This window comes from Dehalobacter sp. (genome assembly GCA_023667845.1).
GTDB lineage: Bacteria > Bacillota > Desulfitobacteriia > Desulfitobacteriales > Syntrophobotulaceae > Dehalobacter.
Genome location: JAMPIU010000206.1, coordinates 1 through 115343 on the forward strand (window position 1 = coordinate 1; position 115343 = coordinate 115343).

At 46.4% G+C, this 115343-nt stretch carries 107 protein-coding genes (1 of these 107 running past the window's edge); 14 read left to right on the top strand and 93 right to left on the bottom strand.

All coding sequences use genetic code 11. The features are described 5' to 3' along the window. The 27 genes from NC238_16495 to NC238_16625 all read right to left on the bottom strand — a co-directional run. Positions 1–683: translation initiation factor IF-2 N-terminal domain-containing protein (locus NC238_16495; GenBank protein ID MCM1567508.1), on the bottom strand; the 683-nt coding region annotated here is incomplete at its 3' end. A 75-nt stretch (positions 684–758) separates the two neighbouring features. Next, complete coding sequence (locus NC238_16500; protein ID MCM1567509.1) at positions 759–1076, bottom strand: L7Ae/L30e/S12e/Gadd45 family protein; 318 nt, start codon at positions 1074–1076, stop codon at positions 759–761. Then, positions 1073–1339 carry a YlxR family protein gene (locus NC238_16505; protein ID MCM1567510.1) on the bottom strand — a complete coding sequence of 89 codons (267 nt, stop codon included), beginning with the start codon at positions 1337–1339 and terminating at the stop codon, positions 1073–1075. Before NC238_16505 ends, NC238_16500 begins: the two co-directional genes overlap by 4 nt. 38 nt (positions 1340–1377) lie before the next feature. Beyond that, positions 1378–2850, bottom strand: coding sequence for a transcription termination factor NusA (gene nusA, locus NC238_16510; protein MCM1567511.1), 1473 nt, complete (start codon positions 2848–2850; stop codon positions 1378–1380). A 27-nt stretch (positions 2851–2877) separates the two neighbouring features. Beyond that, entirely contained in the window at positions 2878–3336 is a 459-nt protein-coding gene (locus NC238_16515; protein MCM1567512.1) for a ribosome maturation factor RimP, read from the bottom strand. Positions 3337–3494: 158 nt separating this feature from the next. After that, positions 3495–7208 carry a PolC-type DNA polymerase III gene (locus NC238_16520; GenBank protein MCM1567513.1) on the bottom strand — a complete coding sequence of 1238 codons (3714 nt, stop codon included), beginning with the start codon at positions 7206–7208 and terminating at the stop codon, positions 3495–3497. Positions 7209–7710: 502 nt separating this feature from the next. After that, positions 7711–9435 (bottom strand): proline--tRNA ligase, encoded by a 1725-nt coding sequence (locus NC238_16525; GenBank protein ID MCM1567514.1) that lies wholly within the window; start codon positions 9433–9435, stop codon positions 7711–7713. Positions 9436–9563: 128 nt separating this feature from the next. After that, the gene (gene ispG / locus NC238_16530) at positions 9564–10643 is read right to left on the bottom strand and encodes a flavodoxin-dependent (E)-4-hydroxy-3-methylbut-2-enyl-diphosphate synthase (protein ID MCM1567515.1); all 1080 of its coding nucleotides are present in this window, start codon (positions 10641–10643) and stop codon (positions 9564–9566) included. 379 nt (positions 10644–11022) lie between these two features. After that, positions 11023–12102, bottom strand: a complete 1080-nt coding sequence (rseP, locus tag NC238_16535) for an RIP metalloprotease RseP (GenBank protein MCM1567516.1) — start codon at positions 12100–12102, stop codon at positions 11023–11025. Between the two features lies 1 nt (position 12103). After that, positions 12104–13252: a 1-deoxy-D-xylulose-5-phosphate reductoisomerase gene (locus NC238_16540; GenBank protein MCM1567517.1), complete on the bottom strand. Its 1149-nt coding sequence runs from the start codon at positions 13250–13252 to the stop codon at positions 12104–12106. A 93-nt stretch (positions 13253–13345) separates the two neighbouring features. After that, positions 13346–14449: a sporulation integral membrane protein YtvI gene (ytvI, locus tag NC238_16545; protein MCM1567518.1), complete on the bottom strand. Its 1104-nt coding sequence runs from the start codon at positions 14447–14449 to the stop codon at positions 13346–13348. A 2-nt stretch (positions 14450–14451) separates the two neighbouring features. Beyond that, the gene (locus NC238_16550) at positions 14452–15234 is read right to left on the bottom strand and encodes a phosphatidate cytidylyltransferase (GenBank protein ID MCM1567519.1); all 783 of its coding nucleotides are present in this window, start codon (positions 15232–15234) and stop codon (positions 14452–14454) included. Positions 15235–15244: 10 nt separating this feature from the next. Beyond that, positions 15245–16006: an isoprenyl transferase gene (locus NC238_16555; protein MCM1567520.1), complete on the bottom strand. Its 762-nt coding sequence runs from the start codon at positions 16004–16006 to the stop codon at positions 15245–15247. Positions 16007–16401: 395 nt separating this feature from the next. Then, entirely contained in the window at positions 16402–16959 is a 558-nt protein-coding gene (frr, locus tag NC238_16560) for a ribosome recycling factor (protein MCM1567521.1), read from the bottom strand. A gap of 6 nt (positions 16960–16965) precedes the next feature. Continuing rightward, the gene (gene pyrH / locus NC238_16565; GenBank protein MCM1567522.1) at positions 16966–17682 is read right to left on the bottom strand and encodes a UMP kinase; all 717 of its coding nucleotides are present in this window, start codon (positions 17680–17682) and stop codon (positions 16966–16968) included. Positions 17683–17839: 157 nt separating this feature from the next. Next, a complete protein-coding gene (gene tsf / locus NC238_16570; GenBank protein MCM1567523.1) occupies positions 17840–18493 on the bottom strand; it encodes a translation elongation factor Ts in 654 nt (217 codons plus the stop codon). A gap of 92 nt (positions 18494–18585) precedes the next feature. Beyond that, positions 18586–19323 (bottom strand): 30S ribosomal protein S2, encoded by a 738-nt coding sequence (gene rpsB, locus NC238_16575; GenBank protein ID MCM1567524.1) that lies wholly within the window; start codon positions 19321–19323, stop codon positions 18586–18588. A gap of 159 nt (positions 19324–19482) precedes the next feature. Then, a complete protein-coding gene (locus NC238_16580) occupies positions 19483–19941 on the bottom strand; it encodes a hypothetical protein (protein MCM1567525.1) in 459 nt (152 codons plus the stop codon). 18 nt (positions 19942–19959) lie between these two features. Then, positions 19960–20751: a GTP-sensing pleiotropic transcriptional regulator CodY gene (gene codY / locus NC238_16585; GenBank protein MCM1567526.1), complete on the bottom strand. Its 792-nt coding sequence runs from the start codon at positions 20749–20751 to the stop codon at positions 19960–19962. A 78-nt stretch (positions 20752–20829) separates the two neighbouring features. Next, entirely contained in the window at positions 20830–22212 is a 1383-nt protein-coding gene (gene hslU, locus NC238_16590; protein ID MCM1567527.1) for an ATP-dependent protease ATPase subunit HslU, read from the bottom strand. After that, the gene (gene hslV, locus NC238_16595; GenBank protein MCM1567528.1) at positions 22212–22754 is read right to left on the bottom strand and encodes an ATP-dependent protease subunit HslV; all 543 of its coding nucleotides are present in this window, start codon (positions 22752–22754) and stop codon (positions 22212–22214) included. Before hslV ends, hslU begins: the two co-directional genes overlap by 1 nt. 102 nt (positions 22755–22856) lie before the next feature. After that, positions 22857–23747 (bottom strand): tyrosine recombinase XerC, encoded by an 891-nt coding sequence (locus NC238_16600; protein ID MCM1567529.1) that lies wholly within the window; start codon positions 23745–23747, stop codon positions 22857–22859. A gap of 407 nt (positions 23748–24154) precedes the next feature. Beyond that, positions 24155–25465, bottom strand: coding sequence for a methylenetetrahydrofolate--tRNA-(uracil(54)-C(5))-methyltransferase (FADH(2)-oxidizing) TrmFO (gene trmFO / locus NC238_16605; protein MCM1567530.1), 1311 nt, complete (start codon positions 25463–25465; stop codon positions 24155–24157). A 44-nt stretch (positions 25466–25509) separates the two neighbouring features. Beyond that, positions 25510–27603: a type I DNA topoisomerase gene (gene topA, locus NC238_16610; GenBank protein MCM1567531.1), complete on the bottom strand. Its 2094-nt coding sequence runs from the start codon at positions 27601–27603 to the stop codon at positions 25510–25512. Positions 27604–27802: 199 nt separating this feature from the next. Then, positions 27803–28930: a DNA-processing protein DprA gene (gene dprA, locus NC238_16615; GenBank protein ID MCM1567532.1), complete on the bottom strand. Its 1128-nt coding sequence runs from the start codon at positions 28928–28930 to the stop codon at positions 27803–27805. Between the two features lie 129 nt (positions 28931–29059). Continuing rightward, complete coding sequence (locus tag NC238_16620; protein MCM1567533.1) at positions 29060–29299, bottom strand: DUF2922 domain-containing protein; 240 nt, start codon at positions 29297–29299, stop codon at positions 29060–29062. Positions 29300–29386: 87 nt separating this feature from the next. Then, a complete protein-coding gene (locus NC238_16625; protein ID MCM1567534.1) occupies positions 29387–29611 on the bottom strand; it encodes a DUF1659 domain-containing protein in 225 nt (74 codons plus the stop codon). Positions 29612–29818: 207 nt separating this feature from the next. Between NC238_16625 and NC238_16630 the strand changes: the two genes are divergently transcribed. Both NC238_16630 and NC238_16635 read left to right on the top strand, forming a co-directional pair. Further along, entirely contained in the window at positions 29819–30712 is an 894-nt protein-coding gene (locus NC238_16630) for a DUF3102 domain-containing protein (GenBank protein ID MCM1567535.1), read from the top strand. A gap of 37 nt (positions 30713–30749) precedes the next feature. Continuing rightward, positions 30750–31217, top strand: a complete 468-nt coding sequence (locus tag NC238_16635) for a type II toxin-antitoxin system HicB family antitoxin (GenBank protein MCM1567536.1) — start codon at positions 30750–30752, stop codon at positions 31215–31217. A gap of 217 nt (positions 31218–31434) precedes the next feature. Here the strand turns inward: NC238_16635 and NC238_16640 are convergent, their stop codons facing one another. From NC238_16640 to NC238_16660, 5 genes are all read right to left on the bottom strand, one after another. After that, the gene (locus NC238_16640; protein MCM1567537.1) at positions 31435–31851 is read right to left on the bottom strand and encodes a hypothetical protein; all 417 of its coding nucleotides are present in this window, start codon (positions 31849–31851) and stop codon (positions 31435–31437) included. A gap of 266 nt (positions 31852–32117) precedes the next feature. Beyond that, on the bottom strand, positions 32118–32867 hold the full coding sequence (locus tag NC238_16645) for a hypothetical protein (GenBank protein ID MCM1567538.1): 750 nt from the start codon (positions 32865–32867) through the stop codon (positions 32118–32120). 564 nt (positions 32868–33431) lie between these two features. Then, a complete protein-coding gene (locus NC238_16650; protein ID MCM1567539.1) occupies positions 33432–34265 on the bottom strand; it encodes a TIM barrel protein in 834 nt (277 codons plus the stop codon). Between the two features lie 12 nt (positions 34266–34277). Next, the gene (gene serA, locus NC238_16655) at positions 34278–35870 is read right to left on the bottom strand and encodes a phosphoglycerate dehydrogenase (GenBank protein MCM1567540.1); all 1593 of its coding nucleotides are present in this window, start codon (positions 35868–35870) and stop codon (positions 34278–34280) included. A gap of 182 nt (positions 35871–36052) precedes the next feature. Further along, positions 36053–36715 carry an NlpC/P60 family protein gene (locus tag NC238_16660; protein ID MCM1567541.1) on the bottom strand — a complete coding sequence of 221 codons (663 nt, stop codon included), beginning with the start codon at positions 36713–36715 and terminating at the stop codon, positions 36053–36055. Between the two features lie 312 nt (positions 36716–37027). Here NC238_16660 and NC238_16665 point away from each other — a divergent pair, with 312 nt between their 5' ends. Beyond that, positions 37028–37294 carry an alpha/beta-type small acid-soluble spore protein gene (locus tag NC238_16665; GenBank protein MCM1567542.1) on the top strand — a complete coding sequence of 89 codons (267 nt, stop codon included), beginning with the start codon at positions 37028–37030 and terminating at the stop codon, positions 37292–37294. A 46-nt stretch (positions 37295–37340) separates the two neighbouring features. On the opposite strand, the gene NC238_16670 is transcribed toward NC238_16665, so the two are convergent. Beyond that, positions 37341–38294: a nitronate monooxygenase gene (locus NC238_16670; protein MCM1567543.1), complete on the bottom strand. Its 954-nt coding sequence runs from the start codon at positions 38292–38294 to the stop codon at positions 37341–37343. Positions 38295–38554: 260 nt separating this feature from the next. On the opposite strand from NC238_16670, the gene NC238_16675 reads away from it, so the two are divergent. The 3 genes from NC238_16675 to ligD (NC238_16685) all read left to right on the top strand — a co-directional run bounded on the left by NC238_16675 (position 38555) and on the right by ligD (NC238_16685) (position 41561). Next, positions 38555–39361: a Ku protein gene (locus NC238_16675; protein MCM1567544.1), complete on the top strand. Its 807-nt coding sequence runs from the start codon at positions 38555–38557 to the stop codon at positions 39359–39361. Between the two features lie 344 nt (positions 39362–39705). Then, complete coding sequence (gene ligD / locus NC238_16680; protein ID MCM1567545.1) at positions 39706–40647, top strand: non-homologous end-joining DNA ligase; 942 nt, start codon at positions 39706–39708, stop codon at positions 40645–40647. After that, positions 40644–41561: a non-homologous end-joining DNA ligase gene (gene ligD / locus NC238_16685; GenBank protein MCM1567546.1), complete on the top strand. Its 918-nt coding sequence runs from the start codon at positions 40644–40646 to the stop codon at positions 41559–41561. Before ligD (NC238_16680) ends, ligD (NC238_16685) begins: the two co-directional genes overlap by 4 nt. Before the next feature lie 66 nt (positions 41562–41627). On the opposite strand, the gene NC238_16690 is transcribed toward ligD (NC238_16685), so the two are convergent. The 6 genes from NC238_16690 to NC238_16715 all read right to left on the bottom strand — a co-directional run bounded on the left by NC238_16690 (position 41628) and on the right by NC238_16715 (position 49139). Next, the gene (locus tag NC238_16690; protein ID MCM1567547.1) at positions 41628–43214 is read right to left on the bottom strand and encodes a peptide chain release factor 3; all 1587 of its coding nucleotides are present in this window, start codon (positions 43212–43214) and stop codon (positions 41628–41630) included. 36 nt (positions 43215–43250) lie between these two features. Continuing rightward, a complete protein-coding gene (locus NC238_16695; protein MCM1567548.1) occupies positions 43251–45488 on the bottom strand; it encodes a heavy metal translocating P-type ATPase in 2238 nt (745 codons plus the stop codon). 23 nt (positions 45489–45511) lie between these two features. Beyond that, positions 45512–45877: a metalloregulator ArsR/SmtB family transcription factor gene (locus NC238_16700; GenBank protein ID MCM1567549.1), complete on the bottom strand. Its 366-nt coding sequence runs from the start codon at positions 45875–45877 to the stop codon at positions 45512–45514. A gap of 224 nt (positions 45878–46101) precedes the next feature. Continuing rightward, on the bottom strand, positions 46102–46674 hold the full coding sequence (locus tag NC238_16705; GenBank protein MCM1567550.1) for a cytochrome b/b6 domain-containing protein: 573 nt from the start codon (positions 46672–46674) through the stop codon (positions 46102–46104). After that, positions 46671–48074: a nickel-dependent hydrogenase large subunit gene (locus NC238_16710; GenBank protein MCM1567551.1), complete on the bottom strand. Its 1404-nt coding sequence runs from the start codon at positions 48072–48074 to the stop codon at positions 46671–46673. Before NC238_16710 ends, NC238_16705 begins: the two co-directional genes overlap by 4 nt. 57 nt (positions 48075–48131) lie before the next feature. Next, entirely contained in the window at positions 48132–49139 is a 1008-nt protein-coding gene (locus NC238_16715; GenBank protein MCM1567552.1) for a hydrogenase small subunit, read from the bottom strand. A 186-nt stretch (positions 49140–49325) separates the two neighbouring features. Here NC238_16715 and NC238_16720 point away from each other — a divergent pair, with 186 nt between their 5' ends. The 4 genes from NC238_16720 (at position 49326) to NC238_16735 (ending at position 52899) form a co-directional block, all read left to right on the top strand. Next, the gene (locus NC238_16720) at positions 49326–50276 is read left to right on the top strand and encodes a M15 family metallopeptidase (protein ID MCM1567553.1); all 951 of its coding nucleotides are present in this window, start codon (positions 49326–49328) and stop codon (positions 50274–50276) included. 208 nt (positions 50277–50484) lie between these two features. Further along, on the top strand, positions 50485–50838 hold the full coding sequence (locus NC238_16725; GenBank protein ID MCM1567554.1) for a YraN family protein: 354 nt from the start codon (positions 50485–50487) through the stop codon (positions 50836–50838). Positions 50839–51013: 175 nt separating this feature from the next. Next, positions 51014–52546, top strand: coding sequence for a YifB family Mg chelatase-like AAA ATPase (locus tag NC238_16730; protein MCM1567555.1), 1533 nt, complete (start codon positions 51014–51016; stop codon positions 52544–52546). 263 nt (positions 52547–52809) lie between these two features. Continuing rightward, a complete protein-coding gene (locus NC238_16735; protein MCM1567556.1) occupies positions 52810–52899 on the top strand; it encodes a hypothetical protein in 90 nt (29 codons plus the stop codon). A gap of 195 nt (positions 52900–53094) precedes the next feature. On the opposite strand, the gene NC238_16740 is transcribed toward NC238_16735, so the two are convergent. The 11 genes from NC238_16740 to NC238_16790 form a co-directional block, all read right to left on the bottom strand. Next, positions 53095–53742, bottom strand: a complete 648-nt coding sequence (locus NC238_16740; GenBank protein MCM1567557.1) for a ribonuclease HII — start codon at positions 53740–53742, stop codon at positions 53095–53097. Between the two features lie 78 nt (positions 53743–53820). Continuing rightward, positions 53821–54642 carry a ribosome biogenesis GTPase YlqF gene (gene ylqF, locus NC238_16745; GenBank protein MCM1567558.1) on the bottom strand — a complete coding sequence of 274 codons (822 nt, stop codon included), beginning with the start codon at positions 54640–54642 and terminating at the stop codon, positions 53821–53823. 60 nt (positions 54643–54702) lie between these two features. Beyond that, positions 54703–55044 (bottom strand): 50S ribosomal protein L19, encoded by a 342-nt coding sequence (gene rplS / locus NC238_16750; protein MCM1567559.1) that lies wholly within the window; start codon positions 55042–55044, stop codon positions 54703–54705. Between the two features lie 387 nt (positions 55045–55431). Continuing rightward, on the bottom strand, positions 55432–56427 hold the full coding sequence (locus tag NC238_16755) for an FAD-dependent oxidoreductase (protein MCM1567560.1): 996 nt from the start codon (positions 56425–56427) through the stop codon (positions 55432–55434). Positions 56428–56501: 74 nt separating this feature from the next. Beyond that, entirely contained in the window at positions 56502–57062 is a 561-nt protein-coding gene (locus tag NC238_16760) for an RNA methyltransferase (GenBank protein ID MCM1567561.1), read from the bottom strand. Positions 57063–57378: 316 nt separating this feature from the next. Then, on the bottom strand, positions 57379–58182 hold the full coding sequence (gene trmD / locus NC238_16765; protein ID MCM1567562.1) for a tRNA (guanosine(37)-N1)-methyltransferase TrmD: 804 nt from the start codon (positions 58180–58182) through the stop codon (positions 57379–57381). An 18-nt stretch (positions 58183–58200) separates the two neighbouring features. Further along, complete coding sequence (rimM, locus tag NC238_16770; protein ID MCM1567563.1) at positions 58201–58710, bottom strand: ribosome maturation factor RimM; 510 nt, start codon at positions 58708–58710, stop codon at positions 58201–58203. Between the two features lie 159 nt (positions 58711–58869). Then, a complete protein-coding gene (locus NC238_16775; protein MCM1567564.1) occupies positions 58870–59100 on the bottom strand; it encodes a KH domain-containing protein in 231 nt (76 codons plus the stop codon). A 17-nt stretch (positions 59101–59117) separates the two neighbouring features. After that, positions 59118–59381 (bottom strand): 30S ribosomal protein S16, encoded by a 264-nt coding sequence (rpsP, locus tag NC238_16780; protein MCM1567565.1) that lies wholly within the window; start codon positions 59379–59381, stop codon positions 59118–59120. Positions 59382–59486: 105 nt separating this feature from the next. Continuing rightward, positions 59487–60869, bottom strand: coding sequence for a signal recognition particle protein (gene ffh / locus NC238_16785; protein MCM1567566.1), 1383 nt, complete (start codon positions 60867–60869; stop codon positions 59487–59489). Between the two features lie 43 nt (positions 60870–60912). Next, a complete protein-coding gene (locus tag NC238_16790) occupies positions 60913–61278 on the bottom strand; it encodes a YlxM family DNA-binding protein (protein MCM1567567.1) in 366 nt (121 codons plus the stop codon). Between the two features lie 330 nt (positions 61279–61608). Between NC238_16790 and NC238_16795 the strand changes: the two genes are divergently transcribed. After that, complete coding sequence (locus NC238_16795) at positions 61609–64020, top strand: EAL domain-containing protein (GenBank protein MCM1567568.1); 2412 nt, start codon at positions 61609–61611, stop codon at positions 64018–64020. Between the two features lie 51 nt (positions 64021–64071). On the opposite strand, the gene NC238_16800 is transcribed toward NC238_16795, so the two are convergent. The 11 genes from NC238_16800 to NC238_16850 form a co-directional block, all read right to left on the bottom strand. Continuing rightward, positions 64072–65370, bottom strand: a complete 1299-nt coding sequence (locus NC238_16800; GenBank protein MCM1567569.1) for an amidohydrolase — start codon at positions 65368–65370, stop codon at positions 64072–64074. Between the two features lie 111 nt (positions 65371–65481). Then, positions 65482–66516 carry an S-methyl-5-thioribose-1-phosphate isomerase gene (gene mtnA, locus NC238_16805; protein MCM1567570.1) on the bottom strand — a complete coding sequence of 345 codons (1035 nt, stop codon included), beginning with the start codon at positions 66514–66516 and terminating at the stop codon, positions 65482–65484. Between the two features lie 43 nt (positions 66517–66559). After that, positions 66560–67342: an S-methyl-5'-thioadenosine phosphorylase gene (gene mtnP / locus NC238_16810; protein ID MCM1567571.1), complete on the bottom strand. Its 783-nt coding sequence runs from the start codon at positions 67340–67342 to the stop codon at positions 66560–66562. Between the two features lie 2 nt (positions 67343–67344). Next, on the bottom strand, positions 67345–68271 hold the full coding sequence (gene ftsY / locus NC238_16815) for a signal recognition particle-docking protein FtsY (protein MCM1567572.1): 927 nt from the start codon (positions 68269–68271) through the stop codon (positions 67345–67347). A gap of 732 nt (positions 68272–69003) precedes the next feature. Next, a complete protein-coding gene (gene smc, locus NC238_16820) occupies positions 69004–72597 on the bottom strand; it encodes a chromosome segregation protein SMC (protein ID MCM1567573.1) in 3594 nt (1197 codons plus the stop codon). Positions 72598–72601: 4 nt separating this feature from the next. Next, entirely contained in the window at positions 72602–73348 is a 747-nt protein-coding gene (gene rnc, locus NC238_16825) for a ribonuclease III (GenBank protein MCM1567574.1), read from the bottom strand. Between the two features lie 71 nt (positions 73349–73419). After that, a complete protein-coding gene (acpP, locus tag NC238_16830) occupies positions 73420–73647 on the bottom strand; it encodes an acyl carrier protein (GenBank protein MCM1567575.1) in 228 nt (75 codons plus the stop codon). Between the two features lie 121 nt (positions 73648–73768). Next, on the bottom strand, positions 73769–74764 hold the full coding sequence (gene plsX / locus NC238_16835; protein MCM1567576.1) for a phosphate acyltransferase PlsX: 996 nt from the start codon (positions 74762–74764) through the stop codon (positions 73769–73771). An 86-nt stretch (positions 74765–74850) separates the two neighbouring features. Beyond that, on the bottom strand, positions 74851–75030 hold the full coding sequence (gene rpmF / locus NC238_16840; GenBank protein MCM1567577.1) for a 50S ribosomal protein L32: 180 nt from the start codon (positions 75028–75030) through the stop codon (positions 74851–74853). A gap of 5 nt (positions 75031–75035) precedes the next feature. After that, complete coding sequence (locus tag NC238_16845; protein ID MCM1567578.1) at positions 75036–75548, bottom strand: DUF177 domain-containing protein; 513 nt, start codon at positions 75546–75548, stop codon at positions 75036–75038. 66 nt (positions 75549–75614) lie between these two features. Then, the gene (locus NC238_16850; GenBank protein MCM1567579.1) at positions 75615–76817 is read right to left on the bottom strand and encodes an acetate kinase; all 1203 of its coding nucleotides are present in this window, start codon (positions 76815–76817) and stop codon (positions 75615–75617) included. A 229-nt stretch (positions 76818–77046) separates the two neighbouring features. On the opposite strand from NC238_16850, the gene ylbJ reads away from it, so the two are divergent. Beyond that, positions 77047–78225, top strand: coding sequence for a sporulation integral membrane protein YlbJ (gene ylbJ / locus NC238_16855; GenBank protein ID MCM1567580.1), 1179 nt, complete (start codon positions 77047–77049; stop codon positions 78223–78225). A gap of 11 nt (positions 78226–78236) precedes the next feature. Here ylbJ and NC238_16860 read toward each other — a convergent pair whose 3' ends face one another. Together NC238_16860 and rsmD are read right to left on the bottom strand one after the other, a co-directional pair. After that, positions 78237–78725, bottom strand: a complete 489-nt coding sequence (locus NC238_16860; GenBank protein MCM1567581.1) for an ATPase — start codon at positions 78723–78725, stop codon at positions 78237–78239. A gap of 5 nt (positions 78726–78730) precedes the next feature. After that, entirely contained in the window at positions 78731–79294 is a 564-nt protein-coding gene (rsmD, locus tag NC238_16865; protein MCM1567582.1) for a 16S rRNA (guanine(966)-N(2))-methyltransferase RsmD, read from the bottom strand. A gap of 308 nt (positions 79295–79602) precedes the next feature. Between rsmD and gpr the strand changes: the two genes are divergently transcribed. Further along, positions 79603–80598, top strand: a complete 996-nt coding sequence (gene gpr, locus NC238_16870; protein ID MCM1567583.1) for a GPR endopeptidase — start codon at positions 79603–79605, stop codon at positions 80596–80598. Between the two features lie 165 nt (positions 80599–80763). Here the strand turns inward: gpr and NC238_16875 are convergent, their stop codons facing one another. From NC238_16875 to NC238_16900, 6 genes are all read right to left on the bottom strand, one after another. Next, entirely contained in the window at positions 80764–80898 is a 135-nt protein-coding gene (locus NC238_16875; GenBank protein MCM1567584.1) for a small, acid-soluble spore protein, alpha/beta type, read from the bottom strand. Between the two features lie 127 nt (positions 80899–81025). Next, on the bottom strand, positions 81026–83470 hold the full coding sequence (gene recG / locus NC238_16880; GenBank protein ID MCM1567585.1) for an ATP-dependent DNA helicase RecG: 2445 nt from the start codon (positions 83468–83470) through the stop codon (positions 81026–81028). A 4-nt stretch (positions 83471–83474) separates the two neighbouring features. After that, positions 83475–84341, bottom strand: a complete 867-nt coding sequence (gene sdaAA / locus NC238_16885) for an L-serine ammonia-lyase, iron-sulfur-dependent, subunit alpha (protein MCM1567586.1) — start codon at positions 84339–84341, stop codon at positions 83475–83477. Between the two features lie 17 nt (positions 84342–84358). Continuing rightward, positions 84359–85093 carry an L-serine ammonia-lyase, iron-sulfur-dependent subunit beta gene (sdaAB, locus tag NC238_16890; protein ID MCM1567587.1) on the bottom strand — a complete coding sequence of 245 codons (735 nt, stop codon included), beginning with the start codon at positions 85091–85093 and terminating at the stop codon, positions 84359–84361. A 620-nt stretch (positions 85094–85713) separates the two neighbouring features. Then, a complete protein-coding gene (locus NC238_16895; GenBank protein MCM1567588.1) occupies positions 85714–87381 on the bottom strand; it encodes a DAK2 domain-containing protein in 1668 nt (555 codons plus the stop codon). 103 nt (positions 87382–87484) lie between these two features. Next, positions 87485–87841: an Asp23/Gls24 family envelope stress response protein gene (locus NC238_16900; protein ID MCM1567589.1), complete on the bottom strand. Its 357-nt coding sequence runs from the start codon at positions 87839–87841 to the stop codon at positions 87485–87487. Positions 87842–88195: 354 nt separating this feature from the next. Here NC238_16900 and rpmB point away from each other — a divergent pair, with 354 nt between their 5' ends. Then, complete coding sequence (gene rpmB / locus NC238_16905) at positions 88196–88387, top strand: 50S ribosomal protein L28 (protein MCM1567590.1); 192 nt, start codon at positions 88196–88198, stop codon at positions 88385–88387. Between the two features lie 96 nt (positions 88388–88483). Here the strand turns inward: rpmB and NC238_16910 are convergent, their stop codons facing one another. The 24 genes from NC238_16910 to purB all read right to left on the bottom strand — a co-directional run. After that, positions 88484–89143, bottom strand: a complete 660-nt coding sequence (locus NC238_16910) for a thiamine diphosphokinase (protein ID MCM1567591.1) — start codon at positions 89141–89143, stop codon at positions 88484–88486. Next, on the bottom strand, positions 89140–89844 hold the full coding sequence (gene rpe, locus NC238_16915) for a ribulose-phosphate 3-epimerase (protein MCM1567592.1): 705 nt from the start codon (positions 89842–89844) through the stop codon (positions 89140–89142). The genes NC238_16910 and rpe overlap by 4 nt, the downstream gene beginning before the upstream one ends. Positions 89845–90028: 184 nt before the next feature. Then, positions 90029–90898 (bottom strand): ribosome small subunit-dependent GTPase A, encoded by an 870-nt coding sequence (gene rsgA, locus NC238_16920; GenBank protein ID MCM1567593.1) that lies wholly within the window; start codon positions 90896–90898, stop codon positions 90029–90031. An 82-nt stretch (positions 90899–90980) separates the two neighbouring features. Further along, positions 90981–92657 carry a Stk1 family PASTA domain-containing Ser/Thr kinase gene (gene pknB, locus NC238_16925; protein MCM1567594.1) on the bottom strand — a complete coding sequence of 559 codons (1677 nt, stop codon included), beginning with the start codon at positions 92655–92657 and terminating at the stop codon, positions 90981–90983. Continuing rightward, positions 92657–94072 carry a penicillin-binding transpeptidase domain-containing protein gene (locus NC238_16930; protein ID MCM1567595.1) on the bottom strand — a complete coding sequence of 472 codons (1416 nt, stop codon included), beginning with the start codon at positions 94070–94072 and terminating at the stop codon, positions 92657–92659. Before NC238_16930 ends, pknB begins: the two co-directional genes overlap by 1 nt. Beyond that, entirely contained in the window at positions 94069–95355 is a 1287-nt protein-coding gene (locus NC238_16935) for an FtsW/RodA/SpoVE family cell cycle protein (GenBank protein MCM1567596.1), read from the bottom strand. Before NC238_16935 ends, NC238_16930 begins: the two co-directional genes overlap by 4 nt. A 4-nt stretch (positions 95356–95359) precedes the next feature. After that, the gene (locus tag NC238_16940) at positions 95360–96082 is read right to left on the bottom strand and encodes a Stp1/IreP family PP2C-type Ser/Thr phosphatase (protein ID MCM1567597.1); all 723 of its coding nucleotides are present in this window, start codon (positions 96080–96082) and stop codon (positions 95360–95362) included. Continuing rightward, complete coding sequence (locus tag NC238_16945) at positions 96069–96512, bottom strand: FHA domain-containing protein (protein MCM1567598.1); 444 nt, start codon at positions 96510–96512, stop codon at positions 96069–96071. Before NC238_16945 ends, NC238_16940 begins: the two co-directional genes overlap by 14 nt. A 13-nt stretch (positions 96513–96525) precedes the next feature. Beyond that, complete coding sequence (locus NC238_16950) at positions 96526–97311, bottom strand: DUF3662 domain-containing protein (protein MCM1567599.1); 786 nt, start codon at positions 97309–97311, stop codon at positions 96526–96528. Beyond that, positions 97289–98380, bottom strand: a complete 1092-nt coding sequence (rlmN, locus tag NC238_16955) for a 23S rRNA (adenine(2503)-C(2))-methyltransferase RlmN (protein ID MCM1567600.1) — start codon at positions 98378–98380, stop codon at positions 97289–97291. The genes NC238_16950 and rlmN overlap by 23 nt, the downstream gene beginning before the upstream one ends. Positions 98381–98503: 123 nt before the next feature. After that, positions 98504–99919: a 16S rRNA (cytosine(967)-C(5))-methyltransferase RsmB gene (gene rsmB / locus NC238_16960; protein ID MCM1567601.1), complete on the bottom strand. Its 1416-nt coding sequence runs from the start codon at positions 99917–99919 to the stop codon at positions 98504–98506. 38 nt (positions 99920–99957) lie between these two features. Further along, complete coding sequence (locus tag NC238_16965; protein MCM1567602.1) at positions 99958–100647, bottom strand: zinc metallopeptidase; 690 nt, start codon at positions 100645–100647, stop codon at positions 99958–99960. 160 nt (positions 100648–100807) lie between these two features. After that, positions 100808–101755, bottom strand: a complete 948-nt coding sequence (gene fmt, locus NC238_16970; protein MCM1567603.1) for a methionyl-tRNA formyltransferase — start codon at positions 101753–101755, stop codon at positions 100808–100810. Between the two features lie 273 nt (positions 101756–102028). Next, positions 102029–102481 (bottom strand): peptide deformylase, encoded by a 453-nt coding sequence (gene def / locus NC238_16975; GenBank protein ID MCM1567604.1) that lies wholly within the window; start codon positions 102479–102481, stop codon positions 102029–102031. A 182-nt stretch (positions 102482–102663) separates the two neighbouring features. After that, entirely contained in the window at positions 102664–105021 is a 2358-nt protein-coding gene (gene priA, locus NC238_16980) for a primosomal protein N' (GenBank protein ID MCM1567605.1), read from the bottom strand. Positions 105022–105095: 74 nt separating this feature from the next. After that, positions 105096–107063 (bottom strand): N-6 DNA methylase, encoded by a 1968-nt coding sequence (locus NC238_16985; protein ID MCM1567606.1) that lies wholly within the window; start codon positions 107061–107063, stop codon positions 105096–105098. Positions 107064–107107: 44 nt separating this feature from the next. Further along, on the bottom strand, positions 107108–108028 hold the full coding sequence (metF, locus tag NC238_16990; protein ID MCM1567607.1) for a methylenetetrahydrofolate reductase [NAD(P)H]: 921 nt from the start codon (positions 108026–108028) through the stop codon (positions 107108–107110). A 75-nt stretch (positions 108029–108103) separates the two neighbouring features. Further along, a complete protein-coding gene (gene purD / locus NC238_16995) occupies positions 108104–109390 on the bottom strand; it encodes a phosphoribosylamine--glycine ligase (protein ID MCM1567608.1) in 1287 nt (428 codons plus the stop codon). Positions 109391–109422: 32 nt separating this feature from the next. Further along, entirely contained in the window at positions 109423–110964 is a 1542-nt protein-coding gene (gene purH / locus NC238_17000; GenBank protein ID MCM1567609.1) for a bifunctional phosphoribosylaminoimidazolecarboxamide formyltransferase/IMP cyclohydrolase, read from the bottom strand. A gap of 237 nt (positions 110965–111201) precedes the next feature. Further along, a complete protein-coding gene (purN, locus tag NC238_17005; protein ID MCM1567610.1) occupies positions 111202–111810 on the bottom strand; it encodes a phosphoribosylglycinamide formyltransferase in 609 nt (202 codons plus the stop codon). Then, a complete protein-coding gene (gene purM, locus NC238_17010; GenBank protein MCM1567611.1) occupies positions 111807–112823 on the bottom strand; it encodes a phosphoribosylformylglycinamidine cyclo-ligase in 1017 nt (338 codons plus the stop codon). The genes purN and purM overlap by 4 nt, the downstream gene beginning before the upstream one ends. Positions 112824–112846: 23 nt before the next feature. Further along, the gene (gene purF / locus NC238_17015) at positions 112847–114247 is read right to left on the bottom strand and encodes an amidophosphoribosyltransferase (GenBank protein ID MCM1567612.1); all 1401 of its coding nucleotides are present in this window, start codon (positions 114245–114247) and stop codon (positions 112847–112849) included. Positions 114248–114333: 86 nt separating this feature from the next. Further along, positions 114334–115053 carry a phosphoribosylaminoimidazolesuccinocarboxamide synthase gene (locus NC238_17020; protein ID MCM1567613.1) on the bottom strand — a complete coding sequence of 240 codons (720 nt, stop codon included), beginning with the start codon at positions 115051–115053 and terminating at the stop codon, positions 114334–114336. A 136-nt stretch (positions 115054–115189) separates the two neighbouring features. Beyond that, on the bottom strand, positions 115190–115343 hold the final stretch of the coding sequence (gene purB / locus NC238_17025) for an adenylosuccinate lyase (GenBank protein MCM1567614.1). 1145 nt of this gene lie beyond the right edge of the window; 154 of the gene's 1299 nt are visible here — the last part of the coding sequence; its start codon lies beyond the right edge, outside the window; its stop codon occupies positions 115190–115192.

Sequence of the window (115343 nt, forward strand, 5' to 3'; positions counted from 1 at the left end):
ATCTCGCCTGGCGGTCTTTGACCCTGCGGTCTGAATTCACCTGGTGGTCTTTGACCCTGCGGTCTGAATTCACCCGGCGGTCTTTGGCCCTGCGGTCTCATCTCACCTGGCGGTCTTTGACCCGGCGGTCTCATCTCGCCTGGCGGTCTTTGACCCTGCGGTCTCATCTCACCTGGCGGTCTTTGACCCTGTGGTCTCATCTCACCTGGCGGTCTTTGACCCTGTGGTCTCATCTCACCTGGCGGTCTTTGACCCTGCGGTCTCATCTCACCTGGCGGTCTTTGACCCTGTGGTCTCATCTCACCTGGCGGTCTTTGACCCTGCGGTCTCATCTCGCCTGGCGGTCTTTGACCCGGCGGTCTCATCTCACCTGGCGGTCTTTGACCCTGACTTCTTTTGTGACCTTCTGCATCTCTGAAGCTTTCCGGGGGAATATCTTCTTCGGTCCTTTTTCTGGCAGGGACTTTTTCCTCAGCCCCGGCAGCCTTAACCGGCTTGCTTGCTTCTTTTTGCTGTGATTCGCCTATCTTGGTCAGCACTTTTTTAACTTTTTCAACTTCCTCCGTGGATACCGCACTTAAGTGGTTTTTCACTGGTATCCCAATATCATTAAACTTTTCCATTAAAGCCTTGCTGGATATATTCAATTCTTTAGCCAGTTCGTGAACTCGAATATTGGTCACATTGTCACCCCCCAAAAACGAAAATAGAAATATAACCTTTCAACTCCTTATCTTTTACTGAGGACATTAAAACTTTTAAACCCGCTCATTTTCAGGTGTGTCCCCCAACCTGATGATTGCTTTGGCGAAACCGTCATCCATAATCAGTATAAGTGCTCTTGGTGATAATCCGACAGCCGTCCCGAGTTCTTGTTTCGTGCTGCAGATCATAACCGGAATATGAAGATCATCGGCCCATTGCGTGTACTTGGTGATAGAGCCCGGTGAATCTTCTGCAATAATCAATAACGAGCCCTTTTGTTTTTTTAAGAACGCTTCAACCTGTGATTCTCCGGAAGAAATTTTCCCGGCTCTCCTTGCCATTCCAAGCAATGATAATATTTTTGGTGTCAAGAAGAATTCATCTGCCTTTCAATTTCGGCCAGCATCTCTTTGGTCGGTTTGATGCCAAAAGTTTTTTCAAAACGGTTTTGTTTCAGAGCTTTTATCAGACAATCTGGACACTGGCAAAGGTAAGCTCCACGCCCATTTTTCTTGGAAGAAGGATCAAATTCCAATACTCCCTCAGGTGTTTTTACGATTCTCAATAATTCTTTTTTTGGTTTCATTTCCTGGCAGCCAAGACACATGCGCAGAGGGATTTTTCGTACCTTCATTTTCTCACCTTTCAGGAATTACTTTTGGTCACTGAAGCCTATTTTTTCTTGCTTGAAGACTTGGCCTTTTTCTTGGGTTTCTCTGCTTCCTGCTGTTCATCTGCTTGGGAAGCTTCATCAGCAGGTGATTCTAATTCTGAATAAGAAACATCAGCATCACTGTCTTCATTTCGGGCATTTTCATCGCCGTCATATTCTGCAGATTCATCGTATTCATCGTAGTATTGGCTGTCCTCGTCCTCCTGATAACTCCCGTCATCATATTCATCGTATCCTTCTTCTGTGTAGTCCTGATAGCCTTCATCATATTCCTGATATTCTTCTTCAGATTCTTCATACTCGCCTTCTACATAATCGCCGTAGGGTTCGTCTTCATAATCTGTATATTCTCCTTCTTCATAGGGTTCATACGCCTGTTCATAGTATTCACTCTCATACTCTTCATCCTGATAGCCGTCTTCCGGGATCAAATTCTGAGCGAGCGCCTGCGTTTCGTTCTTAATATCGATTTTCCAGCCGGTCAGCTTTGCGGCCAGTCTGGCGTTCTGTCCTTCTTTCCCGATAGCGAGTGATAATTGATAGTCCGGCACGACCACCAACGTCACCTTGTCTTCATACCGCGGATAAACGCCCAGGACTCTGGCCGGGGAAAGCGCATTGGAGACAAAATCAATCGGATCAGCCGACCAGTTGATGATGTCCATTTTTTCGCCTTTCAGTTCATTCACGATATTCTGTACCCTGCTGCCCTTCGGTCCAACACACGCTCCGACCGGATCAACGTTTTTGTCTTTCGAGTAAACGGCAATTTTGGAGCGTGCACCTGCTTCCCTTGCAACTGCTTTGATTTCTACAATTCCATCGTGAATCTCCGGAACTTCCAGCTCAAACAATCGTTTGATCAGTCCTGGATGGGTGCGGGAAAGCAAAATTTGGGGGCCTTTGGTCGTTTTCTTCACTTCAACAACATAGGCCTTGATTCTTTCAAAAGGCTGGTAGTTTACTCCGGGATTCTGCTCTGAGGCAGGCAGTACGGCCTCCACCTTGCCAAGATCCACAATGACGTTACGCTGTTCATAGCGTTGGACAATACCGGTGACAATATCTCCCTCGCGATTAATATATTCATCGTATATCAATCCGCGTTCAGCCTCGCGTATTCTTTGGACAACAACCTGCTTGGCAGTCTGCGCTGCGATGCGGCCAAAGTCACGCGGGGTGACTTCAAATTCAACAATATCTTCAGTTGAATAGTTCGGGTCAATTTTTTTAGCTTCTTCTAATGATATTTGGGTGCGAGGATCATCCGCAATTTCCACAACGTTTTTGCGGGCATATACTTTAATTTCTCCATTCAAGCGGTCTATATGGATCCTTACATTCTGTAAAGAGGAAAAGTTCTTTTTATATGCCGATATCAGAGCAGCTTCAATCGCTTCAAACAATATCTCTGTCGAAATACCTTTTTCTTTTTCTAATTCGTGAATTGCCTCAATGAACTCCATGTTCATCTGTCTGAATCCCTCCTTAAAATCATTTTAAAACTCAAAAGTAAGATGGGCCTTTTCAATTAGCGACAAAGGAATGGCAATCTCCCGCCCTTCATATTCTAGGATAACCTGGTCATCAGCCAATCCTTTTAAATTTCCGGTAAAGCGGTTGTATCCCTCAAACACTTCTGTCGTATTAATACTGACAAGCTTTCCTGTATATTTGATATAATCTTCTCTCTTTCTAAGCGGTCTCTCAATTCCGGGAGAAGAGACTTCCAGCATATAGGCCTGGGGGATCGGGTTTTCTTTATCCAGAACCTCATTAATTCGATGGCTTACCTCGGCACAGTCGTCAATCTCTACTCCGCCTTCCTTATCAATATATAATCGCAGATACCAGTAAGCACCTTCCTTAACATACTCGACATCGACGAATTCCAGTCCCAGCTCCATTACGAGTGGTTCTGCCAAACTTCTAACTTTATTTAGAATAGAATTGCTCATCGTATACTCCTTTTAGAGTTAAGCATTTTTTATTTTTTCATCATACCAAATGAAAGAGTGGGTAATCCCCACTCTGAACCAAAAATCTGCTTAGAATAAAATTCCTGCTTTTACTATATCATATACTGTTTCCGTCTGCAATATTCCTAATGTCCAGTTTAAAACAAACTCAGCTGATTTTTGTCGGGCAGCCCTTCCAAACACCCGTGCTGCTGAAGCGTTTCAATGACGGTTTTGCTGATTTTTCCGTTGGATCGGGCCTGGATATCTTCGACAGATTTGATCGTTCCATGTTCCCTGAGTTTGACCAAACTCGCCGCAGCCGTTTCACCGACTCCCTGCAGGGATGACAGTGGCGGCAGGAGCCCATCAGGCGTTACCTGAAAACGTACCGCATCGGATTCCCACAGGTTAACCTTGCGCAGCTTAATCTTCCGGCAGTACATTTCCACCACAATCTCAAGGATCGTCTGCAGGTTCTTGTCCTTAGCCGTTGCATTGTTGCCTTTGGCGGCAATTTCTTTGATAGCCTCCCGGCACTTTTTCACACCGCTGCAGATCAGTTCCGCATCAAACTCATCTGCCCTGACGGTAAAAAATGTCGCATAAAACGCTTCAGGATAATTGATCTTAAACCAAGCGATCCTGAAAGCCATTGTCACATAAGCTACAGCATGGGCCTTCGGAAACATATAGCTGATCTTCTGACAGGAGTCAATATACCAATCCGGAACGTTTTGCTTTTTCATGGCCTCAATATCTTCATCTTTGAGTCCTTTACCCTTGCGGACCGACTCCATAATTTTAAAAGCATGACTGGAATTAAGTCCCATCTGAATCAAATAGATCATAATATCATCACGGCAGGCAATAATGTTGGAGATGTCAGCTGTACCGTTTAAGACAAGGTCCTGGGCATTGCCAACCCAGACATTCGTACCATGGGAAAGTCCGGATATTCTGACCAGATGGGAAAAGCTTGAAGGTTTGGTGTCTTCCAGCATCTGTCTTACAAATTTTGTACCAAATTCCGGGATGCCAAGTGTTCCGGTCGTGGACCCGATTTCCTCCGCAGTCACGTCAAGCGCATCCGTACTCGAAAAGAGTGAGAGGGTTTGCGTGTCATCAAGCCGAATTTTCTTCGCATCAAGCCCTGTCAAGTCCTCTAGCATTTTAATCGACGTCGGATCGTCATGACCGAGCAGGTCCAGTTTGGTTAAACGCCCGGAGATGGAATGGTAGTCGAAATGGGTCGTAATAATATCTGAAGAGGTGTCGTTGGCCGGTCTTTGCAGCGGGGTAAAATCAAAAACATCGCATTCTTTCGGGATAACCATTAATCCTCCCGGGTGCTGTCCTGTCGTTCTTTTTACCCCCGTACAACCGCTGACCAGCCGGTTCAGTTCTGTCTGGTTATATTTGACCTTTCTTTCCTCAAGGTAATTCTTCACAAAACCATAGGCAGTTTTTTCAGCAATCGTGGAAATCGTTCCGGCCCGGAAAACATTTTCCTTGCCAAATATCTCCTCGGTGTATTTCATAGCTCTGGGCTGATATTCTCCCGAGAAATTTAGATCGATATCAGGAACCTTGTCTCCCTTAAAGCCTAGGAAGGTTTCAAACGGAATGTCATGTCCGTCTTTGACCAGTTCCCTGCCGCACTGCGGACATATTTTATCCGGCAGATCCACACCTGCTCCGGCGATTCCGTCCGTCACAAACTCTGAATAAAGACACTCCGGGTTAGCACAACGATAGTGCGGCGGAAGCGGATTGACCTCCGTGATGCCGGTAAAAGTTGCGACGAGCGATGAACCGACGGAACCCCTTGATCCGACCAGATAACCATCCTCGTTTGATCTTTTTACGAGCAGATGCGCAATCAGATACAATACGGCAAAACCGTTGCCGATGATGGAATCCAGTTCCTTATTTAAGGTTTTCTGAACCATTTCCGGCAAAGGATTGCCGTACAGCTCATACGCTCTGGTCATCGTCATATCCCGGATTTTATCGGCAGCACCTTCAATCTTCGGTTCGAAAAAGTCGTCCGGAAACGGTTTGATTTCAGCGACCTGTTCAGCAATCATTCTCGGTGTTGCAACTACCGCCCGATAGGCATCCTCTTCATCAAGATAAGCAAATTCCTTGAGCATTTCATCCGTTGACCTGAAATACAGCGGAGCCTGCTCATCGGCATCGGCAAAGCCTTTCCCGGCCATCAAAATTCTTCGGTAAACTTCATCTTCCTTATCAAGAAAATGGACGTCACAGGTAGCCGCGACAGGAATACCAAGTTCCTTGCTAAGAGAGACAATGTGCCGGTTCATATCGATCAATTCTTGTTCGCTGGAAACCTCACCGTTTTTCAGCATAAACCGATTGTTCCCCAGCGGCTGGATTTCCAGATAATCGTAATACGAAGCAATTTTTTTGATTTCTGCCGCATCTTTCTTTTGCAAGATTGCCCGCATCAGTTCTCCTGATTCGCAGGCCGAACCAAGGATCAAACCTTCCCTGTGGGCATCAAGCAGCGAACGCGGAATACGGGGACGTCTGTAAAAATACTCCATATGGGAAGCGGTAACAAGTTTATACAGATTTTTTAAGCCGGTATAATCCTTGGCCAGAATAATGATATGGAAAGAACGGCTGCGGCTCAACTCGACCGGATTCGTTCCGGCATCCTCGACCAAATAGCCTTCCATGCCATAGATGATTTTGACACCGTACTTTTTTCCGGCTTCAGCCGCATCCGGAAAAGCCTGGACGACCCCGTGGTCTGTTACAGCAATCGCGGTATGTCCCCATTCACCGGCTCGCTTCACCATGTTTTGGATCGATGAAACACCATCCATTTCCGAATGCTTGGTGTGCAGATGCAGTTCAACCCGTTTCTCTTCCGCAAGATCCGGCTTGGACGTCTTCGAAACAGTCATCATATCCCTTGGCATCAACGTCAGCTCGGTCGTATACCGATCGAACTGTACAGCTCCTTTCACTCTGAGCCAGTCACCTTTGTTGATTTCCAGAGGTTTTTTTCCTTCGTCAAAGAACAGTTTGCAGCCTATCGAGTTTGTCTTGTCTGTCAGACCGAACGACAATAATTGACGCCCGCTTTTTAATAGTCTGATTTCTGTTTCACAGACCTCACCCTCTACAATGACCTGTTTCTCCTCGTCATGAATATCGGCTAACGGAGCCGGCGTACCCTTTATCTCTCTGCCAAGCAAAACAGCATTCTGCTCTTTCTTCTCTTTTTTCTCCTCAGGCTTTTTGGACAGGATTTCCTCTACATACTTTTGCTCTTCTTTTTCCGCGTCAAAATAGATTTCTTCTTCGGCGGCAGTCTCTTCAATTTCCCAGAAAATCCTTGCCTCCAGACCATATTTCTGCCGAAAGAAGCTTTCCAGACTATCCTGTTTCAGCTGACAATATTCCATTGCCATCATGCTCGGAACGAAGAAGGTCAGTCTGTTTTTAACAACCTCGTATTTTACGGAAGCATTCAGCCAGACCTTAAGGGAAGGCACCTTCTCGTGAATATCCTGAATGATTTGCAGCCAATGTTCTTGACAAAACATCTCTAGGGTAAAATCGGGAGACATTTTTGTTTTTATCTCAATCGTGATTCCGTTATTTTCGTTCCCACTATTTAATCTTTTCTTTAAGGATTCAGTTAAAAGGCCCAGAATTTCTTCCTGGACCGGACAGGATAAAGAAAGATGGAGTATCCACTTTCTTTGTTCAGGAACAATCTCCACCCTCTCCAGCAATATGTAATTTAGAAAAGTATCCAGCCTCATGCTGACATCACTTGGTAATTCCTGATAAAAAGGTGTTGCTTCCAGTTTGACTGCTGCAGTTGACACCAATGATGCCTCCTCTGTATCCAAACGCAATTTCTGATAAATGATTGACTTTCATGATATCTATGTTTGATATCTATGTTTGGGGTTGCCTGCATGCTACAATACCGCTTTTCGGCGAATTGCGCCCTCCGTGGCGCAAATGCCGCGCTACGCACTCCATGCTTCGCTTGTCGCGGTAATTGTAGCACGCAGGCTAATCTTTAGCTAATCTTTGGATAATAAGATTATAATGTTTGCTTAAATTAAGCATGTAACTTTGAGAAGTATAACGAATACACTGTTCTGTTCTTTTCTTTTAATAAATTCTCAAGAATAATCTACATTCTGACATGCAGACTTGCTTGAATAACCCTAAGATCAGTCTGGGGGCCACAGTTCCGCGACAAGCGGAGCATGGAGTGCGCAGCGCGGCCTTTTGTGTCATGGATGACACAACGGCCGAAAAGCGGTATTGTGGCCCCCAGACCTGCCATACATAATGGTTTTGTAATACTCAATAGAACTAGGCACGACAGGCTTCTTTGATGATTTCTGTTACAAGACTGCAAACGCGGTCCACTTCAATCAGCTCAACTTGTCGGGTGCTTCTGTTGTACAGTTCAACTTTACCTTCGGCGAGTGCTTTAGCGCCGATTGTCAGTCTTAGAGGATATCCGACGAGATCCGCATCCTTGAATTTTACGCCCGGACGTTCATCCCTGTCATCATATACTGTCTCGACGCCGGCTGCCTTTAATTCTGCATACAACCTTTCGGCAGTTGAGACGACATTTTCGTCCTTTAAGGAAACCGGGACGATAATACAATGATACGGGGCAATCGGCATTGGCCAGATAATTCCATTCTCATCATAATTCTGCTCAATGGCGGCAGCCATTGTTCTGCTGACGCCTATCCCATAGCAACCCATATAGCAGACCTTTTCCTTACCTGTATCGTCGAGGTAGGTTGCCTGAAGGGCCTGACTGTATTTCGTACCAAGATTGAAGACTTGCCCGACTTCAATCCCACGGGCTTCCTGGAGCGATCCCTGGCATTTCGGGCAGGGCTCACCCGGCGTTACCATTCTGAGGTCTGCTATTACAGCAGGAATAAAATCCTTTCCGCAAGTGACGCCGAGCAGGTGATAGTCTTTTTTATTGGCTCCGCAGACTCCCTGTTTCATCTCAGCTACTTCAAGGTCTGCGGCAACATAGACATCCTTAAGTCCAACCGGCCCGATGAACCCGTGCTCGCAGTTGAAAACCTCCCGGACTTCCTCCGGGTCAGCCATTCTGAGGTTCAGGAACGGTCCGAGCATATTATTGACCTTGATTTCATTGACTTCCCGGTCTCCCCTAACCAGGACAAGTATAAAACGGTCGTCGCCTTTATACAAAAGCGTTTTTATCAGAGAAGACTTGTTGATTTTTAAGAAATCGGCCAGCTGGTCAATCGTTTTGATATCGGGGGTATGAACCTCACCTGTCCGGCCTGCCAAAATATCCTGATCACTGTCTGGATGCGGCAGACATTCAGCTTTCTCGACATTGGCGGCATAATCGCAATCAGGACAGAATACCACCGCAGCCTCTCCTGATTCAGCCAGCACCATAAATTCATGGGTTCCGCCTGTTCCGCCAATCGCACCGGCATCTGCCTCGACAGCACGGAAAGTCAGGCCACAGCGCGTAAAAATCCGTTCATAAGCCTCATACATATTGCGGTAACTCTCCCGGGAACCTTCCGAATCCCTGTCAAAAGAATACAAGTCCTTCATGATAAATTCCCGGCCGCGCATCAGTCCGAAACGTGGTCTTCTTTCATCACGGTATTTGTTTTGAATCTGGTACAGAAGGAGCGGCAGCTGCTTGTAGGAACGGACTTCACTTCTGACCAGGTCGGTGATGACTTCTTCATGCGTGGGTCCGAGACAGAATTCCCGGTCATGCCTGTCTTTTAATCGGAACATCTCCGGACCATAGACATCCCAGCGTCCGGTTTCTTTCCACAGTTCAGCCGGCTGGACAATCGGCAGCATGACTTCCTGTCCGCCTTTGGCATCCATCTCTTCGCGCACGATTTGCTCGATCTTTTTAATGACTCTGAGTCCCAGAGGAAGATATGTATAAATACCGGCTGCAGCTTTGCGGATAAATCCGGCTCTCAGCATGAGCTGGTGACTGATCACTTCGGCTTCTGCAGGCACTTCCCGCAAGGTCGGATTCAATAATTGGCTAACTTTCATTGTTTATTTCTTCCTTTCAACAAGTGCTTGCTCTTAAAAAGTTCTTGCTCTTCAATATTACCATTTTCACACAGGATTAAACAACCGGAAAACCTCAGATTTATTTTTAAAGATCTACCAGAAAATGTTTAGCGTTTTTCTGATAGACTTAAATCCGCCTCGATTTTCTCCATCAAAGCCGGCACTAATTCATCTTCAGGCAGCTGCGCGATGACCTCACCCCGTGCAAAAAGCAGCCCCCTGCCTTTTCCTCCTGCAATGCCAAAATCGGCTTCCCGGGCTTCCCCAGGGCCATTGACCACACAGCCCATCACGGCTATGGAGACCCTCTTGGAGGGTGCCGGTAAAGTTTCAAGTCTCTGTTCTACTTCCTCAGCCAGATGAACTAAGTCCACCTGAGTCCTGCCGCAGGTCGGACAACTGATTAATTCGAATCCGCCTTTCTTGAGATCCAGTACCCGCAGAATCTGCTGGGCAACCGGAATCTCCGCTGCAGGATCGCCTGTCAGTGAGACTCTGATCGTATCGCCGATGCCTTCAGCCAGAAGCGTTCCTATACCGATCGCAGACTTCACCACCCCGGATCTGACCGTACCGGCTTCAGTTACCCCGATATGCAGCGGATAGTCCACCCGATCGGCAATCATGCGGTAAGCGTCAATCATCAACGGAACATGGGACGACTTCAGGGAGATCTTGATATGATGATAGTTTTCTTGTTCCAGGATGCCGACATGGCCCAAAGCGCTTTCGACCATCCCTTCCGCGGTCGGTCCGCCGTATTTCTCAAGGATTTCCTTTTCCAGAGATCCGGTGTTGACTCCGATCCGGATCGGGATGTTTCTTTCGCGGACCGCGTTGATAACCTCCTGTACCTTCCAGCGCTCACCGATATTTCCCGGATTGATTCGGAGTCCATGAACCCCGTTGGCAACAGCTTTAAGTGCAAGCCTGTAGTCAAAGTGAATATCCGCAACTACCGGAATCGGACTTAGGTTGCAGATGTCTTTCAACGCAAGCGCAGCCTGCTCATTTAAGACAGCCGTCCGGATAACCTCACAGCCAATTTCCGCTAGGTGCCTGATCTGATTGAGGGTGGCTTGAACATCCCGGGTATCCGTATTGGTCATCGACTGAATCACGACCGGATTATTTCCGCCAATTGCCACCGATCCGATTTTCACTTCTCGCGTAATCCTACGTTTCAATCGATAAACCCTCCTATTTCGCGAAGTTGACAAATATTCCTTGAGCCTGTCTGGTAGCCACAATACCGTTTAATCAAATCAGATATAGATACCGTAATTATAAGTCTGATATGAATGTTTAGTAAAAAGGCACTATGGTATTTTCTACAAAGAACAACCGTAAATTCAGAATAAGACTAACCAAAGGGCTCTAGAAATCAGGCTGCTGGCCACAGTTCCGCTGTGAGCGGAGCATGATGCGGAGCGCGGCTTTTTACGCCATGGAGGGCGTAATAGCCGAAAAGCGGTATTGTGGCCTGCAGCCTTACCCGAACAGAGATAGATATCCATCATGTCAATCATTATAGATACTCATCCGGCATCATTATTCAGATGAAATTTACTTCGTAATTATCCTCAGTATATCCTGATACGTCACCGCGATCATCAGTGCGATGAGCAGCGCAAAGCCTGTCAGCTGAATCCAGCCTTTCTTTTCGATACTTAAAGGCTTACGCCGGATTCCTTCAAAAGTCATCACGGCCAGCTGACCGCCGTCGAGCGCCGGCAGCGGCAGAATATTTAATACACCAAAGTTGATGCTGAGCACAGCGGCCAGGGTAAATAGCGACGACATTCCCTGTTTTACGCCTTCCCCGATGACCTGGGCAACACCAATCGGACCCGAAAGTTCGACCGGCGCCTTACCGGTAATCATTTGAATCAGATAAAGGACGAGTTGTCTAGTAAACTCTACCGTCTGCTGAAAACCATATTGGATGGATTTCAGGACGGATACTTTCTGCATGGTATAAGAAGGTGTAATCCCGATCAATCCTTTTCCAAGCTCCTGATCATAGACCGGGGTAATCTCAATCGTGACAATTTGTTTCGTATCCGCTTTTTCTACGGTAAACGACATCTTTTCTCCAGGGTTGGTGTGAATTTGCTGCGTTACAGAATTCCAGTCTGGAGTCTCTGTGCCATTGATCGCAATAATTCTGTCTCCGGCGGCGAGTCCTGCCGTGGCTGCAGGTTTACCCAGTGACACCTCACCGATTAGGTTCTGGTTATCGGCTACGGCTACGCCAAAAAAGGCAAAAGCAACCACAAAAAGCACCGCACCGAGGATGAAGTTCATGAGCGGTCCGGCCACAATGACGGCCATTCTCTTCCAGATTGATTTGCTTTCAAAACTTCGGGCCAACAGTTCCTCCCTACTGACCTGATCGCCTTCTTCGACTTCTTCAGCACTTAAGAATCTGCAAAATCCTCCCAGAGGTAGTATCCTGACGGAGTAAAGCGTTTCCTTACCCTGGAACCCAAAAAGCTTTGGCCCAATGCCAAAAGCAAATTCCAGCACTTTAATCCCCGATCTCTTGGCTACGATAAAATGCCCAAATTCATGTACGAATACCAAAACGCCAAATATTACGATAAAAGCAATTACCGTTTTTAAGATGTCAAACAAACCATTCACCTCAACCCAGATTTATTTGTGATGCAGCATAATCCCTAGCCCATCTGTCCGCAGCCAGTACGGTATCCAAGTCCTTTATCTCCTGAACCTGATGGGCCTGACAAGTGCGTTCCACAAGTTCGTGCATCTCATGATATTTTATGCGGCCTGCCAGGAAAGCATGTACACAGATTTCGTTGGCAGCATTCATGACCGCAGGAAGTGTCTTTCCTGTCTGACCGCAGGCATAAGCGAATTTCAAAAACGGGAAAGCGGCCAAATCAGGCTTCTCAAACGTTAAGCTCTTTCCGGCAAGCGAAAGTTCCGGTAAACGGTTTTCCCAGCGTTCGGGATAGGTTAGCGCATACTGAATCGGAATGCGCATATCCGGTATGCCAAGCTGGGCAAGAACAGTGCCGTCACGGAATTCGACCATCGAGTGAACAATGCTCTGAGGATGAACCAAAACATCAATTTGGTCATAATCTACGCCGAAAAGAAATTTTGCCTCAATAACTTCCAAACCTTTGTTCATCATGGTTGCCGAATCAATGGTGATCTTGGCACCCATATTCCAGTTCGGATGTTTCAGCGCCATTGCCGGTGTTACCTCAGCCAGCCTTTCCCTGTCCCATCCTCTGAAAGGGCCGCCTGAAGCAGTCAGAATAATTTTTTTAACTGCATTTTTGTTGCCGCTGAGACACTGGAACACAGCAGAGTGTTCACTGTCGACAGGAATAATGGAGCAGCCGTTCCGTTCTGCTGTCTGCATTACAAGTTCCCCTGCGGCAACGAGCGTTTCTTTGTTGGCCAGCGCAATATTTTTTCCTGCGTTCAGTGCAGCCAGTGTAGGCTCAAGACCAATACTGCCGCTGACAGCGGTCACAACCGTGTCAACCTCTGCTGCAGTCGCCGCCTCAAGCAGTCCCTCCATACCTGCCAGCACCTTGACAGACAGGTCAGCAACCCGTTGTTTCAGGAAAAGTGCACTTTCTTCCTGCATCATCACGGCAATCCTCGGCCTGAACTCGCGGATCTGTTGTTCAAAAAGGTCGGCCCGGGAATTGGCCGACAAAGCATAAACAGCTAATTTTCCTTCCGAGTTTCTGACCACATCCAGTGTCTGCGTGCCAATTGAACCGGTGGAACCTAAAACCGAAATTATTTTCACTTTGATATCTCCAATTCCAATTCTATCCTAATTCGTTATGCTTAAGTTTTACTTAGAGTGGATCTTTTAAGAGAGTGGCTTTGAATGGCTTTGCTATTCTCCCTTAAAAAATCCGGCTTTCCTGACGGCTTCATACATGACGACCAGAGCGGGGCCGATGAGCAGCCCTACTGCTCCGAAAAGGTTCATTCCAACGTACATGGACATCAGGGTGGCCAGCGGATGCAGCCCGATATTTTGAGACAAAATCTTTGGTTCCAGGATCTGCCGGATCACTGTAGCGGCAAGGTAGATGACCAAGAGTTTGACTGCCGAGGCTATACTGCCGGTAAAAAGCAGTACCAAGATCCACGGAATAAATATGAGGGCCGGTCCGATAACCGGTATCAGATCGAGCAGGCCGGCCAGAATGCCAAGCGTAAAGGCATAGCTATTACCGATGATCAACAGTCCAATTGTGATCACAGCGAATGTGATGCAGACAAGAATGGTCTGGGCTCTTAAGAATCCTACGAGCGCTGAACCAAGGTCTGCAGCAATTTGTCTGGTTTTTCCAAGATATTTTCCTTTTACCCTGCCAAACAGCCATTCCTTGACGGCTGGAAAACTCATGCTTGTCAGCAGCGTTGCTACAGTTGTGATCACAATCACAACCATCAAACCCGGCAGCGAGCCCAGGAAATTCAGCAGACCTAGACTGCCGTTTTTAAGAATGACCTGGAGTGCCGCAAGTATTTTTTCCATGTTGGACTGAATCGCACTGTTGATCTCAGGATTCAGCTGAATGAACTGCTGAATTAAGCCGATCTTTTCTGTCAGCATTGCCAAGGTTTGTTGATAAATTATTGGAAAAGCGGTATATAGTTCGGCTAACTCGCGGTATATCCGGCTCCCGAACAAAACCAGCAGCAGTACAAACACAATCAAAACCAGTACCACCACAAGCAGAGATGCGTAGGTTCTCTTGATTTTAAGCACTTTAATCAGTTTTAATATAAGAGGTTCCAGCAGGAAAGAAATGATAAACGCTAAAATAAACGGCAGCAGGGCCGAGACCACTGTTCCAAGCGTTGAACCAAAGACAGGGAAAAACTCAACGATTGCATAGGTAAAAAGTTTCAGGCTGAGTAATGCAGCTGCAATAATAGCCAACCTGTTTAGATTCACCCTTAGGGAGTTCTTGGTTGTATCGTTCATGCTTATCCCACCAATCCAAGGTTAATAGAAAAAAACACCAATGGCAGCGCAAACAAAAAGCTGTCAAAGCGATCCAGGATACCACCATGGCCCGGGATCAGTCTGCCGGAATCCTTCACACCGGCAGTCCGTTTCAGTGCGGATTCAAAAAGATCACCAATTTGGGAGGCAATACTGGTCAAGAGTGACAGCACAAGGATAGCCGGGAGCGTTGCTTGCTTGGTAATCAACCAGAAAACAAAACCGCAGACTAAAGCCGTCACCAGGCCGCCAACAGCCCCTTCGACTGTCTTGTTCGGGCTGACTTTCGGGGCAAGCTTTCTTTTGCCGAACATGTTCCCGACAAAAAAAGCTCCGGTATCTGTGAGCCAGACCAGTAAGAAAACAAGAAAACACCAAGAAACGCCAAATTCTCTCAAAGAGTAGAGATAGGTAAACAGAAAGACCGGATAAATCAGCGCCAGAAAATAATACGTTGAAGACGCTAAAGACTGATTTGGATAGCGCAACGCATAACTTCCAAATGTCAGCATGAACCATATGATCGCAAGCGGCAGCATCCATTCCGTGCGGCCAAGAAGAAAAATAGCCAGCCACAAGATGCTGTAAACGACTGCCGGCCATAACTTGTTTATTAAACCGGCCTTTTGTCCAATCTGCAAAAACTCTTTAAGTCCAAGTAAAGCCAGAATCACAACAGCAATGGACAAATACCATCCTCCGAGCCAGGTTAATACTAATAAAAGGGGGGCTCCGATTAGAGCACTCAAGATTCTCTTTACCATTTTCTATCCCTCAACCTTCTTTTACGCCACCAAACCTGCGTTCCCGGTTTTGAAAAATCCGAATCGTTTCAAATAATAATGCTCTGTTAAAATCCGGCCAGCATTCATTCACAATCACAATTTCTGAATAAGCGGCCTGCCAGAGCAGATAATTGCTTAAGCGCATTTCACCTGAAGTCCTGACGACAAGCTCCGGATCAGGACAATCTTTCGTATACAAGTGCTTTTCAAATATTTCCTCGGTAATTTGCTGAACATTTAGCGCTCCGCTTTGGACCTCCTGCGCAACCTCCTTGACTGCTTTGAGGATTTCGATCCTGCTTCCGTAATTCAAGGCAACATTCAACACTAATCCGGTATTGTTCTTTGTTTTTTCACAAGCCTCGTGATAAGCCTTCAGGACATCTTTTGGTATATCTTCTTGCTGCCCGAAAATACATACCTTAACATTATTCGCATATAGCTCAGCAAGTTCTTTGCGGACATACTCCTTCAAGAGCGACATAAGAATCCCAATCTCCGACTGTGGTCTTTTCCAGTTCTCGGTTGAAAAAGCATATACGGTCAGATATTTGATTCCAAGCTCATCGCTACCCCTGACGACCTCCCGCAGCGCTTCTACTCCGGCCCGGTGACCGACAGAGCGAGGCAATCCTTTCTGCTGGGCCCATCTTCCGTTTCCGTCCATAATGATTGCCAGATGCCGAGGGATTCTATTCATATCAATGTTTTTCAGTTGAATATCTCCACTGTCTTTTTTCCAGATTATCACAAGTATTCCTCTTTATATCTGTACTTAGTACCATGGTCATACATATTAGAGCTGCCAAGATACTAGAACGGCTGCGGAAAGACCCCCTGTTCCGTAGGGGGCCATATAAAGAAAACTTGGCTGGCGCCAAGCCTTTGGCGGCAGCCTTAGCTGCACCTAGATATATCAGCAAGTGTACTTATACTTTTGATATACCAAAAAACTACTTTATAAATTTATCATGGATTAGTATAAATTTCAAATAACCATCAGTACAACTTATTCTGGCCACACGTAAATCTCCGCAGGGAACAGCCTTTCCTGCAGGGCTGGTTATCTCATAACAGAAATTCGCGCTTTCTTGTGTCAATTCCTCTTGAACATCGTCCCACTTTTTCCCGAGCCAACGCAACACGCTACACTTCCATAATTTCTTTTTCTTTTTTGTCGAGGATCTCGTCGATATCCTTTACAATTTTATCGGTAAGTTTCTGCGCTTTTTCTTGTCCTTTTTTGGAATCGTCCTCCGAGACAGTTTTATCCTTCTCGAGCTGTTTTATATCATCAATAAGCTCCCGTCTGATATTCCGGACAGCAACCTTGGCATCTTCCGCTTTCTTTTTAACCGTCTTGACAATCTCTGCACGACGTTCCGCTGTCAATTGCGGAATATTTAACCTGATGACCATGCCGTCATTCGAAGGCATAAGTCCAAGATCGGATTTAAGAATCGCCTTTTCAATATCCTTAATTGAAGATTTATCCCAGGGCTGAATAGTAATCATCCGCGGGTCAGGAACTGAGACATTGGCCAGCTGGTTAATCGGGGTAGGAGTCCCGTAATAATCAACGGAAACCTTGTCCAGGACTGCTGGATTCGCCCGACCTGCCCTGACAGATGCGAGGTCCTTCTTGAGTACCTCCTCTGTTTTATGCATTTTTTCTTCAGCGTCATTCAGAAATTCATTGAGCATTTTTCATTACCTCCCTACATAGGTACCTATTGGTTCTCCCTTAAGTGCTTTAATAATATTGCCATTTTCTTTCAGGTTAAAAACAATGATTGGAATATCATTGTCCATACACAATGAAGTTGCTGTCGAATCCATCACACCCAGCCCTTTGCTGAGCACATCAAGATAGGTCAATCTTTCAAATTTCTTAGCATCAGGGTTCTTCATCGGATCACTGTCAAACACGCCGTCAACCTGTTTGGCCATTAAAATAACGTCTGCTTCAATCTCCGCGGCCCGCAAAGCCGCCGTCGTATCTGTCGAAAAATAGGGATTGCCTGTCCCCGCTGCAAAAATCACAATACGGCCCTTTTCCATATGGCGGATTGCTCTTCTTCTGATATAAGGTTCCGCTACCTGCCTCATCTCAATCGCCGACAATACTCGGGTGACAATGTTATGTTGTTCCAGAACATCCTGCAGCGCTAGGGCATTCATTACAGTAGCAAGCATTCCCATATAATCAGCAGTTGTCCGGTCTATTCCCTGAGAGCTTCCGGCGATGCCTCGCCAGATATTTCCCCCGCCAACGACCAGTGCCATTTCCACACCAAGCTTCTGAACTTCAGAAATCTGTCGGGCGACAGACTCTAGCATGCTATGCGCAATTCCAAAACCTTGTTCCCCAGCAAGCGCTTCTCCACTTAGTTTCAATACGATGCGGCGGTAACGTGCATCTGTCATAAACGAACCTCCGTACTTAGTTTATTTCTACACCAAAGATAAAAATCCTCTTGTCGCTGTACGTAGATGTAGCAGAAAGCATTTATACTCTGTATTATACACAAGAAGCAATAAACCTTTCTGGTTCCCCTAAAAAAGAGAACACCGAAGTGTTCTCTTATCGATTTATTTCTTTCATGACTTCATCGGCAAAATTATCCTGGCGCTTTTCAATTCCTTCACCCAACTCATAGCGGGTAAATCTGCGAATAGCTATTTTCTCACCGATTTTAGCAATCTTAGCCATGACCAGGTCTTTGACTAAAATATCGGGGTCCTTGATAAAAGGCTGTTCTACAAGACAAACTTCCTTATAGAATTTCTCTATGCGGCCGTCAACCATCTTGTCAACAATTTTTTCCGGTTTCCCTTCGTTCAATGCCTGAGCCCTAAATATTTCTCTTTCATGGGCAACAACGTCAGCCGGAACATCTTCTTTATTGACATAAAGCGGTTTAGCTGCGGCGATCTGCATCGCAATATCCTTAGCCAGCTGCTTAAATTCATCTCCACGGGACACAAAGTCGGTCTCGCTGTTTAATTCGAGCAGAACGCCAATTCTGCCACCTCCATGAATGTAGGCTTCTACAGTCCCTTCGGCAGCAATTCGTCCTTCTTTTTTAGCAGCAGCAGCCAGACCTTTTTCTCTTAGGAAATCTATCGCTTTGTCCATATCGGCATTACATTCGGTTAATGCCTTTTTGCAGTCCATCATTCCGGCTCCGGTTCTTTCCCTGAGTTCTTTCACCTGAGAAGAAGTAACTTCAGCCATACGGTAACCCTCCTTTATTGAATACTTTACGACACATATAAAAACAGGGTAAGTCATGAAGAACATACCCCAATCTCACCCTGTTTTTTTAACTATTCTTCGTCTTCGGTTTGATTGCTCTCTTCAGCTTCTTCAGTATTGTCAAGACTTCCTTGTTGTCCTTCGATGATGGCATCAGCCATTTTCGCGGTGAGCAGTTTTACAGCCCGGATCGCGTCATCGTTGGCAGGAATCACAACATCGATCTCGTCAGGATCACAGTTGGTATCGACAATTCCTACGATCGGAATATTTAATCTTCTTGCCTCAGCCACGGCAATTCTTTCTTTACGCGGATCAACGATGAATAAAATATCAGGAAGTTTCTTCATGTTTTTGATACCGCCAAGGAATCTTTCCAGCTTACCCATTTCATGGCGCAGCGCAGCGACTTCCTTCTTAGGAAGAACTTCAAAAACGCCTTCTGCTTCCATTCTTTCGAGCTGATGCAGTCTTTGGACTCTCTTTTGGATGGTCTGGAAGTTCGTCAGCATTCCGCCGAGCCAACGCTCGTTAACAAAATACATGCCGCAACGTTCAGCTTCTTCTTTCACAGATTCCTGAGCCTGTTTTTTTGTACCTACAAACAGCACAGTTCCGCCGTTTACTGCGATATCCCGGATAAAATTGAAAGCCTCGTCAACTTTTTTGACGGTTTTCTGAAGGTCAATGATATAGATACCATTTCTCTCCGTAAAAATGTAACGAGCCATTTTAGGATTCCAGCGGCGGGTCTGATGCCCGAAGTGTACACCGGCCTCTAAGAGTTGCTTCATAGAAATTACAGCCATTGTGTAACACCTCCTCTCTTCATTTGTTTTTTTCCTCCGCAGGTTCATTCCTGGTACCCTTTGCTTGCGCAAAGAACTTGTACGCTAAGTCCCACTGCGTGTGTACTCCAAAAAATCACACTGCGAATAGAATATCATACCCTACTCCCGAATGCAACTTTAATTAATCCCGTAATGGGCGGCCAGATTGGACCGGATATTATGAGAAATGATAAACTCCTCTAAATCTGTAAGCAGTTCATTATAGGGAAAATAAAGATCAGTAAGGTAATACACTTTATTATTCCCGGCTTTAAGCAGCACAATTTCTTCATTGTTTTTGGTCCAAAAGAATGAGGCTTTACGGATATCTTTCGGTTCAAATGTCTTTTTCCGGAATAAGGACCGGAAGATGATCGCCTGATCATCAATAACAATCCGTTTCGTTTTCGCCGTCAACCAGATCAACAGGATCAAGAGAATCGTAACAGCATAAATTCCGGAAAGGATCAGCAAATAAAGTGTCGGTAAAGCGTAGTAAAAGAGTACCCCTCCGATCAGCAGCGGATACAGGATGATATATAGCACTCCCGGAATTACTAAAGGTTTCATGCGGTAACCATATTCTTGCGCATCCATAATCATTTACCCTTCTCTTTAACGATGCCGTTTAATGTACTTATCCAGCTCTTCCAGCAGATAGTCATTCAGAACCTTGATATACGTGCCTTTCATTCCGAGAGACTTTGATTCAATCACGCCTGCTGATTCAAACTTGCGCAGCGCGTTGACAATTACCGAACGGGTAATGCCAACCCTGTCGGCAATTTTGCTGGCTACCAGCAGCCCCTCGCCACCGCCCAGTTCAGCAAAAATATGCTCAACTGCCTCGAGTTCCGAGTAAGACAGTGTTCCCACCGCAATTTGCACAGCAGCTTTCTTGCGGGCTTCTTCCTCCGCCTGTTCAGCCTTGACGCGCAGGATTTCCATACCAATCACGGTAGCACCATATTCTGCAAGGATCAAATCCTCCGAGCGAAACTGCTTGCCAAATTTGGCCAGAACGAGCGTCCCGACCCTGTCTCCGCCTCCAAGAATCGGCACAATTGTTGTCATCTTATTGCCGAAAACACACTCGTGATGCTTGCTGAATACACAGGCATTCGCAACTTGCGTTGTGTTCGCCTTTGTTTCGGTCATTTTTAGCAGACCTTCATTGTAGCTTTCCGGGAATCTTTCTGTATGAAGAACGATTTGTTCCATTTCCCCGCAGTGGAAATCGTCCATGAAGCTATAGCCGAGGATTTTCCCCCTGCGTCCGACAATATAACAATTGGCAGCAATCTCCTGACTTAGTACTTTGGCCATCTCGTCAAAATCCACAGGTTTTCCGGCAGCACGCTGAATGAGTCCGCTAATTTTTCTGGTCTTTTCTAGTAAAATTTCCACAGATTACCCCCCTTATTCTTGGTACTCAGAACTCAAAAACTTGAACTATATTGATGTTAATAATTTTGAAATACGAATTTAAAGAATATACTTTGACAGGTCCTGATTCTTCGCAACATCGCCGACCCGTTTCTGGATATACTCCCGGTTAATGGTGATGGAATAATCCTCCGGCAGTTCTGAAGCTTCGAACGAAAGCTCCTCCAAGACTTTTTCGACAATGGTATGCAGTCTCCGTGCCCCGATATTTTCCGTGTAAGCGTTGACATTGTAAGCGATCTGGGCTATTTCTTCAATCGCATTCTCGGAAAAAATGACGTCTATGCCCTCTGTAGAGAGCAGCGCACCATACTGTTTAATCAGTGAAGCCTGCGGTTCAATCAGAATCCGTTTAAAATCTGCAACACTCAACGATTCCAGCTCGACACGGATCGGCAGTCTTCCCTGGAGTTCCGGTATCAGATCGGAAGGTTTCGCTACGTGGAAAGCGCCTGCAGCAATAAATAGAATATGATCCGTCCGGACAGGACCGTACTTGGTCATTACGGTGGATCCTTCAATCAGCGGCAGAATATCCCGCTGGACCCCTCCGCGGGAAACATCAGGACCGCCTGAAGATTCCTTGCCGGCAATCTTATCAATTTCGTCGATAAAAACGATGCCTTCCTGCTCAGTCCGCCGAATGGCTTCCTGCACCGCCTCATCTTGGTCAATCAGATTCTGGGCCTCTTCCTGAGCCAGAATTCTGCGGGCTTCTTTGACGGTTACTTTGCGTTTTTTGCGTTTCTTCGGAAACATTCCGGCCATCATGTCCTGAATGTTGACGCCGAGCTCCATGCCTGAAGCACCAAGCATATCCGTATATTGAGAGCTTTCTTCCACTTCAATCTCAAGGGTATGCTCCTCAAGCTCTCCTTTTTGAAGCTTTTCTTTGAGGAATTCCCTGTCTTTTTCTACTTCCGGAGAAGCAGGGCTTTCTTTTTCCGGTTCATTATCCTGGTTGAATAAATACTGAAATGGATTAATATTGGATGATTCTTTCTTTTTGCCCGGGACAAGTATTGTTAGAAGACGTTTCTCCGCATTCACCTCAGCCTGAGCTTCAACTTCTTGCATTTTTTCGCTTTTGACCATGCGTAAAGCGATCTCGGTCAAATCCCGGATGATCGATTCAACGTCCCTGCCGACATAGCCGACTTCGGTAAACTTCGTGGCTTCCACTTTGGTAAAAGGAGCCTTGACGAGCTTAGCCAGGCGCCGGGCAATCTCTGTCTTGCCTACCCCCGTAGGCCCGATCATTAAAATATTCTTCGGAAGAACATCCTCCTGCAGGGCTGCAGGCAGAAGCGAGCGGCGGTATCTGTTGCGCAGGGCAATGGCTACGGCTCTTTTGGCCTGTTTTTGTCCAACGATATATTTATCCAGTTCGGCGACGATTTCCTTTGGTGTAAGCTGTTCCATCAGTCCACGTCCTCCAGTTCTTCCACGACAATATTTTCATTGGTATAAACACAAATAGAGGCAGCCACTTTCATGGCTTCCCTGACAAGCTCTCCCGCGTTAAGATCCGTATGTGTATTCAGGGCGCGCGCCGCAGCCAGCGCGTAATTTCCGCCTGATCCAATCGCGGCAATACCGTCGTCAGGCTCAATGACTTCCCCTGAGCCGGAAATCAGCAAAATTGTATTTTTATCGGCCACGATCAGCAATGCCTCAAGGTTTCTGAGCATCCTGTCCGTCCGCCATTCTTTGGCCAACTCTACTGAGGCTCTCTGCAAATTGCCGTGATACTCCTCGAGCTTTCCTTCAAATTTTTCGAAAAGCGTAAAAGCATCGGCCACAGAACCAGCAAATCCCGCCAGGACTTTTCCTTGATACAAACGGCGGATTTTACGGGCCGTATGCTTCATCACTGTCGCTTGTCCCATGGTAACCTGGCCGTCGCCTGCAATAGCCACTTTTGATTCCTTTTTGATCGCAATAATCGTCGTTGCATGAAACATGAATATGTTCCCCCTCAATTTGCAGTGTACTTATAATTTTCTGAAGAGTCAAGGGTAATTTTCAAAAATGCAGTAGCTTTTATGAATATTCTAAATATTACTTCATTTTGCTCTTGGGTGAGATTTCAGATAGACGCTCCGAAGTTTTTCCCTGGACAGGTGCGTGTAAATCTGGGTTGAAGACAATTTCTTATGCCCCAGCAGCTCCTGAACACTTCTTAAATCCGCGCCGCCCTCCAGCAGGTGCGTTGCAAATGTATGACGCAGCATATGCGGATGAACATGCTGGTTAAGCTTAGCGGTTTTCTCCAGTTTGTCCAGGATCCGGCGCACTGAGCGCGAACTTAGCCGCATATCTTTGTAGTTTAAAATCAGCGCTTCCTGTTGATCATCCCGCTGCAGCAGGTACCTTTTGACCGCCTCTTCCGCCGGTTCCGTCAAAGGAACAATCCGCTCCTTTTTCCCTTTCCCGAACACCCTGATCAGGCTGCCATCAATATCCACATCTGATTTATTCAAGCTGACAAGCTCGCTTACCCTAAGTCCCGAACCATAAAGCAGTTCGACAATCACCTGGTCGCGCAGTCCGTTCTTTTCATCCTGATTGGAAGCTTCCAGAAGCTTTTCCATATGCTCCTGGAAAAGAAAACGCGGGAGATTTTTGCCGACTTTGGGCGTTGCAATTTTCTGTATAGGGTTCTGGCTGACAATTTCTTCGCGGCAGAGATATTTAAAAAAAGAACGCATTGCAGCGATTTTTCGGGCAATGCTTTTTCTTTTCAGTTCCCTTTCTGTCATCTGACCAATGTAACTGCGGACAATATATTTATCAATCTGGCTAACTTCAAGACTTTCGGTCTCGATTCCGAGTTCATGGGCAGAGAATTCCAGAAACTGAATTAAATCACTCTGATAAGCCGCAAGCGTCAGTTCGGAAGAATTTCTGGTTTTGAGATATGCGGTAAACACATCCAGGGCTTTATCTGCCAGCACCTGTTTCACCACCCATATTCATAATGTAGTAGACCGATTCATTAAGCCTATGGTTCGGGTTAGTCTCCGTAATGGATGACCGCTTTCGGCTGTTGTGCCATCCATGGCACAAAAAGCCGCGCTGCGCAATCCATGCTCCGCTTGACGCTGGACATCCATTACGGAGACTAGTCTGGAGTAGTATAAGCTTTTTTGGAGTTAGCGTTATTCTGAGAACCTATTCTAGTATACCGTTCTCTAAATAACTAGACATTTAACCCTTCATAGCTTGGTCTGTGTGCCACAGTTCCAGCGTAAGCGGAGCATGGATGCGGAGCGCGGCAGTTAGCGCCATGGAGGGCGCTATCTGCCGAGAGCGGAATGTGGCGCGCAGACCAGACCCAAATAAATATAAAAAGATCAATGTACTAGAGTTGTTTTTCTTCGATGAACCTTTCCAGCTCGTGCAACGCCCTTGCCGATAACCTTGCATTTTTTTCGCGTTTTCCTTTGATTCGTTCCCCGAGAGGAGTGATTAGACCAAAGTTCATATTCATCGGCTGAAAATGAACACTGGGCGAACCTTCCAAATGGCGGGCGAGTCCGCCAAGCGCTGTTTCAGGCGGGAAGACAAGCGTATCCTGTCCATTCAGCAGGCGGGCCATATTCAATCCGGCCAAAAGCCCGCTGGCCGCGGATTCGACATAACCTTCCACGCCGGTAATCTGACCGGCAAAAAACAGATCTGGCTTCATCCTGCAGCTAAAATCAGCATTCAGGACTTCAGGCGCATTCAGGAACGAATTCCTGTGCATGACACCGTAACGTACGAACTCAGCGTGTTCTAAGCCTGGTATCAGCCTGAACACGCGTTTTTGTTCGCTCCACTTTAAATGTGTCTGGAAGCCAACTAAATTCAGAAGGCTTCCCTGGATATTTTCTTTCCGCAGCTGAACAACAGCAAACGGTTTTTTACCGGTATGCGGGTTCATAATCCCGACAGGTTTTAACGGCCCGAACGCCATCGTCATGAGTCCGCGCTGGGCCATGACCTCGATCGGCATACAGCCTTCAAACACCAGATTTTTTTCAAAACCTTGAACCTCGGCAGCTTCGGCCTGAATCAGGGCCTCATAAAAAGTTTCATACTCTTCTTTGCTGAGCGGGCAATTCAGATAGTCTGCCTCGCCTTTGTCATAGCGGGATGCCCAAAAAGCTTTGGACAGATCAACGGTCTCAAGATCGACAATCGGTGCCGCCGCATCAAAGAAAGACAACGCCTCTTTCCCGGTCAGCCGCAGAATATCCGCAGCAAGTTCATCTGTTGTCAGCGGCCCTGTGGCAATGATCACTTTTTCGTCCGCCGGAATCGTTTTCACTTCCTCGCGGATGATATTAATATTCGGATGACCCGAGACCTTATCGGTAACCATTTGCGCAAAAAGATTCCTGTCAACAGCCAAAGCCCCTCCGGCCGGTACAGAAGTCTGGTCTGCTGCCGCCATGATCAGCGAATTCAAACGCCTCATTTCTTCCTTCAGCAGCCCGACAGCATTTTCAAGGCCGGCAGCCCTCAGCGAATTGCTGCAGACCAGCTCGGCAAATTGTTCCGTTTGATGAACGGGTGTGTTTTTCAGCGGACGCATTTCATAAAGATCGACGTCAATCCCGCGCTGGGCCATCTGCCAGGCAGCTTCGGGCCCCGCAAGGCCCGCGCCAATGATTGTCGCTTTTGCCATAGTACCCATCCTAGTCGTGTAGTATCGTTCTTAGATTCTAATTTTTATTCTGTTTCCTTGATTTCTTCGGTAAACCTGCAGTCCTGATTGATGCAGACATATTTTTTGTTTTTTCTGGTACTTTTCTCGGTCATTACCCCGCCGCACTCCGGACAAGGGTGAGGTGCCGGTTTCTCCCAGGAAATAAAATCACAGTCCGGGTATTTGCTGCAGCCGTAAAACTTACGTCCTTTTTTCGATCTCCTGACGACAAGTTTTTCTCCGCATTTCGGGCAGTTCACGCCGATTTCCTCGAGTAAAGGCCGCGCATTCCGGCAGTCAGGAAAACCGGGGCAAGCCAAAAACTTTCCGAACCGTCCCATCTTGATGACCATATTCCTGCCGCAAAGTTCACAGACTTCATCTGAAACTTCATCCTCAACTTTGATTTTGCCGATCTTCTGCTCAGCTTTATCAAGTGTATCGGCAAACGGGCCGTAAAATTCTCCGATAATTTTCTTCCAATCCGATTTTCCGTCTTCGATATCGTCAAGCTTTTCCTCCATGTTGGCTGTAAACTCCTGGTCGACAATATCCGGAAAATGCTCTTTCAACAAGTTGATCACAATTTCACCAAGCTCGGTTGGAACAAGTTTCTTGTCTTCCTTTGCTACATAGCCCCTCGTTTGAATCGTTTCAATCGTCGGCGCATACGTACTCGGACGCCCGATCCCCTCTTCCTCCATTTTCCGGACCAAGGTTGCCTCAGTATAACGCGCCGGGGGCTCGGTGAAATGCTGCTTCTCCTGAAGCTGCCTTAACTGCAGCTTCTGCCCGATGTTGAGATCTCCTTTCAGGCAGTTTTCCTCATTATCCAGTTTTTCCGGTTCATCGGTGCTTTCTTCATAGACGGTGAGATATCCCGGAAACTTCACTGCTGAAGCATTGGCTCTTAAAAGGTAATCACCGGCCAGAACGTCTACGGTAATCGTATCATAAACCGCCGCACTCATCTGGCTGGCGACAAAACGGTCCCATATCAGCCGGTAAAGCTTGAACTGCTCCCGTCCGAGAAAGCCTTTGACGGATTCAGGCGTCCTGAGAGCGGATGTTGGTCTGATTGCCTCGTGCGCTTCCTGGGTCCGGCCTTTGCTGGCAAATTTCCTCGGCTCTTCGGGATAATAGGCTTCGCCGTAAGTCTCGAGGATAAAACCTTTGGCCTCCTCCTGTGCAGTGTCGGCGATCCGGACAGAGTCCGTACGCATATACGAAATTAATCCGACCGTACCGGCCTTCCCGAGATCAAGTCCTTCATAGAGCTGCTGGGCCAGCATCATCGTCTTTTTAGGTGTATAGTTTAATTTGCGGTAGGCTTCCTGCTGGAGACTGCTGGTCGTAAAAGGAGGCGCCGGCTGTTTTCGCTTTTCCTTCGTTTTTACCTCTCCGACTGTGAATGCGGCCGCCCGAAGTTCCCGCAATACTTCATCCATCTGCTCGCGGCTCGAAATCGTGATCTTTTTGCCCTGCTTATGAAGCAGTTTGGCGGCAAAACTGCCGCCCCGGCACAAGAATTCCGCATCCAGAGTCCAGTACTCTTCCGGTTCAAAGTTGCGGATTTCTTCTTCTCTGTCACAGATCATTCTGACCGCAACAGACTGAACACGTCCGGCACTTAAACCTTTTTTAACTTTCCGCCACAGAAGCGGGCTTAATTTGTAGCCCACCAGTCTGTCCAAAACCCTGCGCGCCTGCTGGGCATCTACGAGATGCATATCCAGTTTGCGAGGTTTTTTAACGGCATTTTGAATCGTTGGTTTCGTTATTTCATGAAATTCGATCCTGCTCAGCTCTTCGGGATTCAGACCGAGCAAGTGCGTCAAGTGCCAGGCAATCGCTTCACCTTCCCTGTCGGGGTCGGACGCCAGCAAGACACGGTCGGCAGTCTTCGCTGCAGCTTTAAGCTCTTTGACCAAATCGCCGCGTCCTCTGATTGCAATGTATTTCGGCTCAAAATTATGATCGACATCAACCCCGATCTGGCTCTTTGGCAAATCTCGCAGATGTCCCATGGAAGCTTTGACCGTATAATTCTTAGACAAAAATTTGCTGATGGATTTTGCCTTGGCCGGGGATTCAACGATAACCAAAGTTTTCGACATGCTTCACCTCATGATTTCTCTCAATGTAATTCTATTGTATCAATATTGATTAAAATTTGATTAATATTACTAAATTATCTTCCTTAATCCTATGCATCGTTTCTGATTTAACCCTTAAAAAAAATAGCAACACAAATTATACCATTTATTTTCAAAACCACAATGGTAAAACAAAATATTGTACAAATGAATAACGTTTTTAACGCTGAAGGACATAATGCTGGCCTGGCAGCTGCAAAATCTCTCCGGCAAGCTGGAGCTCCAGCAGTCCCAGTGCAATGCCCTGAGCCGGAAGCGGGCATAAGACAGCCAACCGGTCAATATGCAGCGGAATATCGCTCAAACACCCCAGGATTTCAGCCCATTTCGATTCTGTTTGCCTCATTCCCTTAGACCTTACCCGAGTCGTTCCTTCTCGACATGCCAGAACTTCGGATAGCCTGTTTTCGGGTGTGAACGGAGCCAGTTCGCTCAGTACATCCTTCATGTCCTCCGTTACTTTTGCGCCCATCCGCAGCAGCTGATGTGTTCCCCGGCTTAGCTTACTGAAGATCGGACCTGGAACAGCGTACACCTCCCGTCCCTGTTCCAGGGCACAGTCAGCTGTAATCAGTGCGCCACTTTTTTCGGCTGCTTCAACCACAATGACTCCGCGGGACGAACCGCTGATCAGCCTGTTCCTGGCCGGGAACTGTCCTGGCTCGGGCGGAATACCCGGTGGATACTCACTTAACAGTGCGCCTTTTTCCATAATGGAATCTGCGAGCTTCGTATTCTCGTACGGATAGATCGTATCAAGCCCTCCGGCCATAAAGGCCCAGGTAATTCCACCGGCCTCAAGTGCTCCTCGATGCGCTGCCGTGTCAATGCCTCGGGCCAAACCGCTGACCACAGCATAACCTTCTCCGGCAATCCCACCGGCTAAAAAAGATGCCGCCGCTTTGCCATAGGGTGAAGCCTTTCTCGCACCCACCACCGCTATTCCCTCCTGCTGAGCCTGAAGCACACCTTTGTAAAACAGCACAGGGGGTGCATCCGGACACTCGGCCAGTAAACATGGGTACTCTGACTCTCCCGGCATAACCAAGGATATACCTTTCCTCTGCAGTCTTTCCTGAAACGCTCCAAGATCAAGTTCTGCCCTGTGCTGCAGAAATTCTTTCACCCAAACGAGATGGGCTAACTCGGAAAAAGCACCGGCAGGCGCTTCCAGAGCTTGAGCAGCACTCCCAAAATAGGCTATCAGCTGACGCAGTCTTTGACTACCGATCCCTGAAATGGTCAAAATACTTGCTCGAAAGATTTTTTCCTGGATTATCCTCATCATGATCCCTCCAACAACAGCGATTCGACATATTCCATATTTTTCCTGCCTAAACCATTTATTTTGAAGAAGGAGGAGCCTTAAGAACTGGGTGCAGTTCAAAAAGCGCCTCCTTTTCTATGGGCAAATTGCTTATGCTACCGGCGGATCATACAGATCGTTCGTAGTCATGTCAATTACCCGGATATCCCGTATCGTGACCAGTTCGCCGCTGGGGCTGTTAAATATATTCTTGGCAATAACCGTTTCCATCGCGGTCTGGGCCTCAGCCAGCGTCAGGTCCACCCTCGGCTGGGGGACGGAAATAATGAAGGATTTGCCGCCGGTGGTGAGAAAAGTTAGCTTTAACACCTTGCTTGTAATAATCGCCATTTTAATCACCCCCTGAAGATTTGCCTTGACAATCACATTGGCATTCACACTAAACCTAGCCAGTCTTTCAGATAGATTTGCCGCTGCTTATTCATCCGTAAGCTCCCAGTTTTTGCTGAGCACAACATTCAGCAGCGGATACTGGCTCAAACCGGATAGAGCCGCTGCAACATCATAGATGTCTTGACTCGTGGCAGTAGGCTTCACATAATTCAGGCTTTTCTTCTGGGTCACCGGGCCGCCTGCCGGCGAAGTCCCGGTCTGGTATTTTGTTGACACGATCGAATCCAAAGTTATTTCTGTCACTGCCATGGTTCATCCCTCCCTTCAACAGTTTGACAAGCCGGGCTTGTTCGTTCCCGACCTTATATACTATGAGAGAGATTGTCCGATGTTAAGGATTTGGGGAAATAAAAGATTTCTTCCCTAAAATAAAAAGCCTGACGACTGAGCTTGTCACACTTTTAAGCCTGGCCACGTATCCTATGAGTGAAATCAGCCCCAAGGAGTGTGGATATCTTGACGGATCCAGTGACTAATCCAGTAACTGATACATTATCTAATACGGTATCTGATACACTAACGGATATCATCAGCGGACGCACGCCGCATGTCATAGCAGCTGAAATTAACATGATCAAATACCAGACGGAGAGGATCTACCTTGCCGCCGCTGTCGAGATTGGAAGGCGGCTGACGGAGGCCAAGGCCCTGCTTAAGTTTGGAGAATGGGGCAAGTGGCTGGAGGAGTCGGTCGATTTCTCTCAGAGCAGGGCCAATAAACTGATGCGTATCTTCAAAGAGTACGGAGCAGGACAGCTTAGCTCCTCAAATTCGGATCCGGCTCCGAATTTAAACTACAGCCAGGCGGTGATCCTCTTAGGAGTCCCAAAGGAGGAACGGGCGCAATTTATCGTTGATATGGATATCGAGGGGATGACCAAGCAGGAACTCAGGAAAGCGGTCAAGGAACGGACGCAGGCCCGGCAAGAAAAAGACCTGGCCTTACAAAAGAACACAGATCTCCAGAAAACAGTGGCAGACCAAAGCGATATCATCACCGGGCTGACATCAGAACTCGCCCATCTGAAGGTCCAATTGGAGAACGTCAAGACGTCCAAAGCAGAACTCGCTAAAACGGCCAGGCAGCTGAATGATGCGCTGGAATCGCTCCAAAAAAGCTCAGCCGCCAAGGGCTACGAGCGGATGAAAACAAACTTCCTGAATACGTCGCTCAAAGTCAGGGCCAACCATATCGCCTTCCTCTGTGAAAACTTGGATCAAACCATGAAGGAAGTCAAGCATAAGCTGCTCCAAATCGCCCCTAATGACAAGGAGACGTATATCATTTATAAGAATAAAGTTTACGATCTTCTGAATGTGTGGCTTAAAGACGAGACGTGGAGCAGGTAAGCTTACCCTATCGGAAATGCGCAGTAAGAGATGGTGGATGATGAAGAGCAAATATGTTTTCCCGGCCATTATTGAGCGGAATAAAATAAGCAGTAAATATACGGTTGTTTTCCCGGATCTGCCGGGCTGCGCCTTCGAAGCAGAGGATTTTATCCAGGCATATTACTGGGCCGGACCCAGGCTGGAGTATCATTTATATAGGATGGACAAAGCGTATGAGCACATCCCCGAAGCTTCAGATACTTCAGGCTGGGAGATCGCAGCGGACGCTATCGTTGTTCAGGTAGCGGCCGGTCTGCCGGAGTACCGGAGAATGTTCGGCCCAAAATACGCCAGAAAAGCCATCGGGTTTCCCAACTGGCTTTTCCAATTGGGGAAAAAAGACGAGCCGATGTCCGCGCAGAACATCCGGGAGGTATTAAGGGAGAAGCTGGGGATTGACATGCTGCTTGAAAACGCTCATGATTTATCCGAAGTGTTCGGGAATGAAGACGGGTCGTTTTAATTTATAATCTATCTACGGGCTGTAAATATTTCAGCTAGAAAAAGGTTTGTCTAAATAAAGACTAACCTTTTTCTGGCTTATCGTTGCCACGTAATGAGAAATCAAACCTTTCGCAGCAAAAATTAATTTCATTTATCATTTTCTTCTATTTCGCAGTTATCCTCCAAGTAATTTCTTCTTCGCTTATCGGCCTTACATTATTTCCAAAGTCAAGTTTCTAATAAATATCATCGTTATTTTGTTCTATTACGATATCTTGACCTTCAAATTCAGGTAACTTTTTCTTTCTTATCCTATTTCCAACCAATAGTAATATAATCGAGAACAGATAAAAAGCTAGAGCTAATCCGAAATACCTAAAAATACTAGGGTTCATTGCCATGTATAAACCTAATGGCAATAAGATTAAGAATACTATGATTAAAGGCCATACTTTTTTTAAAACAGAAGATACTAGCCCTACAATCCCAGGTAGAATTTGGGTTATTATATATAGTTTCGAAGCATGTTGCCCTTTTGCAAAAAAGATAAGGATTACCCATAATGTAATAGATATTACCGAGCCACAAATTCCAAATAAAGCTCCAACTTTCTGATAATAATTACTTTGTATGCGATAAGAGGGAAACTTCATTGACTTACCTCCTCGTAAATTGAAAAGAAAAATTTAAAATGTTAATTAATTATACTCACAATATTGTCGTGAATAGTTGACATTGAATCAAATAGTTTTCTTATGAGACCATGGTTTTAACAACTCTGTTATGATCAATTTACTCAATGCTGAAAATCTTCCAAAAGAAATATTAATAAAACAATTGTTCATATTCAAAAACCTCCAATAAATCAATAAATGAAGGTTTTTGGTAAAATATTTAGATACATCAATGAAACCCAAAGTTAATATGTCGTGTAATTAAAGCTTAATAAAAAATAATCCTCTCCACTCCTTGTAGTTGAAGCCGTATAATAAGCACTCCCATTCCAGCCACCTTGACAAGTTATGCTATGGCTTACATATGTTGCATAATTAGGTAAAATGAAGTCCCAGTTATAAAAATCAGCAGTATTTGAGCTAGTTACTGAAGGCACCCCCTGACTTAAGCCCGTCCAATAAAGACCATTACAGTACCAATGTGTACCAAGAATTGATGGATTAGCCGCATAATAGCCTTCATATCTGCTTTGTAAATAACTGGTAGTCCCTTCATTATACCAATATAACTCATTATAAGTTTGGCATAGAACATATCCAGGAGGATCAAATGTTGTTGCAGCAACTCTTAAAGAATATGATCCTCGACTGGATAAACCAGACTTAGAAGACGGGCTGTTCCTTTCTATTGTGCTTGTAATTTTTTCTAATTCTTTACCTGTTGCTTTTCTGGCTTTATACGTTTTATTTTCTTTGTCAATAGTAACGGTATAAGATTCTAGCCCTGCATCTTTCTCTTTATGATCCTTTACAGTTAATGTTGCACTGTCTGTGTTCATAATTAATTCAACATTATCCAGTATTTTTTCTGTTTGTACATCTGGCGAAAGTTGAATAACTTTACTTGTTGACTCGATTGCATAAACCGGCATAGTAAAACAAATCAACATTAATAAGCTCAGAACAAGACATAACATCCTTTTTGCTTTAAACATTTATTCTCCTCCTTAAAAAAATACTTTTTGATATTAAATTCTTTAATATTACATATATCACCCCCCAATGAACATCTATATATTGCTATATTATCAAACATATGTAAATACCATTGCGCTCATTTATCTATTTTCAACAAAATGAGCAAAATATTGACACTGATGAATAAAATTGACAGTAATATTATAGAGTAAGAATACAGAAGCTAAAAATTATTCATCGTATGATATTTTTGGGATTTCCAGTACAGCAAAAATTACATAACAGTAAAGCTATGAGACAGAAGCCTCCTAATATTGATTAGAAAACTTATCTCATAGCTTTTAATATTTATTAACGAATTCTTATTTCTCGTTCGAGTGTATTGTAATAGGTACATGTGCAATTTACAAGTTTCTCCTTATTCCTTTAAAATCTATCGTTGCCGTCTGATATTGATGATTTGAAAATTAGGCAGCAAAAGTTGAGTAAAATAGCAAATGCGGGCTCAAAGAGCCCGCAAACACTGTATCATTATCGGTCGGAGATAACCGTCTATGAATGTAAGAACTGCCAAAACTGCCTTAAGAATTTAGCTCCAAATAAGCCTTTTGCAGGATCAGAGCATCCTCCTCAAGCTTCGGACTTTCACAAATCACGGTTCCCTGGATGCCAAAGCTCAGGCAGGCTTTAAGGATTTCCCGGAATTTCAGGTCAGCTTCTTGCAAAACGAGATGTCTCTTTTCGCCTTTCGGACCATATTCAATCCCGGAAATATGGAAATGCGCATTGCTTGTCCACTTCTCACCAAGCCCTTCGGCTGTCTGCTCAAGAATCGCGCAGAACTCGTCATAGCTGTTGAATTGACCATTGGCTCTGGCATGCAGATGGCTGAAGTCAATACAAGGCAATACACCCGGAACCTCCTGCGCTATTTTGATCGTTTCGCCGAGATCGCCAAACTGGGAGGGTTTGCCTGTCGTTTCAGGCCTCAGGATGACTTGATTACCTTCCTGATCAAGTTCCTGCCGGACATCGCTGAGTTCTTTGACTACTCTGGCTAAGACGGTATCCGAAGTATCCCCGGAATAAAATGCCGGATGAAAGACGATGCTTCCGGCCCCAAGTATCCTGGCAATCCTGGCAGTATGAATAATCCTTGTTTTGCTTGCCTCAACTTTTTCCGTTTCACTGGAATTCAGGTTGATATAGTAAGGCGCATGACAAGACAGGGATACGCATTCTTTTTTCGCAGTTCCCCCGGTCTTTAACGCTTTGTCTTCCTTCATTCTCACCCCGTGAACGAACTCGACTTCCATCGCATCCATTCCGAGTTCCCTGATTCTTAGGATTCCGGCCTCGGTGGATGCTTCCTTGGAAGACAAAGGCACTCCGGCCGTGCCAAACTTGATGCTCATGCCGATCTCCCCTTAGGACAGATATTTATTGAAGAAAATCTCTTCAACATTTTCGGTTCCCTTAATCTCTTTCAATTTGCCGATGACTTCCGAATCGGCTTCGGTTTGAATACCGACAATCATAATGTTTCTGCTCATGGAACTGATCTTGCCAACCTGCATACTGGTAATGTTGATGTTATGCTCACCTAATACAGTCCCGACTTTGCCGATCATTCCCGGATAATCCTCATGTGAGATAAGCAGGAACCACCCCGAAGGATCTATTTCAACCCTGAAATCGTCGATCTCCACAATCCGCTGTTCGCTTTTGCCGAAAAGCGTGCCTGCTACCTTATGCTCAGTCAAATCAGTTTTAACGGTAATGCTGATCAGATCAACAAAGCTTTGCGCCTCTTTGCTTTTGATCTCCTTGACGGTTATGCCGCGTTCTTTCGCAACTTCAGGCGCGTTGACAATATTGACCTCTTCCTGAAGAATTGGATTTAAGACCTCTTTTATGGCTGCCAGCGTCAGCATTTTGGTATCCGCAGTGCTGATATCTCCATTATAGCGGACTTCAATATTTTTTATTCTTCCTTCAGTCAGTTTGACAGCCAGAACACACATTTTTTGCATCAAGTGAAGGTAAGGCTTGATCATATTCATGACATCTCTTGATACAGGCGGAATATTCAGTGAAGTTGAGACCGGTTCGGATCTCAGCGCAGCAAGCACTCCGCGGGCTGCGCAAAGTGCAACCTCATTTTCAGCCTCCTGCGTCCGGGAGGCAATCCTGGGAGTGCAGACCACATTCTCCATCTTCACCAGCGGATGATCTGACTGAAGAGGTTCTTCAGCAAACGCATCCAAAGCTGCCCCGGACACAATCTCTTCCTGCAGTGCCCAGATCAAAGCTTCCTCATCAATGATTCCGCCTCTGGCACAGTTAATAATCTTGATGCCCTTTTTCATTTTAGAAAACGCATCTTTATTCAGCAGATTGCGCGTGTCAACTGTCGCCGGAATATGCAGCGTCAGGTAATCTGCTTTACTTAAGATCTCATCCATATCCACCAGCTCGATCCCCAGCTCTCTGCCTTTATCATCACTTAAAAACGGGTCATAGGCAATCACTTTCATATCGAACGCTTTGGCCCGCTTGGCCACGCCCATGCCGACCCGCCCCAGGCCGATGATGCCCAAGACCTTTTCTTTCAGCTCCATTCCCAGGAACTTCTGTCTTTGCCACTCTCCGCGCTTGACGGAGGAATAAGCCTGAGGAATCCTTCTGGCCAGAGCCAGGATCATCCCGATGGTATATTCAATGGAAGAAGCACTGTTGCCCTGAGGGGCATTCAGGACAACAATCCCCTGCTTTGTGGCTGCCTGAATATCGATATGCTCAACTTCCAGACCGGCCCTTCCGATTACTTTCAAATTCCTGCCAGCTTCAATGACTTCACTGCTGACAATCGTATCGCCTCTGATGACCAGAGCATGATATTTCGGAATCATTTTGATCAGTTCTTCCTGAGATAATGTACAATAGGTATCCACGTCATGTTCTTCACGCAGCAGTTGAATTCCAGCCTCTGCCACTTTGTTATTCACCAGAATCTTCATCTGACTCTACCCCCAGTATCTGAAATAACTAAACCTCCCATCCCCATGGAGACGAGAGGTAATACCTTCCCTTGCAGCGATTTGCCTAAATTCTAGATTATTTTGATTATAGAGTTTATTGATTATTCTGTCAAGAATCCGTCTTTTATATCAACATACTTGCCAGATGATTGTCCTCAGTATCACGCAATCACTCTTCTGCTGCCCCGGTAATGCTCCGCCCAGTAACGCTCATCCATCGAAGAAATCTGTACGCAATGCTTGGCCGCAGAAATAAACTTGTTATCCCCGAGATAGATTCCTACATGACTTGCTCCCGCTCCGTTGGTATGAAAAAAGATCAGATCACCAGGTTGTAATCTTGCTTTAGGTATGCCAACCCCCTCTCTGAATTGTTCGTACGATGTCCTTGGAAGTTGAATTCCATTCTCAAGGAATACTCTTTGAACCAGCGCTGAACAGTCGACACCGGATCTAGACCGGCCGCCCCATTTATAGGCAGTCCCTTCCCAGGTTAGTACCGAAGCTACGATACCGGCCTGAATCTCTGCTTTTTCTTTGCTTGCTTCTATCAGGGAAAGCGTACTGACATTTACACAAGAAAAGCTGCTATTGCCAGCTTTTTCCTCCATAATTCTAATATTGTCGGTCCGCATTGGGCCTTCGTCAACCGTTTTAGCAGGAGCTGCCGTAATCTTCGTACGCAAGGAGGCAATCTCCTGCAGGGCATAAGGATTTGAGGGGACTACGGCAGTTCCGGCCAGTAGAAGTGCTGTTAGGCCAATCACCTGTTTTGGAACGAGGGTGGGCTGATTGGATTCTGTCAAAGGGAGCGCAACTTGCATGATTCGAAACTCCTTTCTAAATAAAATCCAGACAGTCTATATCATTTTTTTATGCAGAAAGAAGATGAATTATGCTTTTTATCCGGCCAGACAAAGAAAAAGGTTGTCTGCATTCATATCATTTTTGAATATTTGTTGTATTTTTTTCCCTTTGTTTTATTTCTTCTGTAACTCTTCTGTAACTCTTCCTCATAAAAAGATTTGTCTTTTTTTTGCCTGAATAGCAAAACATTTCATCGTATTTGCGCTGTAGAATTGAACAAACTAAAATAAGAAAAAATAAAGAGGTGATTTAGTTTGGGGAATTCTGACTTGAATCAACTAAAATATGAAGTTTCCAAAGAGTTAGGTATCATGAACAGCGGACCGCAGGAATATGCACAGTATCTGGACAACGCCAAATATGAAGTAGCCAATGAGTTGGGCATCCAGTTAAACAAGGGATATAATGGAGACATCACATCAAGGGATGCTGGCCGGATTGGCGGCCAAATTGGCGGTAGAATCGGCGGAAATATGGTTAAAAAGATGATTGAATTTGCTGAAAGTAACATGGTGAACAACGGTGGAAAACTCTAGTACTGATTAAGAGGATGGTTTCGTTTCCATCCTCTTTTTTAAATGATCACATTTCCTCAATTTCCTCATATTCTTTAACCAAATCACGGATCATCTTCCCTGCAGGTAGGATTTCAGTTATTTTTTCAATATATTGTCCTGAAAAAATCAGTCCCTGATCCAAATTACCCTGTTGGGCATTGATCAAGGCTTCCTTTATGCAAAAAGTTGCTGTGCATTTTTTTAAACAGCCCTCACATGTTTGTGGGGATTTTACTTTCCCCAAAAGGATTTCATCTGTAAATTTGTTTCGGATTGCTCTCCCGGGCAGCCCGACAGGGCTCTGAATGATGACAATATCCTCTGCCGTTGCTCTCAGATAAGCTTCTTTGAGGGACGGTGCTCCATTCGCCTCTTCACTGGCAGCAAAGCGGATCCCCATTTGCACGCCGTTAGCACCAAGGCTAAATGCCTCCTGTAAATCTCCGGTATCCACAATACCTCCTGCTGCAATGACCGGGATAGAAATAGCCGCCTTGATCTCAGGAACAAGAACTCTCATAGACTGATCTGTTCCGAGATGTCCTCCGGCTTCTTTCCCTTCTACTACGACCGCTGCCGCTCCCAGGCTTTCAGAAATCCTGGCAAGCTTGGCCGTCGATACAATCGGGACTAAAGGGGTTTTTGCCTCAGCGCACCAACGAAAAATGTCCCTGGAAAAACCGGCTCCCTGGATAATCAGGTCAATGCCTTCTTCCAGCGCAGTACAGACAAGCTCCTTGAAACGCGTTGCTGCAAACATAATATTTATTCCGATGATTCCTTTGGATTTCTCCCTGGCCTTTCTGATTTCGCCTTTTAATTCAGTTTCATCCAAAGCCGTCGCAGCAATAATTCCTATTCCACCGGCGTTGGCCACAGCCGCAGCCAGCCGAGAAGTGGAAATTCTAATAGCCATTCCGCCCTGGATGATCGGATACTTCGGGATCAGACCTCCTACTTTTAACACAGGTAACTTCAAAATACAGCCCTCCAATAATTTCTTCAGCAAATTTCTGCGTAATTTTTTGCAAACATTAATTCTTTCTAACGGTTCCCTTTATTCATTAATTTTTCAAGATTATTTTGATATTCAAAGTAATTTTCTCTTTGATTCTACCTCTTTTTGAGCCACTATTCAAGTTTGCTTTTTTCTGTCTATTCCACAACACCAGGCTTTTTCATATTTTACCGCGTAATGTTCATACTACATATATCTGAAAAATGGAGGGCTAAAACAGGATGCATACAATGTGGAAAGGTTCCATAAGCTTTGGTTTGGTTAATATTCCCATAAAAATGTTTGCTGCTACGGAAGAAAAGGATATCCATTTCAGATACATCCATAAGGAGTGCAGTACTCCTCTTAAGTATCAAAAGCATTGTCCGACATGTAACAAAGAAGTAAAAGAAGAAGAAATCGTCCGCGGGTACGAATATGAAACCGGTCATTTTATTGTTATCAATGAGACAGATCTTATCGCCTTAAAATCTGAAGTGGAAGAAAAGTCGATTGAAATCCTTGATTTTATTAATCTTGTGGAAATTGATCCGATTTATTACGACAAATCTTATTACCTGGCTCCGCAGGATACCGGCGGCAAAGCCTATCATCTCCTGCGGCAGTCCATGAATGATACCGGCAAAATTGCCCTGGCTAAAATGACCATCCGCAATAAACAGACGCTGGCTGCTTTAAGGGTTTACAACAAGGTCCTGGTCCTGGAAACCATTTTCTATCCGGATGAAATAAGACCCGTCAGCGAGGTACCGGGGATCAGCGAGCAGCAGGGTGTCAACGAAAAAGAGCTTAATATCGCGACCCAGCTGATTGCCAACTTAACTGCACCATTCGAGCCGGAAAAATATAAGGATAATTACCGGGAAGCACTGAAAGAGCTGATCAATAAAAAGATTGAAGGCAGGGAAATAGAAATTGCACCTGAAGCGCCCCACCGTAATGTCATTGACTTGATGGAAGCCCTTCAGGCCAGTTTAAAAGAGACCAAAAAGCCCTCCAGAAGCAAAACAGAGACGACAGCAAGCTAGTACATGTCGTCTGGACGCCACATTCCGCTCTCGGCAGATAGCGCCTCCATGGCCAGTCGCTCTTTGCCATCCATGGCATCGCGACATTAGGCCATCCGCGGCCGTCTAACAGCCGTGCTCCACATCCGCTCCGCTTACGCTGGAACTACGGCAACAGACCCTGCTATAAAGATTTAAATGTCTGGTACATTGTATTTTTGATAACTCCCCAAATTAGGTCTGGACGCCACAATTCCAGCGTTAAGCGAAGCCGGATGCGGAGCGCGGCTGTTTATGCCATGGAGGGCATAATCAGCCGCAAGCGGACTTGTGGCGTCCAGACCAAACCCAGAATGGAGATTCATATGAAACTACTGGAAGTAATGGAACCTATCCTGGCATCAGAAATCAAGACCGGTGATGAGTGGATCCACCAGATTAAATGGGACGGTATCAGAGGGATATCCTATATTGAAGACGGCAGCCTCCAGATCTATACCAAAAGTGGCAGAGAGCGAACTTCTTTCTATCCTGAAATCCAGATAGCTCCAAAACTGCTGAACGGCCATCAGGCCGTACTGGATGGTGAACTGGTTGTTTTCAATACCGAGAACAGACCATCCTTTCATCTGATCATGAATCGGGAACGCCTCAGAAACCTATCTAATCTGCCAGTCTATCAGCAAAAATACCCGGTCTGCTACATCTTGTTTGATCTTTTGTTCCTTAATGGCACAGACTTGCGCAGCCGGCCTCTAGAAGAGAGACAAGATCTTCTTCGGGCCAAGGTGTCATCTTCTTCCGACATCGCGGTTGCCGATGATTTTACGGACGGCTCAGCTCTGTTTAAGCTAATGAAAGAAAAAAATTATGAGGGAATCGTTAGCAAGAGAAAGAACAGCCGTTACCAAGCCGGCAAAAAACATAATGACTGGTTCAAAACCAAAATCAGCAAAAAAATCCTGGCCATTGTCGGCGGATTATCCTGGAAAGAGCAATTTCCAAACTCACTGCTGCTTGGTATCTTCCAGGGAGACCAGTACCTCTACATCGGGAATGCGAGTCTTGGACTGTCTCAGAAGGACTTCCAGCTTTTCAAAGCTTACGCTTCGGATTATACCCAGAAAAGCAGCCCGTTTGACAACCTCAAGAAAATGAAGGATACGACCTGGCTCAAACCGGACTTGACCTGCTGGGTAAGTTTCCTGGAATGGACAGACAGCAGGAGTCTCCGCCACCCTAAGATTCTTGGTTTCAGCAAAGATCCTGCCTCTGAAGCGCAAGGAAAGGAAACTATCATGGAATGAACCTGGAATTCGACGGCAAGACGCTCAATATAACCAACCCTGAAAAATTATTATGGCCCGCCCTCGGTATCCGCAAGCTTGATTATTTAAAAATCCTGCTGGAATTAGCCCCGTACCTTCTGCCTCACGTCAAAGACCATCTACTGACGACGATCCGTTATCCTGATGGTTTCCAGGGCAAGTCCTTCTTTCAGAAAAACATCCCTGATTATGCCCCTGGGTGGATTCCGACGATCGAATGGCGGGATAATCAGTATATCCTTTTAGAATCAGAAGCAATCCTCATTTGGCTCGGAAACCAGGCCTGTCTGGAATTCCACATTCCATTTAACCCCTATGACAGGGATCAGTATCCTTCTGCACTGGTTTTCGACCTGGACCCTTCCGAAGACCAGACCTTTGAGGATGTCACGGAAGCGGCTCTGCTGATTTTTGAAGAGCTTCAAGCGCTTCAGATTACAAGCTATATCAAAACTTCCGGGGCAAGCGGACTTCAGATCCATATTCCGACAGGCGGGAAGTATGATTACGGTACCGCCAGAAAAATCAATGAATTTTTCGCGGTTTATTTCAGCCAGAAATACCCCCGGCAAATTACCCTGGAGCGCAGTGTCGCCAAAAGAGGCCATAAGCTCTATTTTGACTATCTGCAGATGTGGCAGGGCAAAACCATCATCAGTCCATATTCACCAAGAGCAACAGCCTCCGCCTCCGTTGCCGCTCCGCTGGAATGGGAAGAGCTGCGGCGCGGGGTCAAACCCCAGGATTTTAATCTGCTGAATATCAGCAGCAGGCTGAAGGATAAAGGGGATCTTTTCGCTCCGCTGCTTAATAAAAAAAATGGACAGGACAGAAAGAATAGCCAGGATCTCGACTTTATCCTTGAACGGATTGTGGCCTACAGACAACCCTAGCAAATGATTTTAATCTAATTCAATGAATTTTAATTATAATTTGATAAATCATTTGAAAATAGCGTTTTAGTCGTTAGAGGATGTATGGAACGTGATCTCCGAGTATTTGTCCTTCAATCTGTCCAGGTAGTATTCATCTTCAAGAAGAACGACCAGCTGGTCATCCTGATCTTTGACGCACAGATTACGGAGTCCGCGCAAATTGGCCGGATCAACAGGTTTGTCGCTTCTGACCCAGCGGGCCATATGATGCAGAAGATGATGAAGCTGGATTCTTGTGCCATATTCATTTTCGAGGCGGTATTCCAGGACTTCAAACTGAAGCTTGCCCACAACTCCGACAATCAGTTCCTCCGGCCCATCCATAAAGGTCCGGAAGACCTGCACTGTCCCTTCTTCCGTCAGCTGCTTGATTCCCTTCTGGAACTGTTTGTATTTGGAAAAGTCCAGATTGATGATCTTAGCAAAATACTCCGGTGCAAACTGCGGCAGCTTTTCGAATTCAAAGGTTCCTTCCTCACTCAGGGTGTCGCCGATCCGAAAAATGCCCGGATCAAATAAACCCACCACATCTCCGGGATAAGCCTCTTCCAGGATATCGCGTTCCTGTGCCAAGAACTGCTGTGGCTGCGGAAGCTTGATCTTCTTACCGCTTCGGACATGATTGGCTGCCATTCCACGTTCGAACCTGCCCGAACAGACCCGCATAAACGCAATCCGGTCCCTGTGGGCCGGGTTCATATTGGCCTGAATCTTAAAAATGAAACCTGAAAATTGGGGATCAGTTGGCTGAATGTAACCAACCGAACTTTTTTGCGGTCTTGGCTCAGGCGCCATTTCCAGGAACTGCTCCAGAAAAGTTTGGACACCAATACTGCTCAGCGCACTGCCAAAGAAGACCGGAGACAGCATCCCCTGCTGAATCATTTCCTCATCAAACGGATCCCCTGCAATATCCAATAGTTCCAGATCTTCGCAGAGCTTATTATATAAGGCGGGTTCAAGACAGTCTTTGAGAGCGGGATCTTCAAGTCCGCGTTCGCCCGTATCAATCCGTCTCCGTTCGCCGTCCCGGTAAAGCTCCAGACATTGATGCCGCCGGTCGTAGATTGCACTGAAATCTTTTCCCATTCCGACCGGCCAATTCAAAGGAACCGTATTAATGCCTAAAACATCCTCAATCTCCTGAAGGACATCCAGCGGGTCTTTGCCAAAACGGTCCAGCTTGTTAATAAACGTAAAAATCGGTATGCCTCTCATCCGGCAGACTTTAAACAGCTTGATGGTCTGGGCTTCGACACCTTTGACCAGATCGATTAGCATGACGGCGCTGTCGGCTGCCATCAGCGTGCGATAGGTATCTTCACTAAAATCTTCGTGCCCGGGTGTATCTAAAATATTGATATGAATTCCGTTGTATGAAAACTGCATGGCGCTCGAAGTTACGGAAATGCCACGTTCTTTTTCAATTTGCATCCAGTCGGAAGTTGCATACTTGGCTGTTTTTCTTCCTTTCACTGTACCAGCCAGCCGGATAGCTCCGCCAAAAAACAGCAGCTTTTCTGTTAAGGTCGTTTTTCCCGCATCCGGGTGAGAAATAATTGCAAATGTCCTTCTGGGTTTAATCTGATTCTGGTTCGCCGTCTTTTCCATCAAATTCCCTTTCCTTTTTTACGTGCGTGTTTTTGCCTATATTACTATATCATATTCCTTAACTTTTTTCTTCTTTAACACCCGCATTGCATTCAGGATCGCAATCACAGCCACACCTACATCGGCAAATACAGCTTCCCACATTGTCGCAACGCCCATCGCTCCAAGGATGAGGACGCCTATCTTTATTCCGAGCGCAAAACCAATATTCTGCCAGACAATTCCTTTCGTTTTCCGGGCAATCCGGATTGCCTCGAGCAGTTTGGCAGGTTCGTCCGTCATCAGGACAATATCCGCGGCCTCAATCGCTGCATCCGACCCAAGTCCGCCCATGGCAACCCCGATATCAGCCCTGGCCAGGACCGGTGCATCATTGACCCCATCTCCGACAAAAACGAGTTTACTGCCGTTTTCCTTTTGTTCCTCCAGCGTTTCCAGAACAGCAACCTTTTGATCGGGAAGCAATTCAGCGTAAACTTGGTCAAACCCCAACTGCTGTCCGATCTGTTCACTGATCGCCTTCGTGTCTCCGGTCAGCATAACCAATTTCTTAACTCCTGCCTGTCTCAATCCCCGCAACGCCTCATGAACATCTTTTTTGACTCTGTCCGTAATCAGGATATAGCCGGCATATTGACGCTCAATCGCGATATAGGCAGTCGTTCCAGCCTCGGGTATTTGCGTCAGGGAGATTCCTTCCTCAGTCAGGAGCCTAGCGCTGCCGGCAATGACTTCTTTTCCCTGATATACTGTTTTTACGCCATAGCCCGGTATTTCTTGATACTGGTGGATATCTTTCTGATCAATGCCCTTCGTATTCAGTTTTTTCGTATCGTCTTCGGTGTATCGTTTCAAAATCGAAGCCGCAATGGGATGACCTGAAAAATATTCAGCCGCAGCAGCATATTCCAGCAAAGTATCTTCATCAAACCCCTGAGCAGCTTGTATTCCGGTAACTTCAAACACACCTTCGGTTAGCGTGCCGGTCTTATCAAAAACAACCGTACGCACTTGATTCAGGCCTTCCAGGTAGTTGCTTCCCTTGATCAGGATGCCGTTTCGGGAAGCGCCTCCGATACCCCCAAAAAAGCTTAACGGGATGGAGATCACCAGTGCGCAGGGACATGACACCACGAGGAAGACCAAAGCCCGGTTCAGCCATTCGCTGAACGTGGCCCCTTCAATAAACAGCGGGGGTAAAAAAGCTAAAAGTGCAGCTCCGAGCACAATAATTGGTGTATAGACACGCGCAAATGTTGTCATGAAATTTTCTGTCTTAGCTTTTTTCGAGGCGGCCTTTTCCACCAAATCCAGAACCCGTGCAACCGTGCTCTGCTCATAAACCTTCGTAACTTTCACGGTCAAAACCCCGGTCTTATTGATAAAACCAGCCAGAATACTGCTGCCGGCTTCGACCTCCCTCGGGATAAATTCTCCGGTGAGCGCCGAGGTATCCAAAACAGACCTGCCCGCAAGCACTGTGCCATCGAGGGGAACTTTCTCTCCCGGCTTGATCAGAATCATCTGGCCTTCCCTGACTTCCTCCGGTGGTACTTTGCTTATGGAATCGTCCTTCATTAAATTCGCATAGTCCGGACGAATATCCATCAGTTCACTGATCGAGCGGCGGGAACGGTTTACAGCACTGTCCTGGAAAAATTCACCGACCCGGTAGAACAACATCACAGCTACAGCCTCGGGATATTCCTGAATAGCCAGCGCCCCGACTGTAGCAATAAACATCAGAAAGTTTTCATCAAGAAACTTGCCGCGGCTAATATTTTGGAGTGCCGCCCAGACAATCTTGCCGCCAATCAACAAATAGCTGACCAGAAACAGTACGATTTCAATGGCAGGTTTCAATTTTAGCAGAAACGCAGCCGTAAAAATGACTGCTCCAATGACAAAGCAAACCAGCTCGGCATTCACTTTCTGTTCTTTCTGTTCTTTCTGTTGTTTCTGTTCTTTCTGTTCTCTTCGTTTTTCTTGTTCCGTGGTTTTCTCTTCTTTACTGGCTGCACCAATATCTTTGGACCGGATCCCAGTAATTCTTATCCCGGCTTCAATCCGGGAAGCAATTTTTTCAATTTTGAGGGCGATATCTGTGATCTTTTCAGAATCGTTTACCTCGAGATAGAGTTTACTGCCGGCAAAATCAATATTTGCAGTTTTTATACCATCCAGCTTTTTTACTTCTTGTTCGATTTTAGCCGAGCAGTTTGCACAGCCAAGACCGGCAAGCAGGATGACAGCTTCCTGACTTCTTGTATCCATATCTTTTTTCTCCTCGCTAATTCTTATCCTTCTTTGACATGGAGCATTCCCTGGCCGAAAATGCCTTTGATATGCTCGTCATCCAGCGCATAGAATACGATCTTTCCTTCTTTTCTGTTCTTTACCAGCCTGCATTGCTTAAGAATCCGCAGCTGATGTGAAATTGCCGACTGGGTCATATTTAGCAGAAAGGCTAGGTCGCAGACACACATTTCCGCTTCGGAAAGCGCCCAGAGTATTTTTATCCTTGTCGTATCACCAAATACTTTAAACAACTCGGCAAGATCGTACAGATTTTCTTCCTGCGGCATCGCTCCTTTGACCTTACTGACAATTTCTTCATGAATAACCAGACAGTCACACCGCAAATTCTCCGCTTTTCCCTCCATCAAAACAAACCGCTCCTTTGTATTTGCTCTATCAATTGAATACTCGATTGAATACTTGAATAAGTATTCATATATTATATTATTACGTATTTCTTTTATGGTCAATTCATTTTTCTATTTTTCTAATTTATTTTCCTTGTACGATTTCCTTGTACGATTCTCTGCATGATTTTTTTTAGCTTTTTCTGCCTTGGGTTCAAACGCCACGCTCTTTGAACCGGAATCTACGCATAGCCTGTAAATATTGATTTAAGTTTTTTAAGGCTATTTGTTAGGGTAAAATAAAGATGGACGGATATGAATGAGACCATCATTAATGCCGCCAGATAATGCAGCCAGCGTACAGGGTTTAATCCTCCTGCCGCTTTGACCGCTCTCTGCAGGGGCTTGAAGTAGAGGGTCATCCCGGTAATCATCTGGACCGGGATTAATCCTGCGAGCGAGGTAATCAATATTTTCTGACCTGGATTGTATTTGGGATACTTCGTCTTTTTTTCGGATAGGAAGAATTCGTATTTTAAGAATTCGGGTATTGCCTTTAAGGTCTTGCGGTTCGGAATGATTTCTTTATAGTTTTTGTCTTTAATCCCGTAGCAAATCCGTGCCAGGTACGAATTTAACAGTAAAAACTGGGCGACGGCATGTGTTTTCCGGGCTGAATCCATCCGTTTGAACCCGAAAGCGCGCGATGGGCTGTGAATGTAAAGCCCGCTAAAAATTAAAGCCAGTACGGCCGGCGCATAGACCCAGTGAAGCAATCTGACTGTTCCTGAATGACGTTGCTTTTTCCAATTCATATCATGATCTCCCTAACGGGTGTTCCCGTGGTTATTAAATGTGTCGAACAAGAGGAACAAATGTCAAATGCCCTGATCACCCGGCCGATTTCAATGGGCTGTTTTTCATCCGCAATCGGAATTCCGATCAGCGCTTCCTCAACCGGTCCTCTGCAATTCTGATTATCCCGAGGCGAAAAATTCCAGGCACTTGGTGTAATTATTTGGTATTGGGCAATCCTGCCGTTTTCAATTCGCAGCCAGTGTCCGAGCGGACCGCGCATTGCTCCGGTAATGCCAATGCCCTCGGCATTTTTCGGTACTTCAAAGGGTAAGAATATGCGTCCTTCCGGCTCAAGCTCATCGAGCCAGGATTCCATCAAAGCCCCTACTTTTTGGGCCTCGAGCGTCCTGGCGATCATCCGGTCCATCGTCGATATACCCTTTCGGTAATCTCCTTTGATCCAGAGCCTGGCCAGCGGGCCTCCTTCCAGCGGCACACCGAAATAGCGGGGCGCCTTTATCCAGGAATAAGCGTTTTCTTTTTCCCGTTCGGAAACAGTCCGTCCGTCAGAGGGGTTCCGCGGTCCGGGCTCTGCTGCATACCAGGACCTTGCCGTATGTTCTTTAATCAGCGACAGATCAAGCTTCTGGATTTGGCCGTTCACCACTGCTCCACCTGGAAAATATCTCTCCCGGTCTTGCTCCGTGCATGGAAACAGTCCGTATTCAAGCATATTCGGGGCTCTTTGGCCGAGTTCAAAGTAATCACTGTAAGCGTCTGCAAGGATGTATACATCGGCTACCATCTGATTCTGGATGAACCGATTTACTTTTTGGAGCTTCGACCGGAAATTCATGACCACATCGGCAGAAGGCGGAACTGTAGCCCCTCCAGCCAATATCCCATGAGGGAACGGGGCTTTTCCGCCTAGCAGCGCCACCATTTCGTGAGCCAGGCGGCTTATTTCCAGTGCTAAATACATATTCTGCACCATCGTATCGTTTTTCTTTTTTTCTAGCCGCTTATCTTTTGTATAACCTGGAACAAAGGGGGCTCTCTCTGGCAGGATCAAATAATCCACCAGGGAAAACAAATACAGATGACGGATATGATTCTGGAGAATATCTGCCCCGGTAATCAGGTTTCGCAAAATGTTGGCATTACGGGGCGGCTTGATCCCGGCAGCGTCTTCCAAGGCGTAGGAGGCAGCTGCTCCATGCAGCGATGAGCAGATCCCGCAGATTCTTTCCGTAAGGTATGCGGCGTCCCGCGGGTCTTTTCCCTGCAGTATCAGTTCAAACCCCCTGAAAAAGATCCCGCTGCAGCGGGCATCTACCACTTTTTTGTTTTCAACTGTGACCTCTACGGCGCAGGAGTTGTTAGCCCTTGTAAGTGGCCCTATGACAATCTTTTTCATGAAGTCATTCCTTTTGCTTTATTCGCGTCTTCATACAATCTTTTACCTGCCGTTTTCTTACTTATGACCTTTTTTAAGCCGGGGCCTGATTTTTAGCTTACTCCCGCCTGGAAGATCCTTTTTCAGTGTTTCCGCAAGTCTGCCTGTCAGGATGCTTCCCATCAGATGAGCGCCAATACCAAGCGCGGTCACAACCCCTGTCCATAGGCCCACCCTATTTGCCGTTACTTTGATCCCAGGAAGCTTTACATCCGGTAAGTGTTCAAAGAATGGAACGTTCCCATCGGAAAACTCCGGGCTGGCACAGCCGATACAAGGGGTATTGGCTTTTACCGGCCAGCTTAGATGCTCTCCGTTCCACTGGCGGACAGGGCAATCTGCATAGGTGACCGGCCCTTTGCAGCCGATCTTATACATACACCAGGGTTCTCCCGGCTTAGCGGCAAAGATGCTGTTGTCAAAATAATCCCGCCGCTGGCAAAGGTTATGGATGGTTTCTCCATAGAAAAGTTTGGGCCGGCTATAATCATCAAGTGCTGGCTCGCCGTACTGAATTAAATGGTTTAAAGTGCCCATCATCCATTCGGGGTTGATTGGGCATCCAGGCACATTGATAACTTTTCTGTCCAGAACAGCCTGTAACGATACGCATTTAGAAGGGTTCGGAGCCGCAGCATAGATTCCTCCGAACGCTGCACAGGTACCGGCAGCAACCACATAACGGGCTTCAGCACCCAGTTCCCGCACTGCCTGCAAAGCCGTCCAAGCCTTGCCGTTCCGATAACCGATCACAGAATACAGGCCATTGGACCTCGTCGGGATGCTCCCTTCAACTACCAGGATATATGCTGCTTTATGATTTTTCTGGAGATCATCAAGAACGTTGATGGCATCACTGCCTTCGGACGCGCCCAAAAGATAATCAAAACGAAGCTCTGCAATGCTGCTGATCAACTCCTGGTAGCCCGGATCCTTGGCATTAAGAAGGGAAAGCATGTCGCCGGCACAGGTATTCGTCCCGAGCCAGATAATGAGAGGTTTTGCTGGAACATCTTTATTCACCATCCCCTTACATCCCTTCTGCGGTCTTTCGTACGCTGTTATTTTATACTTCGCGATTTTTTTAGTTCAAAGAATATTATTACCGTATGCTATTGCACTATACGAGATTTACAGGTCTATCCTGTTTTGTTCAGGCATAGATAATTATGATTAGCCTTTCTCAAGGTTCCCCGGAAGGATGAACAAGCCATGAACTTTAAACAATTTATCTTAAGTCTGATTGTAATTGTCTTGTTAGCTACAGGCTGCAAAATCATCTGGGACAGACATCTAATAACCGTAAATGCAGTCGCAGTGTCCCCGGTTTCCGATTGGGAATATGAGGCCGTAATGAAAAGGGATATCCTCTGTCTGATGCTGGCCTATCCCGAAACCATTACCGGTGTGGATAAAGCATCTGAAAATGAGGTCTATGTCCTTTTAAAATCCGGGAAAAAAATCTTATATGATGACCGAAAAGAAAAAAACTCCTGGCAGAAATCTGGGAGCCCCGACCTCCAGGATATGATGGATCAGCTCTACCCCTTATCCAAGATTACGGAGATTTTGCCGAATTACTACAACCCTGGCTGCGCAAGAGTTTATCCGCTTCTGAAAGAAGCCTATGGAACGAGCAAGAAAGCAATCCTGTCCAATCTGATCAAAGTCAGCATTGGCTACAAGTATGTAGAGTTTAACGGTAACAATAAAGCTGCAGAATCCTTAAAAGCGGTCATGAAAGAACTGCTTCCGTTGTCCCGCCAAAGCCATAAGGTGTACGCTGCTTCTTTTCCGAGCAGCGGGGCTTTCAATTACCGGCTGATCGGCGGTACAAATAGGCTGAGTTCCCATGCCTACGGTATCGCAATCGATCTTAACAGTAATAAATACGATTATTGGCGCTGGTCCACCCGTGAAGAAGGTCAGAAAAGGCTTAATGCCTATCCCCAGGAGGTCTCTGCTATCTTTGAGAAATATGGTTTTATCTGGGGCGGCAAATGGGGAAATTTCGATATTATGCATTACGAATACCGTCCGGAAATCATTCTGAAAGCGCGTTATTTTTCCGAAAGACCCGTCTCGGGGATTCCATGGTATGACGGTTTACAAAGCAGCCAGAAAGCCTGGGAATATATCTGGCTGATTGAAGAAAGCCTGTAGCTTTATATGCTTAGCGTTCAGTCAACTTGAATCGCTAACAACACTGAATCGGGAACATCCTGGCGGTATTTTTTCTTTCATGATACAATTATTCACAACAATACATTACTATTTTATGTCATTTTTGGTAATATTAATCATGATATACAAGTTGATCTGTTACGTTGAATATGTACGGGAGTTTTTACTCTTAGGAGGTCCTGAACCATTGAATAAAAGACAGTTGGGGCAGCGGGGCGAAGATATGGCTTTGGAACATATTAAGGAAGCCGGCTTGAACATTATCCAGCGCAATTATCGTTGTCCCAAGGGAGAAATCGACATTATCGCCAGGGATGGGAAAACAATTGTATTTATCGAAGTCAGACTGAGGAGTTCCAATTGCCGGGGATCCGCAGAAGAAAGCATCGGCCTCTGGAAAATCCAAAGGCTTAAAAGTATTGCCTCGTATTATCTTCTGGAACAACACTATCGTCAATGGCCGCAAATCAGGTTTGATGTTTTCGCCATTAACATGGCTGAAGGCGTTCCCGAGTTTAATTGGATCCAAGGGGCACTATAAATGGCTCATTTTCTTTCCGTTTCTATTGACGTTTCTGTCTGATGTTTCTGTCTGTTTTCTGGTTTCTGTCTGATTCCACAAAGCTCGTTAAAATTTTACTATATTCATCCATTAATGTAATTTTATAGAAGGATATTTGCTGTCAGAAGCGAATTCTGTTTTCGAGGTGAAAAAAATGTTTGCTTCTGTCAGCGGAATGTCTGTCGACAATCTCTCGGCCCAGCCGGTCAGTGTCGAAGTGGATATTGCCAATGGTCTTCCCTGTCTGGAAATTGTAGGCCTTGCGGCCACTGCTGTGAAAGAGGCCAGAGACAGAGTCCGGTCAGCGTTGAAAAACTCAGGTTTCGATTTCCCTTTGAAAAGAATTACAGTTAATCTTGCTCCTGCAGACCTGCGCAAAGAAGGCTCCGGTCTGGATTTGCCGATCGCATTGGGTATATTGGCTGCCATGGAAGAACTGAATAACTCCGTACTGAACCGCTATGTTTTTGCCGGCGAACTTTCCTTGGAAGGTCTTTTGCGTCCGATACCGGGTGTTCTGACCATGGCGCTGGCTTTAAAAAGCGAGCCAGAAAAACAAGTCCTGATTATACCGCCTGCGAATCTGGCCGAAGCGAGGCTTGTAACCGAAATAAAGAGTGCAAGCGTGATCAGCCTTGCTGAGCTAGTGGGGATTTTGAACGGAGAAGACAGTTTTTCCGTAATTCCTTCTCCGCCCTCTGCCGAAATCCTTGAAAAGGTATCTGTGGACTGGTCGGATATCCATGGCCAGATACAGGCCAAACGTGGACTCGAAATTGCCGCCTGCGGCGGGCATAACCTAATTATGGTTGGTCCGCCCGGCTCCGGGAAAACGCTGCTGGCCAGAGCATTTGCCGGGATCCTGCCTCCGCTCACGGTTGAGGAGAGTCTTGATGTGACTCAGCTTCACAGCCTGACTGGTATTATCCGGGGAAATGGACAGCTGATTACGCAAAGGCCTTTCCGCAGCCCTCACCATACGGCTACAGTTGCCGGAATCATCGGCGGGGGACAGAAAATTAAGCCCGGGGAACTCGCCCTGGCCAATCATGGTGTTCTCTTTCTGGATGAACTGCCTGAGTTTTCCCGGGAAGTCCTCGAAGCACTCCGTCAGCCGCTCGAGGATCGGAAACTGACGTTAATCCGTCTGAGAGGCAGAATCGAGTTTCCGACACGCATTTGTGTCATCGCTTCGATGAATCCGTGTCCGTGCGGTTATTTTGGGGAGAATGGCCGGGAATGTTCCTGCACACCCCTGCAGGTTAGCCACTACCGTGGGAGGGTTTCCGGACCCTTACTGGACCGCTTTGATCTTCAGCTTGAAGTGCCCCGTTTGAGCTATGGGGAGTTAAAGCATGGGGACAACCGGGAAACCTCTGAGATTGTCCGCAACCGGGTGATCAGAACCAGAGAAATTCAGTACAAAAGATTGAATGAGAGCAGGACAAACTCAGAAATGACCGGACGCGAAACAAAAGTGCTGTGCCAATTGGACAGCGCCGGTGAATCCCTCCTGCAAAAAGTTTTTGATAAGAACCTCTTCAGTGCCCGGGCCCACGACCGTATCCTGCGGGTAGCCAGAACGATTGCTGATATGGTGGGATCAGAAAATATCCGGGCGGAACATCTGGCCGAATCACTACAGTACAGGGCTTTGGACAGGGCAAATTTGCATGAGATAAATTAAATTAATTCAGAAAAATAAAGTCTAAGAAAAAACAAAAAATAAAGGCCGCTTATAAAGCCTTTACAATTATTCATGATTTTGATTTTCAGACTCTTGACAATCTAGAATTACGATCATTTACAATTAAATAGTTTTTTGTACAGACACAAACAACCTTTTTCATTCCATAATATGGATATATAATTTGACTGAATGGAGTGATTAGTTTGCATCATCAGGTTCACAAGGGAGACAATTTATCAAAAATCGCGCGTTTACACGGCGTGACCATCGTAATTTTATTAAGATTGAACCCTCATTTAAAAAAACGCAGACACCGAATTTATGTTGGAGAAAAAATCCGCGTTAGTTGAAGATAAATATAGAGCTCATGGAAAAATACGTCTCAGAATAGTAAGGGATAGCCGCTTTCGTGCAGCTATTCCTTACTTTTTCCGGATATATGCTAATTATTATTCTAATAACCCTATTGTCTTATAGCTTCTTTATGTAGGCGCATGTTCTAAAATATATACTTACGTATCACAAAAGCTTACGTATCGTAAAGATTACCCAAGCTTGTACTGCGTTCCGGTAATGATTTCTTTGATCGGGGAGAAACTTTGCCGGTGGATTGGGCAAGGACCAAAGCGGTTTATTACCTCCATGTGCAACTTGGTTCCATAACCCTTGTGTTGATCAAAATGATATTCCGGATAAAGCTGATGCATCTCATCCATCAGCTCATCCCTGGTGACCTTGGCCAGAATTGAAGCTGCGGCAATACTCGCACTAAGACCGTCTCCACCAATAATGGCTTTCTGAACCGTATTAATGTTCAGCATGTCCCTGCCGTCAATAATGATGTAATCAGGGTTGGGTTTCAGGTTTTCCAAGGCTCTTGTCATCGCCAGCTTTGTAGCTCTTAATATGTTCAGCAGGTCAATTTCCTCGGATGTCGCACTTCCCAGCGCAAAAGCTACAGCCTGCCTTTTAATTTTTCCCGCTAATTCTCTTCTTTTCTTTTCCGAACATTTTTTAGAGTCATTCAGACCGGGCAGGTCAAACTCCCTTGGGAGGATGCAGGCAGCGGCAATAACAGGCCCGGCAAGTGGGCCTCTCCCTGCTTCATCTACACCGGCAATACGTGAATACCCTTCAGCGAACAAACCTTTTTCTATCTCCAGGAGTTTCTCTATCCTTTCGATTTCATTCATTCCTTCATCTCCCCAGCTGAATAAAATGTGGCACATACGCCAGAGACCAGTCTCCGTAATGTATAGAAGCGTCAAATTTTAATCCATCGTCACTTTGGCGATCTTACCGCTGCGGAACTCACGAAGAAAGATCTGGGCGGCTTTGAAGGTATCGATCCTGCCACCGCTAACCAAACAGCCTCTTTTACGGCCAATTCCTTCAAGATCAGTGTCTGTTTCTTCAAGCTTGTAAAAGCTTTGCAGTTCCTGAGGATAGTTCTGTTTAAGCCAAGCGAGAAGCCACTGGGCAAGTTCTTCCTGGTCGAATACCTCATCTCTTACCGCGCCGGTCACAGCCAGCTTCCTGCCTACTTCGGGATCATCAAATTTGGGCCAAAGCATACCCGGAGTATCAAGCAACTCGACTTTATCATGTATCCTGATCCACTGGTTGCCGCGCGTAACACCTGGTTTGTTGCCCGTCTTGGCTTGTGAACCGCCGGTCAGCTGATTAATCAGCGTAGACTTGCCAATATTGGGTATCCCGACAACCATGACGCGAATAGGTCTTCCCCGCACTCCCCTGGCGGCCAGCCGTTCTCTTTTATCCGTCATCAGTTCGTCGAGCAGCGGGACAATTTTTTTGACGCCAACACTGGTCATGGAACTAATCGCTAAAACAGGTCCTTCTTTGCCAAGTTCAGCTAACCACTGGTCGGTCCTCTTTTTGTCGGCCAAGTCCGATTTGTTCAACAAAAGCAAGCGGAGCTTGTTTCCAAGCAGCTGCTTCAGCAGGGGATTCCTGCTGCTCAGCGGCAAACGAGCGTCTCCCAGTTCCATGACAATATCAACCCAAGCCAGTTGTTCTTCGAGCTTTCTTTTCGCTCTGGTCATATGACCAGGATACCATTGAATGTTCATAATCCTCCATAGAAAACGAAAGAGCTGAATTTCTCCAGCTCTTTTCCATCTTCTCTGTTATTAGCGGCGTTCTCTGATTCTGGCCGATTTGCCGTAACGGTCACGCAGATAGTAAAGTTTCGCTCTGCGGACAATACCTTTACGTACAACTTCAATCTTGTCAATACGTGGAGAATGAAGGGGGAATGTTCTTTCTACACCTACTCCGTTGGAAACACGGCGCACGGTGAAAGTCTCCCTTAAGCCATCGCCCTTCCTTTTAATCACAAGCCCCTCAAAGACCTGAATACGCTCACGAGAACCCTCGATAATACGTACATGTACTTTGACTGTATCTCCAGGACGGAATGAAGGAATATTATCTTTAAGCTGCTGCTCTTCAATCATACGAATATAATCCATAATAAATTACCCCCTTCCTTGCCTAGATGTTCTTAACTTCTTACATCAAGCCAGAGGACCATCCGTTTTTTACACTGTATCATATTACCACACACACCAAAAATGCGCAATATACTATATCTTTTTTACTAAATCTCTAGTTAATATTCTTCAAGTTTTCGATACAGCGTCAATTTTTGCTTGTCCTTCATATCTGCTTTTCATTTCTGTTTTTTCTGATCTTCTCTGATTCCGGGATTATATAAAACGGCCAAACCAGTATTTTTCAAATCCGAGTTTTGCCAAATAGGCTGCCCGTGTTGGCTTCCATAGAGAGATCGATGGGCTTGGCTTTTTATAATACTGAACCGATGAATATCGGGCTCGACCGAACCCGGTATTCATGATTCAGGTTCCCTTTCCTTTATAGGTATATTCCGGCTTTGCCCCCCTGGACAGAAGATAGATATTTCTTGCCACTACATCTGCCTGGTAATGCGCAAACGTGCCGGCTTTCGGTGCGTAGGCCCCCATTACCGGAAGCTTTACCGCTGCAGCATCACCAATGGCATAGATTGTCGGGTAATTTGTTTCCAGCGTGTGAAGGTCTACTTCAACAAATCCACTGCTATCCACCAAATTCGACTTTCGCAATACCTCCGGAGTCCAGTGAGGCGCAATACCCAACAAAAGATCCGCAGCAATTTTCGTGCCATGATCCAGGATTAAAGCTTTTTCCTCAATCCTGAGCACTTTCGCTTCCGTGATCAATTCTATCCCTTTTTCAGCAAGCATTTTCCTTACGCTTTGCCCAACCTTGGGCTTGGCTAATGGCTCCGGGGAGTAATCCGGCGTCACCAAGATAAGCTCAATTTTATTTCGAATTCCCCTTTTTCGAAAAAACTGGTCCAAAAGAAACATTATTTCATAAGGAGCAGGTGGACATTTGTAGGGCAAGCTAGATATAAAAAAAACAATTCGTCCGGAGGAGAAATTGTTTAATTGCTGATTTATCTTTCTCACCCCATCAAAATCATAAGCATTTAAAGCATATTCTTTGAATCCGGGTACGGTCTCCGTGTGATACTCCACTCCCAAAGAAATAATCAAGTAGTCAAAAGGCAAGACTCCCTGATTTGTTGAGACCTGATGTCCGGTTACATCGATTTTCTGTACTTCCTGATGCAAAACATGGATATTCTTCTTTTTTAAATTGGTTAACTTCCTTGTTATATCCGTTGGTTCTCGCTGACCGATCATCAGAAGTGGATAAGCGGCTGCAAAGTAATGATTTACTTCCCGGTCTACGACCGTTACCTGCATGGAATCCCCCGCCGCATTTTTAAGAATATTGGAGGCAACAATACCGCCGATTCCCCCACCCAGAATTAAAGTGTTTTTCATAATCTCACCCCAGCACTATTTTCTCCAAAAGAAAACACTTTATTCTAGTGCCTTGTCAATCCGAAAGATCGCGATTAATGGCCTCTGAGCCTATCCAAAATGATTGCCGCAGCTGACCGGACAGACAGATGATTATAGTCCCCAAAACCATAAACCGGCTTCAGAATATAGTCTGCTTTTTCCATTTCTTCCTTTATAATACCCCAACCTGTTCCGAAAAGCAGCAGAAAGTCCTCATCAGTTTCCTCGAGTTTCCGGCGCAGGTCGGAATATTCAATCGTATTCCGATACAGTCTCGCATCCGTTGCAACCGTGAATAATTTCTTGCCGGGATTCCTGCTTTTGATTTCCTGGACAACTTCTTCCAGCGTCGAAGCAAGCTTCACTTTCTCAAAAGCTTCATATCTATTGGGGTTATATTCAGCGCCATACCCTTCCCGCCAAAAGCCCATGATCCGCCGGGCGAGATCCTGCTGAGCCGGACCGGGATGGACAACATAATAGGTATTCACCCCATAAGTAGCTGAGCTTCGGGCAATATCGTGCAAATCAAGGTTGGTTATCGACGTTGCGATCTGCTCCATATTTTTGTTGTAGACAGGTGCGTGAATAAGGGCTACATATAATTCTCCCATTATTTCCTCCAGATCTTATTAAATAGTAATCTAGGGTTAGTCTGTGGGTCACAATATCCGCGTGCCATGGATGGCATAATCCGTTTAAAGGCCGCGCTACGCAATCCTGCTCCGCTCACAGCGGAACTGTGGCCCCCAGACTGATCGTAGGATTATTTACGCAGATCTGCATGCCAGAATGCAGATCTTTCTTTAGACGCATAAGCATTCACTTCGTAAGACGGCACTAGAAACGAGGCTTACAACGAAAAGCAATACGCTAAATAAGTGGCTATATAGCATGCAGACCTGCCACAATAGGTCTTTGGTCTTTATACTACTCACTCTTAATTCGTCGTCTCCGTTTCGGAGCAGTCTTTAAATGCTCCCATTTCTCGCGGTAAATCTTAATCTCCGGATGATCGAGCGCAAGTTCCTCTAGAAGTGGATAATCTGTTTGCTGAAACTCTATCTGCGGGATTAAATCACTTCTTTTCAGGAGAGTCCTTCTCAGAGACTCTTTTCTACGCCAGCATTCAATGTTGGCGTGGTGTCCTGAAAGCAGAACCTCGGGCACCTGCATTCCTTCAAAGTCGGGAGGACGTGTATACTGAGGATACTCGAGCAGACCCTGACTGTGGGAATCATCCTCTTGAGAAACACTGTTCCCGAGGACGCCCGGTAAGAGCCTTGCCACCGAATCGATCATCACCATCGCAGCAAGTTCTCCTCCCGTTAAAACATAATCTCCGATGGACATCTCCTCATCGACCAGGGCGCGTATTCTCTCGTCAAATCCTTCATAATGGCCGCACAAAAAAACTAACTCATCATACCCAGCCAGTCTCAAAGCTTCCCGCTGCTCAAATTTTTTCCCCTGAGGCGAGAGCAAAATAATTCGGCGGCTTCCTGCAGGCTCCGGCAAATTCCGGACAGCCTTGAACAGAGGCTCCGGCTTTAAAACCATTCCCGAACCCCCGCCATACGGGATATCATCCACATTTTTATGTTTGCTCTCGGCATAATCGCGGAAATTGACAAGCGCTATCTCAAGCAGGCCCGCTTCCTGAGCCCTTTTCAGAATGCTTTCTTTTAATGGCGCAAACATTTCCGGAAAAATCGTCAGTACCGTAAACTTCATATGCAGCCTCTCTTTATGCTAAGACTCATCATCGAGTAGCCCCGGAGGCAAAATGACATCCATTCTTTTCGCCTGGACATCCACCTTTTTGACAACGGTTCTTAAGGCCGGAACACAGAATTCAGTTTTTTCGCCGCGGACAATATAGATATCGTTCGAACCAGTTTCCTGAACTCTTATCAAAGTTCCCAGCAGAATATCATTCTCGTAAACCTGCATTCCCTCAAGCTCAAAGTAATACCAGCGGTCTTGCAGCGGAGGAATCTCCGATCGATCTAGCCTGACCTCAAATCCACGGATCTTTTCAGCATCCTCCCTGGTAGCAATGCCTTCCAAAGTCAGGAACACGATACCTTTCGGATCGATCCTTACCCCCTGGACATGAAAAATTTTTTCAGTCTCTCCATCAGATAGATAAATTTCTTTCAGATCCCTGAACCGCTCTGTATTATCCGTAATCGGATATACCTTGATCTCTCCTTTGATACCCTGCGGTTTCAGGACCTCTCCAATTAATACACTTTCCAAGGCGTTACGCCCTTTCCTTTAAAGAATTTCCGAAATCCATCCATCCCATTTAAAGAAAACTTGGCCATCGTCAGCCTTAGCTGTCCTTAGATGGTTCAAAAAGCACTTAGCGTTTTTCTGAACCAGTAAAGTCAAAAAGGGCCTGAGCCCTTTCCAACCTTACTGGTCAATATCAACAATAACCCTGCGTCCGTCTTTCACGGCCGCAGCCTTGACAATTGTCCGGATAGCGTTAGCGATCTTGCCCTGTTTACCGATCACTTTACCCATATCTTCCTGAGCAACTGTCAACTGAAGGTGCACAGTTCTCTCTGTAGCATTCTGAACCACAATAACTTCTTCAGGATGATCCACCAATGCCTTAGCTAGTACCTCTACGACTTCTTTCACAGGAGTCACCTCCATGCTTACTTGGATTTATGAAATTTCTCCATAATTCCGGTCTGACTGAGCAGAGATTTTGCGGTATCCGAAGGTTGAGCTCCCTGAGTCAACCATTCCAGCGCTTTGATCTCATCTATCTTGATTTCATGAGGATTTTTGGTAGGATCATAATACCCAATTTCCTCAATTGCTCTGCCATCACGGCGGGATGCTGAGTCGCATACTACAAGACGGTAGAAAGGATTTTTCTTTGCACCCATGCGGCGCAAACGAATCGTTGTTGCCATAATTTCACCTCCTCCAACAAACTCTAAGAATATATTCAACAACATAAATGTTATTTGGGAATCGCCAATAATTCTAAGGTATATTCCAATTATTTGAAATTGACACTATATCTGGAAAGGAAATTTGGGGAAAGACTTCTTGCCTTGTTTTTTCCCTTTTTTCCCTTTCTTCGCACCGCCTTTGGCGGCTCCTCCCATCCCTGGGAGCCCGGAAAGCTGTTTCATCATTTTCTTGGTTTGTTCATATTGCTTAAGAAGCCTTCCAACATCGACAACCGTTGTTCCGCTCCCTTTCGCTATCCTTTTTTTACGGGAGTCCTTGATTAGGATCGGTTTTCTTCTTTCATCCGCTGTCATCGAGCAGATGATGGCTTCCGCCTTGTAGAACTCTTTCTCATCGATCTGGACGCCTTTCATCTGCTTGCCGATTCCAGGCAGCATTTCCAGCACAGACGACAAAGGACCCATCGAGCGCAACTGTTTGATCTGGTCAAGATAGTCATCCAGCGTAAGCTCTTGTTTGCGGATTTTCTCTTCCAGTTCCCTGGCTTTTTTCTCGTCGACATTCTGCTGGGCTCTCTCGATCAGGGTCAGCACATCGCCCATACCTAAAATCCTGGACGCGATCCGGTCAGGGTGAAAAACTTCCAAAGCATCTATTTTTTCGCCGGTTCCGGCAAATTTGATTGGGCAGCCGGTCACTGCTTTGACGGAAAGCGCTGCACCGCCGCGGGTATCCCCGTCAAGCTTGGAAAGAATAACGCCGTCAAGTCCGAGCTGTTGGTGAAAAGCATCGGCAGCATTTACTGCATCCTGACCTGTCATGGCATCGACGACCAACAATATTTCATGCGGTTTGACATTTCCTTTGATCCTGGACAGTTCATCCATGAGTTCTTCATTAATATGCAGCCGTCCGGCAGTATCAATGATGACGACATCATTGCCATTTTTTCTCGAAAATACCAGACTCTCGGAAGCGATCTTCACGGGATTTTCCTGACCGAGAGAAAAAACCGGAACCTTGATCTGTTCCCCTAAAACTTCCAGCTGTTTAATTGCAGCAGGACGATAGATGTCACAGGCGACCAGCAGCGGGTGTTTCCCCTGCTTTTTCAGCATATTGGCGAGCTTGGCACCATGGGTGGTTTTTCCGGCTCCCTGCAGTCCCACCAGCATAATAATTGTCGGTGGTTTGGAGGAAATCGATATTTTGCTTTCACTCCCACCCATCAGACGGATAATCTCTTCGTGGACAATTTTTATCACATGCTGCCCGGGAGTAAGGGATTCTAGTACTTCCTGACCTACAGACCTCTCCTTGATCCGGGCAATCAGTTCTTTGACAACCTTGAAATTGACGTCTGCTTCAAGCAGCGCAATTCTAACTTCACGCAGGGCCTCTGTAACATCGGCTTCGGTTAATTTACCTTTTCCTCTAAGTCTTTTGAAAGTAGCCTGGAGTTTTTCGCTTAGACCCTCAAACATTGCCATCCCGGCGTCCCTTCTTTCCCCATCGTATTTTTATTCGCTATTCGAGCGTATCTGCGATAATCTCTTTGATCCGCATATTTATATCCAACTGACGTTTCCAGGCAGATCCGCTGGAGAAATCTTCTTTTTTTACTTCTTCCAGCAGGGATTCTATGCGGTGGAATTTATCTCTTTCCTGGATAAATCGGAAAATGAGTCCAAGCTTGTGCTCATATCCCTCCAGAATCTTTTCAGTTCTTTTGAGTAAATCATAAACCGCCTGGCGGCTGATGCCTTCTTCGGCAGCAATCTCAGACAGTGAGTAATCCTGCTGATAGTACAAATCCCATATTTTTCCTTGCTTTTCTGTCAGCAAGGGGCCATAAAAATCAAATAACAAGGCTTTTTCAGCAATTTCTTTCATTTTGATATTCCGGCCTCACCGTAAAGTATTTTTGCTTTACATCTTTTGTATTTTATCCAAAAATACTTTCGTTGTCAAGTTTTTTACTGCGTGTTGGATTGGGATTGGCAAGTCAGAATAATAAGAAATTTGTAAATCATTGTCTAGTTTTAGCATTCTTAAAGCTACTCACTTCATTTATTATTATGAGTATAATTGACTATATAATAAATGTATTTACATTTTTATGTATAAATCGCTATTTTTCCGTGGTAATATATTACATATATTTCAGAAAATCAAAAAAATTTCCGATAATATTATGGATAAATACTGTACGGAGAAATAAATATGAAAGTAACAAAGAATAAGACACTAATTTTTGTTTTCATTGCTGTTTATTATCTTTTTTACCTTACTGCGACCATTAACCAATCCAATTTTTGGGGGAATATTCTCTCGCCGATTGGTGCCCTGATATCATTTTCTCTGCTTTTGTATGCCTATTTTAAGCCAAACCAGCCAAAGTATGTCCGTTACATCTGGCTGTCTTTTTCTTTTGCTTCCCTTTCCTGGGCAGTCGGTGACTTCATGTGGGACTATTCTGTTTGGGTGCTTGGGATTGATCCAATAGATGATTTGTATATTGCGACCCTGTATTTTGGCACCAATTTTTTTCTTTCGATCGGTTCTGTCATCTTTGCCCTAAACCGCTTCAGAAGATGGAATGCCCTACAGCTGCTGATTGACAGTCTGACGATGTCCGTTTCCATTCTGCTGTTGATTTGGGTCATTTACCTTGATGCGCACTATGAGAACCTTTACCTTATTTCCAAAGGCGGCTGGACTTTATCTATGAGCATCCTTCTCGATATTGGAATGATGACCGGTATATCCATCTGGTTTTTCTCAATCCGGGCCGGAAATATCGCCCCCTCCGTCCGACTTTCATCAGGCTCCGTTTTTGCCTTCGCTTTGCTCGACTTGATCTATTATTATCTCTATCTCCATGATCTTTATATTCCGAATTCAGTGATTGATTCGATTTATATGGCAAGCTTGCTTGGTATTGCGCTCAGTGCGCTTATAACGCCCCAGAATATAACAGCAGAGGCTGATGATCTCACGCTATATGGGGATTATTCTAACGAAGGTTACAGAAATCAGGGGTTACTTTTATTGGTCGGGCCTATTATCATTCTGTTTTTTGTTGGATTCAATATTCAAAGCTTATTGATTTTTTTCATTATTATCTTTCTTCATGGAATATTGAGCAATCATATTCAGAATTCCATCAAAGACCAGCGTCTCTTAACAAGAGAAAAAGAGCTGAATGCCGAACTTGAAAAACGTATTGATGAACGTACACGGGAGCTTTCGGAAAAAGCCAGAGAACTCGAGAAAAAAAACCGCCAGCTACATTGTCTCTCCAGTCAAGATATCGTAACGAAGCTTTACAACCGCCGCTTCTTTCTGGAAGCTGTGCAGGAAAAAATCAAAAACTGCCAGGACGATAATATTCTCGTCCTGTTATTTCTTGATATTGACCGGTTCAAAACGATCAATGATGTTTATGGCCATATTATCGGAGATAAACTGATCATTGCACTTTCCAAGCGTCTCCAGAAATTTACCGATCCTGAACATGACCTGCTGGCCCGCTTCGGCGGTGATGAATTTGTGCTGGCGTTCCATGGCAAATATCATAACGGCGATATTGAGAAGCTGGCCCAAGGTATCATCGCCATCTGTACAGAGCCAATCCAGCTCAGTAAATATACATTCCACATAACGATCAGTGTCGGGATCTCCATTTACCCGCATGATGCTTCAAGTCTTGACGCCCTGATCCAGAATTCCGATATAGCGATGTATGAGGCCAAGAAAATAGGGTTCAATAAATACGTCTTTTTCAATGAGCAAATCAATGCGATCCTCCAACGGAATCTAAAGCTTGAAATTTTATTGAGAAAGGCGATCTATGATAAAGAATTTTCACTTCATTACCAGCCCCAGTTCAGCATACCGGATAACAGTCTTATCGGAATTGAAGCACTGCTCCGCTGGAATAGTCCGGCTGAAGGTTCAATTCCTCCGAACGAATTCATTTCGATTGCAGAGGAGACAGACCTGATTATTCCGCTTGGAAAATGGGTGATGAACAGGGCGATCCGCCAAATTGCCGAATGGAACAACCGTTATCAGACCACTCTGAAAATGGGCATCAACGTTTCGATCAAACAGCTGAATCATAAAGAATTTGGTGAAATGGTCAAATCAGCAATCAAATTCTATGCTGTTCCTCCGGAATGGATTGATATGGAGATCACTGAAAGCATAGCAATCGAAGAAGCCTATGATATTCACGGGATTATCAAAACGATCAGGGATATCGGAATTTCTATCTCGATTGATGACTTTGGAACCGGCTATTCCTCTCTAAATCATTTGAAGATGTTTCCATTTGACCGCATAAAATTTGCCAAACTCTCCATTGATCATATTGTCAATGATGAGTTTGACAAAGAAATTGTGCGTTCGATTATTGTGCTGGCGAATTTTATGAAAATTAAAACCATCGCCGAAGGCGTTGAAACTGCAGCCCAATACGAAGTGTTGAAAGAATTGGGCTGTGATCAGATTCAAGGCTACTATCTGGGCAAGCCCATGCCGGCTAAAGAGTTCGAAAAAGCCTTTTTTAGCTTACCCCAACAGTTCCTTTTAGAAAATTCTCCAGTAAATTCTTCAATAATTTCTTTATAAAATTTTACAGAATTCCCCTTGTTTAACCAGGTCGGCAGGATAGCGAAAAGCTCAGACTTCAGACGCTATTCTCCTGGCTCTTTTTTCTGCTTCGCGGCAGATTTTCTGTTCGTCAAGTGTCAGCAGTCTCCTGTCTTCCATCAGGATCTTTCCGTCGACGATTACCGTTCTGACATCCCCGCCCCTGGCACAGTAAACCAGATGTGAAGGTATCGAGAACCTCGGATAGAAATGCGGCTGATCAAAGTCAATCGAAATCATATCCGCTTTATAGCCGGGCTGAAGTTTACCTAGATCCTTCAATCCTGCCACAGTTGCCCCTCCGGCCGTCGCCATTTTCAGAACTTCATAGGCTTTGAGGTCTTCAGGAGAGCCAACCAGTTTTTGCTGAAAGGAAGCCGAACGCATTTCCCCAAACATATCAAGATCATTATTGCTGGAAGTACCGTCTGTTCCGAGTCCGACAGCAATCCCCCGCTTAAGCATTTCCGGAATCCGTGCTGTTCCGCTGCTCAGCTTCATATTGCTTTCCGGGTTATGGGCAACCCCTACGTTATACTTTTTAAGGATATCCAGTTCGGCATCATTCAGGTAAACACAATGGGCAGCAATCATTTGTCCTCCCAATATACCCTGTTGTTCCAGCCAGCAGAGCGGCGTTGTTCCATATCTCTCCCTGATCGTAGCGAGTTCGGATTCTGTCTCCGCGAGATGGATATGGATGCCGGCTCCTAACCTGTCGGCCTCCTGTTTTACAGTCAGCAGAAATTCTTCTGAACAGGTATACGGGGCATGCGGGCCAAACATAATCTTAATTCGTCCGTCCCCAGCGTTATGATACTTCCGGAATAATTCAATATTTTCCTGCAGTGATCTGTTGCCGGCTTCTTTATTGTGATCAATCATGCCGCGGGACAGCAGTGCTCTAGTCCCTGATTCCAAAACTGCCCTGGCCGTTTCTTGTTCACTGATATACATATCCGTCATGGTCGTCGTACCGGAACGGAGCATCTCACAAAGAGCAAGCGAACTCCCCCAGTAGATATCTTCCGGTGTCATTTTATCTTCAAAAGGCCAGACCTTTTCCTGCAGCCAGGGCATAAGCGGCATATCATCGGCATAGCCGCGCAGCAGTGTCATTGCAGCATGCGTGTGCGTGTTAATAAGTCCGGGCATCACGACATGGTTCGTTAAATCCAGGACTCTGTCTGGATTAAAACCCGCCGGGGCTGTTCCTCTCTCCCCGACAGAAACAATACGGTCCCCGTCTATCGCAATTTCTCCCTGCAGGTAGAAATCCTGTGCATCGGTCATCGGTAAAATCATCGCTCTGATTAGATACCTGGACATTGGGTTACCTTCTTTCTCTTCTATATCATTTGACGCCTGTTTGCAGAAAAAAACGGCTTAAATGAACCTGTACAAAAATCCATTTGAGCCGAACGTTTTTTCTATTTCGTATTATCTTACCAGCATCTTCACCATATTTACAGAATAGGGCGGGGATATGATCCCTTTTTCCGTAATAATCCCGGTAATATATTTTGCCGACGTAATATCAAAAGCGGGATTGTACACACTGACTTCATCGGGAACAATCCTTACATCCATGATTTTCCGAACTTCCTGATCGTCCCGCTCTTCTACAGGGATCTCGTCCCCGCCAGATATTTTCAAATCAATGGTCGTTGTCGGTGCCGCCACATAAAACGGAATTTGATGAGCAGCAGCCAGCACGGCCAGCGAATAGGTTCCTATCTTGTTGGCCGTATCGCCGTTGGCGGCAATACGGTCCGCCCCTACGATAACCATATCGACTTTCCCCTGCTGCATCAGATAGCCGGCCATATTATCCGTAATCAACGTTAACGGGATCTGATCCTGAAGGAGCTCCCAGGCCGTTAATCTGGCCCCCTGTAAAAGGGGTCTCGTTTCGCCTGCAAAGACATGAATCTTTTTCCCGGAATCATGTGCAGTCCTAATAATCCCCAGGGCTGTCCCAAATTCAACCGTAGCAAGACTGCCTGTATTGCAGTGCGTCAGGATATTTGCTTTTTCCGGAATCAGCGTGTTGCCGTATTCCCCAATACGTTTGTTCATTCTGCGGTCATCTTCGGCAATTTCATTCGCTTCATTGATTAAAGCTGCCCGAATATTTCCAATATCATTCATATTCAGAAATTCTCTGAATTTATCTTCCATTTTTCTAAGTGCCCAAAAAAGGTTTACAGCAGTTGGACGTGTTCCTTCCAAAACGGTCCGAACCTCACCCATATAATCTTTAAAGTCTTCACCGCTTCCGCGGTATTCGGCAGCCCCCAGCGCAAAGCCGTAGGCTGCAGCCGCCCCGATTGCTGGAGCTCCGCGAACTTCCATATTTTTTATTGCCTCTGCCATTTCTTTATAAGAATGTATTTCGCGGTATTGTTCGACAAACGGCAATTTCGTCTGATCGAGTATCAACAAATGATCTCCCTGCCATTGAAGCGCTTTCACACGATTTCCGCCTTTCTTAAGAAAACTTGGCTGGTGTCAACCTTTAAAATAAGCCTGCTTCTTTGCTTCCGGTAGTACAGTAACACCGCTGGTCATGATCCATGATCTTACAGGTGCTTTCCACCAATGCTGCCACAGTTTTGCTCAACAAGTCCATAGTAGCGATTACTTCGGCATGTGTCAATGGGTCTTTTTTAATGCCCGCAGCCTGATTGGTTACGAGGGCCATGGTCGCATAGCACATTCCAAGTTCCCTGGCCAATACCACTTCCGGAACTCCGGTCATTCCTACCAGGTGCCCGCCCAGCATCCGGAACATGTTTATTTCCGCCGGAGTTTCAAAACGGGGGCCTTCGGTACAGACATAGACCCCACCGTTTTTTACATTTAAGCCGGATCTTACTGCACCTTCTATGATATGATTACGCACATCGGGACAGTAAGGTTCCGAAACATCGACATGCAAAACCCCCTGTTCCCCATCCTCAAAAAAAGTCGCCGCACGGCTTTTCGTAAAATCGAGAAACTGGTCCGGCAAGACAATATCACCGATTCGATAAGCTTCAGATATGGAGCCTACTGCACCTGTGGCCAGAATCTTTTTCACGCCTATTTTTTTGAGGGCCCAAATATTGGCCCGGTAATTAATCAGGTGAGGCGGGCAGGTATGCTTTGCACCATGTCTTTTTAAAAACACCATTCCAATCCCGCTGATGAACCCTTCAGCCAGCTGAACAAAACCATACGGCGTTTCAACTGTCTTCTCGATCCTATCGTCAAGCGTCAGATTTTCAATTCCGGTACCGCCAATCAGTGCAAAATCCAAGACTACTCCTCCTCAGAACGGTCAAACAGTGCCCGGGCAAATTCCCTCGGTTCAAAAGGCCTTAAATCTTCTGCCCCTTCACCGATTCCAATCAATTTTACCGGAATATCCGCTTCATTGCGGATCCCCAGGATTACGCCGCCTTTAGCCGTACCGTCCAGCTTGGTGAGTATGATCCCTGTTATATCGACTGCTTCCTTGAAAAGCTTCACCTGCTGGATAGCATTCTGTCCGGTCGTCGCATCGAGCACCAGCAGCACCTCGTGCGGGGCATCCGGAACTTCACGCTCGACCACCTTTTTGATCTTGGTCAATTCTTTCATCAGATTCACTTTATTGTGCAGTCTTCCGGCAGTATCGATCAAGAGGACATCTGCATTCCGGGATCTTGCCGCATGAAGCGCATCAAAAGCCACCGCAGCAGGATCAGCCCCCTCCGACTGTTTGATAACCTCTGTCCCGGACCGTTCTCCCCATACTTCCAATTGTTCGATCGCTGCTGCTCGGAAAGTATCCCCTGCCGCCAGCAAAACGTTTTTGCCTTGGCCCTGCAGATTTTTGGCCAGCTTGCCAATCGTGGTCGTTTTTCCTACACCGTTGACACCAACGACCAGATAGACGGTGGGCTTGGAAGCCGCAAAAGACAAGGGACTCTCTTCGCCCAATAGCGCAGTAATATGTTCCTGCAGTGTATTCCTCAGCACGGAGCGGTCATTAATTTTTTGTTCTTTGACGGATGCACGCAGCATTTCAACCAATTTCAGCGTGGTATTGACACCCACATCTGATTGAAGCAGAATCTCTTCCAATTCTTCATAAAGATCTTCATCAATTTTGCCTGAGCCGGTAAAGAGCTGTTCAACTTTGCCGACAAAACCTTCCCTGGTTTTGGTCAAACGCTCTTTAAGTCTGGAAAATATTCCCGCCACTTCATCTTCTCCTATCAAAGCAATATTTGCACAACTGAAATTTTAGCACACTCGGTTAATTCTAACAACTCGGTCCATTCGACCAACCCCGAGGCTGGAACATACATTCTGAAATTTATTTACAAGCTATTAAATTAATCTTGGGTAAGTCTGGGGGCCACAATACCGCTTTTCGGCCGTTGTGCCATCCATGGCACAAAAGGCCGCGCTTCGCAATCCTGCTCCGCTCACAGCGGAACTGTGGCCCCCAGACTGATCATAGGCTTATTCAAGCATGTCTGCATGCCAGAATTTTGGACGTTTTACTAGTTCAGCGACTCCAAAGCAACATTAGCTTCAAAAGAATCACTCACTCCAAATTAAGTCTCCGTGATGGATAACCGCTTTCGGCAGATTGCGCACTCCATGCTCCGCTTGACGCTGGCTATCCATTACGGAGACGTAATATGGAGCAATTGAAAGTTTTTAAGCTATCATTGTTTGGTGTCGTCGAACTAGTAAAACGTTCTAAAATATCCACACAGAAAATGCTCTGCATGCTAGAATGCAACTCATACGACTCCAAAGCAACGCTAGCTTAAAAACCTTTGACCCACTCCAGATTAGGTCTCCGTAATGGATGACCAGCGTCAAGCGGAGCATGGAGTGCGCAGCGCGGCCTTTTGCGTCAAGGAGGACGCAACGGCCGAAAGCGGCCATCCATTATGGAGACTAACCCAAGCAAAAATACTTTTAGATAGCCGGAGCCTCTATTCTGTCTTCGAGCTCGACAGTCAAAAGCTTCGATACGCCCGATTCTTCCATAGTGATTCCATACAGCCTGTCCGCGGATTCCATGGTTCCCCTGCGGTGCGAAATAATGATAAACTGCGTATGTTTGGATAGTTTGCGCAGATACTGCACAAATCTTTTGACGTTGACTTCATCCAGTGCCGCCTCAATCTCATCCAGGAGGCAAAACGGACTCGGTTTGACTTTCAGGAACGCAAACAGCAGGGCAATCGCCGTAAAGGACCTCTCCCCACCTGACAGAAGCGATAGGAGCTGTGCCCTTTTGCCCGGGGGCTGGGCCATGATCCTGACTCCGGTCTCCAGAAGATTGTTCGGATCATCCAGTAACAATTCAGCTTGTCCGCCGTTGAAAAGCTGTTTAAATACTTCTTTGAACGCTTCATTGACGGCCGTGAAACCTTCCTGAAAACGTTCGATCATACTCTTGTCTAGTTCCCCGATCAGCTCCTGAAGTGTCCTTCCGGCCTCATCCAGATCATTTTTCTGGGTGGACAGGAATTCAAATCGTTTCAGCGTTTCCGGGTATTCCTCAAGGGCTGTATAATTTACGGGTCCAAGTTCTTCAATTTTTTGTTTGTAAAAAGCAATCTTCTCCTGTAAAGCGTCTTTCTTTTCAGGCGAAAGATAGCTTAACGCGTCTTTCCAGGCCAAGTGGTATTCTTCCTGAAGGCGGTCATTTCCAGATTCCCATTCACCCTGCCAGCGGGCAATCCTGAGCTCATTCTGGTGAATCTGCTGTTCCATGTCCCTGGCCTGACTCCGCAGCATCTGAATATCCTGTTCCTGCTTGAGATTATTCGCTGAGAAAGATTCTTTTTCCCTGCGCAGTTCGACAAGCTTGAATTTCTGGGCATTAATTTGGACCGTGTATTCCTGAACACTATTTTCCTGTTGTTCCTTGCCGGAATACAGTTCCTGCTCAGCCTGTTGAAGCCCGACGATCTCCTTGTCCTTTTCTGAGATCAGGTCCCTGTTAAGCAGAATCCGCTCATTTTCCTCAGTGATCTGCTGAATGATCTGGTTAGACTCCTGCTCCGATCTGGCAGCCTCGACTTTGGCCGCAGTAATTTTTTCCGAAAGCTCCTGCGCCTCTGAAGTTTTTTCTTTCAGCAGTTGTTCCTGCTCGGTCTGCTCTGACTGCAGAGCCAGAATCTTCTGTTCTGTTTCGTTCAGCAAGTGTCCGGTTTCTTCATATTTGGCAGCAAATCCTGTCAGTTCATTGCGGACTTCATCCAGTTCATACCGGATGACCCGGAGATCCTGTTCCAGCCGGTTCATTCTTTCCTCGTGGTGTTTGCTGTCCACATCGATGATATCTTTAGCCCCATTAATTTTCAGCAATTCCATATCAATGGTTTCTTTCGCTTCCCCGAGGCCTTCCATCTCTTTCTTTATGGCAGTGTATCGCTGCTTCTTTTCTTCCAGTTCGGCCTGCATGTCCTTAGTCTTCAGAGACAGTTCTTCAATCTCTCTTGCTCTGCTTAAGAGGCCGCTGCTTTGAGATCTCGTGCTTCCGCCGGTAAGCGACCCGCCGATGTTGACTTGGTCACCCAAGAGCGTTACTACCCTGACCCGGTATTGGTTAGCTTTAGCCAGCTCAATCGCAGAATTCAGATTGTCTGCAACCAGAATTCTTCCAAGCAGCGACTCCATGATATCTTTAAAACGCGGCTCAAACTTGACCAGATCAACCGCCAGCCCTTGAAAACCGTGATGCCGTCTTGTTTTGTCATCAAGTGACTGCCTCGTTCCGCGGATTGCATCCAAAGGCAGGAAAGTGGCCCGGCCACTGTTCGTCTTTTTCAAGTACTCAATACATTTTTTCCCGTCCTCGGTTTTTTCCACAATAATGTTCTGCAGAGAACTCCCCAAAGCGGTTTCCACTGCAAGCTCATATTTGGCCTCTACTTCGATATTGTCAGCCACTGTACCGAATATAGTCTCACAGGTAATTTGGCCTTTCCGGTAAGCCAGGACTGTCTCCTTGACGCCCCTGTTATACCCCTCCAGACTGTCCTGGAGTGTATGGAGGGCATGAAGTCTCGCCCCGGTCTGGTCAATTTTACGTTGAAACTCCGAGCACGCAGTCTCAGCATTTTGTTGTTCCAACCTGTTGTTTTGGATCGTCTTCCTGATATTTTCTATTTTTCCCAGAAGTTCGACCTCTCTGGCTTCCAGTTTTTGTTTTTCCTCGATTTGGGCAGTAATTTCCTGAAGCACAGATTCCTTCTCTGCTTCTTTGGCTTTGATGTTTCGGGTATATTGTTTCTCTTGTTGAAGAAGAGCTTCTTTCTTTTGATTAATTTCAGCAATTTCACTAGCAAGTTTGCTCTTGTTGGAGAGTTCTTCAAAGATTTCCGTTTTCAGCTCTTCCAGACGTGCTTCCCCGCTTAATTTCCGAAGCTCTTCCAGCTGTTGTTCTTTCTCTTTTAGATCCCTAGCTGCATTTTGGAGGATTTCCTGCAGAAGCGTTTGCTTTGCAGTAAGGTTTTCCTTCTTTTCAACGGATGCGGCCAGCGTTTCCTGTGCAGCCGCCAGTTCTTTTTGCAGGCGCCCAAATTGTTCCTGGATATAGCCGCTTCTCTCGGAAAGCAAGGATAATTCGTGTTCTGCTTCGTTCATTTTATTTTCAAGAGCGTATATTTCCCCCTGCAGGTCTTGAACGCGTTGCTCCAATTGATTCAGTTCGTACCTGCCGCGTACGCTCAGGTTTTCTTCTTCATTGACCCTAGTTGTCAGCGCCGTAAATTCCTGACGAAGCGTCTCTTCGGAGGTCTGGGCATTGGTCAGCTTACTGTGTATATCAGAAAGTTCATTAACGATTAAATTAATCTCGAGCTTTTCCAGCCCTGAGATTAATTCCTTGCTTGTTCTGGCTGTTTCGGCCTGTTCGGCTAACGGCTCAATTCTGGCTTCGACTTCGGCGATAATATCGCTGAGACGATCGACATTTTGCCGGGTATCCTCAAGTTTTCTCAAAGCTTCTCTCTTGCGCAGGCGGAACTTACTGATGCCGGCGACTTCCTCGATCAGCAGACGCCTTTCATCAGATTTCAGATTCAGAATCTCTTCAATCCTGCCCTGTCCGATAATTGAAAATCCTTCTTTTCCCGAGCCGGTATCAAGGAAAAGTTCCTGGATATCTTTTAACCTGCAAGGTGTCCGGTTGATAAAATACTGCGCTTCTCCATCCCGATAAACCCGGCGGGTAATGACAACTTCCTCATAATCCAGCGGAAAGAGACCTGAAGCATTATCAAAGAGCAGAGATACTTCCGCCATCCCTACAGGCCTGCGGGACGAGCTTCCGGAAAAAATGACATCTTCCATTTTGCTTCCGCGGAGACTCTTGGCACTTTGTTCACCAAGCACCCAACGTACGGCATCGGCAACATTGCTCTTACCGCTGCCGTTTGGTCCAATAATGACGCTCATGCCCGGCTGCAGGTCAATTTTTGTTTTATCTGCAAAAGACTTAAATCCCTGAATATGAATCGATTTGAGAAATAATTCTGCGTCCATTCCAGGTATCACCAATTTATACCTCCCATGCTTTCAGCGCAAAATGGGCTGCCTGCTGCTCTGCTTCTTTTTTAGTCTTACCGATTCCTTTTCCCTGCAGTTCACCTTGAAGATAGACCCCTGCCGTAAATCGTTTATCGTGGTCGGGTCCTGTCTCTTCAATGATCCTGTAGCAAACCTCATATTCCTTCTTTTGCGCTTTTTCCTGAAGCATGGTTTTGAAATCTCCATAATTTCCTTCGTTAAGTTCCAGAATCTCCGGAACAAGCATGTCGAGTATGAATTTACGAACTTTTTCAAAGCCATACTGCAAATAAATCGCTCCAATGACTGCCTCCAGCGCATCGGCAATGATGGACGGCCTGTCCCTGCCGCCAGAGGACTGTTCCCCTTTACCCAGAAAGAGCGCCTGGCCCAAGTTAATACTGCGGGCTTTTCTAGCCAGCGTCGTTTCATTGACGACTGCAGCCCTCATTTTGGTAAGCTCACCTTCAGGCTTATCCGGATAGTTCTGATAGAGATACTCGCCAATGATAAAATCCAAAACGGCATCGCCTAGAAACTCCAGCCGCTGATTATTCTCCAGCCCGCTGTTGGGATTTTCAAAAGTAAAAGAAGGATGCGTCAGCGCTGTAAAAATCAGTTCGCTTTGCAGGTTTTCCAATCCTAACTGGCTGATAAAGGATTCAACTTCTCCCGTTTGTTCAAGGTATTTATTCCGGGAGCTCTTATGGAAATACGCGCGGCGGTTTCTTTTGGCCATATATTGCTCCTTTCATCCTAAATGAGTTAAAAGCCCCGTAGTAGCCTAACTACGGGGCCTTGGAACTAGGCTTATTGGTTCTCTTGCACATACTTCACAACGTCAGCAATGGACTGAATATTTTCCACCTCTTCATCGGCAATATCAAGGTTGAATTCCTCTTCAAGTGCCATAACAAGCTCAACAATGTCCAGAGAATCTGCGTTTAAAGCTTGGAAAGTCGTGGTAGGAGTAATTTCATCTTCGCCTACTCCCAGTTGATCAATAACAATTGCTTTTACCTTTTCGTATACATCCATTTATGCCACCCCCTCTCAGGTAGTTTTATTTCTTACCCTATTATTCTGAGCAGTAAAGCCTTTTATTCAGAATTGTACCAGTATTTATCAATAATGCAAGCAACTTTTTCATGACAGCAACCTATTTTTGCGTATTTTTTTCTAAACCATCGACGATTTTTTCGATAATTTTTCCTTCGATACACTCTTTGGCTACACGAACAGCATTAAAAATAGCATTTTCTTTGGAACTTCCGTGACAGATAATACTTGTACCGTTCACGCCGAGAAGCGGGGCCCCACCGTACTCAGAATAATCCAGCATGTGTGCAATTTCTTTTAATCCGGGTTTAACCAGTATTGCTCCTATCTTCCTGGTAGTGCCAGCTGTAATTTTCTGCTTAATCAGCTGGAAAAGCGATGACGACATTCCTTCAATGGTTTTTAGTACAATGTTGCCGACAAAAGCATCACAGACAATGACATCTGCAGTCCCATAGGGAATGTCCCTGCCTTCAATATTTCCGGCAAAATTCAGGGAAGATTGTTTCAGCAAGTCATAAGCAGACTGAACAAGTTCGTTCCCTTTGCCCTCTTCACTGCCGATATTCAGCAAGGCCACCTTGGGACTTTTAAGTCCCAGAATCTTTTCGGCGTAGATACTTCCCATCATCGCATATTGCAGAAGGTTCTCCGGTTTGGCATCCGGATTGGCACCGACATCGAGCAGCAGCTTTCCGCCTTGAAGCGTCGGCAGAACCGTGCAGATCGCAGGCCGGTTGATTCCTTTAATTCTGCCTAAGCCCAGCAAAGCTGAAGCCATCTGTGCTCCGGTGCTGCCTGCTGACACCAGAGCATCCGCATATCCTTCCTTCACGAGTCTCGTGGCGACAACAATAGAGGCATCTTTCTTCTTCTTAATCGCGGCGGCCGGATGTTCATCCATCTCAATGACTTCGGAACATTCATAAATCTCAATCGTGCTTTTTAAGTCTTCAGGTATATGTAAGTCTATCTTGTCTTTCTGTCCGACAAGGATGATCTGGATATCCGGAAGAATCTTGGCCGCTTTTAAGGCGCCTTTGACAATCTCTCCGGGCGCATGATCTCCGCCCATGGCATCAACGGCGATTTTCATCCACGACATACCCTCTTTCTCTCATTATATACAGAAAACTTGGCTGACGCCAAGCTTTGATCTGTTTTTTTGAGTACTCTAACTTATTATTCACCCATAGAGATGACTTCTTTGCCATTGTAATAGCCGCAGTTCGCACAAATATGATGCTGAAGCTTCTGTTGATGGCACTGGGGGCATTCCACAAGATTAGGAACGGACAACTTATCCATTGCTCTGCGCCTGCGGACTCTAGATTTGGATTGTTTATTTTGATGAACACCCATTGATATTACACCCCCTTATTCCATTTGGATAATATTTCTAAGCGAGGATCAATATCCTCAGTGGAGCACGAACAAGGATTCGTATTGCGGTCAGCGCCACATTTCAGACAGAGACCCCTGCAGTCTTCAGAACATAAGAACTTTAAAGGAATCTGCAGCAGTATATGTTCTACAATCCTGTCGTCAATCGGGAATTCGTCCTTTTCAAAAACCAGCATGCTGTCGTCTTCGGCTTCAGAAGCAAATTCCGCCGGGACCCATTCGTCTTCAAAAACAATCTTCAGATTATACGAAAATTCTTTCAGACATCTGGAACAACTAGCAGCAATCACAGACGATATTTTCCCATTCGCCAAGAGTGATTTGCCGACATTTTCAGCTTTTAATTCCACTTCAAGCGGGGATAAGAAACGATAAGACTCATTTCCAAGCTGCAAAGGCGGAAAATTTTCCTCATGAAAACTAAAGGTTTTTGACCCACCCTCGGCCCGCCTTACTTGAAAAACATTGACGATCACCAGCAATCACCTCGATATGCAACAACTGTAATTATAGTTATCACTTTTTTCTTTGTCAAGAAAGGATTACATCTTCTGGATGATTTCCTCAGTATCCAAGGCAATCATGAGTTCTTCGTTTGTCGGAATGACCATGACCTTGCATCTGGCTCCCCACTTGGAAATGTCCACTTCCTGTCCTCTGACCGCTTCATTTTTCTCATCGTCAATACTGACACCGATGCAGCCCAGCGTATCACAGACTGACCGGCGAATTAAAGGAGAATTTTCTCCCAGTCCGGCTGTAAATATGATCCCGTCGACGCCGTCTAGAATTGCAGCATAGGCACCGATGTATTTTTTAACGTCATGAACAAAAACATCCAAGGCAAGCTGGGCACGGTAATTGCCTTCGTCAGCAGCTTTCTGTAAATCGCGGAAATCACTGCTGACTCCCGAAAGGCCAAGTACGCCGCTTTTCTTGTTTAACAGCGCATTGACTGCGTCCCCGGAGATCCTTTCTTTTTTCATGATAAACGGAACAATGGCCGGATCAAGATCCCCCGACCGGGTGCCCATCATCAGCCCCTCCAGCGGGGTGAACCCCATGGAATTTTCGACTGATTTCCCATATTTTACGGCCGTAAGCGAAGATCCGTTACCCAGATGGCAGCTGATCAGCTTTAACTTTTCCAGTGGTTTGTCCATGACCACTGCGGCCCGCTGGCTGACATACTTATGTGAGGTCCCATGGAAACCGTATCTGCGGATCTTGTACTTTTCATACAGCTCGTAAGGTATCCCGTAGATATAAGCCTCCGGAGGCATCGTTTGATGGAATGCCGTATCAAACACCGCAACCTGAGGTGTCCCCGACATCATCTGTTCACATGCAATAATTCCTGCCAGATTGGCCGGATTATGAAGAGGTCCAAGTTCAAAACACTCTTCAATCGCCCGTTTGACCTCTTCATTCACAAGCACGGAGCCGGACACTTTTTCTCCGCCATGGAGAACTCTGTGCCCTACTGCATCAATTTCTTCCAGGGACGCTAAAACACCGAAATTCGGATCGATCACAGCCTGTAAAACCAATTTGATCGCAGCAGTATGATCCGGCAAATCAGCAACAATGACCTCTTTTTCTCCACCTTTCGGACGATGCGTAAGCATCGCTCCGGGAAGCCCGATTCTTTCCACCAGGCCTTTTGCCATCGCACTCTTCGTTTCCATATCCATCATCTGGTATTTGAGCGATGAGCTGCCGCAATTTAGCACGAGAATCTTCACAAATTACACTCCTTTACTCTCTTCCACCAATCAAGATACATTGCCTATATAGTATTGTATTTTTTTCTCTTTCTTATCTTTGTATACTCCGGTTATATAAATCACATATAGGAATACCCTAAATATGAGTGAAATAAGTAAATGATATATAAACTGATTATAAAGAGTCTATCACATCTTTGTGCCCTGTCAACCCCAGTTTAGTGTTCCGTTCTAAATACGCTAAAGGATGGTGATGGCTGCCTTGCCATTCCTAAGAATCCTGGTCTTTTTAATCCTTGCCACCTGTATGTTCATTTATCCCCAGGAAGTATTGAGTTCTGCCGCCAAAGGCTTAGCGCTTTGGGTGAATTATATCTTGCCGGCCTTATTTCCATTCTTCATTGTCTCCGAACTTCTTCTGCAGCTTGGCCTGGTCAATTTTCTGGGAATCTTGCTCGAACCACTGATGCGTCCTGTTTTTCGTCTGCCGGGCAAAGCCTCTTTTGTTTTGGCCATGACACATACTTCGGGAATTCCGATCGGAGCGATGCTGACATGCAAGCTCAGGAAAAACGGAGAGATTACACGGATCGAAGGGGAAAGACTTCTTGCCTTTACCAGCAATCCCAGTCCAGGTTTTATGTTCGGGGCCGTGGCATCCGGGATGCTTGGAAACCCTGCCCTGGGTATCATTATTGCAGGATCTGTTTATCTCGCCAACCTGCTGGTCGGTTTGATTTTCCGTAATTATGGTGTTTCATCCGAAAAGGCCATTCCAAGAACATATTCTTCCTGGAGAAAGGCTTTGCGTGAATTAAAAAACCTCCAACAAAACAATAAAACCATTGGCGCATTATTGGCTGATGCAGTCAGGGAAAGTACGTCAACGATTATCCTGGTTGGAGGATACATCATTTTTTTTTCTGTTATCACCCATCTTTTAGCAGTTACGCATCTAAGCTCCGTTCTGTCAGACACAGTCCATCTTCTCTCGGCCGGATCCATTTCTGTGCTGGAAGCCAATGCTATCATCCAGGGATTCCTGGAAACCACCTTGGGCTGTAATGCAGCCGTCCAGGCCTTTTCATCCCTGAACAGCAAGATTGGGGTTCTGGCCTTGCTGCTTGGATGGGGGGGGATTTCTGTTTTTGCACAGGTATCCAGCTTTACGGCGTCGACAGATCTTCGGCTCCTTCCATTTGTAGCCGGTAGAACCATCCATTCCTTTTTGGCGCTTCTGATCAGTCAGCTGCTGCTAAAATTCAGCGATATTCCAACCACCGGCCTCCCTGTACAGCCAACTGGAGGTGATGCTTCCTGGCTGTTGTCCTTAAGATGGAGCAGCCTGTATTTTGGCCTATGCATTTTGGCTCTGCTTTTCATTGTCTTCATGATTGGAATATGGAAAAAAGTGCACCGCCATTAAGATAAATTTGTTTATTCCTGCTCCATGGTCTGAACCCGTTCATCCCAGCGGGCCATGGCATTTAATTCTTCCCGGCTGGCCTTGATGGATTGAAAAGCCTCTCCCATTTTTGATTCAATATCCTGAAGCAGATCATCGGAATATTTCAAAGCGCCTAATTTTACTTCGCGGGAATACTGCTGCGCCTTTAAGACAATTTCTTCGGCATAAGCCCGGGATTGAGCAACAATCTCATTTTCCTGAAGCAGCTGGTCAGCCTGCTTTTGCGCCCGGTCTACAATTCTCTGCCCATCACTGCGGGCTTCTTCCATATAGCGGTCTCTTTCAGCCAAAACATAATTCGCCTGTTTGATTTCCTCGGGCAGAACGGAACGAATTCCATCCAATATTTCTAATACTGTTTCCTCATCAACCATGATCTTGCCGGTTAAAGGCACCTTGGTTCCATGGTCAAGCACTTCTTCCAACTGTTCAATGAGATCAATTAAATGATTTTCCAAAGGAATTATCCCTCCTCATGCTCTTCTTTGTTCTGAATAAACCATAACCTGGTATCTCCATATTCTCTTATTAACCTTATTTCCAGAGGGTCTATCGCATCGTCAACGGTTTCGTCTGAAGAAGTTTCAATGATGATGACCCCACCGGGATTTAAGAGAGGCTGCGTCTGCAAATAGGCAAGGGCCATGTCGGCCAGTCCCTGCCGATAAGGCGGATCAAGAAAAATTAAATCAAAGCGTTCCTGAACTGCTTGTTTAAAAAAATTCATTGCGTCCATCCGGAGTATGCTGGTTCTTGGTACTGCCCCGAGAATTTCGGCATTCTTTCTGATTGTCTCCAGGGCTGAAGTATCTTTCTCAACCAGAACTGCATGACGGCCCCCCCTGGACAAAGCTTCAAAGGAAAGGTTTCCGGTTCCCGCAAAAAGATCCAGCACTCTGGCGTTCATTACCTTGCCGGCAAGAATATTAAAAATCGCCCCTTTGACTTTATCGGAAGTCGGACGGGTATTCATGCCTTTAACAGTTTTTAAATTACGGCCTTTCCATTGTCCTGAAATAATTCGCACGATGTTTAGTCCTCTGGATATGATGTCTTCACTTTATCCTTTTATTATACAGTGATCTAACCTGATTTAAATATTTTTTTACAGGATACTCCCATTTTCTAAGTATATCATATCTGATTCCAAACGAGAAACATATTATTCCATTCCAGTATCTAATAAATCTCCGACTTGAATCTCAAATTAATATTTCATTTGATACGCAATTTGAATTTTCCACTTTATCTTTCACCCATTAATCTTCCTGATTTGAATATCTGTGTTAGAAATCCAACATACTAAAACAGATTTAAAAAGGAGCTGCTGCCGATATGAAATTATCGAACAAATCAAGCTTTCTAAAAAAAATGAATATTTCTCTCGACCTGGCGGTGGAAGCCCATGACTTGCTGCGGGGAGAAAGAGGTCAAGAGATAGCGGGCGTCATCATGAAAAAAGAAGAACTTCAAGAGGCAACTGTCACCGCAATCCAAATCACAAATGCCAAAGGCGAAAAAGAATTGGGCAGGCCTAAAGGAAATTATATTACAATCGATGCTCCGGATATCAAAGAAAACAACTACCAGCAGCACAATAAAATCGTTGCAGTATTAGCAAGGCATCTCGCCGGATTGTTAAACTTTAAGGAAGATACCAGTTTTCTGATCGTTGGTCTTGGCAACTGGCAGGCAACTCCAGACGCGCTTGGGCCCAAAGTTGTCGAGAAAATCATGGTCACCCGTCACCTTTTTCATTATACCCCCGAAGAAATTGAGGGGAAAATGCGCCAAGTGTCAGCGATATCACCTGGTGTGCTTGGACTGACCGGAATCGAAACGGCGGAGGTAATCCGCGGACTGGTTGAACATGTCCGCCCGGATTATGTGATCGCGATCGATGCCTTGGCCGCGGGCGCCCTGGATAGAATCGGCACAACCATTCAATTAGCGGATACCGGGATCAATCCTGGTTCCGGAATTGGTAATCATCGCAAAGGGCTCAATGAAGAAACCCTTGGCTGCAAAGTCATTGCTATCGGCGTTCCGACTGTTGTCAATGCTGCAATCATCGCGCATAAAACCATCGAAGAGCTTTTTGAACAAATGGAATCCGAACCTTCCCTGGCCAAAATTTATCAACAGGAAAATGAACAGGTCTTGATGAATGTCATGCAGAAAGCCTTGTCGCCTTACGAGGGCAGCCTGATGGTTACACCCAAGGAAGTTGATGAATTAATTGAAAGAAGCGCCAAAATTATTGCTGCAGCGATCAACCAGAGCATTCATCCCGGAATTGACAGCCATAATTTTGAGACCTACCTCCATTAAACAATCTACTTTTTACATCGACCCGAATAACGATAATGATTATAAGAAAAAGAATATCTTTTAACCGTAACTAAAAAACCTTTTGTTGCAGCATATCAATCAATGCTTCAACAGAAGGTTTTTTATTCCGTATCTCGTCATTCGTCATTCGTAATTCGTCATTCTTTATTCTTTATTCGTTACGTCTTCTCTGTTTTTACTTTTTCTTTTTGTTTTTCTTTGGGGAAGACCCATCTCTTGCGCAATTTCATATTTTAGATTTTCCAATTCACTTGCCGTATCTTTTTTCGTCTCTGTCATACCCTCTGCCTCCTTGAAAGTTCTGCATCAATCCATGACTGGAATGTGCCAACAAGAAATAGTATGAGCCTGTGCAAAAAAATCATACGTACTGTGACTTGTTCATCGTATAAAATTGCTCTCAGCACTAATTCACTCCGATTTTTTCTTTGGGATAAAGGCGGCTGACTTCCTGATAGGCTTTTTCGTACTTTTGAGGATCTTTCAGAACCTTTTGAAGCAGTTGATAGGCTTTTTCGACCAGCCTTCCATCAGTTCCCAGGTCTGTAAGCTTTAACTCCGGTACGCCATGCTGGCGAAGCCCAAGTAGCTCTCCCGGGCCCCGCATCTTCAAATCCTCCTCGGCAATCCGGAAACCGTCCTCTGTCTCACAAAGAACATTCAGCCGGGCACTGTCCCGGGTATTGCTGATCAGGAGACAATACGACTGCTCTTGTCCGCGTCCGACTCTTCCGCGAAGTTGGTGCAGCTGGGCAAGCCCGAATCTTTCAGCATCTTCGATCACCATCACAGACGCGTTCGGTACATTGACTCCGACTTCGACGACAGTTGTCGTAACCAGGATATTAATCTCCCCACGTCGGAAACGCTGCATGATCTCCTCTTTCTCCTGTCCTTTCATTCTTCCGTGCAGAAGCGCAACGCTGCTTCCTTCAAAAATGCGGCTCAATTCATCAGCCTTTTGGGTTGCTGAAACAAAATCCGATTTTTCTGTTTCCTCGACAAGCGGACAAACGACATAGATCTGCCGACCCGCAGCGACATGCTGCTTCAGAAATTTCTCCATGCTGGAGCGGCTGCGGTCTGAAATTTTTCTGGTGATAATCGGCTTCCTGCCAGCAGGCAGCTCGTCTAGCACCGAAAGCTGAAGATCGCCGTATAAAGTCAGCGCAAGCGTCCTCGGGATCGGGGTAGCGGTCATGACCAGGACATGCGGGTTCTCGCCTTTGTCCTGCAATAGGGTCCGCTGTCTGACGCCAAACCGGTGCTGTTCATCGGTGATGGCAAGACCGAGGGCGTTGAACCGGACGGATTCCTGAATGAGGGTCTGGGTTCCGACGACAACCTGGGCTTTTCCGCTCAAAATCTGCCCTAAGATTTGTTCCCTTTCCGGCTTACTCTGGTTCCCGACAAGGAATACAACTTTTACCCCTAAAGGTTCAAACGCGGCCTGCAGCGATTCATAGTGCTGCTGGGCAAGCACCTCAGTCGGCGCCATCATAGCGGCCTGAAAACCCGAGCCCACAGCCTGCAGCAGGGCAGCCATCGCTACCACGGTTTTACCTGATCCAACATCGCCCTGAAGCAAACGGGTCATCGGCCTCTCGATGCTCCCCATATCCCGGAATATTTCCCGGATGACTCTTTGCTGGGCGCCGGTCAGCCGAAAAGGAAGCCCGGAAACAAATTTTTGGACCAAAGCTCCACCCTGGTTTAAAACGAGACCTGCTTTCTGAGGCCCGGGGGAACGAAGCCTAGCCAGCGCCAGCTGAAGCAAAAGGATTTCCTCAACGACCAGTCTTTCGCGTGCCTTTTTCAGGTTTTCTGCGGAGTGCGGAAAATGAATTTCTTTAATGGCTTGCCGCCGTTCCATCAAATTGTTTTCCTCATACGGAAAGAACTCGTCAAAGATTCGATCAACCTGCGGCAAAACAACCTGGATGATCTCCCGGATCGTTTTCGAATTGAGACGGGCTGTTTCCGAATATACTGGAACCATTTTTTGAGCAGGACCCTCGTAAAGTCCTTTCATGATTTCGGACGCAAGCAATTCCGGGACCCTGGTGCGCCATTGTGCTTTTCCTGTCACAGTGACCTTTGTTCCGTCCGGATATTGTTTTGGAATATGTATTTGATTGAACCAGACGGCATGAATGCTTCTGCCGTCCTGTTCAATATTTAGTTTGACGACCTTGACTCTGCCTTTGGTAACCTGGCTTCCAGTTACAATCCCGTCAATCGTAACATACTCTCCGTCCTGAATATCCTGAATCCGCCGTTTCGATCGGATTTCATATTTACGCGGATAATACCGCAGAAGATCCTCAGCAGTACAAATCCCCATATTTTCGAACTGTTTGGCTCTTTGCGGTCCGACACCTTTGATATACTGCAGGTTTTGGGGCTGACTGATGCTCCCTGTCTGAACTTTAAGGCTGGTTAAGGCTTTCTCTGTGGTACGAAAGGTTCCGGATGCTTCTTCGGTCGTTGTTCCGCAGATTGTTCCAGAAGCTAGTCCAGGAGTATCTAAAGATGCTGTTTTATCTGCAGCATGATAGGTTGCTGCAGATAAATCTCCAGCTGACTTTTCGGTTACTTCCGTTTTGTCCAGCAGTTCCTGGAGTTCACGCCATAAAGCCCGTCGTTTATACGGGCTGACTTCATGATATTCCTCTGCAATACACTGCATTGAGGCAAGGTTTTCCGCGGAAAAAACACCACCCAGTTCAGCAATTAAGTCCAGTAAAAATCTGCTGAAGCCGCCGACTGCGCCTGTATTAATAAATCCCTGTTTTTCCTCGGCTTTCATTGCCCTATTCACGCTGTTTCGCCAATGATCTGATTGCAGCACATTCTCACCTTGCCAAATGATCTTTATATTTCTGAGCCGCAGGAGTGACGGCGAGTCCCCCCCGGGACGTTTCCTTAAGGCTGCAGGACATTTCCCTGCCGATTGAAGCCATTGCATCAATGACCTGATCCAATGGGATCGCACTTTTGATTCCAGCCAAAGCCATCTCGGCTGCGGTTAATGCTATAACTGCTGCCATGGCGTTCCTTTTTACACAGGGCACCTCGACCAGCCCAGCTACAGGGTCACAGACCAAACCAAGAAAACTTTTCAAAGCCAATGCTGCTGCCTGCGCTGTTTGATCGGGCGATCCGCCGCACAATTCCACTGCCGCAGCTGCAGCCATGGCAGCCGCTGAACCTATCTCAGCCTGACACCCGCCTTCTGCACCTGAGACACTAGCTCTTTCCGCAATGACCATCCCAAGGCCAGCAGATGTAAAAAGAGTCTGAACAGCATCTTCTTCCGTTGCATCCGACATTTCTTGAACTGTCAGCAGTACAGCGGGCAACACGCCGCATGATCCCGCTGTCGGTGCTGCAACGATCCTGCCCATGCCAGCGTTTACCTCAGCTACGGCCATTGCTCTGGCTGCTGCCTTGTTTACCGGATTACCCAGAATCGACTTGCCGCTTTCTCTATATTTCTCCAAAAGAACAGCTTCTCCTCCTACAAGACCTGACAATGATCTCCATTCTCCGGTCATTCCGCTTTCAACTGATTCCCGCATCACGGCATAATGGTTCTTCATTTTTTTTAACAGCTGTTCAGCCGGTATACCTGTCCTCAAACATTCCTCCTGAAGAACCATATCACTGATTTTTTTATTAAGCTTTTCGGTTTTTTCCACTAATTCACCATAAGAACGCATCTGCCAACCCCCCCGCGTCAAATGTCTATGATGGGTTCAATAAACATCACCTGCTCGATCATCGGCATCTTTTTCATTTCGCTGCTAAGAATATCCGTGATCGGCTCATCCGTCTCAATAACCGCCAGCGCATTTTGCCCTTTGCCTTCTCTGGAGACTTTCATCTGGGCAATATTAATTCCTTTGCCTGCGAGCAGTTTAGTTATTTCAGCTATCATTCCCGGGTAATCCATATAGATCGCAATTAAAGCAGGATATTCCCCGGTAAACTCCACGTCAAAGTCATTAACCGCAGTAATCAGAATTTTCCCGCCGCCCAGTGATGAGCCATTGATTTCAGCTTTTCCCCCGCCCCAGCCGGTTAGCAGGAAACGAACCGAATTCGGGTGTACATCACCCAGATTGACATTTTCAAATACCGTTTCCATCCCAGCCTCTAGTGCAATCCGCGAAGCCTCCCTGATCCGGCTATCATCCGGCTTCATCCCGAGCAGCCCTGCTGTCAAGGCAAGATGAGTTCCATGTCCCTTCCCCGTCTCAGCGAAAGAACCGTGCAGCTGGATACGGGCCTGCTTCACTTTGGCGCCAAGTATTTTCGCAGCCATAAGACCAAGCCTGACCGCCCCCGCCGTATGGGAACTTGAGGGTCCGACCATCACCGGCCCTAGCAAATCAAAAACACTCCCAACCTTCACCGGCTCACCTTCCTTCAGTAATAATTTGGGGTAATCCGTTTTCATCCATTCATCCATTTGCTATAGCTTAGTTACTTATAAAACCATTATGCTAGGGTAAGTCTGAGGGCCACAATACTGCTTTCCGGCCGTTGTGCCCTCCGTGGCGCGTCGCTCCTTGCCATCCATGGCATCGCGACATTAGGCCATCCATGGCCGTCAAAAGGCCGGGCTCGCACTCCATGCTCCGCTCACAGCAGAACTGTGGCCCCCAGACTGATCCTAAGGGTATTCAAGCCAATCTGCATGCCAGAATGCAGATCATTCTGGCGGCTATTCAGATCGTTTTATTCGTCTTCTCTCTGCATAGCCGACGTCAAGCGAGCACGAACGATGAAAGATTTAACTTGTGTTGAAGGCATCTTGGAAAGCTTGTATTAATTCCTCTGCACACGGACTGATTTAAATCAAGCTTATGATCAGTCTGCATGCCACAGTTCCGCGACAAGCGAAGCCTGGATGGCGTAGCGCGGCTTTTTGCGTCAAGGAAGACGCAATAGCCGAAAGCGGTATTGTGGCATGCAGACTTACCCAAGCAGATTGGCTTAGGAGATCTGCCCTAACAAGATGCTTTCGAAGACCTACATCGAGAAAACGGCTTGATAAAAAAAACTTCGGCCGAAGCCGAAGTTTTTTGTTTATTCAACCCCGAGAATATAATAATATAGTGGCTGTTTCCCTGAATAAACCTCGACTTCAATCTCCGGTTTTTCTTCGCTAAGCCAGTCCGTAAGCAGGATTACATCTTCTTCAGCCATGTCTTTACCGTAAAAAATGGTGACAAGATCCTTTTCACGCCAATTCATTTCCTCCAGAACATTTTTGGCAACGTCGAGAATATCTCTGCCTGTCGTCTTTATTGTTCCCTCAATCAGGCCAAGAATATCCCCTTCGGCAATCTCCAGCTCGCCATACTGCGAATCTCTGACTGCATAAGTTACTTCTCCCGAACTTACCTGTCTGAACGCAGTTGTCATATTTTGAACGTTTTCCTCCGGAAGGCTGTCGGAATTGAAAGCAAGTAAAGAAGCGATCGCCTGCGGTATTGTCTTTGTCGGAATAACGTAGATTTCCTTGTCTTCAATCAGTTCGTTGACCTGGCCGGCCGCCATGATGATGTTACTGTTGTTCGGCAGAAGGAAAATATGGCGGGCGGGGACTTTCCTAATCGCTTCGGCAAGATCACTGGTACTCGGATTCATAGTCTGACCGCCGAAAACAACCTCATCGACACCCAGACTGGTGAAGATTTGGGCAATGCCTTCTCCCATGGCGACGGCAACGATCCCATATTCCTTGACCTCTGTTGTCCCAGCCGAAGCCGCCTGGTCTGCAGGCGCCCCTGATGAAACATCCACAAGCTCTCCGGTATAAGCAGCTTCACTGCTTTCAGGCACATTTTTGGCCTGATGGGCCGCTAGCTCATTCTGGGCAAGCATATTGTGAATCTGAACTTCATGCAGAGAACCATATTTGATGGCATAATCCAAAATGAGTCCGGGGTTCCGGGTGTGAATATGGATCTTGACCACATCCTCCGTGCCCACGACCAACAAGCAGTCACCTTTGTCCAGGAGTGCCTGTCTTATAACATCGGGATCAAGGCCATTTCCTTTTACCAGAAACTCAGTACAATATGGAAATTCCAGGCTTCCAACGGCAATAATACCTGAAACCGCAGGAATCTGGACCTCCTCCTGCTGTACCTCAGCGTAACCAATTTCCTTGCCTTCCAAAGCCGAGATCCAGCCGTATAGAATAGTCAGGAAGCCCTGACCGCCGGCATCAACCACACCTGCCTGTTTCAGAACAGGCAGCATCTCAGGCGTCCTGGCCAGCGCCTCTTCACCTTTTTCACAACCAGCCCTCAAAACTTCCAAAATATCAGTCGTTCCGCTTTTTGCTTTAATATATGCACCCCGGGCAGTCTCCCTGGATACAGTAAGAATTGTTCCTTCGACTGGTTTCATTACTGCCTTGTACGCGCTTTCAACGCCCGTTTGCAGCGCATGAGCCATCTGGAGAGCATTTGCTTCGTTAAGACCTTCCAAGCCCCTGGCAATCCCTCTCATGATCTGAGACAAAATAACACCTGAATTCCCTCTAGCTCCCATCAGGGAACCTGTAGAAGCGGCACTTGCGACTTCATGCACAGAATTGCCCGTTACCTTGTCTGCTGCCAATGATGCTGCTTTGAATGTCAAATTCATATTTGTACCCGTATCCCCGTCCGGGACCGGAAATACATTCAAAGCATCAATTTCCTTCTTCCTTTGCTCCAGCAGACGAGACCCCGACCTTATCATATCTTTTAATACGTTTCCGTCAATTTTTTGAGCTATAGCGTCCGACACGGCTTTCAAAATTTATCCTCCTACTCATCCTAAGATCATCTGAGTGTATTCTCAACTATTCTAAAAATCTTACCCCTTGAACATTTACATTTACTTCAGCCACTTTTAGACCTGTCATTGTCTCGACAGTGTAGCGGACCCTGTCCATTACATTGGAGGCAACCTCCGATATTTTAATTCCGTATCCCACAATGATGTTAAGGTCTATGATCAAGTCCTCTTCCTGAAGGGTGACACTCACTCCTTTGGATAAGTTTTCCCTTTTAAGCAAACCTGAAACACCGTCCGAAATCTTTCTCGAAGCCATACCCACCAAACCATAGCACTCGATTGCTGCCGCACCTGAGATCGTAGCTATAACGTCTTCTGATATTTCTACATTTCCCAGTTTTGTTTCCATCAACTTTGCCATCTTCTTCAACCTCGCTTTCCCTATATCCGGCATAAATTTAATCTTTTGCATAATAAAATTCCATTTTGAAAGATTCACCGTTTCCTTTAATATAATTAGGATAATATACGCGGTAGCTTTCGTCAAATACTATGTGAATACCTCAGGGAACAACTCCTTATTTTTTTCTTATCAGTACCTGGTAAATGTAGTATAATATACGAATAAAACATTTGCATTTGCAGTATGTATAAAACCTATATAAACACCTATATAAACCTCGTCGGATAATAAAAACCTACTCTTGCCAATTCTTTTAAGTTCTGCTAAACTATAATAGTGTCATTTTTGGGTGAAAAGGAGGTAGAAGAAATCATGGCTAGTATTTGTGATGTTTGCGGAAAAGGAGTTTCTTCCGGGATGAGTGTCAGTCACTCCCATATTCGCTCCAAGCGTACCTGGAAACCAAACCTCCAGCGTGTCCGTGCTGTAGTGAACGGTACTCCCACCCATGTCAAAGTCTGCACAAGATGCCTTCGTTCAGGTAAAGTGAAACGAGCTGTCTAACTTCATCGTGAAACGACTGTGATTGGATTAAAACAACCCCGACTTTAAAGCCGGGGTTTTTGCTTTTCAACCCATTTTGAGGAGTAAGTTTTAAGATTAACAAGGTATCTGAACATAGACCAGAACTTTGCCTTCATGAATCTCAATCGAAATATCTTCATCCGTAAACACATTGCTGATTCCACGCGGGGAATTATGCGCAAGATTCAGCATATCCAGCTCATAGTACAGCCCTTCGGCAGATACCCGTGCATCATCGGATAAGGCGACGATCGACAACTGCTGGCCAACACTCCCCTTGATGTTCTCTTTACCCTTAAGCATCACCCAGGCATCGGATCTTGGGTCTTTCATCTTCAGCCGTCTGCCTTTTTCAGCATACGCAATCATAATCGAGATGTTCCCCATCAGGTGATCCAGCCTTTTACCGCCGGCGGCATAAAGAACGATTTCGTCCAGGAAGCATCCCTGAGAATTTAAATATGTATCCGCATAGGCCACAGCGAGCTCTAAATCCGTCTCATTTTTTTCGCAGGGATATTGTTTGACGGTTGTTTTGGCCGCTATACATTTTTCCAGATTTTCTTTTGTAATGGAATCGAGGTCCCCAATCAATACATCAGGGATTCTGTCCGAAGCGATGGCCTTGTTGCCGCCTCCGTCCGCACAGATCAACATCTCGATATGATTTCTGGTGAGTTCGCCGCGGCCCCAGGCAGCATCCCATTCTCCGTTTGCCACGACTGCAACCTTCATTGCTTAATTCCCCGGAATCTTTTACTTTTGTTGGTACCCTGTTCCTCTTTAGCGGCTTCAAGGATATCACGAATCGCCTGCTGCGGATCCGGGGAAGCAAATACAGCTGCACCGGCTACCAGGATCTCGGCCCCGGCTTTGCTTACCAGACGGGCTGTCTCAACATTAATTCCGCCATCCACCTCAATACGGCAAAGCGGGTTTACTTCCTTCAGGATCCCCGATAGTGCTACGACTTTCGGCAAGACTTCCTGAATAAACTTTTGGCCGCCAAAACCAGGGTTCACCGTCATCAGCAGCACAACATCAAGTTCCTGCAAAACATAGGTCAGCATTTCCAGCGGGGTCGCAGGGTTCAGTGCAACGCCCACATTCACCCCAAGAGATTTGATCTGCTGGATAGCCCGATGAAGGTGCCTGGTGGCCTCAGCGTGAATCGTGATGGAGTCAGCACCTGCTTTTACAAAATCTTCAACATACTTTTCAGGATGTTCAATCATCAGATGAACATCAAACTCCAGCGAGGAGACCTTGCGGAGCGATCCAACAACGGCAGGCCCTATCGAGATATTTGGGACAAAATGTCCATCCATAATATCTATATGCAGCATATCAATCCCCGCATTTTCAACAAGACTGACGTCCTCTCCCAATCTGGCAAAATTGGCAGACAGTATCGATGGGGCAATCGTCAAGGCCATAAAGATCCTCCTTCCAAACCTATAGTGCTGTTCCTTTGGCTGCATGCAGTTTCTTATCATTATTATCCGGTTTTCTGTAATTATTCTTCGTTCAGCCCTGAAACCCTTTATTAGGGTATCAAAAAAATTCCAAGTTAATTTCTGATACTAAGTGCAGCTAAGGCTTGGTGCCAGCCAAGTTTTTTTAATATTTTTTCTCATTTTCAATGACTTCTTTTAAAAACTGCAGATAGTGCTCATATCTGGAAGAATTAATAAGGCTCTCGCTCAGGGCTTCTTTTACAGCACAGTCAGGTTCCTTGTCATGAAGGCAGCTTGAAAAGCGGCATTCATGTTTAACCCGGACAAACTCAGGAAAGTAGGATTGCAGTTCCTCTCTCTTCATTTCGGGCAGGTACAGGGATGAAAATCCCGGCGTATCTGCAACAAGTCCTCCTGCTACGGAAAGAAGCTCGACGTGCCTGGTTGTATGCCTTCCCCGGCCAATTTTGTCGCTGACGTTACCTGTTTTAAGTGTCTTCCCCGGATTCAGCGCATTGATCAGGCTGGATTTGCCAGATCCGGAAGGCCCTGCTAACACAGACACATTGCCCTTGAGCCGTTCAGCAATTTCATCGATTCCTGTCAGCGTCCGATTCGACACCTGGACGACTTCATAGCCGATCCTGCGGTAATCGACAGACGGGGCTTGATTTCCAACATCCAGATCTTCCTTGGTGAATACGATCAAAATGCTGATTTCTGCTTTTCCGGCCTGAATGAGCAGCCTGTCCAGCAAATTGTAATCCGGATCCGGGGTCCTCAGGGAGAAGACCAAGAGAACCTGATCCACATTTGCAATATACGGCCTGACCAGAGAATTTTGACGTTCGAGTACCTTTTCAATCGTGGCCTTATCCCCTGTTCCTGGAAGAACCATCACCTTGTCGCCGGGAATAAATTGCTGCTTTTTCACACGAAAACGACCGCGCAGGGAGCATTCCCATACCCGGTCATCGGCGTATACGTAATAAAAGCCGGCATATCCTTTCATCAATGTTCCCTGAATCAGCATATATCCTGTTCTTTCCTCCGCTCTAATTCAAATAACGCCTGTACCTCTTATCAAAATGATTACATCAGATATTTGGATCATTTTAAGCCGGAGGCCCCGGCCCCTGAGACACAACGATGGTCACTTCCGAACCCTGCTGGATTGGTTTGCCTGGTTTGGGTTCAGTGGTAATCACGGCTTTCTCCGGAAATAAATCTGATTCTTCCATAATCGGCATTACTTTCATATCATATTTTTCTAGGTAATCCGTGGTAAATTCCAGCGACATGCCTGTAAAATCAGGCATAGCGGTAATCGTTGGTTGAATCCCTTCACTGACAAACAGTTCGATCTCCCCGTTCTTTGTCCAGGTCGAACCGGGAGCAACCGATTGCCCGAAAACATGTCCTTTCGAAACGGAAGCGCTCAGCATTGTTTTGACCGTAATATTCGTAAAACCGGCTTCCTTAAGCGTACTCTCAGCGTTTTCCTGAAGCGGATACCCGGTTGTTACATTCGGTACTTTAATGTATTCTACCCCTTTGCTGATCTCAATGTCCACTGACCTTCCAGCCTTGACCTCACTCTTCGGCTTAATGCTTTGAGAAACAATCTTACCCTGTTCAATTTCATCGCTGTAGGTTTCGGTCCTGTTGCCGAGAGTCAGACGGTCTTTGGTCAATTCAATTTTAGCTTCTTCTACAGTCTTCCCGGTAAGATCCGGAACGGTAACCACCTGTGTATGGGTGAAAACCCAAACTCCCGAGGATGCTCCGACAATTACAATCAGTGCGGCAACAGCAATCATAACCAGCATTGGAATTTTTCTCCTGCGCTTTTTAGTGCGCAGAAGTGCATCATTCTTGGCCTCATTCGGGATCACTTTATCCTTCAAACCCCTATGAACCTGGGTCTGCATGGTATCTTCATGGTCTCCGGCCTGTCTTTTTTCCCAAACAATGGTCTCTCCGGCTTCGATCCTGTCGAGGTCCTCAAGAAATTCCGCTGAACTTTTATAGCGGTCTTGAAGTGATTTGGCCAGTGCTTTCATGATCACGGTTTCCAGTTCCGGGCTGACTCCGGCAACAAGCTTCCCGGGCAGCTCGACTTCCTCCTGGATATGTTTCAAGGCAATGGTAATCGCGGTATCTCCGTCATACGGGAGCCTTCCCGCAATTAGTTCATAAAGGATGATCCCAAGCGAATAGATATCGGACTGTTCCGTGGTCTGGGAGCCCTTGGCCTGTTCCGGTGACAGGTAATGCACTGAGCCGACGATATCCCCGGTATGGGTGACGGTCGCCGAAGAGGCGGCTCTGGCTATCCCAAAATCAGTAACTTTTGCCCTTCCATCCGGTGTAATTAAAATATTCTGCGGCTTGATATCCCGATGAATAATATTGTTGGCATGTGCATGCACCAGTGCTTCAGCAATCTGACGGACAATATGAATCGCCTTATCCTGGGAAAGAGGCGCTTGTGTACGGATAATATCCTTTAACGTCTGGCCCTTGACATACTCCATGACAATATAATCTTCATTCCCGTCTCTGCCCACGTCATAGATCGAAACGATGTTCTGGTGAGACAGGCTGGCTGCAGACTGAGCCTCCCGGCGAAAACGACGGATAAAACCCTCATCGGAAGCGTACTGTTCCCGCAGGACCTTGATAGCAACGGTTCTGTTCAGTAATGTATCCTTGGCCCGGTAGACGATTGCCATCCCTCCGGCCCCGATCTTTTCTTCTATTTCATATCTTCCTCCGAACATCTTTTCCATTAGTTTTCACCTTCTTTCAATTCAAGTGCTTTCTCTATGACTGCTTTAGCAATCGGCGCTGCCGCTCCGCCGCCAGTTCCGCCATGTTCCACCAGGACTGCTACAGCTATTTCCGGATTCTCCGCAGGAGCGAAAGCAATATACCAGGCGTGGGTATCCCCGTCTCCGCCCGGTTCCGCCGAGCCGGTTTTCGCTGCTATTTGGGCCCCAGATATGGCTCCGGGAGATGCTGTTCCTTTATTGACAGCCAATACCATGCCGCTTGTTATTTTTTCTGCTTCTTCCTTACTGAGAGGCGTCAGCCAAACTTCAGGTGTCCTTTGATAGATACTATTTTGCTTGGAATCGAGCACACTGTCAATCAAATGCGGGACCATTATTTTGCCGTCATTGGCAACTCCGGCTGTGATCAAGGCCATATGGAAAGGACTAACCATCACCTGACCCTGACCGAAGGTACTCTCGGCAAACAAATTGAGGCTTAAGTTTTCCGGCAAAGGGTCATCTCTGGTAATTGAACTGATTGGAACATACTGATCAAACGGGATATCCCTGCCAAATCCAAAATTGGACACAGCCTCCAGAAAATGATTTACACCAGCTTTGATCCCATACTGAGCAAAATAAGTATTGCAGGAGTAGGCCAAAGCAAGATCATAATTGACCCAGCCATGCGCTTTATCATTTTGTTCCTGGATCGTCTGCCCGTTAATCACTGTAGAACCTTCACAATCATAGAGTTCCGTCGTGTCGAGTCCTGCCTGAAAAATGGCTGCTGAAGTAACGACTTTCATAATTGATCCTGGAGGAAACAACGAGAAAGCGTGATTCACCAGCGGACTGTCCTTCTCGGCAATAATTTTGTCCCAGTCTTGTTCAATTGCTCCAGCATCATAGCTTGGCTGACTGACCAGCGCCAGAACATCCCCGTTTTGCGGATCGATTGCCACCACTGCTCCGGTCTTGCCCTGCAAACTCTGATAAGCAGTCTCCTGTAGACGGGAATCAAGTGTCAGTATCAGGTCATTACCCGTTCTCTGCAATTCAAATGCATTCTGAATCCGTCTGAGAATGGAAGGATTCTTCATTCCGAGAAGTGTTTCCGCCTCCGTTGCTTCAAGGCCGGCAGAACCGTATTTTACTGTGGCATACCCCAGTAAAGGTTCAAACATCTCACCCTGCGGATACGTTCTGACTTTTCCGTCAGCGGTTTGCTCCGTCTTTGCCAGAACAACGCCGTTGCGGTCAAAGATGCCGCCCCGGGTAATTCTTTCCTCTAAATAAATCGCGCGACGGTTAGCTGGATTATCCAGCATCTCATCGGCCTTAACCACTTGCCAGTATACCAGACCCAGGCTTAGAAAAACAAAGCTAAAAACCATGATCAGTGCAATTTTGCGGATTCCATCGTTCATAAGGCATCTGCCTGCTTTCCGATTGGTATTTGACTCACGGAGAAAGCTGAGCTATGAGAAATGCCAGCCAGAATCCCAAGGAGTAAAAAGTGTCCGACCATGGAACTTCCCCCGTAACTCATCCAAGGCAAAGGCAGACCTGTAAGCGGAAGCATTTTGGTCACCCCGGCCAGGATGATTAGTGCTTCCACACCGATCAGAATGCCTATTCCCGCCGCCAGGATCTGGCCAAACCGGTCCACAGCTCTGGTGCTGACACAGAAACAGCGCATTACGACAATAATAAACAGACTGATGACTGCCATTGCGCCAATAAAACCAATCTCCTCAGCAATCACCGAAAAGATAAAATCAGTGTCCGCATTTGGAATCTGGTAAGCACCTATCCCATTTCCGAGACCTGTCCCCAGAAGCCTTCCCCCGCTTATGGCGAAGATCGACTGGGATATCTGATAAGCTCCGCCGCTGGCATCCACCCACGGATTAATCCAGGTAGCGACCCTTACACGAACATGATCAAACAGGAAATAACCAGCTACCCCAGTCACCATGACCAGCGGAACGGAAACCACGAGATAAAGCAGTCTTTCTGTTGCGACATACAGGATAAACACCATGAGAAGGAAGAATACCAGCGCCGTCCCAAGGCTTTTCTGGGCACCCAGCAAGCCGAGAACAAATACGCCGATAAAAACAAACGGGCCCATTGTTTTGGCATCAGGCAAAGAAAATTTCCCGACCTGAATCGTTCCAAAACGCAAAAGCTCTTTATTATCACTTAAGTAGGATGCCAGGAAAAGAAGCAGGGCTACTTTGACGAGCTCCTCGGGCTGGAAGCCCATCCCGGCAAACCTAAACCAGCTTGTCGCACCATTGATGGTGGTCCCAAATATTAGCGTCAGCAGAAGCATAAGCAAGGCCAGCATTCCCCAGAGATACTGATACTCACCAAGCTTGCGGTAATCTCGTAAAATAAAAAAGACAGCATAATAAATGATCAAGCCCAGATTCGCCCAGATAAATTGGTCCGCCGCCTGGGCAGGATTGATCCTTGCCAGAAAGACCAAGCCAATCGCGAGGATGGTCTGGACTACCGGCAGAAGATAAGGATCTCCCTGATAGCAAAAAAATATTTCAAACAAGGCACCTGCTAGGATCAAAAAAGAAAATACAGCTCCTTGCAGGAAAAAGCCGCTTTCAGTCATATCATCCAGTTTGAGTACACCGAGTCCCATCCATAGAACTACTAAAGTTAGAACTCTCAAAGATAGACGATGTAGCATGTTCTCACCGCTCCACAATACAGCATATAGCCGTAAAATTATCCGGAGCCCCCCGTTCGATCACAACATTCTTCAAGGTTTTGAGATGATCATCCCATGATTTGGCCTCGGAAAACTCCGCAGCAATCTCCTGATCACTGATCTCATTCGAAAAGCCATCCGTGCACAGAAGAAAAACATCTCCGTCCTGTACTTTAAGTTGGAAACAGTCTACATCAATGTTGAGCTCCACACCCAGCGCTCTGGACAAAACATGCTTGTGCGGATGATTTTTGGCTTTCTCCTCCGTCAGCTCTCCGAGGCGGACAAGTTCGTTTACCATCGAATGATCCTCCGATAGGAGCGTGAGGGTCTTATTTCTCCATAAATAAATCCTGCTGTCGCCCACATGACCGACAACGGCTTTATTGTCATAGATCATCAGAGCGGTCAGGGTTGTCCCCATGCCTTCCGTCCCTTCAGTCCGAAGCGATACTTCGTATACTTCACGATTGGCCTGATTCACAGCCTGAACAATCCAGTCCTGCAGATCCTGAATCTCCGAAGATTTTAATTCAGCTGCTTTTCCCTCCAATTGTTCGACCGCGATCCTCGAAGCTATTTCCCCGGCATTATGTCCGCCCATTCCATCGGCCACCGCAAAAAATGACTCCTCCGGCAATATAAGAAAATAATCTTCATTGTTTTTTCTAACACAACCGGTCTCATAGATCTTAACTGCTTTCATTTCCCCACCTCGAATAAAGAAAAGTAATGCTGCCTATCTTAATGAAGTCACCGGAAACAAGCTGGACCTGGGAGTTGATCCGTTCTCCGTTCACCCAGGTGCCATTCGTGCTCCCAACATCCTCCAGCGTTGTCATCCCTCTGTTATGCTTAAATTCAACATGATCCAGCGAACAGTAATGGTCCGGAACGACGATATCGTTGTGCTTTCCTCTTCCGATGGAAAGCCCCCGGGAATCAATCTTGATCTTGCGTCCTTTGGGCAGCTTTTCAGCTCCGCTTAAGACCTCGATACAGCCAAGATCAGATTCGGTCTTGCTCATGATTCCCTTCGACCTTAAATCGGCCAGCATAACCGTCAATATCCGTAAGAGAAAAAGATAGATGAAACCAACAAAGACAATCCTTCCAATTACCGTAAGCATTTGCATTCAATCACCGACTTTACTTATCTACATGAAATTGAAAATGCGTTTGTCCGGCCTTTATCCTGTCTCCAGGATTTACCATATAGCGGTCAACCCTTAATTTGTTCAGATAGGTACCGTTGGTACTGCCTAGATCCTGAACAAACCACCTTCTATTCTCTGTATAAAGCTTCAAATGGTGACGGGATATCTCCAGGTCTCTGACTTCAATATCACAATCTTCCTGGCGTCCAACAATATACTCTTCCTTATCAAGATCGTAAATGTCACCTTCGTTTGTCCCTTTTATAACTTCGAGATAAGGATGAATTTTCCTGCTGACTGTTTTGGATGATGCCATGATTAATCTTGCAGCATCCGCCAGGACTGTTGTTTTTTCCATTTCTTCATCTTCCGCAGGCAGTTTTTCTTCGTTAATCCGCCAATTGGCGACAACAGAATCTTTAAACTCAACCTGGGTTTTCATTAAGCCAGCATCCATCTTCTCTGAAGGCTGCATCCGCACAACCGGAAGCGCCAAAAAAGTGTAGCCCTGCCTGGTCCCTTCGTCATAGAGATGTTTGGCCAGTTCCACCAGCAGTGTCTCTCCAAAACTTTCCAAGACCGCATAATCCTCAGGGCTTAAACTTACGGTGTAAACATTCGGGACATAGACATGGGATATGCTGACCTGTTTATTTTTCAGCATGATTTTATTTAGTTCTCTGGCAACCTGAACAGGCTGAATTGTGCCCACCGACTTGCTGAACAAAAATGTAGCCATCTGTTCGGCAATCGATTCAACTTTGTTTAAGAGACGCATACTCCTCACACTCCAAACGCTGCCTAAGCTGACCACAGGCTGCGTCAATGTCCAGACCTTTTTCTTCTCTGATCGAAACAGGAATCTTGCCCATTTCGAGAACCCTTTTGAACATCGTTAACCGCTCTTTGCCCGCTCTTTGGACGTCGCTGCCGATTACCGGATTAATGGGGATCAAATTGACATGGGCCAGCATGCCCTTAAGGAGAACGACCAGTTCTTCTGCTTCCTCTTTGGAGCCATTCTGTTGGTGTAAAGCAAACTCAAATGTAACTCTTCTGTTCGTCTGACCGGAATAATACCGGCAGGCTTCCAGCAGTTCCTGCAATGGATATCTCCTGTTGATAGGAACCAGCGTATCCCTGACTTCATTTCTGACTGAATGAAGCGATACAGCCAAACCGACTTGCGGGTTGTCCTGTGCCAGCTGAATGATCTTGGGGGCAACACCGCTCGTCGAGATGGTCATTCTCCGCATGCCGATATTCTGACCGTTCTCGCTGTTCAGGATTCGAATCGCTTTCATCACCGCATCATAATTAAGAAAAGGTTCACCCATCCCCATGAAAACAATATTGGTTACTTTGAATTCCGGATCTTCCTGCTGAAGCAGCCGGCTGATTTCGAGCACCTGTCCGGTGATCTCTCCTGCAGTCAGGTTTCGGCGGAATCCATCCATTCCGGTTGCACAGAAAGGGCATCCTACAGGGCATCCTACCTGAGTCGAGACACATAGCGTGTGTCTGTCCCGGCTTGTCAGATGATCATAATCCATCAGCACCGTTTCAATGCTTTCTCCATCAGCCAGACGGAATAAAAACTTCCGGGTCCCATCGGCAGAACGCTGCACTCTTAAAACAGTCAGCGGCTGGATAAAGAAAACCCTGTCAAGCCGTTCGCTGTCCTGTTTCCCGATATTCTTCATTTCATCCCAATGATGGACTCCTCTGGCATTAACCCAGTTGAAAACCTGATTGGCCCTGAACTTTTTTAAGCCGTTTTCGAGGCATACTGCACGCATTTCTCCTTCAAGACAGCCGCGGCAATCCAGCTTTTCCATAATTAGTATTATTCTCCCAATTTCATCATTTTAAACATATTTCTCCGTCAGACGTAAAGCTTTGTCAAGTAGAGCACATAGGCTTGCTATAAAATCTTCTTGCCGCTCCTTGCTATCCGTAGCATCGCGTCACTAGTCCATCCGTGGCCTTCGAAACTTAGCGATAAAGAATCCATCCATATTGTGATGATGAGGCAGGATCTGCCATACCCCTTTCCGGAGTTGTTTCAGATCTCTCTCCTCTGCTGCAAAAGGCAAACTTCCCGACAAGTCGACGGAAACAAACTCGGGCTTAAGCTGCCGGAAAGCTTTAACTACTTCAAAGTTTTCTTCCGGCTCCGTGGTACAGGTCGAATAAACAAGCTCTCCGCCTTCCCGCACATGATCGGCAGCTTTCAGCAGGATTGCCAGTTGGAGTTCTGGCAGTTTGCTGATCTCGTCTTCTCTCTTCTGCCAGCGCAGATCGGCTCTTTTTCTAAGCACACCCAAGCCCGAACAGGGCGCATCGACCAGGACCCGGTCAAATTCATCTCCGATCCCTTCCAAAATCCGGGCGTCGCCCTCAATTGTTTTTATGATCGTAATTCCGAGCCGCTCGGCTGATTCCTTAATCAAATCAAGTTTTTGGGGATACATATCTACAGCAACAATGGTTCCCTTGTTTTCCATCAATTGCGCCAGATGGGTTGTCTTTCCTCCCGGGGCACTGCAGACATCCAATACGCTGTCCCCTTCCCGGGCTCCCAATATATGAGCAGCTAACTGAGAACTTTGATCCTGAACCGTGAAATATCCGTTTTGGAATTCCCGAAGTTGGTCCAATCCGCCAAAATCTTTCAGAATTAAGCTTTCCGGTGTGTATTCTCCGTCCGTGACCTCAATTTCCTGGCTTTCCAATAAGGTTTTTAATTCCTGCCTTGTTGTCTTTAGGGTGTTTACCCGGATCGAAGTAGAGGAAGGTTCATTGTTGGCTTTGAGCAAAGCTTCTGTTTCTTCCTGCCCCCACCTTGTCAGCCATCGCTTGATCATCCATTCAGGATGGGAATATTTGACCGAAAGATAGCGGACCGTTTCCCTCTTTTGGTCTGGCCATTCAAAATTCCAGCCTGTTTCAGCCGCCTTACGCAGGACACTATTGACAAGGGGGGCATAGGTTTGGTTGAGCTGGTTCATCAGGTCAACACTCTCATTGACTGCGGCAGGCGCCGGCACTCTGTCCATAAGTAGTATCTGAAAAACACCGGTCCTTAAAACAGCCCTGACTTCCTGCGGCAGTGCGGACATCGGCTTCGTCAGATGTTTTCTCAACGCATAATCCAGCGTCAATTTATTTTTTAATACCCCGTTGACCAAAGCAGTAGCCAGATTCCTGTCCCGGCTCTGGGTCAGTCCGGAAAGCTGGGAACGCAAAAGAAGATTGGCATAGGCCCCCTCCCTCTCGACCCGCGTAAGAATACGCACGGCTATCAGCCGTGCGTTTTGATCGTTTATGCGTTTCCGCGTACGTTTGGTTTTTTCTTCAGTAATAGGATTATTCTTCTCCGTCATTTTTCTATCCCAATCTTTTTTATTCTCTTAATTCGGTATTAATCATCCCGGCCTTGGGCAATCAATACAAAGCGCAGCAAGGTCAGAATCGCAGTCAGTGCTGCGGCAACATAAGTCAGGGCGGCTGCACTCAGCATCTTTTTAGCGCCTGTCATTTCTTCTGCATCTTTAATAATACCGCTGTCTCCCAGAAAAGCTAAGGCCCTGTTGCTGGCATTGTATTCAACAGGAAGCGTAACGATCTGAAACAGGACCGCAAACGCAAAAACATAAATCCCGATATCCAGCAAGAAAGATATCGACGGTAGGAACAGGCCAAGAAGAATCAAAACAGGCCCTGCCTGGCTGCCAAATGAAGCTACAGGTACAAAAGCTGTCCTGATTTTCAACGGAACATAGCTGTCGGCATGCTGTACGGCGTGACCTGTCTCGTGGGCAGCAACAGCCAGCGCCGCAATAGATGTGCTGTTATATACACCGCTGCTGAGCCTTACAACATGAGTCCTCGGGTCGTAGTGGTCCGTAAGGTTACCAGCAACCTGTTCTACCTGAACATCATAAAGCCCATTTTCATTTAGCAGGGCTCTGGCCACGTCCGCACCTGTTGTACCTGAACTGCTTCTGATTTTGGAATATCTGGAGTAAGCACCGCTGATCTTGGCCTGAGCATAAACAGTTAGAATAATCGCTGGAATCAGTAGTATCATTGTGTAATCTAAGTAAAACATAAATCTTCCTCCTTAAAAAGCCAGTCCTGCTCAAATAGCATAGGAATCATGCTTCTTATCTATAATTCAAGGCACTTAAACAATCATTGTTTTAACTATTAGAAGTATATCCATTTATTCTTAGATTTTGCTTAAAAGAAGGAAAGACGAGCGCGATCGTTTACTCAAAGCGCTCGTTCGCTTTAAGTCTGTATCCGTTATAAAAGTCCTGGGCACGCATTTTCTTTTTCCCGGCAGGCTGAAGCTCTGAAATTTTTAAAATACCTTCTCCGGTCTGGACCAGCAGTCCTCCCTTAGCAAGGGACAAAATGCTTCCCGGCAAAGTATTTTGCGCAGTCTGTCCGTATAAGGCAGTTTTTCCGGACAGCTCACTTAGCCATATTTTAACCTGTTCTCCCCGGAAAAGCGTAAAAGCACCGGGCCAGGGATTCAGCCCGCGAATCCTGTTATGGATTTTGGCTGCGTCCCAGGACCAATCCACCTGCTCATGTTCTCTTTTCAGAAGCGGTGCATACGAAAATGCTTTAGGCTGAGGTACCGGCCGAACGGTCCCATTCTGCAATCCTTCGAGTGTATCAAGCAACGCCTTTGCGCCGATTCGGGCCAGCGCATCGTAAACTTCACCCGTTGTGGCCTCCGGTACGATTGCATATTCTTCGCTGATAAGCATTGCGCCCGTATCCAGACCTTCGTCCATCAGCATGGTTGTAACACCGGTTTTAGACTCTCCGTTCATCACGGCCCAGTGGACCGGAGCTGCTCCGCGATAAGCCGGAAGCAGTGAGGCATGCACGTTAATGCATCCAAAAGACGGTATTCCCAGAATCTCTTTGGACAGGATTTGTCCGAAAGCGACCACCACAATGCAGTCCGGCCGCAAATCCCTGATCTGGCCGACCACTTCGGGTGTTTTGATCCTGGCAGGCTGAAATACAGCAAGTCCATACTTTTCAGCAAGTACTTTGACCGGACTCGCTTTTAATTTGTTTCCTCGTCCCGCAGGTTTGTCGGGCTGGGTAAAAACGCCGCGGATTTGATGTCCTGAAGCATAGAGCGCCTCCAGAACAGGCACCGCAAAATCCGGTGTTCCCATAAAAACAAGCCGCATCTGACACTGTCACTTCCCGTTCCGTATTCTAAATGCAAAAACTTTCTCTTCGCGCATTTAGTAAATCTTAGCCATAAATCTTATACCCCATATTTTGTCTGCGTGCTACAATTTCAACGTCAAGCGGAGCATGGAGTTCGTAGCGCGGCCTTTTGACGGCCATGGATGGCCTAATGTCGCGATGCCATGGATGGCAAGGAGCGACGGGTCAAGGATGACACAACGGCCGAAAGCGGAATTGTTGCACGCAGACAGATCCGAGATACTAAGGTACTACACATTATAAATCTTGTCTGCAATATCGACGAAAAGTATCCCGTCAAGATGGTCTGTTTCGTGCTGCATCGCTCTGGCCAGGAATCCATCGGCATGATATTCCTTCATCTCTCCATTGCGGTCCATGGCCTGAACTACCACTTCGGCTGCTCGTTTCACCCTGCCAGTCTTATTTGGGACACTTAAGCATCCTTCTTCATCTACTTCCGAACCGGTCTTTTTAATAATCATCGGATTGATCAGTTCTAAAAGACCGTCTCCGACGTCGATCACCACAACTCTTTTGGATACGCCGACCTGGGGAGCTGCCAGCCCTACCCCTTTCGCCTCATACATGGTCTCAGCCATGTTATCGAGCAATTTAATGATATTCGGGGTAATTTTCTTGACTTCTATTGCTTTTTCCCGCAGAATGTCTTCTCCAATTTTTACTATCTGGTAAACGGCCATTGCTGGATCCGCTCCCTTCTCACACAATTTCTGAAATAATATCCCATAAAAAAACCATATAATAGAATTATACATTTCTGAAAGCCTGAAAGCAATTAACACCTTAAGAGCGACGTGTCAGGGATGACATAACGGCCGAAACCGATACTGTGACATGCAGACCTACCTCAAATATGTTGTATTTAAGATAGCGGATTTACCTCAATACTGATATTGATCCCTGAGCTGGCCGTTCCAAGATAGAAAGCGCGGACTCCTTGATGGACGATCCTGCGGAGGACCGCTGGGTTCTTTCCTTTGACCGATACCTGCCAGCGAAATTCATTCTTCAGCCTGGTCAAAACAGCCGGTGCCGGGCCAAGAATCACATATTCCTGATCCTGTTCAGCAAGCACCAGGCGGATGCTGTTGGCCAGGTCCTGAGCCGCTTTGATTACCCGATCTTCTTTTTCATGAAAAATCATGATCCTGATGATATGAGCAAACGGCGGATAACTTTGCTGTTTCCGGTAAGCGATCTCTTCCCAAAAAAAGGCTGCATAATCCTGTTTGGCTGCCCGCAGGATCGATCTTTCTTCAGGTGAATAGGTCTGGATCACCACTTCGCCGCCTTTAGTCCCACGTCCTGCCCTTCCAGCAACCTGAGTCAGCAGCTGGAAAGCTCGTTCTCTGGATCGAAAGTCGGGCATATTGAAAAGTTGGTCGGCAGAGATTACACCGACAAGGGTAACGTTCGGGAAATCCAGCCCTTTGGCCAGCATTTGGGTCCCGACAAGAATCGGAACCTCTCCGCTGCGAAAGCGTTCTAGAATTCTATTGTACTCCCGGGAACCGGAGGTCGTATCCGTATCCAGCCGTAAGACTTCAACTCCGGGAAACAAAGCAGAAACCTCTTCTTCAACTTTTTGGGTTCCCTGGCCGAAGAAACGGATAAACCGGCTGTTACATTCCGGGCAGCGGTGAAAAACATCCTGTTGATAATTGCAGTAGTGACAGCACAACCGCTGATGATGACTGTGATATGTCAGGGAAACATCACAATGCGGGCAACGTGCGACATACCCGCATTCACGACAAAATACAAAAGTCGAATAACCTCTGCGGTTCAGAAAAAGGATACTTTGTTCTCCGTTGTCGATTCTCTCCTGAAGCTTGTTTCTGAGTAGCATGGAAAACATTGTTTTATTGCCGCTGGCCAGTTCTTGTTTCATATCCACAATATCGACAGCGGGTAACGCCCGTTGGTTGAAACGTTCTTCCAGTGACACAAGACCAATTTTATCCCTTTGGGCCGCCGCATACGCTTCCAGGGATGGGGTAGCGCTGCCCAGAAGCACAAGCCCGCCTCTGTCTTCCATCCTTTTCCGGGCGACGTCCCGGGCATGATATTTGGGGTTTTCATCCTGTTTATAAGCGTTATCGTGTTCCTCATCCAGTATGATCAGCTTAAGGTTTGACAGAGGCGCAAAAACAGCGGAGCGCGCTCCGATAATCACGCGCTTATTCCGTTGCAGAATTTGCTCCCAAATTGCTAGTTTATCGCCGGAGCTGATGCCTGAATGAATAATTCCGACAATATCTCCGAACTGTTCCAGAAATATTCTGGAGATCTGAGAGGTAAGTGAAATCTCAGGCACAAGCAGAATAACATCGCCGCCTTCAGCCAGTACCTTTGCCACCAGCTCTTTATAAACCGCTGTCTTGCCACTGCCGGTTATCCCATGGATCAAAACCGTTCCGCCATCATTTTTATTGCGAAACGCCAGAATATCCTGGAAAACTTTTTCCTGGGCAGGACTTAATGCGCCTGTAACGTGCCGAACGGAACCAGCTGTTATCTGCTCAATATTGTTTCTCATATCGACGTCTATGTCTTTATCTGTGTCTTTATCTGTGTCTATATCTGTGTTTATATCTATGTCTATATCAATTTTATTCTCTATGTTATTTTTTTTTCTTTCATTCACGTCGGAACTGCCTGCTTTTCCGGAAAACCGTATTTCTTTTTTGATCCATCCCTGCTTAAGCATATCCTCAAGCAGTTCTTTCTTCGCTCCGCTTCTCTTTACCAGGACATTTTCCGGCAGGCCTCCCCGGCGCGACCTGTTAAGGGTTTTTAAGACCTGAAATGTATCCGGATCGAGAAGCTCCAAAACTTTAACGTCCTCATCGTCCATGCTGGCCATGGAAGTCATCCAGGTTTCTCCCTTTCCCTTTAAAAAAGGCCACACAGAATGAAGGGCTTGCGCTTTTGGGCAGATCGTCGTCTCCGAAAGCCAGCAGGCCAATTCTATGAGCTCCGGTGGAATCAGACAGTTTTCCTCCAGGACCGCTTCTATGCTGCGGAATCTGGGCTCACCGTCGAGTTCAGGCGGGTCGGAACTGATACTGACAACGAGGCCCCGGACTTTTCTGTGCTTAAGCGGGACAACCACCATCATCCCTGCATGAATTACGAGATTGTCCGGAATGTAGTAATGAAAACTCTGATCAAGACGCCTGTTGGCGACATCGATCAGCACCTCTGCGTATCCGCTCAATTTAAAAGGCTCCTCCCTGCTGATGTTAAAAAATAGGATGCTGTATCAATTATAGCAGATAACCCGTCATCTGTTCATGCCGAAAAATCTCTGATATGACGGCGTTCCTCGGGCGTCAGCCTAAACTGTTCCATAATGAATTCATCCAGGATTTCAAACAGATCTTCCCCAATGATAATTCGGTCCGTTAATTGCAAGATATGGTCAATCACTGCCTGTTCCCATAAGGGCAGCGGAAGTAGTTCCATATCTCCCCGGAGTACTTTCAGGGTATGAAATTTCTTAGAGAAAAGAAATTGATAAAGGCTGCTGTTAAATAAAGCAAGAATTACTTTCACCGGATAGTTTCCTGGTTCGGGGATCAGGATATTGGCACTGTTCAGCGTAAGACTGCCTTGATCATCATAGGCAAAGACAAGTCTTTCAGAAATGAAACGGTAAATCAGCTTCTCCGCCGCCCTATATTTTTGTTCCGGTGCTGTCTGCTGGAACTTGTCTGGCTGAAACCGTAAAAAAGAAGACGGCTTCTTAAGAACAAATCTGTCCACATCCGAGCCTTTGTAGACCGGCTCAGTACCCTGTTCTTTTGTCTGAAGCAGGTATCTCCTGTTATCTCCGGTGACGATTCCCAAGGCCCAGTCGGCTTTATCTTTCAGGTAAGTATGTCTGATGGAATAGACCTTGCCGAAAATGACTTCGTCCTGGCTGTTTAGGTAAATATCAAAAATATGCCAGGCATTCCTCCGGAACCTTTCCTGGGAAACCAGGTATTCCTGTTCCGGAAATTTCACCAGGATTTGATTCTGCTCCGATGGCAAGGCTTTTCTGAGATCGAGGCGGACCACGGCTGAGAAGACATTTTTAAATCTCCTGCCCAGATATTCGATCCTGATGATCTGGCAATTCTCAAGCAGATATCCTCTGATATCGGCATGAGCACGGATGTTCAGAATGGATTCTGGCAGAATAAACGAGACAACCCCTCCATCTTTCAGCAGATCAAGACTCGCCCTGAGAAAATAAGAAAAGGACTCCCCGGAAGTTATTTCCGGAAACTCCACAGCCATTTTCTGGCGGACACCCAGATCAATCTCCGCTCCCCACGGAGGGTTCGTGGCTACAAGATCAAATTTCCCGAAAGCGGAAGATTCCCGTCGCATATCGGTTAAAGTATTGCAGTGAATAACGTTAGGCTGAAAATCCCGGGAACATGTCAACAGAAGATTGAGTCTGGCAATCCTTACCGATGTCAGATCGAGGTCCATCCCGTAGATGTTTTCGGGCTCGTCCATATTCCGGGCAAAGGATAAAAGATACTGTCCCGTGCCGCAGCAGGGATCAAGCACCTTCTGTCCGCTGCGGATATAAGCCCGGACAGCATCATCCGTGATGCCCGGCGGAGTAAAGTAAGAGCCAAGGCGGGATTTATTCCCCTCCATGGTCAGCGCTTGATAAATGAGACCAAGTATATCGTCTTCAAAAGGGAAACAGATATTAAAAAGATATTCAAGGTGCTGAGAATCCGGCCTTCCGTTCGAAGACTTCAAAGGAGCTTCCAAAGAAGATTTCTCAGATGCCCGGAGGATATCCTGATAGAAATTCTTTAGCTCCGTGCGGACATGCTGGCGCTGGAAAATAGCTTCCGGGAAATCAATAATCTGTTTCAGGTCGTCGGACAATATGTCTCCCGAGCTCCGAAAAAGATTCAAAGCCAAAATGAAGACTGCCCATCCCCGGTCTATGTTGTGCCGGAGCAGATATGCCAATAGATCCACGATCTGCTTACGTGTTCTTTCGTTAGAGATGTATTCCATCGGAGTAAAACGTTTATCAGCGCTGACTTTGTTTGCCCTTTTTCTTAAGCGGTCAAGCTCTCCCCGCGTAATTTTTTCCCGAAGTAGGATCACCTCAGCAAGATCAAAGACCTTTCCGTCAGGATCTGAAGGATGGAGATAGCCATGCCGGACCCAGTTGCGGATACTTGGCACAGATACCCCCAGAATTTCAGCGGTTAACTTTGAATCAATTGAATGATTATCCATTTCTGTATTCCTGCCGTTTTAGATTTAAGCTAGTACCTACAATTTTAGGGGTTACAAGGTACTAGGTTGCCTTCCTTCCTGGTTTCCTGACTGTTCACCGCATAGAAAAGAGAATCGAGGTTGCGGACTAAGTCCTTCGCAATCTGCGGTTTGTTCATCGTATAGATATGGACACCGTCAATATCATTCGCAAGCAATTCCACAATTTGTTTGGTCGCGTAAACAATACCGGCATCTTTTAAAGCTTCCATATTATGCTCAAATTTGTCAAGTATTTTAATCAGTTTTTGCGGCATCCGTGCATTCGACAGTGCAAGTATTCTTTCAATCTGACCCCGGTTAGTGATCGGCATGATCCCTGCCAGAATCGGAACATTGATGTTTAGCTTAGCAACTTTCTCCTGAAAACGGAAGAAGGCGTCATTGTCATAGAACAACTGTGTAACAAGAAACCCCACTCCGGCATCCACTTTCCGCCGAAGATTTTCAATATCCTGGTCTTTATTGGGACACTCGGGATGGCCTTCCGGATAACAGGCGCCGCCCAAGCAGAAAGAATGTTTAGCCTGGATATACGCGACAAGATCGGAAGCATATTGAAAATCCCTTGCCCTGCCGGTCTCTTCCGAGCCCTTCGGAATATCCCCCCGTAAAGCGAGAATATTGCAGACATTGCTGTCTGCCAGCTGCGTCAGTGTTCCCTCAATTTGTTCTTTGGAAGAGGTAATACAGGTCAGATGGGCCAAAGAATTAATGTTATATTTATTTTCAACAATGGATGCAATTTCTGCGGTCGTTTTGCTGGTACTTCCTCCGGCACCGTAGGTAACACTGATAAAATCAGGACGGAGTGGTGCCAGGGCATCAATCGTATCGTAAATGACCTCTATAGATGAAGTAAGTTTTGGTGGAAAAATCTCAAAAGATACAACCTTCTTCTGTTGGAACAATTCACTGATAAACATTCTAAAACCTCCTTCATCTTGAATTCGATTAAAATTCATTCAGTTCCGGTTGGAATAAGCTCCGGAATTGAATCATCACATGTTGAGTCCTTTAATCCCTATGTCGGTGCGGAAATGGGCATCAGGGAAATCGATGCTGTCGACTAGTGCATAGACATTCTCCCTGGCTGCCGCGATGGATGCATCACGGACGGTAACTCCAAGTACCCGGCCTCCTGAACTGACCAATTTTCCGTCTTCCATCTTCGTGCCGGCATGGAAAACTACCTGATTTTCTTGGGTCACCGCAAGACTGATAGGAATCCCCTTCCTGTATTCACCCGGATAACCTGGAGCTGCCATGACCACACACAGCGCGGTGCCGTCATACCATTCGACTTCGACTTCAGACAGTTTCCCGTCGATACACGCTTCGAAGATCGGGATCAAGTCCGACTTGAGCAGGGTCATCACAACCTGTGTCTCAGGATCACCGAACCGGACATTGTATTCCAGGAGTTTTGGGCCTTTGGCCGTAATCATTAAGCCTAAAAACAGCACACCAGTAAATGGGGTTCCTCTTTGGCGCATAACTGAAAGCGTCGGCTGAGCGATCGTATCAATAACCTCCCGTTCCAATGCTTTGGTCCAGAAAGGAGGCGGAGAATAAGTCCCCATTCCGCCTGTATTTAACCCCATATCCCCGTCGAGTGCTCTCTTGTGATCCTGAACGGGAGTCATCGGGAGAGCCTTTTCACCATCGCAAAAGCACAGCAGGCTGACCTCCTGCCCCTCCAGAAATTCTTCTACCACGACCTTGTCTCCGGCAGCACCAAAGGCTCCGCCCATAATGGTCTCGATACCTTCAAACGCCTCTTCCAGTGTAGCTGCCACAATAACTCCTTTGCCTGCTGCCAGACCATCCGCTTTAATGACAATCGGAGCGCCGGTTTGTCTGATGTATCTTTCTGCTTCGCTCTTCTCGGTAAAAGTCCGGTAGTCTGCTGTCGGGACCTTCGCCTGTACCATAATTTCCTTTGCAAAGGCCTTGCTGCTTTCAAGCGTCGCCGCCGCTTTGGACGGGCCAAAGACTCTGAGTCCTGCAGCCTGAAAAGCGTTGACAATTCCCAGACTAAGCGGTTCCTCAGGACCAACAACCGTAAGATCAATCCCTTCATCCTTGGCAAAGTCAACCAAAGCGTCAAGTTCATTGGCCTTGATTGGGACATTCCATTGCGCTGTTCCTGCGTTACCCGGAGCTACAAAGAGTTTCTGACAAGAAGTGCTCTGATTGATTTTCCAGGCAAGGGCATGCTCTCTTCCTCCTGAGCCTACAAGCAGAATTTTCTTCCCGTTTTTTTGACAACCAGACAAGTCAGCCATCCTTTTTCCACCTCAATAAGTAATATTTATTCCTAGTGCTCAAAATGTCTTCTTCCGGTATGGAGAATGATCATTCCCAGCCTGTTGGCTGTTTCAATCACTTCTTTGTCCCGGATGGAACCACCGGGATGAACAATAGCTTTGATCCCATGGGAATGAGCCAGTTCGACCGTATCCGGAAACGGTAAGTAAGCATCGGAAGCCATATAGGCACCCTGTGCTTTTTCTGCGGCCTGCTCTAAAGCAATTTTTGCCGAGCCGACCCTGTTCATCTGACCGGCCCCAACGCCGATGACCTGTCTTTTCGCTGAAATAACGATCGCATTGGATTTGACATGCTTGCAGGCTTTCCAGGCAAACTCCAGTTCAGCCAGATCATCTTCGGTGGGCTTGGCCTCCGTAGCAACTTCCCATTCGGCAAGGGGCGTCGTCCCCTCATCCTCATCCTGAACCAGGAAACCGCCGTTTACCGTACGGATTTTCCAGCCCCGGGTCTTACCGCACGCTTCCCTGCCAACTGCAAATAAGCGAAGGTTCACCTTCGCAGCCAAAATCTCCTTCGCCCGCGGGCTGAAATCAGGAGCAATGACCACCTCATAAAATTTTTCTTTAATCGCTTCAGCTGTGGCCTCATCTACTACGCGGTTAAGCGCAATAATTCCGCCGTATGCTGAAACCGGATCCGCTTCCAGCGCTCTTTGATAAGCTTCCAACAGCGAGTTTCCAAGCGCAACACCACACGGATTGGTATGTTTAATGATCACACAGGCTGTCTTGTCATATTCTGCAGCAATTTTCCACGCTGCGTCCATGTCCATCCAGTTATTATAGGACAGCTCCTTGCCCTGAAGCTGCTGGCCGTAGGCAAGTGTCCCTTTTCCGGCCTCCGGGTCCGCATAAAAGGCCGCCTGCTGCCCGGGATTTTCTCCATAGCGAAGATCCTGCACCTTAGCCGCCACTACACGGAGATGCTGCGGAAAAGAGGCTTTTGTATCGATTTGGCCTTCCAGATATCCGGCAATCAGACGGTCATATTCCGCCGTATGCGCAAACGCTTCGGCTGCAAGTTCTTTCCGAAAGGCCAATGGGATGCCACCGTTCTCCCTGAGGCTCTCAAGCACCCTGCCGTAGTTTTCCGGATTGACAATAATAGTTACTCTGTTGTGATTCTTCGCAGCCGAACGGACCATGGTCGGTCCGCCGATATCGATATTCTCGATCGCTTCTTCAAAGGTAACCCCTTCTTTAGCAATTGTTTCTCTGAAAGGGTAGAGATTTACGCAAACTAAATCGATAAAATCAATTCCGTTTTCCGCGCACTGAGCCCGGTGTTTCTCAGTATCAATCGCGAGGATTCCGCCGTGAATCTTCGGATGGAGGGTTTTAACCCTGCCATCAAGGATTTCCGGAAACCCTGTAATTTCGCTGACATAACGAACAGGAATATCCGCTTCTTTCAATGTCTTATACGTACCGCCAGTTGAAATCAGTTCAAAGCCCTCGGCAACAAGGCCTCCGGCAAATTCCACGATGCCCGTTTTGTCCGAAACACTGATCACTGCCTTTTTCACCATGTCCAACCCCCTATCATAATTTCTCGGAGATTTCCTCAGAATAATCCTAAAATTATCCTTTAGAACAAACCCCGAATAATCCTTAAATGCGCCGATACAATCGTACCATCTCAACCTAAATCTTATATATCCTGACGGCATATTTCTCGTAATACTACGTTGTCTTGCAGCTCCTTGCCTTACAAGAAATCTGCTCGCCATTATATGATAATTTTAGGGTTGACAAGGTACTCGCAATTATGAATCTCTGAGGACAATCACTCTTCTTCCCTCTCTTTTTATCTTCCCATGCGCAATCAGTCTGACTGCCTCTGGATATATCGTGTGCTCGACTTTCAGAATTCTTGCAGCCAGCTGGTCGGCATCATCCTCAGCAAAAACCGGCACCGTCTCCTGCAGGATAATCGGTCCGGAATCCATTCCCTCGTCCACAAAATGCACCGTGCAGCCGCTGACTTTAACACCATATTCCACTGCCTGTTTTTGGGGATGTAAGCCCGGAAAAGACGGCAGCAGCGAAGGATGGATGTTCAGAATCGGATATTCGGCCCTGCGGATAAAATCCGAGCTTAACACCTGCATGTAACCGGCCAGAATCAGCAGTTCCGTACCGATGACTTCAAGCCAGTTTAAGATATCCGTTTCCTGAGAGCTATTGTCTGCATAGCTTTCCCTCGGAAAAGTCCGGACCTGAATACCGAATCTTTCTGCCCTAACCAGAGCCTCTGCGTCTATTTTATTCGAACCTACGCCGACAAATTCTACAGGGAGCTGGCCATCCTGCCATTCGTCCAGCAAGGCTTGCAGGTTGCTGCCACGCCCTGAAGCGAGTACGGCTGCTTTCATCGATAGCTCACTCCTTGACCGGAAATCACACTGCCTATCCTGATCGGCTCTTCGCCGTTTCCAGCCAGAATATCCATGGCCTGCTTTTCATCTTCAGGATGAATGATCAGAACAAACCCGATTCCCATATTAAACGTCCTTAACATCTCCTCATCTTCAACATTGCCAAGCTTTTGCATTAACTCAAATACCGGCGGAACTTGCCACGCGGAAGTGACGATCTCCGTTCCGAGTCCGGACGGCAGAACCCTTGGAATATTTTCAGTCAGACCGCCGCCGGTAATATGTACCATACCCGGAACAGTCATCTTATCCAGAAGGGCCAGCACTGACTTTACATAGATCCTGGTCGGGGTGATCAATACTTCCCCGAGCGGCCTCCCGAGTTCCGGGAATACCTTGTCAAGCGGGTATTCCGCAAAAATCTTGCGGACCAGAGAAAAGCCGTTGCTGTGTAGTCCGCTGGACTTCAGTCCCAGAAGGATATCCCCTTCGCGGATGTCTGAGCCGTCAATCAGCTTGTCCCGGTTCACCGCACCGACAGCAAAGCCGGCAATATCATATTCTTCTTCAGCGTAAAAGCCGGGCATCTCAGCAGTCTCGCCGCCAATAAGTGCACAGCCTGCCAGACGGCAGCCTTCGGCCACGCCACCTACAATGGAAGCAATTCTTTCCGGAACCAGTTTCCCTACCGCAAGATAATCCAGAAAAAACAATGGCTCGGCACCCTGGACCAGAACATCATTCACGCACATCGCGACAGCGTCCTGGCCGATGGTATCATGCTTATCCAACTGAAAAGCCAGGCGCAATTTTGTTCCGACACCATCCGTACCGGAAACCAGCACGGGGTCAGAATATTTCTGTAGATCCAGGCTGAACAATCCGCCAAATCCGCCAAGTCCCCCTAAAACTCCGGGCCGCCAGGTTGCCGCTACCGCAGGCTTAATTTTCTCCACAGCTTCATTTCCGGCCTGGATATCCACACCGGCATCTTTATAGGTAATTCCCATGATTACTCCCCCTAACGGTTCGTTTAACACTCCATGTCTTCTTTGGAGAACTTCTTCGGAACAGTGGTCGGATAATCACCGTTAAAACAGGCCAGGCAAACTGGATCACTACCTAAAGCCTTTTTCAGCCCTTCCTCCGACAGATAGTACAGGGTGTCCGCTCCGACAAACTTACGAATTTCATCAATGTTCATTTGATTCGCAATCAATTTTTCCCTTTCGGCCGTATCGATGCCATAATAACAGGAATACTTCACCGGAGGTGAGCTGATCAGTAGATGAACCTCCTTGGCGCCGCATCCTTTGACCATCTCGACGAGCTTGGAGCTCGTTGTCCCTCTGACAATCGAATCATCAATCATCACAACCCTACGTCCGCGGATGACCTGCTTATTGGCATTCAGCTTAATCCGGACAGCAACTTCTCTTAACTCCTGCGTGGGCTGAATGAACGTCCGTCCAACATACCTGTTTTTGAGCAGCCCCTCCTCAAAAGGGATACCCAGCGTTTGGGCATAGCCCAAAGCGGCCGGCGTCCCGGAGTCCGGAACCGGAATAATCACATCAGCCTCAATCGGACATTCTTTCGCCAGCTGAACACCCATTTGCCTCCTGCTTTCCCAGACATTCAGATTATCCAGCGTACTGTCAGGCCGCGCGAAATAAATATATTCAAAAGAGCAGGGGGCAATCCGTTCCTGCGGCGTACCGAAACGGGTATGAAGCCCTGCTTCGTCGATCGTCACGACTTCTCCTGGTTTAACGTCCCTGACAAATTCCGCACCGATCGTATCGAGCGCACAGCTTTCCGAAGCGAAACAGTACCGCTCTCCCAGACGTCCGATGCACAAGGGCCTCAGGCCATGGGGATCTCTCGCCCCGACAATTTTGTCTTCAGCCATGATCAGCAGTGCATAGGCTCCCTTGATATCAATCATCGTTTTGATAATCGCATCTTCCAGGCTATGCCTGCGGTAACGTGCAATCATATTCAGAATGACTTCGCTGTCAATGGTTGTCTGAAAGACTGTTCCCTGACTGCCAAGCTCCTGTCTGATTTCTACGGCGTTCGTCAGATTTCCGTTATGCGCCAGCGCCATCATTCCGTTCTGAAAATGAACAACCAGCGGCTGTGCATTCGATAACAGGCTTGAACCCGTCGTTGAATACCGGACATGTCCAATCGCCATTTTCCCTTGCAGACCTGCGAGCAAATCAGGCGAGAATACCTCGGATACCAAGCCCATTCCTTTTTCTACAACGATTTTTCTTCCATCGGAAACAGCAATCCCCGCACTTTCCTGTCCCCTGTGCTGCAACGCATAAAGGCCATAATAAGTCAGACGGGCAATTTCCTTTTCAGGAGCAAAAATTCCGAAGAGACCACACTCCTCTTTGGGCTTGTCATCCCAGAGCAAATCCACAGTCAAGAACTCCTTTCATCTACTGTCATATACTGTCCCTGTCCTCTAGCCGTTATGTTTCCAGCATCGTATTTTTAACAATCGCTTTAAGCATTTTCTACAGCATCCTTCAGACGGGCATAGACTTCGGCATACGCTTCTTCAATCTTGCCAAGATCCCGGCGGAAACGGTCCTTGTCCAGCTTTTCTCCGGTATCTTTGTCCCAGAAGCGGCAAGTGTCCGGAGAAATCTCATCTCCGAGCATGACTTTGCCGTCAATCAGACCGAACTCCAGCTTATAGTCAACCAGGTCAATCCCGGCCTTGGCAACAATTTTAGTCATGAGCTCATTGACCTTCAAAGCAATTTCCTTCATTTTGTTGATTTGTTCGATCGTTGCCCATCCCATCGCAAGTGCATGGGTTTCATTGACCATCGGATCACCGAGCGCGTCATCCTTATAATAAAGTTCAAGCACAGGCGAAGCCAGAGAATAGCCCTCTTCTTTGCCAACCTTCTTTACGAGACTGCCGGCTACAATATTGCGGACAACGATTTCCAGCGGAACCATCTTCAGGCGCCGAACAATTTGTTCCCTGTCACTTAAAAGCTCAACAAAATGCGTATCCACACCATTTTTTTGAAGATAGGAAAACATCATCGCGGACATCTTGTTGTTGATAATCCCTTTGTCAACAATGGTACCCTTTTTTATCCCGTTAAAGGCAGTTGCATCATCTTTGTACTCGACCCAGAAAACATTTTTGTCATCCGTATCATAGATTTTTTTGGCTTTGCCTTCATACAGCATTGCGAGCTTTTCCATATCATAACCCTCCAGTATTAATGTCTAAATTTACATCCATATTCAATTTTCATCGTTTAATAAACCGTTTGAGTTAAGGCTGCTTATAATAATGTGATTTAAATAGATAATTTCCAAAAGTTAATTTTATGTTAGTTTATTTCTGTAGGCCGACCCTGCGGAAAATATAGTCAATGTTTTTTGTATGATACTCATAATCAAACAGCGCATCAACTTCTTCTTTGGTTAGAAACTGCATGATTTCAGCATCCTGAAGCACATAATCCTTAAACGGCACTTTGGTATCCCAG

Excerpts from the sequence above, each read along its gene's own strand:
- NC238_16550 (MCM1567519.1), bottom strand. The coding sequence starts at position 15,234 with ATGGTAAAGAGAATCTTGAGTGCTCTAATCGGAGCCCCCCTTTTATTA.
- pknB (MCM1567594.1), bottom strand. The coding sequence starts at position 92,657 with ATGGAAAAGATGTTCGGAGGAAGATATGAAATAGAAGAAAAGATCGGG.
- purM (MCM1567611.1), bottom strand. The coding sequence starts at position 112,823 with ATGGGAATTACCTATAAAGATGCCGGTGTGGATATCCAGGCCGGAAAT.
- ytvI (MCM1567518.1), bottom strand. The coding sequence starts at position 14,449 with ATGAACGATACAACCAAGAACTCCCTAAGGGTGAATCTAAACAGGTTG.
- hslU (MCM1567527.1), bottom strand. The coding sequence starts at position 22,212 with ATGGAACAGCTTACACCAAAGGAAATCGTCGCCGAACTGGATAAATAT.
- NC238_16695 (MCM1567548.1), bottom strand. The coding sequence starts at position 45,488 with ATGGATACAAGAAGTCAGGAAGCTGTCATCCTGCTTGCCGGTCTTGGC.
- rpsB (MCM1567524.1), bottom strand. The coding sequence starts at position 19,323 with ATGGCTGTAATTTCTATGAAGCAACTCTTAGAGGCCGGTGTACACTTC.
- NC238_16795 (MCM1567568.1), top strand. The coding sequence starts at position 61,609 with ATGAAAGTAACAAAGAATAAGACACTAATTTTTGTTTTCATTGCTGTT.
- NC238_16930 (MCM1567595.1), bottom strand. The coding sequence starts at position 94,072 with ATGAACGATGGAATCCGCAAAATTGCACTGATCATGGTTTTTAGCTTT.
- topA (MCM1567531.1), bottom strand. The coding sequence starts at position 27,603 with ATGTCGAAAACTTTGGTTATCGTTGAATCCCCGGCCAAGGCAAAATCC.
- NC238_16690 (MCM1567547.1), bottom strand. The coding sequence starts at position 43,214 with ATGGAAAAGACGGCGAACCAGAATCAGATTAAACCCAGAAGGACATTT.
- NC238_16660 (MCM1567541.1), bottom strand. The coding sequence starts at position 36,715 with ATGCAAGTTGCGCTCCCTTTGACAGAATCCAATCAGCCCACCCTCGTT.
- ligD (MCM1567545.1), top strand. The coding sequence starts at position 39,706 with ATGAAACTACTGGAAGTAATGGAACCTATCCTGGCATCAGAAATCAAG.
- NC238_16790 (MCM1567567.1), bottom strand. The coding sequence starts at position 61,278 with ATGAAAGAAATTGCTGAAAAAGCCTTGTTATTTGATTTTTATGGCCCC.
- hslV (MCM1567528.1), bottom strand. The coding sequence starts at position 22,754 with ATGTTTCATGCAACGACGATTATTGCGATCAAAAAGGAATCAAAAGTG.
- serA (MCM1567540.1), bottom strand. The coding sequence starts at position 35,870 with ATGAAGATTCTGGTGAATAACAAAGTGGCAGAGGCTGGAATTCAACTG.
- purD (MCM1567608.1), bottom strand. The coding sequence starts at position 109,390 with ATGGCTGACTTGTCTGGTTGTCAAAAAAACGGGAAGAAAATTCTGCTT.
- gpr (MCM1567583.1), top strand. The coding sequence starts at position 79,603 with ATGAAATTATCGAACAAATCAAGCTTTCTAAAAAAAATGAATATTTCT.
- rpmB (MCM1567590.1), top strand. The coding sequence starts at position 88,196 with ATGGCTAGTATTTGTGATGTTTGCGGAAAAGGAGTTTCTTCCGGGATG.
- trmD (MCM1567562.1), bottom strand. The coding sequence starts at position 58,182 with ATGAAGTTTACGGTACTGACGATTTTTCCGGAAATGTTTGCGCCATTA.
- def (MCM1567604.1), bottom strand. The coding sequence starts at position 102,481 with ATGGCCGTTTACCAGATAGTAAAAATTGGAGAAGACATTCTGCGGGAA.
- NC238_16705 (MCM1567550.1), bottom strand. The coding sequence starts at position 46,674 with ATGAATTGGAAAAAGCAACGTCATTCAGGAACAGTCAGATTGCTTCAC.
- rpe (MCM1567592.1), bottom strand. The coding sequence starts at position 89,844 with ATGGCCTTGACGATTGCCCCATCGATACTGTCTGCCAATTTTGCCAGA.
- NC238_16645 (MCM1567538.1), bottom strand. The coding sequence starts at position 32,867 with ATGTTTAAAGCAAAAAGGATGTTATGTCTTGTTCTGAGCTTATTAATG.
- NC238_16635 (MCM1567536.1), top strand. The coding sequence starts at position 30,750 with ATGATGAAGAGCAAATATGTTTTCCCGGCCATTATTGAGCGGAATAAA.
- metF (MCM1567607.1), bottom strand. The coding sequence starts at position 108,028 with ATGTTTATCAGTGAATTGTTCCAACAGAAGAAGGTTGTATCTTTTGAG.
- NC238_16740 (MCM1567557.1), bottom strand. The coding sequence starts at position 53,742 with ATGAATGAAATCGAAAGGATAGAGAAACTCCTGGAGATAGAAAAAGGT.
- NC238_16985 (MCM1567606.1), bottom strand. The coding sequence starts at position 107,063 with ATGGATAATCATTCAATTGATTCAAAGTTAACCGCTGAAATTCTGGGG.
- NC238_16875 (MCM1567584.1), bottom strand. The coding sequence starts at position 80,898 with ATGACAGAGACGAAAAAAGATACGGCAAGTGAATTGGAAAATCTAAAA.
- frr (MCM1567521.1), bottom strand. The coding sequence starts at position 16,959 with ATGCTCAATGAATTTCTGAATGACGCTGAAGAAAAAATGCATAAAACA.
- NC238_16715 (MCM1567552.1), bottom strand. The coding sequence starts at position 49,139 with ATGGTGAATAAAGATGTTCCAGCAAAACCTCTCATTATCTGGCTCGGG.
- purN (MCM1567610.1), bottom strand. The coding sequence starts at position 111,810 with ATGAAAGCAGCCGTACTCGCTTCAGGGCGTGGCAGCAACCTGCAAGCC.
- rsgA (MCM1567593.1), bottom strand. The coding sequence starts at position 90,898 with ATGCTGATTCAGGGAACATTGATGAAAGGATATGCCGGCTTTTATTAC.
- acpP (MCM1567575.1), bottom strand. The coding sequence starts at position 73,647 with ATGGATGTATACGAAAAGGTAAAAGCAATTGTTATTGATCAACTGGGA.
- NC238_16945 (MCM1567598.1), bottom strand. The coding sequence starts at position 96,512 with ATGCAAATGCTTACGGTAATTGGAAGGATTGTCTTTGTTGGTTTCATC.
- nusA (MCM1567511.1), bottom strand. The coding sequence starts at position 2,850 with ATGAACATGGAGTTCATTGAGGCAATTCACGAATTAGAAAAAGAAAAA.
- NC238_16950 (MCM1567599.1), bottom strand. The coding sequence starts at position 97,311 with ATGCGTCTCTTAAACAAAGTTGAATCGATTGCCGAACAGATGGCTACA.
- NC238_16710 (MCM1567551.1), bottom strand. The coding sequence starts at position 48,074 with ATGAAAAAGATTGTCATAGGGCCACTTACAAGGGCTAACAACTCCTGC.
- NC238_16940 (MCM1567597.1), bottom strand. The coding sequence starts at position 96,082 with ATGAAAGCAGTTAAGATCTATGAGACCGGTTGTGTTAGAAAAAACAAT.
- plsX (MCM1567576.1), bottom strand. The coding sequence starts at position 74,764 with ATGAAAATCGCCGTTGATGCCATGGGCGGAGATCATGCGCCCGGAGAG.
- NC238_16965 (MCM1567602.1), bottom strand. The coding sequence starts at position 100,647 with ATGTTTTACTTAGATTACACAATGATACTACTGATTCCAGCGATTATT.
- pyrH (MCM1567522.1), bottom strand. The coding sequence starts at position 17,682 with ATGACAGATGCACGTTACCGCCGCATCGTATTGAAACTAAGTGGAGAA.
- NC238_16700 (MCM1567549.1), bottom strand. The coding sequence starts at position 45,877 with ATGGAGGGAAAAGCGGAGAATTTGCGGTGTGACTGTCTGGTTATTCAT.
- fmt (MCM1567603.1), bottom strand. The coding sequence starts at position 101,755 with ATGCGGCTTGTTTTTATGGGAACACCGGATTTTGCGGTGCCTGTTCTG.
- NC238_16895 (MCM1567588.1), bottom strand. The coding sequence starts at position 87,381 with ATGATAAGGTCGGGGTCTCGTCTGCTGGAGCAAAGGAAGAAGGAAATT.
- trmFO (MCM1567530.1), bottom strand. The coding sequence starts at position 25,465 with ATGGCAAAAGCGACAATCATTGGCGCGGGCCTTGCGGGGCCCGAAGCT.
- rsmB (MCM1567601.1), bottom strand. The coding sequence starts at position 99,919 with ATGACGGAGAAGAATAATCCTATTACTGAAGAAAAAACCAAACGTACG.
- sdaAB (MCM1567587.1), bottom strand. The coding sequence starts at position 85,093 with ATGGATGAATGGATGAAAACGGATTACCCCAAATTATTACTGAAGGAA.
- NC238_16525 (MCM1567514.1), bottom strand. The coding sequence starts at position 9,435 with ATGAAAGTTAGCCAATTATTGAATCCGACCTTGCGGGAAGTGCCTGCA.
- NC238_16515 (MCM1567512.1), bottom strand. The coding sequence starts at position 3,336 with ATGAGCAATTCTATTCTAAATAAAGTTAGAAGTTTGGCAGAACCACTC.
- rnc (MCM1567574.1), bottom strand. The coding sequence starts at position 73,348 with ATGGCCAAAAGAAACCGCCGCGCGTATTTCCATAAGAGCTCCCGGAAT.
- NC238_16730 (MCM1567555.1), top strand. The coding sequence starts at position 51,014 with ATGTTTGCTTCTGTCAGCGGAATGTCTGTCGACAATCTCTCGGCCCAG.
- ffh (MCM1567566.1), bottom strand. The coding sequence starts at position 60,869 with ATGTTTGAGGGTCTAAGCGAAAAACTCCAGGCTACTTTCAAAAGACTT.
- NC238_16675 (MCM1567544.1), top strand. The coding sequence starts at position 38,555 with ATGCATACAATGTGGAAAGGTTCCATAAGCTTTGGTTTGGTTAATATT.
- NC238_16640 (MCM1567537.1), bottom strand. The coding sequence starts at position 31,851 with ATGAAGTTTCCCTCTTATCGCATACAAAGTAATTATTATCAGAAAGTT.
- NC238_16650 (MCM1567539.1), bottom strand. The coding sequence starts at position 34,265 with ATGAGCATCAAGTTTGGCACGGCCGGAGTGCCTTTGTCTTCCAAGGAA.
- NC238_17020 (MCM1567613.1), bottom strand. The coding sequence starts at position 115,053 with ATGGAAAAGCTCGCAATGCTGTATGAAGGCAAAGCCAAAAAAATCTAT.
- dprA (MCM1567532.1), bottom strand. The coding sequence starts at position 28,930 with ATGATGAGGATAATCCAGGAAAAAATCTTTCGAGCAAGTATTTTGACC.
- NC238_16800 (MCM1567569.1), bottom strand. The coding sequence starts at position 65,370 with ATGTCCAGGTATCTAATCAGAGCGATGATTTTACCGATGACCGATGCA.
- NC238_16935 (MCM1567596.1), bottom strand. The coding sequence starts at position 95,355 with ATGCTACATCGTCTATCTTTGAGAGTTCTAACTTTAGTAGTTCTATGG.
- NC238_16760 (MCM1567561.1), bottom strand. The coding sequence starts at position 57,062 with ATGGGAGAATTATATGTAGCCCTTATTCACGCACCTGTCTACAACAAA.
- rplS (MCM1567559.1), bottom strand. The coding sequence starts at position 55,044 with ATGGATTATATTCGTATGATTGAAGAGCAGCAGCTTAAAGATAATATT.
- NC238_16720 (MCM1567553.1), top strand. The coding sequence starts at position 49,326 with ATGAACTTTAAACAATTTATCTTAAGTCTGATTGTAATTGTCTTGTTA.
- ylqF (MCM1567558.1), bottom strand. The coding sequence starts at position 54,642 with ATGAACATTCAATGGTATCCTGGTCATATGACCAGAGCGAAAAGAAAG.
- tsf (MCM1567523.1), bottom strand. The coding sequence starts at position 18,493 with ATGGCTGAAGTTACTTCTTCTCAGGTGAAAGAACTCAGGGAAAGAACC.
- NC238_16620 (MCM1567533.1), bottom strand. The coding sequence starts at position 29,299 with ATGGCGATTATTACAAGCAAGGTGTTAAAGCTAACTTTTCTCACCACC.
- NC238_16625 (MCM1567534.1), bottom strand. The coding sequence starts at position 29,611 with ATGGCAGTGACAGAAATAACTTTGGATTCGATCGTGTCAACAAAATAC.
- rpmF (MCM1567577.1), bottom strand. The coding sequence starts at position 75,030 with ATGGGTGTTCATCAAAATAAACAATCCAAATCTAGAGTCCGCAGGCGC.
- ligD (MCM1567546.1), top strand. The coding sequence starts at position 40,644 with ATGAACCTGGAATTCGACGGCAAGACGCTCAATATAACCAACCCTGAA.
- ylbJ (MCM1567580.1), top strand. The coding sequence starts at position 77,047 with ATGGTGATGGCTGCCTTGCCATTCCTAAGAATCCTGGTCTTTTTAATC.
- NC238_16910 (MCM1567591.1), bottom strand. The coding sequence starts at position 89,143 with ATGAAGGTTGCAGTCGTGGCAAACGGAGAATGGGATGCTGCCTGGGGC.
- NC238_16580 (MCM1567525.1), bottom strand. The coding sequence starts at position 19,941 with ATGGATGCGCAAGAATATGGTTACCGCATGAAACCTTTAGTAATTCCG.
- sdaAA (MCM1567586.1), bottom strand. The coding sequence starts at position 84,341 with ATGCGTTCTTATGGTGAATTAGTGGAAAAAACCGAAAAGCTTAATAAA.
- rpsP (MCM1567565.1), bottom strand. The coding sequence starts at position 59,381 with ATGGCAACAACGATTCGTTTGCGCCGCATGGGTGCAAAGAAAAATCCT.
- NC238_16900 (MCM1567589.1), bottom strand. The coding sequence starts at position 87,841 with ATGGCAAAGTTGATGGAAACAAAACTGGGAAATGTAGAAATATCAGAA.
- purH (MCM1567609.1), bottom strand. The coding sequence starts at position 110,964 with ATGGTGAAAAAGGCAGTGATCAGTGTTTCGGACAAAACGGGCATCGTG.
- NC238_16505 (MCM1567510.1), bottom strand. The coding sequence starts at position 1,339 with ATGAAGGTACGAAAAATCCCTCTGCGCATGTGTCTTGGCTGCCAGGAA.
- NC238_16755 (MCM1567560.1), bottom strand. The coding sequence starts at position 56,427 with ATGAAAAACACTTTAATTCTGGGTGGGGGAATCGGCGGTATTGTTGCC.